The sequence below is a fragment of the Actinosynnema sp. NPDC004786 genome, assembly GCF_053601135.1.
This window is the reverse complement of sequence record NZ_JBSGBG010000006.1, coordinates 56,555-170,572: the sequence shown is the minus strand read 5'-3', so window position 1 is coordinate 170,572 and position 114,018 is coordinate 56,555. Positions and strand designations below refer to the sequence as shown.

The window sequence follows — 114,018 nt, the reverse complement described above, 5'->3', positions numbered from 1 at the left end:
CTCGGCTCCCCGATCCGAATTGGCAAAACGGTGATCGAGCTGCGCTCATGACCCTCGTCCTCCGATACGCGGCCCGCAGCGACCGGGGCCTGGTCCGCTCGAACAACCAGGACTCCGTGTACGCGGGTCCCCGCCTGCTCGCGCTCGCCGACGGCATGGGCGGCCACGCCGCCGGCGAGGTCGCCAGCAAGGTCGTCATCGCCGCCCTGGCCCCGCTCGACGACGACGAGCCGGGCGACGACCTGCTCGGCCAGCTCCGCGACGCGGTGATCGCCGGCAACGGCGCGATCTCCGAGCTCGTGCAGAGCGACCCCGACCTGGACGGCATGGGCACCACGCTCACCGCCGTGCTGTTCGCGGGCTCGCGGCTGGGCATGGTGCACATCGGCGACTCCCGCGCGTACATGCTGCGCAACGGCACGTTCACGCAGATCACGCACGACGACACGTTCGTCCAGTCGCTGATCGACGAGGGACGGATCACCGAGGAGGAAGCGGCCACGCACCCGCAGCGGTCGCTGCTGCTGCGCGCGTTGACCGGCCACGAGGTGGAGCCGAGGCTGATGGTGCGGGAGGCCCGTCCGGGCGACCGCTACCTGCTGTGCTCGGACGGCCTGTCCGGCGTGGTCAGCATGGAGACGCTGGAAGAGGCGATCCGCATCCCGGACCCGCAGGCGTGCGCGGACCGGATGATCGAGCTGGCGCTCAAGGGCGGCGGCCCCGACAACGTGACGGTCGTCGTCGCCGACGTGGTCGACGTCGACTTCGGGGAGGACGCGCCGATAGTGGGCGGCGCCGCCGGAGACGGCAGCGAAGACCCGCCACCACCCGACTCGCCCGCCTCGCGGGCGAGTTCCATCACGGGGCCCCGACCGCTGCCGCCGCGGGTCGAGCCGATGCCGCCGCCGGACCCCCGGCGGTCGCGCGGCAGCCGGCTCAAGGCGCTCGGCCTGGTGGTCTTCCTGCTCCTGCTGCTGGCCGCGGCGGGTCTGGGCACGCGCTGGTACGTGCTGCGCCAGTACTACGTGGGCACGGCGGACAACGGCGAGGTCGCGGTGTTCCGCGGCGTCACCGGCAGCGTGTTCGGCTTCGACCTGCACCGCCAGGTGGAGGGCTCGTGCCCGCCCGGCGCGCAGGCGTGCGAGCCGATCACGGTGGACGACCTGAAGGTCGCCACCCGGGACGTGGTGCGCAACGGCATCACCGACGTGGACGGGCTGGAGGGCGCCCGGGAGGCGATCCGCCGCCTGCGCACCGAGCAGACGCTGCCGTTCTGCCCGAAGGACAGCACCGGGTCTACGGGCACGGAGACGTCCACCACCACCGCGCCCCCGACGACAACCCCGACCGGGGCGACCACGTCCACCACCGCGGAGGGGACCCCCCTCACCACGCCCGTGCAGAAGCCGGGCACGGATTGCCGAAAGGGTCAGTAGTCGCATGGGTTCGCCGGTCCCCGGCGCTGAGGGCACACCGCTCGCGGCGGCGAGCAGCACGTCGCCCGGGTTGAGGCCGCCCACCCGACGCAGCACCGAGCTGTTCATGCTCGCGTTCGCCGCCACGCTCGTGACGGGCGCGTTGATCCTGGTCGAGGCGAACCAGGAGCAGGAACTGACCATGCGGATCGTGTGGCTGGGCCTGGCCTACCTGGGCCTGCTGACCGTCGCGCACCTCGCGGTGCGCAAATGGGCGCCCTACGCCGATCCGGTGATCATGCCGTGCGTCGCGCTGCTCAACGGCCTGGGCCTGGTCATGATCCACCGGATCGACCTGGCCATGGCCGACGTGAAGCTGCCCGGCAACCAGGTGTGGTCGCCCGCCGCGCCCAAGCAGGTCCTCTGGACGGCGATCGCGCTGGTGCTGTTCTGCACCGCGCTGAAGGTGCTGTCCGACCACCGCACGCTGGCGCGCTACGGCTACACCGCGGGCCTGCTGGGCCTGGTCGCGCTGGTGCTGCCGGGCGTGCTGCCGAGCTTCATCGCGCCGGAGATCAACGGCGCGAAGATCTGGCTGAGCTTCGGCGCGTTCTCCATCCAGCCGGGCGAGTTCGCGAAGATCCTGCTGATGGTCTTCTTCGCCGCGTTCCTGGTGTCGAAGCGCGACCTGTTCACCATCGCCGGCCGCCGGATCCTCGGCCTGGACCTGCCGCGCGCCCGGGACCTGGGCCCGCTGGTCGCCGCGTGGGCGGTCGGCGTGAGCATCATGGTGCTGCAGAAGGACCTGGGCAGCTCGCTGCTGTTCTTCGGCATCGTGCTGGTGCTGCTGTACGTGGCGACCGAGCGGGCCGCGTGGGTGGTGCTGGGCGTGGTGATGTTCTGCGTCGGCGCGGTCGTGGCGTGGAAGCTGTTCGGCCACGTCCAGATCCGGGTGCAGAACTGGCTGGACCCGTTCGCCGACCCGTCCGGGGCGGGCTACCAGATCGTGCAGTCGCTGTTCGGGCTCGGCACCGGCGGGTTGTTCGGCGCGGGACTGGGCGGCGGCCGGCCGGACCAGATCCCCGAGGCCAACACCGACTTCATCACCGCCGTGATCGGCGAGGAGCTGGGCTTCGTCGGGCTGGCCGCGGTGCTGCTGATCTACACCGTGTTCGCGATGCGCGGCCTGCGCAGCGCGCTCGCCGTGCGCGACACGTTCGGCAAGCTCCTCGGGGGCGGCCTGGCGTTCGCGGTGGCGTTCCAGATCTTCATCGTCGTCGGCGGCGTCAGCAAGCTGATCCCGATGACGGGCATCACCGCGCCGTTCCTGTCCTACGGCGGGTCGTCGCTGCTGGCCAACTACATCCTGGTGGCGTTGCTGCTGCGCATCTCGGACGCGGCGCGCGCGCCGAAGTCCACGCCGAAGCCGCGGCCGCAGCAGCCGGCCATCGCCGACCAGTTCACTGTCATGGTGGAGCGTCCCAAATGAACACACCGCTCCGCCGGGTCGGCCTCGCCATGATGGCGATGATGCTCCTGCTGCTCGGCAACGCGACGTACGTGCAGGTCATCAAGGCCGACGACTACCGCAAGAACCCGCTCAACCGCCGGGTGGTGCTGGACCAGTACTCGCGGGAGCGCGGCCAGATCATCTCCGCCGACGGCACGCCGCTGGCCAGCGTGCAGCGGGTCGACGACCGGCTGCGCTACCTGCGCACCTACGCCAACGGCCCCGCGTTCGCGCCGGTGACCGGCTACTTCTCCACGCTGTACGGCGCGGGCGGCATGGAGCGCGCCGAGGACGACCTGCTCAACGGCTCGGACGACCGGCTGTTCGCGCGCCGGGTGTCGGACCTGATCACGGGCCGCGACCCCAAGGGCGGCAGCCTCCAGCTCACCATCGACGCGAAGCTCCAGCAGGCGGCGTTCGAGCGGCTCCAGGGCGTGACCGGCACGGTGGTGGCCATCCGGCCGCAGACCGGCGAGATCCTGGCCATGGCGAGCACCCCGTCCTACGACCCGAACGTGCTCGCCAGCCACGACGTGGACGTGCAGGAAGAGGCGTGGACCGCCTACGACGCGGACGAGTCCAAGCCGATGCTCAACCGCGCGGTGCACGAGAACTACCCGCCCGGCTCGACGTTCAAGCTGGTGGTGACCGCGGCGGCGCTGGCCGAGGGCAAGACCAAGGACAGCGAGGTCGACGGCCGCCCGGTGATCACGCTGCCGGGCACGAACACCCCGCTGCCGAACTTCAACGACACCACCTGCGGCAACGGCGTCACCGCCTCCCTGCAGGAGGCGCTGGCCAAGTCGTGCAACACCGCGTTCGCGGTGCTGGCCGCGGAACTCGGCCCGGAGAAGCTGCGCGACCAGGCGGCCAAGTTCGGCATCGGCGAGCAGGACCTGAAGATCCCGCTGTCGGTCGTGCCCTCGACGCTCGGCCCCATGGCGGACAAGCCGTCGATCTACCAGACCGGCATCGGCCAGAAGGACGTCCGGGTGACGCCGCTGGCCAACGCGGTGCTGGCGGCGACCATCGCCAACGGCGGCGTGCGGATGCAGCCGCACCTGATCGGCAAGATCCTCGCGCCGGACCTCCAGGCGATCAGCGAGACCAAGCCGGACGAGGTCGACGAGGCGATGGAGCCCGCGCAGGCCAACGCGCTGCGCGACATGATGATCGCCTCGGAGAACAACACGGGCGGCGGCGGCAAGCTCAGCGGCGTGACCATCGCGTCGAAGACGGGCACCGCCGAGCACGGCGACGACGTGCGCTCGACCAACCCGCACGCCTGGTACGTGGCGTTCGCGCCGGCCGAGAAGCCCGAGATCGCGATCGCGGTGATCGTGGAGAACGGCGGGCAGCAGGGCCTGTCGGCCACGGGTGGCCGGGTCGCCGCGCCGATCGGCCGCGCGGTCATCGGCGCCTACCTCGGGGGACGCTGATGCTGACCTCCGGCCAGTTGCTCGCCGAGCGGTACCGCCTGTCCAGGCGGATCGCCGTCGGCGGCATGGGCGAGGTCTGGGAGGCCGACGACACCCGGCTCGACCGCAAGGTCGCGGTGAAGGTGCTGAAGGCCGAGCTGAGCGGTGACGCGGAGTTCCTGAACCGGTTCCGGATCGAGGCGCGCACCACCGCGTCGCTCAACCACCCCGGCATCGCCGCGGTGCACGACTACGGCGAGACGGCGTCGGTCCCGGACGGGCCGGAGGACACCGCCTACCTGGTGATGGAGCTGGTCGAGGGCGAGCCGCTGGCCGCGATCATCGCCCGCGGCCGGCTCGGCGCGGACCGCACGCTCGACCTGCTGGAGCAGGCGGGCAACGCGTTGCAGGCCGCGCACGAGCGCGGCCTGGTGCACCGGGACGTGAAGCCCGGCAACATCCTGGTGACGCCGACCGGCAAGGTGAAGATCACCGACTTCGGCATCGCGAAGGCCGCCGACGCCGCGCCCGTCACGCACAGCGGGATGGTCATGGGCACCGCCCACTACATCGCGCCGGAGCAGGCGCTCGGCCACGCCGCCGAGCCCGCGTCGGACGTGTACGCGCTGGCCGTGTGCGGTTACGAGTGCCTGACCGGGCACCGGCCGTTCCTGTCGGAGAACGCGGTGACGGTCGCGATGATGCACATCCGCGACATCGCCCCGCCGCTGCCGCCGGACGTGCCGCCGGGTCCCCGCGCGCTGATCGAGGCGACCCTGGTGAAGGACCCCCGCCAGCGGTACCGCAACGGCGGCGAGTTCGCGTCCGCGGTGAGCGCGGTGCGCGCCGGCCAGCCGCTGCCCGCGCCGTCCGGGCTGGCGATGGCGGTCGGCGCGCCGATGGTCGCGCCGATGACGCCGCCCCCGGCCCACCCCCAGCACCACCACCCGGGCAACCCGGTGACCCACCCCGGGTCGCGCCCCGGCCTGCAACCGGTGCCACCGGCCCTGAACACTCCGCACACGGGCGCTTTCCGTCCGTTGCCGGCGGGTCCACCGCCTCCGGGGCGCAACCGGGTCGTGCTGTGGGTTATGGTCGCTCTGCTGGTGGTCGCGCTGCTGGTGCTCGGCGTGGTCGTGTTGCGCTGGGCGCTGAAGGAGGACGAGGTGCCCGGCGGGGCGACGCAGCAGGGCACCACGAGCGCCCGCCCGTTGGACGACTCGACCGATCGGCTCCCCGGCAAACCGAAGGTGACGATCACGAAATCGGACTTCGTCGACCTGCCGGTGGACGAGGTCGCGAAGCGGCTCTCCGGGCACGGCCTGGCGCCCGAGGTGCATTCCGAGGACGGGGGTGCGCCGCGGGAGCCGGAGCGGTGCCTGGTGACGGACCTGGCGCCGACCGGTGAGGTTGCGATCGGCTCACGGGTCACGGTGACGTGTGTACCGACATGACGCGCGAACGGTACGACTGCGAACGCAAGGCTTGATGGTGAGACCGTTGACGAGGAGCGGGACGAAGCACTGATGAGCACTCCGCGACTGCTCTCCAACCGCTACGAACTGGGTGAGACCCTCGGCTACGGCGGCATGTCGGAGGTGCACAAGGGCCGGGACGTCCGGCTCGGCCGGGACGTGGCCATCAAGGTGCTGCGCGCCGACCTCGCCCGTGACACCCAGTTCCAGGAGCGGTTCCGTCGCGAGGCCCAGAACTCGGCGGCGCTGAACCACCCCGCCATCGTCGCGGTCTACGACACCGGTGAGACCCAGACCGAGTACGGCCCGCTGCCCTACATCGTCATGGAGTTCGTCGACGGGCGGACGCTGCGCGACATCGTCAAGACCCAGGGCCCGCTGTCGGGCAAGCGGGCGATGGAGGTCATGGCCGACGTGTCGGCCGCGCTGGACTTCAGCCACCGGCACGGGATCGTGCACCGGGACGTGAAGCCCGCGAACGTCATGATCACCCGGTCGGGCGCGGTGAAGGTGATGGACTTCGGCATCGCGCGCGCGGTGCACGACGGCCAGGCCGCGGTGACCCAGACCGCCGCCGTGATAGGGACCGCCCAGTACCTGTCGCCGGAGCAGGCCCGCGGCGAGGCGGTGGACGGGCGGTCCGACGTGTACGCGTCGGGCTGCGTGCTGTTCGAGCTGCTGACCGGGGAGCCGCCCTTCACCGGCGACTCGCCCGTGGCGGTGGCCTACCAGCACGTGCGGGAGGACCCGAAGCCGCCGTCGGCGCTGAACCCGAAGGTGTCGCCCGCGCTGGACGCGATCGTGCTGAAGGCGATGGCCAAGGGACCGGCCAACCGCTACCAGTCGGCCGCCGAGCTGCGCGCGGACCTGGTGCGCGTGCTGTCCGGGCAGCGGCCGTCGGCGCCCGCCGTGATGACGGCCGAGGACCGCACCGCGGTGCTGAACCAGTCGTCCGCGCCGCGCACCGAGATCGCCCCCTCCACCGGCGGCGGCCGGCACCGGCCGGCGGCGCAGCGCGACGAGCCGGCCGAGTACGACCCGCTGGCCGAGGAAGAGGAGGAGCGGCGGGCGCGGCGCAAGAAGACGATCATGATCGCGCTGGTCGTCCTGCTCTGCATCGCCGTGCTCGCGCTCGCCACGTGGATCACCACGTCCCTGATGGGCGGCGACGACAACAAGGCGGCGACGGAGAAGGTGACCGTGCCGTCGCTGGTCGGCAAGGAGCAGTCGGCGGCCCGCGCCGAGCTGGAGGGCAAGGAGCTGTCCGTCGAGGTCGAGACGATGCCGTGCCAGCCGGGACCGCAGCCGACGTGCACCGCGGACCAGATCGGCAAGGTGATCTCCACCGACCCGCCCGCGAACCGCGAGGTCGACAAGCGCAGCGTGGTCAAGCTCGTGATCGGCGACGCCCCGCAGGCCGCGCCGGTGCCGAGCGTCACCGGTCTGAGCCCCCAGGACGCCCAGCGCAAGCTCGAAGCCGAGCAGTGGGTCTACCAGCAGGCCACCGAGACCGTCGAGACCGACGACCCGAACCTGGTCGGCAAGGTCGTCTCGCAGTCGCCGTCGGCGGGCACCAGCGCGCCCAAGGGCAGCACCATCACGGTGACGCTGGGCAAGGCGCCCGACACCGTGCAGCTGCCGGACGTGACCGGCCAGACCCTGGAGAACGCGCGGGCGACCCTGGAGGGCAACGGGTTCAAGGTGCAGACCAAGGACGTCGACAGCCCGGAGCCGTTGAACGAGGTCGTGGCCCAGAACCCCGCGCCGGGGCGGCTGGAGAAGGGCACGGTCGTCACGCTGAGCGTGTCCAAGAACAACCAGTTCATCATGCCCGACCTGCGCGGCCTCACCGAGAACCAGGCGCGCAGCAGGCTCAGCCAGGCCGGCTGGACCGGCAACGACCTGGCCGTGAGCGACCGCGAGCCGGTCTCCGAGATCGGCCAGGACAAGAAGATCCTGGACCAGGAGATCAAGCCCGAGGCGCCCGCCGGCAAGAACGCCCGGATCAACGTGATCCTGGGCGACTTCAAGCTCGGCGGACCGACCTCAACCCGGTAGCGGACCCGCGAAAAAGGCCCCCTCCACCGCGGAGGGGGCCTTTTTACGAGACCTACTTCCGGCCGGCCGCCGCGGCGAGTTGGCGCATGCCGTTCTCCAGCTGCGACACGGTCGCCTCGGGCACCTCGAAGCCGCACACGGCCAGCCAGTTCGCCAGCATCCGGTGGCCGCCCTCGGTCAGCACGGACTCCGGGTGGAACTGCACGCCCTCGACCGGCAGCTCCCGGTGGCGCATGGCCATCACGACGCCGGACTCGGTGCGGCCCGTCACCTCGAACTCGGCCGGGACGGTGTCCGGCAGCACGGTCAGCGAGTGGTAGCGGGTGGCGACGAACGGGCTGGGCACGCCCTTCAGCACGCCCGCGCCGTCGTGGTGCACCACACTGGTCTTGCCGTGCAGGAGTTCCGGCGCGAGGTCGACCGTGCCGCCCCACACCGCGCCGATGGCCTGGTGGCCCAGGCACACCCCGAACACGGGGACGCCGCGGTCCGCGCAGTGGCGGATGACGTCCATGCTGCGGCCCGCCTTGTCCGGCGTGCTGGGGCCGGGGCTGACCAGGACGCCGCCGACGTCGTCGACCTCGTCCAGCTCGACGGCGTCGTTGCGCCGCACCACGCACTCGACCCCGAGCTGGGCCAGGTACTGGACGAGGTTGTAGACGAAGCTGTCGTAGTTGTCGACCACGAGCACGCGCATGGCCGCCAGCGTAGCCGTGACCAACCTCTCGCCAGAAGTGAGCTTAGCCTCACCTAACCTGGAGGTATGACCCGTTCCCTGCGCGTCGCCGTCGTCGGCGCCGGCCCCGCCGGCATCTACGCCGCCGACCTCCTCACCAAGTCCGCGGCCGAGTCGGGGACGGACGTCGGCGTCGACCTGTTCGAGCGGCTGCCCGCGCCGTACGGCCTGATCCGGTACGGCGTCGCCCCGGACCACCCGCGCATCAAGGGCATCGTCAACGCCCTGCAACGCGTGCTGGACCGGCCGGGGATCAGGTTCTTCGGCAACGTCGGGTACGGCGTCGACCTCAAGCTGGACGACCTGCGGCACTTCTACGACGCGGTGGTCTTCGCCACCGGCGCGGAGAAGGACCGGCCGCTGGACATCCCCGGCATCGAGCTGGACGGCTCCCACGGCGCGGCCGAGTTCGTCTCCTGGTACGACGGGCACCCCGACGTGCCGCGCACCTGGCCGCTGCGGGCCCGCGAGGTCGCCGTGCTCGGCGTGGGCAACGTCGCGCTCGACGTCGCCCGCGTGCTGGCCAAGACCGCCGACGAGCTGCTGGCCACCGACATCCCGGACACCGTGCACGAAGGGCTGCGGGCCAGCCCGGTCACCGACGTGCACGTCTTCGGCCGCCGCGGCCCGGCGCAGGCCAAGTTCACCCCGCTGGAGCTGCGGGAGCTGGACCACTCGCCCAACGTCGAGGTGGTCGTGCACCCCGAGGGCATCGAGTTCGACGCGGCGAGCATGGCCGCGATCCGGTCGAACAAGCAGGTCGAGATGGTGGTCAAGACCCTGCAGGAGTGGGCGGTCCGCGACGTCCGCGACCGCCCGCGCCGGCTGCACCTGCACTTCCTGCAGGCGCCCGTGGCGGTGCTCGGGTCCGGGTCGGTCACCGGCCTGCGCACCGAGCGGATGGAGCTGACCGGCGACGGCGGCGTGCGCGGCACCGGCGAGTTCACCGACTGGCCCGTGCAGGCGGTCTACCGGGCCGTCGGCTACCTGTCCACGCCCCTGGTCGACCTGCCGTTCGACCACTCCTCCGGCACCGTGCCGCACCGGGCGGGCCGGGTGCTCGACCTGGACGAGCGCGCCGTGCCGGGCGTGTACGTCACCGGCTGGGTCAAGCGCGGCCCGGTCGGCCTCATCGGCCACACCAAGGGCGACGCGCTGGAGACCGTGACCAGCCTGCTCGCCGACGCGCCGGGGCTGCCGCCCGCGCCCGCCCGCGAGCCGGACGCGGTGGTCCGGTTCCTGGAGCAGCGCGCCGTGCCGTTCACCACCGTCGAAGGGTGGCGCCGGCTGGACGCGCACGAGCTGGCCCTCGGCGCCGCCCGCGGCCGCGACCGGGTCAAGGTCGTGGACCGGGCGGAGATGACCGGCATCTGCCGGTCGTAGCGGCTACTGGGGCGTCGTCACGTTGTTGAACGGCAGCTTCGGCTCCGCCCACGGGAACACCACGAACATCAGCAGCGCGACCACCCCGGCCACGAGCACCAGCGCCTCCAGGACGCGCACGGGCAGCGGGCCGGGGAGGTGCCGCCAGATCCACCCGTACATCACTGCTCCTTCATCTCTTCGGGCACGAAACCGGGGGCCTTCGGGTAGCTCATCGTCAGCACCGAGTGCACGATGAGCCGCTGCTTGTCGGAGAACCGCGGGTGGCAGGTGGTCAGCGTCATCAGCGCCACCTGCTGCGCCGCGGGCACCTCGCCCTCGAAGTGCGGCACCGGGTCGATGACCTCGCCCTGCGTGGGCAGCACGATCTCCTGGCCGACGGTCTTGTCGTAGGGCGCGCCGAGCGGCGAGACCTTCTCGCACTTGGGGTCGGCCTGCTTCTGCGCCCACGTCGCCGCCTCGCCGGACTTCGGCAGCACCCGGTAGACGAACCACTGGGTCTGCGTCTCGACCACGATCGCGTCGCACGAGTTCAGCAGGTCCAGGTCGTTGAAGGGCGCGCCCTTGCCGACCCGGTGGCCCGCGACGGAGAAGTTGCCCGGGTCGCCCGGCAGCGCCGTGCCCTTGTAGTGGCCGGGGCCGATCTCCAGGTCCTTGTCGGTGGTGCCCTCGACGATGGAGAACTTGTAGTCCGGGCCGAACGCGGGGATGTACATCTTGGCGAACGCCTGGCCGTCCAGCAGCTCGTACTGGGCGTGGCGCTGCGGGTCGGACTCGACCGTGTTCGAGTTCCACTGCTCGTCCAGCGCCTGCGTGGCGTCGTCCTGCTTGCCCGCCGAGATGAGGTCGGTGACGTACACCTCGTAGACGACGAACAGCAGGATGACCAGGCCGGCCGTGATCAGCAGCTCGCCGATCGCGCGGACGGTCTTGCGGGCCACGCTGTCGGGCGGCGGCGCGGGCTGCTCGTCCTCGTCGTCGTAGTAGTCGTCGTCCTCGTAGAACTCCTCTTCGTCGTCGTAGTCCTCGTAGTCGTCGTCGTAGTCGTCCACGGGCGCGATGACCTCGGTGGGCGGGTCGACGGGGCGAGGGCGACGCGGCGGCCCGGGCGGGCGTGCGCCGGGAGGCGGGGGCAGGCTGCCGGAGAACGCGTTCGTGTAGCGGGTGGCGTCCACGTCCGGCGGCGCGGGCCGGGGCCGCCCGGGGCCGGCGGGGGCCGGCGCGCCGCCGAGGCGGGCGGCCACCTCGGAGGGCGCCGCCCGGCGGGCCGGGTGCTCGACCGCCACCGGCTCGACGTAGGAGGTCTTGTAGGGGTCCACCGGGACGGGCGGCACGTCGTCGCGCCGGGCCCGGCGGCCGGCGGGCGGCGCGTCGGCCGGGAACGGCTCGTCGCCCCGGCGGGCGCGGCGACCGGGCGTCGGCGGCTCGACCGGGTGAGCGTCGTCACGGCGCGCGCGCCGGCCGGCCGGCGGTTCGACCGGGTGGGCGGCGTCGTCCGGCAGCGCCCGGCGGCCGCCGGGCGGGGCCGGCGGGGGCGCCGCGTCGTCGGGGAGCGCACGGCGACCTGCGGCGGGCGGTTCGACGCGGGGCGGGCGTGACTCACCCGGACGGCTGAAACCGCCGGGAGGGGTCGCCGGCCGGTCCGGGTCTCCGAGCCGGCCCGCAGGGCGGTCGAATCCCCCTGGTGGCGTGGGTGGGCGGTCCGCGCCGACGGGTGGCGGGACCGGGCGGTCCGGGCGGCCAACCGGCCGGTCGACACCACCCGGAGGGGTCGATGGCCTGGTGAAACCGCCGGGAGGCGTGGGCGGGCGGTGGCCGGGGAGCGGCGGTTCGCCGGGGACCTGCGGCGGCGGTGGCCCGGGTCGTGGCGGCCGGCCCGGCGGGCCGCCTTGCGGCGGAGGCGGGTCGTAGCTCACCGGAAAACCTCCCAAGCCGAACGTTCCAGAACTACACGGTGCTTCAGGGACCTGCTCGGTTACGTTAACGTGTTCATCCAGCAGTGGACGTGAACTCACGCCCACTGGAGACCTATCCACCCGTCAGGCGAGGACAGCATGCCCAAGTCCAAGGTCCGCAAGAAGGCCGTCTACACGGCGCCTGCCGATCGCCGCACCCCGGTGAAGGTCAAGGCGGCGGGGCCGTCGCACCCCGTCTACATCGCCGTGATGCTCGGCATGATGCTGTTGGGGCTGGCGTGGCTGGTGGTCAACTACATCGCGGGCGAGAAGGTCCCGGTGATGATGGACCTCGGGTCCTGGAACTTCGGCATCGGGTTCGCCCTCATGATCGTCGGTCTGCTGATGACCATGAAATGGCGCTGACCACGCACTACGCGCAGTGGCTGACGGCCCGGACGTGCTCCACGTCCGGGCCGTTCCGCGTTACCCGGTAGTTCACCGCGTTCACCCGAAGGTCACCGAAGCACACGGGTGTAAGTCATCCCCAATGGGGACAACTCCTGTGGACAACTTTGCGCCAAAATGCACAAGCGCCGGTCGGGGGCTCCAGTTGTCCACAAGTGCGGCAGACTCGGAAGCGTGAACCCACCGCGCACCTGGTCGCCCCAACCCGGCATGGTCGGCCTCGCCTGGGGCCTGGCCGCCGTGTTCCTGCTGGTCACCATCCTCAGCTCACAGGCCACGAGCCGGGTCTTCCTCGGCCTCGCCACCCTCCTGCTGCTCGCGCTGGGCGCCTACGGCACCTTCGTCCGACCGCGGCTGCTGGTGGACGACTCGGGCCTCACCGTGCGCACCCTGTCGGGGCCGCGGCTGCTGCCCTGGCACGAGGTCAAGGTGCGGCTGGCCCACACCCGCAGGCTCGGCCGCGAGACGGTCACCCTGGAGCTGGACTGGCGGCGGGGCGAGGACGAGCAGCTGTTCGTGTTCACCCCGATCGACCTGGGCACGGACCCGCGGGACGTGGCCGACGTCCTGCACGCCCTGCGCCCGTGACCGGCGCCGAAGCCCCGGCGGCGCGGGCCCGGAGCGCCCGTCAGACCAGCTGACCGGTGCGCACGACCGCCATGACCACGAGCAGCACCACGGCGGCCGCCACGACCGCCGCCTGCCAGGTGTTCCGCTTCCCGGCCGGCGCGTAGACCAGCCCGGCGGTCACCGCCGCGCCGATCACCAGCCCGCCGATGTGCCCGAGCAGCGAGATCCCCGGCAGGGTGAAGCTCAACACCACGTTCAGCGCGATCACGCCCAGCGCCGGACCGGCGTTGAGCTTGAGCCGCAGCACGGCCACCAGCATCGCGCCCATCAGGCCGTACACCGCGCCGGACGCGCCCGCCACGACCGTGTTCAGGCCGCCGAACAGGTACACCGCGACGCTGCCGCCGAGCAGCGACACCAGGTACACCGCGGAGAACCGCAGCCGGCCGAACACCGGCTCCAGGTCCCGGCCCAGCACGTACAGCGCGATCATGTTCAACGCCAGGTGCAGCGGCCCGAAGTGCAGGAACCCCGACGTGAGCAGCCGCCACCACTCGCCGCCCAGGGCGACCGAGGGCGTGTACATGAGCAGGTCGCCGAACAGCGGCGACCGCTGGTTGCCCGCCACGCTGCCCGCCTGGGCCGCGGTGACCGCGAACACCAGCACGTTCACCGCGATGAGCACCGGGGTGACCACCGGGCGCCCGCCGAACTCCGCGCCGACGAACGTGCGCGGCCGGCGCACGGTGGCCCGGCCCTGGTTCACGCAGTCGACGCACTGGTAGCCGACGGACGCCTCGCGCAGGCACTCCGGGCACGCCGGCCGGTCGCAGCGGACGCACCGCAGCCCGGTGGCCCGATCGGGGTGGCGGGCGCAGACCGGCAGGTCGGGCCGCGCCCCGATCGGCTCACCGGGCGGCGGGGAGATCGGCGAGTCGGCCACTCAGGACCGCTCCACCGAGACCTTCTGGATGACCACGTCGGTGACCGGGCGGTCGCCCGTGGTGGTCGGCGTCGCGCCGATCGCGTCCACCACGTTGCGCGACTCCTGGTCCGCGACCTCGCCGAAGATCGTGTGCTTGAAGTTCAGCCACGTGGTCGGCGCGACCGTGATGAAGAACTGCGAGCCGTTGGTGTTCGCGCCCGCGTTCGCCATCGCCAGCAGGTAGGGCTTGTTGAACTGCAGCTCCGGGTGGAACTCGTCGGCGAACTTGTAGCCGGGGCCGCCGCGGCCGGTGCCCGTGGGGTCACCGCCCTGGAGCATGAAGCCCGCGATCACCCGGTGGAAGATCGCACCGTCGTAGAACGGCCCGGACGACTCGCCCTTCGCGTTCGGCTCGCTGTAGCTCTTCGTGCCCTCGGCCAGGCCGACGAAGTTGGCCACCGTCTTGGGGGCGTGGTCGGGGAAGAGGTTGATGCGGATGTCGCCCTGCGTGGTGTGCAGGGTCGCCGTCACCTTGGTCCCGACGAACGATTCGTTGCTGTCTGCCACACACCCATCGTGCCATCACCGGGCGCGGTGGTTGGGGAAGGGGCACGATGGGTACTGCCTGGAACGTGACTGACCGACAGCTTCTGGAGCGCGATATGGATGAGGTAGACGCCATGACCCGGGCCGGGGAGTCGGTCGGCAAGGCGGTGCGTGCTGTTCGCCGCGGCGCCGTCCGCGCCGGTCACGTCGGTGCCGACGCGGCCGTCCAACTGGCGGAGCGCGCCGAGGGCAAGCTGGCCGAGCGCGGCGTGACCAGGGACTACGTCCGGAGTGTCGTCGCCGACAAGGCGGGTGCGCTGGTCGAGCGGGCCGAGGGCTACGAGAAGTCCACCCGGCGCGGTCGCAAGCAGCTCGCGAAGCGGGCCAAGGGCGTGCGCAAGGAGGTCGTGAAGGCCGCCGAGCGCGCGCGCAAGGAGGCCAAGGTGCGCGCGAAGGACGTGCGCAAGGCCGCGAAGCAGGCGCGTCGGGAACTGGCCGCGGCCAAGGCGCCCCGGCGCCGTCGCTGGCCGTGGGTGCTCGGCGTGTTCGCCGCCGCCGCGGTGGCGGGCTACCTGGCCCTGACCAAGCGCCCGCAGGAGGTGCGACTGGAGGAGGAGGACGTGCAGCCCACGTCCGAGACCACCACGACCACCGCCGCGTCGGAGTCGGTGCGGCCCCAGGCGGCCCGCAACGGCCAGGTCTCCGACCAGCACAGCCGCAGCTGACCGTGAGCCGCGCTCCGCGCCCGTCCCGACCCCGGGGCGGGCGCGGAGCCGTGCGTCAGAGGCCCAGGTTGCCGACCACGGTCTCGGCGATCGTGCGCGTCTTGATCGTCTGCTTCTGGTTGCTGGTCACGACCACCGCGTTGCCGCCCTTGGCCACCGCGTAGACCGCCCCGGCGTCGGTGGTCAGCGAGCCGCCGTTCCACCCGGCCGGGGTCGTGGCCGGGTTCGAGTCGGCGATCGGCGCGGCCCGGTCGACCACCGCCTTCGCGGTCGCGGGCTCACCCTGGAACACCCACACCGACAGCTGCACCTCGGTGGCGTTGGCGTAGAAGAAGCACGCCGGGTTCGGCTGGTCTGCGGACAGCCGAACCTTCCGCACCAGCTGCCCGTTCGCCTCCTGCACGGCGGACGAGGCCAGGTAGGGGCACTGGCCGTCGACGGTGGGCTCCGGCACGGCCGGAGGTCCGGCGGGCGCGGTCGTCGTGGTCGTCGCCGCCGCGCTGGTCGTGGACGCGGCGTCGGGCGCGGGGACGGGATCTCCGGGGCCGCAGGCGGCCAACGCGCCGACGACCAGCAGGGATGGCAGGGCGGTGAGCAGCACTCGATTCATAGGGCAGCAAGTCAATCAGATACCGGATCGTGAATCGACACCGTGACCACCTAGGCACGTAACGTCATCCCCGTTAGCGTGTCCTTACCCTGCCGGCCGCCCCTGCAATGTGAGGACTGAGTCAAGATGAACATCTTTGACCGCGGTCGAGACCATGCCATCGCTGTGTTCCGGATCGTTGTCGGCGTGCTCTTCCTGTGCCACGGCGCGCAGAAGCTGTTCGGCGTGCTGGGCTCCAAGGGTGCCGTGTCGATCACCGACTGGCCGTCCGGCCCGGCCGGTCTGATCGAGCTCGTCGGTGGCGCGCTGATCGTCATCGGCCTCGGCACCAGGGTTGCCGCGCTGATCGCGTCCGGTGCGATGGCCTACGCGTACTTCGTGGTCCACCAGCCCGCCGGGCTGCTGCCCATCCAGAACAAGGGTGAGCTGGCCGCGGTGTACGCGTGGGTGTTCCTGCTGTTGGCGTTCACCGGTCCCGGCGCTTGGGCCGTGGACAAGGTGATCGCCGCGCGCAAGCAGGAACAGGCGCTCGTCAACGCATAGCAGTGGGCAAGACGAGGGCCCGCACCCAGCGGCATTGGGTGCGGGCCCTCACTTGTTGCCCTACCGCGAACACGACCCCGGCCCACCCGTGGGATGACCGGTGGCCGCACACTCAGTAAACACGACAACCGAAACTTTCGCGCCCCCTAACTCTCCCGAAACACACGCGGGGATCGCCACGTCGAGGTGTTCCGCGCGACGGAGTCCTCGGATCACCGGCGCTCACCGCACCTTCGGCGGGGTCCGGGGGCGGAGCCTCCCGGCTGGGGCGTGGGGGTGTTCGACCCCACGAACACGACGAGCGAGGCGGCCGACGCAATCCGTCGGCACACCTCGCCCAGAGCGAGTGGAGACGAGGGGAATCGAACCCCTAACCCCCGCCTTGCAAAGGCGGTGCTCTGCCAATTGAGCTACGTCCCCGCACGGGGGCGGCAGATGGACCGCCCTCGCGGGTCAGTTGGTGGGGGCAGTGGCCTCGCGCCACAGGTCCGCGTCAGCCTTCGCCGTGCGGCTGCGCTTGACGAAGAACAGGACCGCACCGGCGACCGCAACGAGTGCGATGATCTTCTTCACGGCGATTCCCCTCTGCAACACCTGTGAACTTCCGGTGGGCCTAGGAGGACTCGAACCTCCGACCTCTTCGTTATCAGCGAAGCGCTCTAACCGTCTGAGCTATAGGCCCTCGGGGCAACGACGGCAAGACTACAGCACCCCCCGTCGCGGCCCCAAATCGGGTGGTCGGAGATCACTCCCGCTCGGACAAGGTCACTTCCAGACCCCCGGCAAGATCAGCGGAAACGTTGTAGACGAACGAACCCACGGTGGCCAGGGCGGTGAAGAGCACGATGTTCACCGCGCCCACGATCGCCGCCACGCCGAACACCCGGCCGGCGCTGATCAACGGGTCGCTGCCCGACTCGTTGCCCTGGAGCAGGTCGCTCGCGGTGTTGTTGATCTTGTCCCACACGCCCATGCCGTTCAGCACGCCGTACAGCACGCCGACCGCCACGAGCCACACGAAGAACAACGCCACGCTCAGCACCAGGGCGAGCTTCAGCACCGACCACGGGTCCACCCGCTTGACCTGCAGGCTCGCCCGACGCGGACCGCGCCCGGGCCGGCGCGCCGTCGGCGCGGACGCCGCCGGACGCCCGTTCGCGCCCAGGTTCACCTGCGTGCGGGCCGCACCCGCCCCACCGCCCGTGCCGGGCACCACGGGCCGGGCCACCGCGACCGTGTCCGGGTCGCTCGCCGGGTACGCGGGCTGCGCCGTCGCGACCGTCTCCTGGTCCGGGGAGGACACCAGGTCGGCCGGGCCGACCTGCTGCGCCTCCCCGTACCGCGTGTCGTTCGTCACCCGCTGCCACGGCGGCGGCGCGCCGTGCTGGTCCTGCTCGGCGGCCGGCCGCTCGACCTTCTCGGTCTTGCCCTCGGCCGCCGACGCCTCGGGCTGCTCGGACGCCACCGAGGCGTCGACCGCCGGCTCCTCGGCGCCGGTGGGCGTGGCCCCGGCCGCCGGTGTCGACTCGGCGCCGGGCCGGGTGATCACCGCGGTCTTGTCCTCTGGCTTCTCGGGTGGAGTCACGAGCAGTCCTCAACCTCTCGTTCGCGCTAGTTGGCAGGCTCGGCCTGGTCACCGTCGGCGGAACCGACCGCCGGCGTCGCACCCGCGGCGTCGGTGGGGTCGGCGACCACGCCGCCGTCACCACTGGTGACGTCCGCGGGCTCGTCCGCGTTGCGCGCCACCGCGATCAGGGTGGTCCCTTCGCCGAGGTTCATCAACCGGACGCCCTTCGTCTGCCGCCCCGCCTTGCGCACCTCCTTGGCGCTGGTCCTGATGACCCCGCCCGAAGAGGTGATCGCGTACAGCTCGTCGTCGACGTCGACGATGAGCGCGCCGACCAGCCTCCCACGCCTGCGGTCGTGCTGGATGGTGAGCACACCCTTGCCACCACGACCCTGGACGGGGTAGTCCTCGATCGGCGTGCGCTTGGCGTACCCACCGTCGGTCGCCACCAAAACAAACAGACCCTCCTGGACGACGCCCATCGACAGCAGCTCGTCCCCGGTGTTGAACCGCATGCCCAGCACGCCGGAGGTGGCGCGGCCCATCGGGCGCAGCGCCTCGTCGCTCGCGTGGAACCGGATCGACTGGCCGTCGGCCGACACCAGCAGCAGGTCGTCGGACGCCGAGCACAGCACCGCGCCGACCAGCTCGTCGTCGTCACGCAGGTTGATGCCGATCAGGCCACCGGACCGGTTCGAGTCGAAGTCGGACAGCTTCGACTTCTTGACCAGGCCCTTCTTCGTGGCCAGCACCAGGTACGGCGCGACCTCGTAGTTCTTGATCTGGATGACCTGGGCGATCTCCTCCTCCGGCTGGAACGCCAGGAGGTTCGCCACGTGCTGGCCGCGCGCGTTGCGGTTGGCCTCGGGCAGCTCGTACGCCTTCGCCCGGTACACCCGGCCCTTGTTGGTGAAGAACAGGATCCAGTCGTGCGTGGAGCACACGAAGAAGTGCTGCACGATGTCGTCCTGCTTGAGCTGCGCGCCCTGCACGCCCTTGCCGCCCCGCTTCTGCGAGCGGTACAGGTCGGTCTTCGTGCGCTTCGCGTAACCCGTCCGGGTGATCGTGACGACGACGTCCTCGACCGCGATCAGGTCTTCCATCGACACGTCGCCGTCGAACGGCACGATCCGGGTGCGCCGGTCGTCACCGTGCTTGTCCACGATCGCCAGCAGCTCCTCGCGCACGATCGCGCGCTGCCGCTCCGGCTTGTCGAGGATGTCCTTGTAGTCGGCGATCTCCAGCTCGATCTCGGCCAGCTGGTCGATGATCTTCTGCCGCTCCAGGGCCGCGAGGCGGCGCAGCTGCATCTCCAGGATCGCGTTCGCCTGGATCTCGTCGACGTCCAACAGCTCCATCAGGCCGGTGCGCGCCACCTCGGGCGTATCCGACCGGCGGATCAGCGCGATCACCGCGTCGAGCTGGTCGAGCGCCTTGACCAGGCCGCGCAGCACGTGGGCGCGCTCCTCGGCCTTGCGCAGCCGGAAGCGCGTGCGCCGGACGATGACCTCGATCTGGTGCTTCACGTAGTGCCGGATCATCTGGTCCAGGCGCAACGTGCGCGGCACGCCGTCGACCAGCGACAGCATGTTGACGCCGAACGAGTACTGCAGCTGGGTGTGCTTGTAGAGGTTGTTCAGCACGACCTTGGCCACCGCGTCGCGCTTGAGCGTGATCACGATGCGCATGCCCGCGCGCCGGTTCGACTCGTCGGCGATGTTCGCGATGCCGGTCAGCTTCTGGTCGCGGACCAGCGTGGCGATGTTCTCCACCAGGTTGTCCGGGTTCACCTGGTAGGGCAGCTCGCTGACGACCAGGATGGTCCGCCCCTTGCTGTCCTCGTCCACGTCCACGACCGCGCGCATCTTCACCGAGCCGCGGCCGGTGCGGTAGGCGTCCTCGATGCCCGCCGTGCCCAGGATCTGGCCGTAGGTCGGGAAGTCGGGCCCCTTGATCCGCTGGATCATCGCCTCCAGCGTCTCCTCGTCGGAGGCGTCGGGGTTGTCCAGCGCCCACACCACGCCGTCGGCGACCTCGCGCAGGTTGTGCGGCGGGATGTTCGTCGCCATGCCGACCGCGATGCCCGAGCTGCCGTTGATGAGCAGGTTCGGGACGCGCGACGGCAGGACCGTCGGCTCCTGGATGCGGCCGTCGTAGTTGTCGCGGAAGTCGACCGTGTCTTCCTCGATGTCGGCCAGCATCTGCATGGCCAGCGGCGTGAGCCGGCACTCCGTGTTGTGGCTGACGAAGCCGTCGGTGATGAAGGCGTGGTCCTCGGTGTCGACCCGCAGGCTGTAGACCGGGCGCACGCCGGCGTCGGTGACCGACTCGACGGCCGCGTAGTAGAACCGGCCGTCGACCAGCGGTTCGACCACGTCCAGCACCTCGCGGTTGGTGATCCGCGCGGCGATCTCGTCGTAGTCGCGCTCCCACCGCTCGACGCGGTCCACGTTGTGCCGGCGCAGCCAGTCGCGCTCGGTCCAGCGGGTCGCGCCGTGCGCCCGGATGTAGTCGCCGACGAACGGCACGTGGTCGCTGCTCATCGCCCGGCTCTCGAGCGGGACCGCGTCCAGGATGGCGTCCAGCTTGTCCTGCTTCGCCCCGAGGAAGCCCACGTTGCGGGCGAACAGGCGGGCGTCACGCCGGTTGGTGATGACGACCTTGATCTCGCCGTCCTCGTAGTTCACCAGCGTGCTGACCACGCCGAACTCCAGCAGCAACTGCTGCACCTCGCGGGCGAGCCGCGCGCTGCGCGTGGAGTAGGAGACCTGCACGCTGTTGCGCGGCAGGGCCGAGGCCGAGCCGTCACCGGTGAACAGCGACGCGAGGAACGCCCTCTTGATCACCTCGCCCGCCGCCCAGACGAACTCGGGCACCCGCTTGGCGGCGCTGCGCTGCCCGACCATCTCGCCGAGCACCGTCGTCCGGAGCTGGGTCAGGTCCTGCACGTCCAGCTCGTACAGGACGGAGCCCGACTTGATGGTGCGCGAGTACACGTACCTCGGACCGCCGACCGCGTCGTCGTAGGCGTCCACGACGCGCTGGAAGTACTCCGCGTCGATGTTGTTGAACCCGGCCCGGTCCGCCGAGACGAACCCCTCGCTGACGAACGCGCCGGCGAGGATCGCCGCCGAGTAGTGGCCGATCTCCGGCAGCTCGCCGGCCTCCTGCGGCAGGCGCTGCAGGACCACCCGGTCACCCGGCTGGACCTCCTCCAGGAGCTTCCACAGCAGGGTCGGCACCCCGAGCACGTTCACCAGGCACAGGACCGGGTGGTTGTGCGTGCCGGTCAGCTCGTAGCCGTTCCTGGTGCGCAGCTTCAGCGTGGGGTGGTCGCCGGAGTGGAACAGCATGTCGGCGCGCACCGGGTTGCCGTTGCGGTCCAGCACCTTGAGGTCGATCGGGTTGTCGCTGTTCGGTTGGGCGTCGGGGACGATGTCGCCGATGCGCGGCGTCGAGCCGTCTGCCAGGCGAATCCGGGTTTCCGGTGACACGCAGTAACGCATCGCGGCTGCCGGGTCGTTGCCCTGGGAGCCGAAGTTGCCCTGGCCGTCGATGAGCGGGTAGCGCATGGCCCACGGCTGGGCGAGGCGGACCAGCGCGTCGTAGATGGCCGAGTCGCCGTGCGGGTGGTAGTTGCCCATCACGTCGCCGACCACGCGGGCGCACTTGTTGTAGCTGCGGTCCGGGCGGAAGCCCGAGTCGAACATCGAGTAGAGCACGCGGACGTGCACGGGCTTCAGGCCGTCGCGCACGTCGGGCAGGGCTCGTCCCACGATCACGCTCATCGCGTAGTCGATGTACGAGTTCTGCATCTCCTGCTGGATGTCGCGCGGCTCGGTGCGGTCTCCACCGGCCGGGGGCAGCGTCGTCTCGCTCACAGTTGCACTTCCTTAAGAGGCCGGGGAGAGGATCAGACGTCGAGGAACCGCACGCCCTTGGCGTTGCGGGTGATGAACGACCGGCGGGCTTCCACGTCCTCGCCCATCAGCACGCTGAACAGCTCGTCGGCCGTCGCGGCGTCGTCCATGGTGACCTGGAGCAGCACCCGGTTGGCCGGGTCCATCGTCGTCTCCCACAGCTCGGCGGCGTTCATCTCGCCGAGGCCCTTGTAGCGCTGGATGTTGTCGTCCTTGCCGATCTTCTTGCCCGCGGCGAGCCCGGCCTGGAGCAGGCCGTCGCGCTCGCGGTCGGAGTAGGCGTACTCCGGTTCCGCGCGCTGCCACTTGATCTTGTAGAGCGGCGGCTGCGCGAGGTACACGTGGCCGTGCTCGATGAGCGGGCGCATGAAGCGGAACAGCAGGGTCAGCAGGAGGGTGCGGATGTGCTGGCCGTCGACGTCGGCGTCGGCCATCAGCACGATCTTGTGGTACCGCAGCTTCGAGATGTCGAAGTCCTCGTGGATGCCCGTGCCGAAGGCGGTGATGAGCGACTGGACCTCGTTGTTCTTCAGCACGCGGTCGATGCGCGCCTTCTCCACGTTGATGATCTTGCCGCGGATCGGCAGGATCGCCTGGAACATGGAGTCCCGGCCCTCCTTGGCCGAGCCGCCCGCGGAGTCGCCCTCCACGACGTAGATCTCGCACTCCTCCGGGTTGGTGGAGCGGCAGTCCTTGAGCTTGCCGGGCAGGCCGCCGATGTCGAGCGCGCCCTTGCGGCGCACCAGCTCGCGGGCCTTGCGGGCGGCGATGCGGGCCTGCGCCGACGACACCGCCTTGGTGACGATCGTCTTCGCCTCGTTGGGGTGGCGCTCGAACCAGTCGGCCAGGTGCTCGTTGGTCGACTTCTGCACGAACGACTTGGCCTCGCTGTTGCCCAGCTTGGTCTTGGTCTGGCCCTCGAACTGGGGCTCCTTGAGCTTGACCGAGACGATCGCGGCCAGGCCCTCGCGGATGTCGTCGCCGGTGAGGTTGGAGTCCTTCTCCTTGAGCAGCTTCTTCTCGCGCGCGTACTCGTTGACCACGCGGGTCAGCGCGGCGCGGAAGCCCTCCTCGTGCGTGCCGCCCTCGTGGGTGTTGATCGTGTTGGCGAACGTGTACACCGACGGCGTGTAGCCGGTGTTCCACTGCATCGCCACCTCGACCTCGAGGTCCTCGCCCTTGGCCTCGAACGAGACGACCTTCTGGTGCACCGCCTCACGGGTGTGGTTGATGTGGCGGACGAAGTCCTCCAGGCCGCCGGGGTAGTGGAACGTGCGCTCGCGCACGGCCGCGACGTGGCCCTCGGCGTCGGCCTCCTCGTCCGACTCCTGCACGCGCTCGTCGCGCAGGATGATCGTGAGCCCCTTGTTGAGGAACGCCATCTCCTGGAGGCGGCGGGAGATGGTCTCGATGTTGTACTCGGTGGTCTCGAAGATCTCCGGGTCGGCCCAGAAGGTGATCGACGTGCCGGTCTCGTCGGTCGGCGCGCCCTTGCGCAGCTCGTGCACGGGCTTGGTCGCCTCGAACCGCTGGTTCCACGTGAAACCCTGGGTCTTGACCTCGACGTCCACGGCGGTGGACAGCGCGTTCACCACGGAGATGCCGACGCCGTGCAGGCCGCCGGACACCGCGTAGGAGTCGCTGTCGAACTTGCCGCCCGCGTGCAGCGTGGTGAGCACGACCTCGAGCGCGGGCCGCTTCTCCACCGGGTGCATGTCGATCGGGATGCCGCGGCCGTCGTCGATGACCCGGACGCCGCCGTTGGCCAGCAGCGTCACGTCCACGACCGTCGCGTAACCCGCCATGGCCTCGTCGACCGAGTTGTCCACGACCTCTTGGATCAGGTGGTGCAGGCCGCGCTCGCCGGTGGACCCGATGTACATGCCTGGCCGCTTGCGAACCGCTTCCAGACCCTCCAGGACGGTGATCGAGGACGCGCTGTACTCATTCTTCTTGGCTGCCACGGGCCTGGTGTCTCCTCGGACTTCACGCGACTGGGACCGTCGCCGGGCGACGCTGGGTTGCGCTACCCCTCGATCCTACCGGGGCAGACCGACAGAAACCCACTTAGGACACCCCTGGTTTGCTCACAGGCGGCCCGAAGTGAACGCAGATGGGTGCCGACCGCCGTTCGCGGGGTCAAAATCGACTGGTGAGCGCTCATCGCGCCACAGGATCGCCGCTGCGGCCCTGACGCAGCTCACCCGTAGGTGTCACGTGGTCCGCGGCCCGGGACGTGCCTGGGGCCGTACCGCCAACTGGGCGCCGCCGGGCCCTGCACCTTCAGCTTCTTCACGACGCCGTCGCCGACCCCCGCGGCGATGCGCTTGAGCAGGTCGCGCTGGAGCAGCCGGAGCTGCGTGGCCCACGCGGTCGAGTCGGCCTGCACGGTCAGCTCGCCCTCGCTGAACGCGACCGGCTGCGCGTGCTCGGCCACGTCCTCCCCGACGAGCTTCGGCCACCGCGCGAACACCTGCCCGCCGGCCAGGCGCTCGACCCAGCCGCGGTCGGCGGCGAGCCGGGCGGCGAGCCGGCCGAGGGGCTGCGGGTCGCGGTCGTCCGGCCCGGGACCGGACCAGCGGCGACGGCGACGGCGGCCGGCGGACCCCGCCGCACCCTTGCGCGGACCGCGCACCCCGCGTTCCTTGGCCGACGCGCGGGCGGCTTCGAGGGCGGCGCGGGCGAGGTCCGCCCCCCTCAAACCACTCGCCGGAGTGACCCCGTCTGTGGATATGTCCGTTTCGGGCGGTGAGTTATCCACACCATCCACAGGGTTGTCCCCAGTTGTGTGTCCCGTCACACCCATTCGGGGCAACTCGTCAGACACGACGCACCTCCCCGTGTCGAACGTCGAACCGCAGCCCGTCCAGCTCCTCGGGCACGTCCTCCGCGACCGCCGCGGTGATCAGCACCTGCTCCGCGCCGGCGGCCACCTTCGCCAGCTGGCGACGCCGGCCGCGGTCCAGCTCGGCGAACACATCGTCCAGCACGAGGACCGGTTCGGCGCCCTCGACACGCAGCAGCTCGTACCCGCCCAGCCGCAGCGCCAGCGCGAACGACCACGACTCGCCGTGGCTCGCGTAGCCCTTCGCGGGCAGGTCGCCGAGCGCCAGGTCGAGGTCGTCGCGGTGCGGCCCGACCAGGCACACGCCCCGCTCCACCTCGTGCGACCGCACCCGGTGCAGCTCGGCGAGCAGCGCGTCCTCCAGGACTTCCCGGTCGTGCGGGCCGCCGCCGGCGGAGCCGGCGATCAGATCGGGGAACGCCTCGCCCAGGCTCGACCGGTACGCGATCCGGGCCGGCCGGGACTCCGGCGCGACCTCCGCGTACGCGGCCGCCACGTGCGGCGCGATGTCCGCGACCAGGTCCAGCCGCGCGGCCAGCAGCTCCGCGCCGTGCCGGGCCAGGTGCCCGTCCCACACGTCGAGCGTGCCGACGTCGGCGTTGCGCGACGCCCGCATGCTCTTGAGCAGCGCGCCCCGCTGCTTGAGCACGCGCTCGTAGTCGCTGCGCACCCCCGCGTACCGCGGCGCGCGGGTGGTGAGCAGCTCGTCCAGGAACCGCCGCCGCTCGCCGGGGTCGCCGCGCACCAGCGCCAGGTCCTCCGGCGCGAACAGCACGGTGCGCAGGATGCCCAGCACGTCGCGCGGGCGGGGCACCGGGCCGCGGTTGATCCGCGCCCGGTTCGCCTTGCCCGCCGTGATCTCCAGCTCGACCAGCAGCTCCCGGCCCTCGTTGACCACCGCCGCGCGCACCACCGCGCGCGGCGCGCCGTGCCGGATCAGCGGCGCGTCCGTGGCCACCCGGTGCGAACCCAGGGTGGCCACGTACCCCAGCGCCTCGACCAGGTTCGTCTTGCCCTGGCCGTTGCGCCCGACCAGCACGCTCACGCCCGGCTCGAACGCCAGGTCCGCGTGCTCCCACGACCTGAAGTCGGTGACCTGCAGGTGTCGGACGTACAACTCGTCAGCTCTGGGTCGTGCCGGAACCGGACGAAGGACCGGCGGCCTGCACGGCGTGGCCGCCGAACTGGTTGCGCAGCGCCGCGACCGCGCGCATGGCGGGCGAGTCCTCCTGGCGCGACGCGAACCGGGCGAACAGCGCGGCGGAGATCACCGGCGCGGGCACCGCGTGCTTGATCGCCTCCTCGACGGTCCACCGGCCCTCGCCGGAGTCCTCGACGTGGCCGCGCAGGTCGTCCAGCTCCGGGTCCGACTCCAGCGCGCGGACCAGCAGGTCCAGCAGCCACGAGCGGACCACGGTGCCCCGCTGCCACGCCTTGATCGTGGCCGGCACGTCCTGCACCAGCTTCGACGCCTCGAGCAGCTCGAAGCCCTCCGCGTACGCCTGCATCAGGCCGTACTCGATGCCGTTGTGGACCATCTTGGCGAAGTGGCCGGCGCCGACGGAGCCCGCGTGCGCGAAGCCCTCCTCGCGCGGGCCCTCCGGGCGCAGCGCGTCGAAGATCGGCATGGCGCGCTCGACGTGCTCGGCGTCGCCGCCGACCATCAGGCCGTAGCCGTTCTCCAGGCCCCACACGCCACCGGACACGCCGGCGTCCAGGTAGCCGATGCCCTTGTCGCCGAGCGCCTTGGCGTTGACCTCGTCGTCGGTGAAGCGCGAGTTGCCGCCGTCGATCACCAGGTCGCCCGGCTCCAGCAGGTCGCCGAGGTCGGCGATCGTCTGCCGGGTGATGTCACCGGCGGGCACCATGACCCACACCACGCGGGGTGCGGAGAGCCTGCCGACCATGTCGGCGAGCGAGTCGGCGTCGGTGACTTCCGGGTTGCGGTCGTAGCCGACCACCTCGTGCCCCGCGCGGCGGATCCGCTCGCGCATGTTGAAGCCCATCTTGCCGAGGCCGACGAGTCCGAGCTGCACGGTCGTTCCTCTTCCCTACGTCTGTGGTCGCGATCCTTGTCGATCAGCCGGGCAGGCGCACGGGCATCAGCAGGTAGAGGTAGCCCGGCGCCACGTTCCCATCCTCGTCCACCGGCTTGAGCAACGCGGGCCGGCTGGGTGTGGTGAAGGACAAGTGCGCCTTGGGCGTGCGGACGGCCTGCAGGCCCTCCAGCAGGTACGTGGGGTTGAACGCGATGGTCACCGGGTCGCCGGTGTACTCGACCGGCAGCTCCTCCTCGGCGCTGCCCTCGTCGTCGCCGCCCGCGGACAGGCGCAGGCCGCTGTCCACGAACTCCAGCCGGACCTGCGTGCCGCGCTCGGCGACCAGCGACACGCGCTTGATCGCCTGCACCAGCGCGTCGACCTCGATGATCGCGGCGGCCGAGTGCTCGGTCGGCAGGAGCTGGCGGTACTTCGGGAAGTCGGCGTCGAGCAGCCGGGTGGTCGTGCGGCGGCCCGTGCCGGACAGGCCGAGCAGGCCGTCGTTGGCGGCCAGGGACAGCTCGATCTTCCCGCCGGACGCGCCCAGCGTCTTCGCGGAGTCGTTGAGGGTCTTGGCCGGGACGAGCACGGCGACCTCGCCGAGGGACTCGTTCGGCTCCCACGGGAACTCGCGCATCGCCAGCCGGAAGCGGTCGGTGGCCACGAGGGTCACCTTGCCCTCGCCGATCTCCAGGCGGACGCCGGTCAGCATCGGCAGCGTGTCGTCCTTGCCCGCCGCGACGGCGACCTGGGCCACGGCCTCGCCGAAGACCTCGCCCGGCAGCTCGCCCGCGAGCTGGGGCATGGACGGGAGCTGCGGGTAGTCCTCGACCGGCATGGTCGGCAGGCTGAACCGGGCGCTGCCGCACGAGATCGTCATCCGGGAGCCGTCGACCGCGATCTCGACCGGGTGGTTCGGCAGGGCCTTGGTGATGTCGGCCAGCAGTCGGCCGCTGACGAGCGCCTTGCCCCCGTCGGCGATGGTGGCCGGGACGCCGCACTGGGCGGACACCTCGTAGTCGAAGCCCGAGACGGTCAGCGCCTCGCCGGAGCCGTCCTCCGCCCCGGCGTCGAGCAGGATGCCGCCGAGCACCGCGACGGGCGGCCTGGACGGCAGGCTGCGGGCGACCCAGGCGACGGCGTCGGCCAGGCCGTCGCGCTCGACGCGGATCTTCATGAGGCGTCCTTCCTCAAGTCGGCATGACCAACAACAGCATGCGTTGCGGTGGGGGTTGGGGAGCCGCGGCCCTCGCCGGATCTTCCGACCCTCGGCGCGGAGGCTCCCCACCGTAGAGCGTCGGGACCGACTTCGTCACGTCGGGGCCACACCCGGGGCGGAGCGCGGCCGAGCGCTCGTCCCCGGGGCCGAGCCCCGCCTGTTTTTTCTTTGTTCATCTCTTCAAGGGAAGACAACAGCAACAGCAGTAAGGGCTGTGGATTGTGTGGACAACCGGCGTTCCCGCAGCTCGTCGCCCACTTGGAGGTGTGGACGGACACGGGGTGTCACCCGGGGACAAGTCGGCGCACCCGGGGAGAACTACCGGGCTCGTCCGTTCGGTCCACAGGCGAGGCGAGTTGTCCCCGGGTTAATCCCCGGGTGTGGGCCGAGTTGTACCCGGGTGCTGCACAGGGTGATGGTGGGGCGAATCTCCCCCGACGGGGCGCTTCCACGGGCCTGTGGACAACTCGTGGCCGGGCGTTCACCTGCTGCGGGAGCGCAGCTGAGCCGCTGGTGGCGGGCGGCGAACGCGCTGGACCGCGCCCCGCCGGCCCCTGGGTACCTCACACGGGTGACGCGAAACGACCCCCACCGGTCCGGGCCGCCGCACCCGGGTTCGACGGCCGTCGCGGGCGGCGCGGGCGGGGCGCACCCGGGTGTCGCCGGCGGGGCGGCGGCGGATCCGGGTCGCACCCGGGTGCGAACGGCGGCGTCCCCGGGTGCGGCGGCGGCACCCGGGTGCGGGCGCGGTCGGGTTCGGCGCGGCGAGAGGGCGCGGCGAGGGGCACGGTGGGCGGCCTCGGTGGGCGGGCGGTCGACCGTGACGCGGAGGCGGGTGCCGCAGGAGGCGCGGGCGGTCGGGACGGGGTTCGCCGGCGGCCACGGGTGGCACGGCCGTGGGGCGGCCGTGGGTGGGCACCGGGTGGCGCGGGAGGGCGCACGGGCGGGATCGAGGGCGCGGACGGACGCGACCGCGCTCGGGTGGCGGGCGGCCCTCGGTCGGGCCGGCATCCCGTGTGCCGCGGGGTGCGGTCGGGGGCGTGGTCCGGTGCGGGCTTGGGTGGGGCCGGGGCGGTGCGGGCCGTTGTCCTCCGGCGGGGACCGGGCGCAGGGACTCGGGCAGGGGGCGATGATCACCCGATCGTGGCGACGGGTGGTGTGCGCAAGCGCTTGCGGGTCAGGGGGTGTGGCGGGCGCGCTGCTTGATGCGCGAGGTCAGCTCCTGCACCTGCTCGTACACCCGGCGGCGCTCGGCCATCTCCTTGCGGATCTTCTTGTCCGCGTGCATGACCGTCGTGTGGTCCCGGCCGCCGAAGGTCTGGCCGATCTTCGGCAGCGACAGGTCCGTCAGCTCCCGGCACAGGTACATCGAGATCTGCCGGGCCTGCGCCAGCACCTTGGTCTTGCCCGGCCCGCACAGGTCGTCGATCGACACGCTGAAGAACTCCGCCGTGACCGCCATGATCGTCGGCGCGGTGATCTCCGGCGCGTGCGAGTCCGGGATGAGGTCGCGCAGCACTATCTCGGCGAGCTGCACGTCGACCGGTTGCCGGTTGAGCGACGCGAACGCCGTCACCCGGATCAGCGCGCCCTCCAGCTCGCGGATGTTCCGCTCGATGCGGGCCGCGATGAACTCCAGCACCTCGGCGGGCGCGGCGAGCCGGTCCTGTGCGGCCTTCTTGCGCAGGATGGCGATCCGGGTCTCCAGCTCGGGCGGCTGGATGTCGGTGATCAGGCCCCACTCGAACCGCGTGCGCAGCCGATCCTCCAGGGTCTCCAGCCGCTTGGGCGGCCGGTCGGAGGACACCACGATCTGCTTGTTCGCGTTGTGCAGGGTGTTGAAGGTGTGGAAGAACTCCTCCTGCGTGCCTTCCTTGCCCTCCAGGAACTGGATGTCGTCGACCAGGAGCACGTCGATGTCCCGGTACCGGCGCTGGAAGGCGACCTTGCGGTCGTCGCGCAGGGAGTTGATGAAGTCGTTGGTGAACTCCTCGGTCGACACGTACCGCACGCGCATGCCGGGGAACAGCCGCTGCGCGTAGTGCCCGACGGCGTGCAGCAGGTGCGTCTTGCCGAGCCCGGACTCGCCCCAGATGAACAGCGGGTTGTACGCGCGGGCGGGCGCCTCGGCGACGGCCACCGCGGCGGCGTGCGCGAAGCGGTTGGACGCGCCGATGACGAACGTGTCGAAGTTGTACTTCTCGTTCAGCCGGGTCTGCGAGGACGCCGGGTTGGCCGGCCGGGTGTACGGCGTGCCGCTCGGCGCGGCGTGGCCGCCGCCGAACGTGGGCCAGATCTCGGTGACGGCGGCGAGGGCTTCGCCCTCCTCGTCGACCTCCTCGCCCTCGGCTTCCGCTTCGCCCTCGGTCTCCGCCTCGACCACGAACCCGCCGTTGACGGGCACCGGGGTCGGGACGGGGACCGCCACGGGGACGGGGCCGGCCACCGGGATCGGCGCGGGGCCGGGGTCCGGCGAGTCGACCTTCACGGCCAGCGAGACGGCGCGGCCCAGGCGGCGGGACAGGGCGGTGGTGATGGGTTCGCGCAGCGCGCGCTCGATCGCCTCCTTGGCGAAGTCGCTCGGCGCGGCGAGCAGCGCGGTCCCGTCGAGCAGCCCGATGGGTCGGGTCACGCGCATCCACGCGCGCTGCTGGGGGGACAACGTGCTGGCAGCCAGCTCCTGCACGACCTGCTCCCACACGAGACCCAGGTCGGCCTGGTGGTCGGACACCTCCGCGCTCCCCTCCCCTCGGTGACGGCTCCGCGGTCAGTCCCCCGGGGAACTTCCACGACGTGGACACGGAGAATAGAGGCATCCACAGAGTTATCCACAACTGTGCACGAACGCGGCCCGGAGCGCAGCGGAATCCCCTCGTTGCTCCCGGTGCCTGCGACCGGCGTGGCGGCGGCCGGCGGTTCAGCCCGGTCCGGCCCGCGCCCACCCGCGAAGGCAGCACGCTAACAAGGCGCGGCCCCTGCCACAAGGCGTACCGGCGCGCAAGCCCTTTACGTGCGGCGGAGCGGGCGCCGCGCACCCGGGTGCCACCCCGATTTGAACCGCGACCCGGGGGCTGCGTACCCTCGTAACCGTCTCCCGCTTGCGTGGGGTGCTTTTCGCGCGCCCGGGGCTTGTTCGCAGGGGACAACCACAGACCTGCTTGGCAGTTAGCACCGGGAGTCCGACCGTGAGCAAGGGTAAGCGCACCTTCCAGCCCAACAACCGTCGCCGTGCCAAGACGCACGGGTTCCGGCTGCGCATGCGCACCCGCGCCGGTCGCGCCATCCTGGCCGCGCGCCGTGGCAAGGGCCGCAAGCAGCTGTCCGCCTGATCGCCGCAGCGCCGTGCTACCCGCGGCCAACCGGCTGACCCGCAGCCAGGACTTCGGCCTGGTGGTCCGCCGGGGCCGCCGGGCCGGCCGGTCCCGGCTGGTGGTGCACGTCCTGACGTCGGCGCAGCCCACCTTGGACCCGTCCAAGGTGGGCTTCGTCGTGAGCAAGGCCGTGGGCAACTCCGTGGTCCGGCACCGGGTGAGCCGCAGGCTCCGCCACGTGGTGCGGGACCGCCTCGACTCGTTGCCGCCCGGAACTTCGCTCGTCGTGCGCGCGTTGGCACCGTCAGCCGATGCGGACAGCGCCGAGCTCGGCCGGGACCTCGACGCGGCGCTGCACAAGGTGCTGCGATGACGACCGTCCAGGTGAGCCCCGTCGTGCGGGCGTTGCTGCTGCCGGTGCGCTTCTACCGGAAGTTCATCTCACCGGCGCTGCCCCCGACCTGCCGTTTCCACCCGACGTGCAGTGCGTACGCGGTGGAGGCGTTGACCGTCCACGGTGCGCTGCGCGGATCCTGGCTGACCCTGCGCCGGCTGGGCCGCTGCGGACCCTGGCACCCTGGTGGCCTGGACCCGGTTCCGCCGAGGCGAAACGCGGTCCCCGACCTTCCTGCCGAGGAGTAGCTAGTGCTCAACTTCATCTACTACCCGGTGTCCTTCATCCTGTGGTGTTGGCACTGGGTGTTCGGCCACATCTTCGGCGAGTCGAGCGGGTTCGCGTGGGCCCTGAGCGTGGTGTTCCTCGTCTTCACGCTCCGCGCGCTGCTGTTCAAGCCGTTCGTCGGCCAGGTCCGCTCGATGCGCAAGATGCAGGAGTTCGCGCCCGAGCTGCAGAAGATCAAGAAGAAGTACGCGAACGACCGGCAGCGCCAGGCGCAGGAGATGCAGAAGCTCCAGTCGGAGCACGGCGTCAACCCGCTGGGCGGCTGCCTGCCGATGCTGGTGCAGATCCCGGTGTTCATCGGCCTGTTCCACGTGCTGCGGTCGTTCAAGCCCGGCTGGGGCGAGGTCTACTTCTTCGACGCCCAGGGCGTGGAGTCCTTCGTCAACGCGAAGCTGTTCGGCGCGAACCTGTCGACGTTCATCACGATGCCGTGGGACGACCCGGGCCAGCCGTCGCTGACGGACTTCGGCACCGAGCGCAGCGCGGTGCTGTACGTGGCCATCCCGCTGATGATCATCGCCTCGATCGCGACGCACTTCACCGCGCGCCACTCGGTGGCCCGGCAGACGCAGGCCGCGGCGGACAACCCGCAGACCGCGATCATGAACAAGCTGACGCTCTACATCTTCCCGCTGGGCGTGCTCGTCGGTGGTCTCTTCTTCCCCATCGCGATCCTGCTCTACTGGCTGAGCAACAACGCGTGGACGCTGGGTCAGCAGTACGTCGTGTACCACCGCATCGACCGCGAGGAAGAGGCGAAGAAGGTCGAGGCGACCGCGCAGCGCACGGCGCTCGCGCCGAAGCCGGGGGCCAAGCCCGTGACCAAGCCGAAGCCCGGTCAGAAGCCCCAGCAGCGCAAGCCCGCCGGCAGCCCGCCGGCGGCCGCCGCCGCGAAGCCCGCGCCGGACGGCGACGAGCCCGCCGAGGCCGTGCCGCCGTCCACCGAGATTCCCGGTCTGAGCCCAGACCGATCCCCAGGCAAGAAGCAGGGCAACAAGAAGCGTCGTTGACCCTGGAGAGGAGACATCGTGTCGGAGACGTTGCAGGCGGCCGACGTGGACGCACCGGAGGCCGGCCAGGTCCCACCGGCGCGGTCGGGGACTTCGGAGGACCTGCTCGTCCAGGAGGGCGACATCGCCGGGGACTACCTCGAGCGGCTGTTGGACCTGCTCGACTACGACGGCGACATCGACCTCGACGTCGAGGCGGGTCGGGCGATCGTGAGCATCGACGGCGGTGACGACCTGGAGAAGCTGGTCGGTCCCCGCGGCACGGTCCTGGAGTCCTTGCAGGAGCTGACCCGGCTCGCCGTCCAGCAGGAGACGGGCGTGCGCAGCCGGCTCATGCTGGACATCGCCGGGTGGCGCGCCGGGCGTCGGGCCGAGCTGGCCGACCTCGGGCGGACCACCGCGGAGAAGGTGCGGGCCACCGGTGAGAAGGTGCGGCTGCACCCGATGACGCCGTTCGAGCGGAAGGTCGTGCACGACGCCGTCGCCGCGGTGGCGGGCGTGCACAGCGAGAGCGAGGGCGAGGAGCCGCAGCGCCGCGTGGTGGTGCTGCCCAAGCCCTGAGCGGTCGCGGAACGACGGCCCCGGTCCCCTGGTGGGACCGGGGCCGTTCTGCTTGCCCGTCCGTGCGGTGATCGGCCGAGTGCGGTGGTGCGCAGGGCGAGTCGGTTCGGGTAGGCCGATCCCCGGGCCGAGGGCGAGACTGGGCCGGTTGTGGGGTGGGCCGGTGTGGGGTGGGCGCGTCCCTGGGGCGGGTCAGGCCACGATCGCGTAGCGCTCGTCATCCAGTTCGCGGCCCCACAGGGCGGGGTCGGTGAGCGGGACGACGTGCCCCTCCCCCAGCAGCGCGACGCACTCGGCGGCGGTGAGGCCCGCGCCGGTCGACCAGCGGCCCTCGATGAGGACCAGGCGTCCACCCGGCCGGAGGAGGGCGTGCCAGCGGTCGAGCGCGGCCGCCGGGTCGGGCAGCGCCCACAGCACGTGCCGCACCAGCACCACGTCGAACGACCCCGGCGGGTACGGCGGGCGCGCGGCGTCGCCCTGGCGGAACTCGACCCCCGGCGCCTTCACGCGGGCGGCGGCGACCATGCGCTCGGACAGGTCGAGCCCGCGCACGTCGTACCCCTCCCCCGCGAGCAACGCGGTGAGGCTGCCGGTGCCGCACCCGAGGTCGACCACGCGCGCCGGCGCGGGCGGCAGCAGGGACAGGAGCAGTTCCCGCCACGCGCGGCGGACGTCCGGGTCACGCAGCCCGTGGTCGGCGTCCTCGTCGAACGTCGCCGCCTGGTCGTCCCAGAAGCGGGACTGCGCGAACGTGGTGAGCCACGCGCGCTGCTCGTCGGTCTCGGGCACGTCGCGGCCGCGCGCCTCGGCGATGGCCTGCCAGGCGGCCTCGGGCGACGCGCCGTCCAGCACGAGGAGCGCGCCCGCGATCAACGACGAGCGGCCGATGCCCGCCCAGCAGTGCACGAGGACGTGACGGCCCGCCCGGAGGTCTTCGAGCACCGGGGCGAGGTCCGGCGCGTCCGGCACGCCGAAGTCCGGGATGGGCAGCCAGTGGAACGCCATGCCCGCGTCCCATGCCGCCTCGGCCTCGTCGGACAGGTCCAGCTCGGCCAGTTCCGTCTCGGTGAGCGCGCACACGATCACGTCGACCCCGCGGTCGGCGAGGTGACGGAGGTGCTCCAGGCTGTGCGGGTGGCCCATGGTGCTCAGCGCGCCCGGTCTGATCGAGTACATCTCTTCCCCTTGCCGTGTTCCACGTGAAACGGTCGCCGTATGACTGAGATGGCCCGGCACCTCCGCGTCGCCGCCTACGCGGTGATCATCGAGAACGATCGGCTGCTGCTCTCCCGGTGGCTCGGGCCGGACCGGCCGAGGTGGATCCTCCCCGGCGGCGGGCTCGATCACGGTGAAGATCCGTACGACGCGGTGGTCCGCGAGGTGTTCGAGGAGACCGGCTACCACGCCGAGGTCGATCGGCTGCTCGGCATCCAGAACGTCCACGGGCCGATGGTGCGCGACGGCGTGGAGGTCGACTACCACCGCATCCGGATCATGTACGAGGCGCACGTGGTCGGCGGGGAACTCACCTTCGAGGTCGGTGGCAGCACGGACCAGGCGGCGTGGTTCCCGGTGGCGGAGATCCCCGAGTTGGATCACGTCGAGTCGGTGGACTACGCGTTGGAACTCCTCCGCGCGTCGCCCAAGGACGGGCGGATCGTGGACCTGGGGTGAAGCGGGGCGCGTTTCACGTGAAACACGTCGAACTTCTCACTTCGATTTGGCGTGTCGCCGGGGTGATCCGTCATAGTGGTGACCGGCACATCTCGTGAGGCTCGCAGCCTCTCCGACGAGAAGCCCAACCCCATCGCCCACACCCGGCCGCCGCCGGCGTCCGGTGTGGTTTCACGTGAAACGTCCCGGACGGAGACATGGCCGCAGAGGTGGAAGACCGCGCGAAGAAGGTCTTCGGTGACCACTACGACAAGGCGGCCGCGTTCACGGCACTGCTGACCGAGCACGGCGTCGAGCGGGGGCTCATCGGACCGCGCGAGGTCGACCGGCTCTGGGAACGCCACGTCCTCAACTCGGCCGTCGTGGCGGAGTTGCTCCCCGAAGGTTCACGGGTCGTGGACGTAGGCTCGGGCGCGGGCCTGCCGGGGATCCCCCTGGCGATCGCGCGGCCCGATCTCGACCTCACGCTCCTGGAGCCGATGGCCCGGCGGGTGGCGTGGCTGACCGAGTGCGTCGAAGCCCTCGACCTCAAGGTCACCGTCATCCGGGGGCGAGCCGAGGAAGGACCGGTGCGTGACCGGCTGTCCGACAGCGACGTCGTGACGGCCCGCGCGGTGGCCCCGCTGGAACGGCTGACGCGGTGGTGCCTGCCGCTGCTCCGGCCCGGCGGACGTCTGGTCGCTCTCAAGGGCGAGAGCGCCGCGGAAGAACTGGAACGCGACGCCGAGGCGGTGCGCCGGGCCGGAGGCATCCGGCCTCGCGTCATCACCTGTGGTGGCGATGTCCTCGAACTGCCGACGACGGTCGTGCTCGTGGAGCGCGACGAGCGGGCGAGCCGCCGTGAAGGCGGGCGTCGCAGAAGGAAGGATCGGTGACCGTGTACCCCGACCCCCTGCAACCGGTGTTCCAAGCGGCCGGTGTTTCACGTGAAACCGAGCCTGAAGGTGTGGTGGGCGCGGGCGAAGTGCTCCGCCCGGCGGTAGACCCCAACTTGGCAACCAACGTGGAACCGGCAGGAGACACCAGCACCGTGTGGACCCCCATCGCGGAAGAAGCGGCACGCGCCACCCGCGTCCTGCACCCCGACTCCCTCCAACTCCCCCGCCCTGACCGTCGCCGCGTGATGGTGGTCGCCAACCAGAAGGGCGGCGTCGGCAAGACGACGAGCACGGTGAACCTCGCCGCCGCGCTCGCCATCCACGGGCTCAAGGTCCTCGTCATCGACCTCGACCCGCAGGGCAACGCGAGCACCGCGCTGGCGGTCGAGCACCGCTCCGGCACGCCGTCGGTGTACGAGGTGCTGATCGGTGAGCTGTCCGTGGCGGAAGCCGCTCAGGTCAGCAGCCAGTCCCCCAACCTGTACTGCGTGCCGGCGACGATCGACCTGGCGGGCGCGGAGATCGAGCTGGTGTCGATGGTGGCCCGCGAGTCGCGGTTGAAGGAGGCGCTGAGCCCCGAGGCGCTGGACCCGATCAAGCCGGACTACGTGTTCATCGACTGCCCGCCGTCGCTCGGCCTGCTGACCGTCAACGCGATGGTCGCGGCGCAGGAGGTGCTGATCCCGATCCAGTGCGAGTACTACGCGCTGGAGGGACTGGGGCAGCTCCTGCGCAACATCGAGCTGGTGCAGGCGCACCTGAACCCGACGCTGAACGTGTCCACGATCCTGTTGACGATGTACGACGGCCGCACGAAGTTGGCCGACCAGGTGACCAGCGAGGTGCGCGGCCACTTCGGCGACACCGTCCTCCGGACGGTGATCCCGCGCAGCGTGAAGGTCTCCGAGGCACCAGGATTCGGTCAGACGGTGCTCACCTACGATCCCGGCTCACGGGGCGCGATGAGCTACCTCGACGCGGCACGGGAGATCGCCGAGTACGGCGCGGAGATGAGGTCGGCATGACGGAACAGCGCAAGGGTGGCCTCGGCCGCGGGCTCGCGGCCCTGATCCCGAGCGGACCGCCTCCGGGCACCCCGGCGACACCGTCGCCGGCGAGGTCGGTGGCGAACGGCAAGACGTCCGCGTCCACCCCTGCGCCGTCCACCGCCCCGACCGGCGAGGTGGCCGGAGCGGTGTACCAGGAGCTGCCGGTCACGTCGATCCGGACGAACCCCAAGCAGCCGCGGCAGGTCTTCGACGAGGAGGCGCTGCGGGAGCTGGAGCACTCGATCCGCGAGTTCGGCCTGATGCAGCCGATCGTCGTGCGGGCCGTCGGGCCCGATGCGTACGAGCTGGTCATGGGCGAGCGGCGGTGGCGGGCCACCCAGCTCGCCGGGCTGAAGACGATCCCGGCGATCGTCCGGCACACCGCCGACGACGTGATGCTGCGGGACGCGCTGCTGGAGAACATCCACCGCGTGCAGCTCAACCCGTTGGAAGAGGCGTCGGCCTACCAGCAGCTGCTGGAGGAGTTCGGCGTGACGCACGAGGAGCTGGCCGACCGCATCGGGCGCAGCCGGCCCGTGGTCACCAATACGATCCGGCTGCTGAAGCTGCCGTTGCCGGTGCAGCGGCGGGTGGCCGCCGGGGTGCTGTCCGCCGGGCACGCGCGGGCGCTGCTGGGGGTCGAGGACCCCGGGGTGCAGGAGGAGCTGGCCGCCCGGATCGTGGCCGAGGGGATGTCGGTCCGGGCCACCGAGGAAGCGGTGACGCTCGCCAAGGGGGCGGAGCCCGCCAAGGCGAAGGCGGCGCGGCGGAAGCCGATCCAGGCTCCTGGGTTGCAGGAGTTGGCGGAGCGGTTGTCGGACAACTTCGACACTCGGGTGAAGGTCGAGTTGGGGCAGCGGAAGGGGCGGATCGTGGTGGAGTTCGGGTCCGTTGACGACTTGGAGCGGATCATCCAGTTGATGTCGCCCGAGGCGGCGCAGCGGGGGCGGGGCGGGGAGTAGGTCTCACCCGCGGTGAGCCGGTGGCGACTGGGTAGGCCGGTGGCGACGGGCCGGGTTGGTGGGTAGGCCGGTGCGGGACGCCGGTCCGGCCCGATTTGACATGGGGCCCGTACGAGCACCCCAGGCAGGCCGTAGCCGGCAGGCCCGGCGGGGAAAAGCGTCCCGCCAGACCTGCCGGCTCCGACCAGCCTAAGGCACCCGAACCCATGTCAAATCGGGCCTCGGTGGTGGTGTGGCGGGTCCGTTGTGGGGTGGTGGGTGTGGTTGGCCCGAAACGGACAAATGGGATTTGTTTGGGGTGTAGGGGATTACCCAGGGGTCTTTAGTCACGGTGACGATGACGGCCCGTGTCCGAGTGGACACGGGCCGTCATTGGTTCGTTCGGTGTTGGTCAGCGGGATACGGCGCGTTCGATGAGGGCGGCGTAGATCTCGCCGAGGGATTTGCCGGCGGCTTCGACGGCCATCGGCAGCAGTGAGGTTTCGGTCAGGCCCGGGGACACGTTGACTTCGAGGAAGTGGACCGTGCCGTCCGGGGCGACGATGGCGTCCGTGCGGGAGACGTCGCGCAGGCCCAGGAGGCGGTGGGCGGCGACGGCCAGTTCCCCCACCGCCTGGGCGGACTTCTCGTCCAGGCGGGCCGGGGCGTGGAAGTCCGTCAGGCCGGCCGTGTAGCGGGCCGTGTAGTCGTAGATGCCGTTCTCCGGGACGATCTCCACCGGGGGCAGTGCCTGGGGGCCGTCCGGGCCGTCGACGACGGCGACGGCCACTTCGACGCCTTCGATGAAGTGCTCGGCCAGGACCGTGTCGCCGTAGGCCAGGCAGCCCACCATGGCGGCCGGGAGGTCGGCGGCGTCCCGGACCACGTGGGCGCCGAGCGCGGAGCCGCCCTGGTCCGGCTTGAGCATCAGCGGCAGGCCCAGGCGGTCCACCATGGCGGCCAGGACCGGCTTCGCGCCCAGTTCGCGGAACGTCGCGTGCGGCAGGACGGCCCACTCCGGGGTGGCCAGGCCGGCTCGGGCGAGTTCGGCCTTGGCGGTCGGCTTGTCCCAGGCACGTCGGCACGCGCGGGAGTCCGTGCCGACGAACGGGACGCCCGCCAGCTCCAGGATGGTCTGCACCGAGCCGTTCTCGCCCTCGCCGCCGTGCAGGGCGACCACGACGGCGTCGGGGCGGTGCTCCTTGAGGCGGCTGAGCAGGGTGCCGTCGGCGTCCCACTCCTCCACGACCAGGCCGACCGAGCGCAACGCGGCGGACAGCCTGCGACCGGATCGCAAGGACACCTCCCGCTCGTGCGAAAGGCCCCCGGACAGGACTGCGACCCAGCGGTTGGACAACTCTCTACTCCTGATCAAGCGGTGTCGGGCGACGGGCTGTGCGGGCCCGAGACGGCGCGGCCCACCGTGGGGCCGAACGTCTCGTGCAGCTCCATCTCGTCCTTGATGACGTTCGCGAGCCGCCGCACGCCCTCGCGGATGCGTTCGGGCGTCGGGTAGCAGTACGAGATGCGCAGTTGGCGGCTGCCGAGGCCGTCGGCGTAGAAGCCGGTGCCCGACGCGTACGCCACCCGCTGGGTGATCGCGCGCGGGAGCATGGCCTTGGTGTCGATGCCCTCCGGGACCGTCACCCAGACGTAGAAGCCGCCGTTGGGCGTGTTCCACGTGGAACCAACCGGCATGTGCTGCTCGAGCGCCGAGATCGCCGCGTCCCGGCGTTCCCGGTACGCCTCGCGGTAGGTCTTGATCTGGCCCTTCCAGTCGTGCGTCGTCAGGTAGCGCGACACGATGAGCTGGTTGAGCGTCGGCGGGCACAGGGTGGCCGACTCGGCGGCCAGCACGAGCTTCTCCCGCACGGCGTGCGGCGCGAGGACCCAGCCGACCCGGAGGCCGGCGGCGAAGGTCTTGGAGAACGAGCCCAGGTACACGACGTTGTCCGGGTCCGTCGCCCGCAGCGCCGGGTACGTGACGCCGTCGAAGCCCAGCAGGCCGTACGGGTTGTCCTCGACCACGAGGATGCCGTGCGCGCGGCAGATGTCGAGCACCTCGGCGCGGCGCTGCACGGCGAGCGTCACGCCCGCGGGGTTGTGGAAGTTCGGGATCGTGTAGAGGAACTTGATCCGGCGGCCGGAGCGCTCGACGGAGGCGACGGCCTCGCGCAGGGCGTCCGGCATCAAGCCGTCGGCGTCCATGCCCACGTGCACGACCTGGGCCTGGTAGGCGGCGAACGAGCCGAGCGCGCCGACGTACGACGGGCCTTCGGCCAGCACGACGTCACCGGGGTCGCAGAAGATCCGGGTGACCATGTCCAGGCCCATCTGGGAGCCCACGGTCACCACCACGTCGTCCGGGTGGCCGTTGATGCCCTCCAGGGCCATCACGTCGCAGATCTGCTCGCGCAGCTCGGGCACGCCGTGCGCGCTGCCGTACTGGAGCGCGACGAGCCCTTCCGAGGCGATGACGTCGGCCACTTCCGCGCTGAGGGAGTCCAGCGGCAGTGCTGCCAGGTGTGGCATCCCCCCCGCCAGGGACACCACCTCAGGCCGGCTCGCCACCGCGAAGAGCGCCCGGATCTCCGATGCCGTCATGCCCGCCGTCCGCGCCGCGTACCGGCGGAGGTGGGGGTCGAGGCTTCTGGCTCCCTGCTTGGGGGGCTGTCCGGGTAGGTTCACGGGAAACTCCGTAGGTGGGCTGCTACCGGCGGGTTTGTTCCCGGCCGAGTGTAACGGCCGTCCCGTTCGGGGCATCCGCCTTCCGGGCGGGGGTCACATCCGCCTATCCTCGTGGGGGACGTGTTCGGGGGCTTGGAGGTCGGGGTGTCGCGTCGTGTCGTTGGCGTCACCTTGGACAACCTGGAGCACCTCTCCAAGCACAGTCGGACCTGCGTCTTCTGGGAACTCGCGCCGCACCTGAAGGACCAGGCGGAGGAGTTCGGGGACACGGAGTTCGAGAAGGAGGCATGGGTCTCCAGCGTGCTCCTGGAGTGGGGCTCCTGCGGTCGCATCATCTACTGCGACGGGATTCCCGCCGGATCGGTGTTCTATGCGCCGCCCGCCGCCGTGCCCCGGTCGCTGGCGTTCCCCACCTCGCCGGCCAGTCCCGACGCCGTGCTGATGACCGGCCTGGAGGTGCTGCCCGAGTTCCGCGGCGGCGGCTTGGGCCGGGTCCTCGTGCAGACGGTGGCCAAGGACCTCACCCGTCGCGGCGTGAAGGCGATCGAGGCGTTCGGCGACAACCGGCCGGACGACGACGCGCCGAGCTGCGTCACGCCGGCCGACTTCCTGCTCCAGGTGGGCTTCAAGACGGTGCGCCCGCACCCCCGCTGGCCCCGGCTGCGGTTGGAGCTGCGCAGCGCGTCCTCCTGGAAGGAGGACGTCGAGGCGGCGCTGGAGCGGCTGCTCAGTTCGGTGTCCGTGACGACCGCGGCGGAGCCGAGCTTCAAGCCCGTGTGACCGCTAGAAGCGGTCGATCTCGCAGTTCTCCAGCGTGCCGCCCTGGAGCAGGTCGAGCGCCTGCTCGCTCACCACGAGCTGCCCCTGGTCGGTGACGCCGAGGTCGTCCACGCCCGCCTGGCCGGTCACCTCCAGCCAGTGGAAGGTCGGCAGCTCCTTGCCCTCCAGCATCTCCTGCGCCTCGTCGGAGACGGTCACCGTGGCCCGGCGGACGCGGAACGCGTCGAGACCGCTGTCGACCAGCGTGTCGGCCAGGTCGTCGGTGACGAGGTACACCGGGGCCGCCTCGACCAGGTCGTCACCGGCCCAGTCGGTGATCTCGTAGTGCACCGCTTCGATGCGCGGCGGGTGCGCCGCCGCGTCGATCACGGTTCCCTCGCCCAGGACACCGGCGACCTCGGGTTCGAGGCGGTAGAACTCCATCGTGCTCCTCGCCGGCGGGAGGCCGGCCAATAAGATCCACTCGTGGACGTGGGGGCGGAGATCCAGGGCAAGGTACTCGCGATCATCGAGGGATCGCGCGACTTCGAGAAGATTCGCACACTGCTCGCGGGGTGGCAGGCCGAGGGCATCCCGGCGGACCGCCTGGTGGACGAGCTGACCGACCTGATGCTCGACCTGCGCGCCCAGAACCGCGTGGACGACGAGGACGCGGTCGCCGAGGTGCTGGACGTCGTGGCGGACTGGTGACGGCGCTGCCGGGGGTCACGGTGGAGTGACCCCCGGGGCGCTCACCGGAGCTTGCCGGTGGCCACCTCGTGCCGCAGCAGGTCGTCCATGGTGAACGTGCCGGTGGGCTGGTCGTCCTTGCCCAGCAGGTACAGCCGCTTGACCGCGACCAGGATGCCCTCGGCCACCACGTCCCGGAACGACGGGTTGGCCAGCCGCTGCCGGTCCCCCGCGTTGGTCAGGTAGCCGACCTCGACCCGCACCGCCGTGCAGCGGGTCATCCGGAGCATGTCCCAGGTCTTCGGGTGCGTGCCGCAGTCCAGCATCCCGGTCCGCGCCACGATCTCGCGCTGGATGAACCCGGCCAGCGCCTCGCCCACGGTGGACGACGTGCCGTTGCCCGTCCCGAAGTGGAACGTCGCCACGCCGGATGCGAGCGGCGAGGAGTTGCGGTCCGAGTGCAGCGACAGGATCAGGTCCGCGCCCGCCTCGTTGGCGAACCGGGCCCGCTCCCCCTCGTCCGGGTTGTGGTTCGGCCCGCGGGTGAGCAGGGCCTCCATGCCGGTGGCGGCCATCTTGCCCTCGAGGAGCCTGGCCAGGTCGAGCATGAGGTCGGCCTCGGACACGCCGTCGACCACGACACCGCGGTCCTCGCCGCCGTGACCGGGGTCGATGATGATCCGCTTGCCGGACAGCCGGGGCCCGGCCCGCCGCACCCGCTCCTGCTCGCGCAGGAACACCGGCCGGCCGCCGCGCACCTTCGGCTGGAGCTGCCGCAGCGCGCGGACCGTGTCGGGACCGCACATGCCGTCGACGATCAGGCCGTAGTCGCGCTGGAAGCTCCGCAGGGCCTGCTCGGTCTGCTGGCCGAACTCGCCGTTCGGGCGTCCCGCGTCATACCCGAGTTCCAGCAGGCGCTCCTGCAGCGCGAACACGTCGTCACCGGTGACCGGCTGCGCCATGAGGAAGGCGAGCGGGCGGTCGCCGAGCCGGTAGGTCGCGTCGCGCAGCGCGCGGTAGGTGGCCGGGCCGACGACACCGTCGGTGATGAGACCCCGCTGCTGCTGGAACGCGCGCACCGCGTGCTCGACCGGCAGGTCGAACACCTGGGACGGCTGCGGGTCGGACAGCAGGCCGAGCTTCGTCAGCGTTGCCCTGACCTCGGCGACGTCCGGACCGAAATCCCCGCGGCGGAGTAGCAGCATGCACCCCTCGCTCACTAAGGCGTCGACATCCGTCGACGCGAACTTGACGCCCTATTGTGCCTTGCTCGCGCCGATGGCACGGATGGGGCTACGGGGAGTGCTGACCAGTCCACAAACGAGTGACCCGCCCGCCTCTGCGAAAGGCGGACGGGTCACCGGGAGCGTTGCGCTCAGAGCACGTCGGACAGGTCGTTGAGCAGCGCGGCCTTCGGCTTGGCGCCCACGATCTGCTTGACCGGCCGGCCGCCCTGGAACAGGATCATGGTCGGCACCGACATGATCTGGTAGTCCCGGGCGATCGACGGGTTGGCGTCGATGTCGAGCTTCGCGACGGTGATCTTCTCGGAGTGCTCGGCGGCGATCTCCTCGAGCACCGGGGCGACCATCTTGCACGGACCGCACCAGGTCGCCCAGAAGTCGACCAGGACCGGCTTGTCGCTGGCCAGGACGTCGTCGGTGAACGTCTGCGCGGACGTGACCACGGTGGAGCCTGCCATGTTGATCTCTCCTCGGGGATGTGGGTTCAGCTGGTGGTGACGGGCTCGCTGTAGCCGCCGCCGACGTGCTCGGCGGTGACCGCGGCCTCCGTGGTCCCGTGTTCGGCGAGCCAGCGCTCCGCGTCGATCGCGGCGGCGCAGCCCGACCCGGCGGCGGTGATCGCCTGGCGGTAGGTGTGGTCGACGAGGTCGCCCGCGGCGAACACGCCGTCCACGTTCGTGTGAGTCGTGCGGCCGATCACCTGGACGTAACCCTCGCCGTCCAGCTCGACCTGGCCCTTGACCAGTTCGCTGCGCGGGTCGTGCCCGATGGCGAGGAAGAACCCGGTGAACGCGTGCTCGCTCACCTCACCGGTCCGGGTGTCGCGCGTCTTCACCGCGGACACCGAGCCCTCGCCGGTCACCTCGACGACCTCGGCGTTGAGCAGCCACTTGATCTTCTCGTTGCTCCGCGCGCGCTCCAGCATGATCTTGGAGGCGCGGAACTCCTCGCGGCGGTGGATGATCGTGACGCTCCGGGCGAACTTGGTGAGGAACGTGGCCTCCTCCATCGCCGAGTCGCCGCCGCCGACCACCGCGATGTCCTGGTCCCGGAAGAAGAAGCCGTCGCAGGTCGCGCAGGACGACACGCCGCGCCCCAGCAGCTCCTGCTCACCGGGGACGTGCAGGTAGCGGGCCGCCGCGCCCATCGCGAGGATCACCGCGCGGGCGGCGTACCGCTTGCCGTTGGCCGTGACGTACTTCACCGGTCCGTCGAGCTCCAGCGCCTCGACGTCCTCCGCGCGCAGCTCGGCGCCGAAGCGCTTGGCCTGCTCCCGCATCTGCTCCATGAGGTCGGGGCCCATGATGCCGTCGCGGAAACCGGGGTAGTTCTCGACTTCGGTCGTGGTCATCAGCGCGCCGCCGTACTGCGAGCCCTCGAACACCAGCGGTTCGAGCTGGGCACGCGCCGCGTAGACCCCCGCGGTGTACCCGGCGGGCCCCGATCCCACGACGATCAGGTTCCGAACGTCCGACACCCTCGACCTCCGTTAGTCGCTCCCGGACCTGGATCACCCGGCCCGGCACTTCGCACAACGGATCGTAGGGCGCGGTAATTCCGCCCCTTCCCGGTGAGCTGGGCTACCCGCCCCGCTACGGCTGGATGGTGCTGTTCGCCAGTACTCCGTCCGGGTTGTCCGGGCCGCACGTCCGGGGGTCCACGACCACGATCCGGTACGCGCCGGGCGTCCCGCCGGGCAGGATCGCCATCACGGCCGGCTTGTCGTCCAGCGTGATCGGGCTCACGCCGAGCGGCTTGCCCGCGGCGATGTTCGCGCCGCGCAGGCAGTCGGCGAGCTGCTCCTGGTTCTCCAGGGGGCCGTAGTTCTGGGCCTTGAGCACGTCGCCGAACACCGGGCCGAAGTTCTCGCCGCGCACGGCGGGCATCCGGTCGCCGCCCGGCGGCTGCGCGGTGGCGCTGACCGGGGCGTTCGTCGTCGGGCCCGGCTGGGCGAAGCCGCCGTCGGCGGTGGTGTCCCGGGGGATCGCGACCACGGCGACGCCGACCGCCACGGCGGCCGTCGCGAGCAGCCCCACGCCCCAGCCGAGGCGCTTGGCGCGGCGGGCCTTGGCCTGCGCGAAGTCGATCACGGGGGCGGTGGGGCGGGCCTCCTCGGCCAGGGCCGCGTCGATCCGCTCGGCCACGTCGCGCGGCATGGGGATCGGGGGCAGGTCGCGCAGGTCCGCGAGCGTGGCGTCGAGGGCGGCCAGGATCTCGCGGGCCTCGGGGTCGTTCTCGACCAGCGGCCGCAGCTCGGCCTCGGTCCGCGGGTCCAACGCCCCCGCGTGCAGATCAGCCAGCAGGTCGACGGACCACGGCGGCCCCGAACGCCGCACATTGCCGGTCATCGTTCCTCCAACTGACGTCCCTGTTGCACCTGCACATCGTTCACTGGGACGTTCGCATCTGCACCCTGGTTCCGGAGGTGCCCCAGAACTTTGGCGAGCTTGGCCCGCCCGCGGGCGCACCTCGACTTCACGGTGCCCTCCGCGATGCCCAGGAGCTGCGCCGTCTCGGCCACCGAGTAGCCCTCCACGTCGACCAGCACGATCGGGGCGCGCTGCTCCTCCGGCAGCTCGTTGAGGGCCGCCTGGACCACCAGCCGGGTCTCCCGCTCCGCCATCGCGTCCCGGGGCGCCACCGGTTCGCCGGGGCCCGCCTCGGGCAGCGGGACGGTCGGCCTGGTTTGTCGCCTGCGCATCCGGTCGAGGCACGCGTTGACGACTATTCGGTGCAGCCAGGTGGTGACCTGCGACTCCGCCCGGAAGCTCGCCGCCGCCCGGAACGCCGAGATGAACGCCTCCTGCAACGCGTCCGCGGCCTCCTCCGGGTCGCGCAGGGTGCGCAGCGCCACGGCCCACATGCGGTCCCGGTGCCTGCGCACGAGCTCGGCGAAGGCGTGCGGGTCCCCCGCGGCGTGCGCCGTGATGAGGTCTGCGTCCGAGCTGGCTGCGGCGGTCACGCGGGGAGCCTATCGGTCGTGGGCAACCCCACGGCGATCACCTGTACGGGCGAGTGCCGGTAGGTCCGACCCCCGCCCGTGACAACCGCGCGTCACGACGTCGCCCGTTCGACGCGCCGGCGACGACGCCATTCGTAGTGGTGGCCTACTGGGCGCGGGTGTAGACGAGTTCCGCGATCTCGGAGCGGTTGTTCTTGCCGCTGCCGCCCAGCTTCGTGATCCAGACCAGCAGGTGCTGGGTCGGCTCGTGGTCGGCCACCTGGATCTGGGTCTGGCCCGCCGACAGGGTCGCGGTCGCGATGACCTTCGTCTCCTCCAGCGGCGCGTTCGGCGCGCCCGCGACCCGGATCTCCACCACGGTGCCCTCGCTGGGCGAGGTGATGGTGACCGAGGACAGCTTCACCGGCTCGGCGAAGCTCGCCATCAGGCCGATACCCGGCTTGAGCGCCGGGAACGGCTCGAAGTAGTTCTCGGTCTGCCACACCGTCGTGGGGTTGCCGTCCGCGGCCCGGCTCGCCCGGTTGGCGTTGTCGGGCTGGTTGGTCACGTCGTACACGCCGATCGACGCGGGCTGCACGGGACCCGCGGGCTGGGGCGCCGGCGGCGCGGGCTGGCCGCTCTGCCCCGGCGCGGTGGACTGGCCGATCACGACCGTCGGCCCGCCGCCGCCCGACGGCTCGTCGCTGAAGAAGTTGACGATCTGCACGCCGAGCCAGACCACCACGGCCAGCGTCGCCACCGCCAGCACGGCGACGCTGATCATGAGCTTGCGCTTGTGCTCCTTGTCGCGGACCGGGCGCTGCGTGGTCCACACCGCGCCGTCGTCCGCCGCGTCGGGCACCGGCTCGATCAGCGCGGTCTGCGCCTCGGACCGGGCGATCTGGTCCAGCACCTGCAGGATCGCGGCGCTGGTCCGGATGCCGCCGACGCTGGTGTCCTCCAGGCTGCGCACGGCGACCGACGACAGCTCGTGCGGCACGTACGGGCGCAGCGCGCTCGGCGCGAGCACCGAGCCGTCCGGCCCCGTCGGCGCGACCGGCACGCCCTCCGGGCCGTTCGGCAGCGCCCACTTGCCGGTGAGCAGCAGGTACAGGATCGCACCGAGGCCCTTGACGTCGTCCCGGGCGATCGCGTCCGGCCTCGGCCCGGGGAACGCGAGCCGCAGCCGGCCGTCCGACGTCACCCGGATGCGCTGCGGGTGGTCCGCGCCGAGCACGAGGCCCGCGTGGTGCGCGCCCTCGATCGCCGCGCCCAGCGGCTCCAGCAGCCGCGTCGCCGAGCCCGCGGGCAGCGGGCCCTCGGCGACCAGGTCCAGCAGGTCGGTGCCCTGCGTCCACTCGGCGACGATCACGGCGAGGATGCCCTCGTCCAGCCGGATCCCGGCGCCGGGGGTCAGCACGTCGATCACCCGGGCGACGCCCGGGTGGGTGAAGCTGGAGGCGTGCATCGCGCGTTCGGCGGTCCGCTTGGCCCGCGCGGCCGCCGCGTGGTCGGCCGGGTTGCCCACCAGCACGGTCAGCGCCACGTCCCGGTTGAGCTGGCCGTCCCTGGCCCGCCACAGGTGCGCGTCGCACCGGCGGTCCACCCCGGACCGGGCCAGCAACCGGTACCGGCCGTCGCCGATCACCCCGCCGGGCACCAGCGAGGTGTTCTGGATCGGACCGCTGCTCACGGGGCCGAGGGTACGTGACCGCGTGGTGTCACAGGGGTCATCGACGGCCCACCAAACGACTGATCTTGGCGACCGCGGGCCTCACTTCCGGCACCCGGAACAGGGCCAGCAGCAGGAAGCTCAGCGGCAGGCCGACGAGCGCCTGGATCACGACCTCCACCCAGGCGGCCACCACGCGGGACTCGATTCCCACCCCGTGGACGGCGAGCCACGCCAGCCCGGTCGCCGCCGCGAACGCGATCGCGGACGCCACGACCGTGAGGCAGATGGTCCACGCGGTGTACCCGGTGCGCAGCCGGCCGAGCCGCAGCCGCAGCCAGAGCTGGCCGACCAGCGCGCCGACGACGAAGCTCAGCGACATGGCGATCGACACGGCGACCGCCAGCTTGTCCGGCGGGGAGACCGCCAGGAACCCGTAGAGCAGCCCGATCCGGACCACCACGATGATCCCCTGGATGATCGTCGGCGTCCGGGCGTCCTTCAACGCGTAGAAGACCCGCAGCTGGAGCAGGGTGATCGCGTAGGGCACCAGGCCGAACGCCGACAGCGCGAGCGCCGTGCCGATCTCCTCGCCGCCGCCGAGGCCGGACCGGCCGAACGAGAACAGGGCCAGGCCGATCGACACCCCGGACACCGTCATCAGCGCGCTGAACGGCATCAGCAGGATCGACGACATCCGGTTGCCGAACGCCAGGTCGCCCACCAGGGCGTTGGTGTCGTGCGCCGCCGCCGCGCGGCTCATCTTCGGCATGAGCGCGGTCAGCAGCGACACGCCCAGCACCCCGTAGGGCACCTGGGCGATCAGCCACTGCATGTTGTAGACCGTGATCGCGCCGCTGTCGTGCGTCGCGACCTTGGTCAGCACCACCATGCTGACGAACCCGAGCGCCACGTACAGCAGCACCCAGAACGCGAGGCCGCCGAACTCCGACAGCCGCCGGTCCCAGCCCCACCGCCAGCGGAACCGGAACCCGGTCCGCCGCAGCGCGGGCACCAGCACGGACGCCTGGACCGCCACGCCGAGCATCGTGCCGAGGCCGAGGACGAGCAGCTTCGGCTCGCCCATCCGCACCGGGTCGAGGGAGATCTCGCCCGGCATGAGCCAGTACACGACCAGCGTGATGATCACGACGAGGTTGTTGAGCACCGGCGCCCACGTGGGCAGGCCGAACACGTGCCGGGTGTTGAGGATCGCGCCGATCAGCGCGGACAGCCCGTAGAACACGATGCCGGGCAGCACCAGGTAGGCGAACGCGGTGACCAGCTCGGGGTTCGCGTCGGACGAGTCGATGAACAGCCCGGTCAGCAGCGGCGCGCAGGCGATCGCGATGATCGTGCCGACGCCCAGGACCACCGCCGACATGGTGATCATCCACTGGGCGTACGACTCGCCGTTGTCGCCGTCCTCCTTCTCGGCGCGCACCAGCAGCGGGATGGCCACGCTGGTCAGCACGCCGCCGAGCAGCAGCTCGTTGATCATCGTCGGGAGCGTGGTCGCGACCTGGTAGGAGTCGTTGAGCACGTCGACGCCGACGATCGTGATCAGCAGCAGCTTGGACAGCAGCCCGGAGGCGCGGCTGACGATCGTGGCGATGGCCATCGAGCCGCTGGCGCGCGCCAGCGACGGGCCGCCCTGCGGCTGCTGCTCCTGCGTCACCGTGGTTGTTCCGCTCAACTCGCGTTCGACCTCTCCGGGGGCGTGACCGCGCTCGCGTCGTCCGGCACCTGCGCCGCGGCGGCCCGCGACGCGCGGACCCGGCGGTAGATCCGCCGCGCGGACAGCAGCACCAGCGCGGCGCCGGCCAGGCCGGTGATCACGACGGTGATCGTCCCGTACGCGGACGACGACACCTCCAGCCGGGCCCGTTGGCCCAGCTCGACGCCGCTGGTCGTGACCAGGCGGACGTGCACCGGGAAGCGCCCGGACCGCTGCACCTCCACCGGCACCCGCACGAGGCGGTCGCCGCGCGCGGGCAGCTCGATGTCGGACAGGTCCTTGGCCACGATGCCCGGCGTGTCCTCGATCACGATCCGCACCGTGATCCGCACGTCGAGCCGGTTCTTGATGGACAGCGGGATCGGGCTGTCGCCGGAGCCGAGCAGGATCGGGCTGTTCGGCTCGGTCACCGTGACCTGGTCGCGCAGCCCGTCGATCTGGTCGCGGGCCACCGTCAACGCGGCGCGCGCCCCGTCCTCGTTGCCCCGCCACGCGCCCGACACGGCACGCAGCAGGCTCATCCGCAGCGGGTCGATCAGGTCGCCCGGCGCGGCGGACGCCGCGTCCGGTTGGCTCATCGACTCCGCGAGCTGCTGGAGCCCGCCCCACGACTCGGACACCGACGCGGTGACCGCGGGCGGCACCTCGCGCGCGCCCGCCTCGACCGGGTAGCTCAGCGCCGCGGTCTGCTCCGGAGGGGCGGCGAGCAGCGACTCCAGCCCGACGGCGGTCGCGAAGTTGCCCGCGACCAGGGACTTCGCCGTGCGCAGCAACGTGTCGACCTCGCCGGTCGGCGCGTTCCACCGGCGCGGCGGCGCGACGACCACGTGCTGCCCGGTGCTCTGGAAGCCCGCCCGGAACGTGAGCGCGGCCAGCGCGTTCTGCACCGACACCGGCCGGGTCTCGCTCGGCGTGGTCACGCCCGCGACCGGCCGCGTGGTCGCGGCGCCCTGCAACGCGTCGGAGACCATGCCGTCGATGCGCACGGCGGTGACCGGCGTGCCCTCGGCCTGGTCGAACCGGACCGGCCCGGTGCCGGGCGTGCCCGCGACGGCCGACTGGTCCAGCACCAGCGAGGTGACCCCGCGCCGGGTCAGGTCCGACAGCGCCTGCTGGTCGAGCACGCCGTCGTCGGGCCAGGTCAGGCCCTGGGTCGGCTGCACGCCGAGGATCTGGCGGACCACCTCCGCGCCGCCGAGCGCGAGTTCGCCCAGACCGGTGAGCTGGGCGCGCGACAGCGCCACGAGGTCGGCGTCCGCGTCGGGCAGCGCGATCACGCACCGCCCGGCGACCAGCAGGCGCAGCCGGTCGAGCCACAGCTCCGCGCCGCTGCGGCCCTTGCCCTCGCCCTTGCCGCGCACCTCGTAGCCGCGGGTCATCGCGTCCACCGTGCGCAGCAGGTCCGGGTCGACGGCCAGGCACACCCCGGCCGCCAACGGGCTCGCCAGCGCCGACTCGTAGGCCATGAGCAGGCCGTACAGCCGGCCACCCATGGACACGGAGCCGGCCAGGTCGTCGTCGGTGAGCACGGTCGGCGAGGTGGAGACCACGCGCGGCCGGTCGGCCAGCGGCCACAGCAGGGTGAGCTTGGCCGGGTTGTCGGGCGGCGTCGGCGCCTCGCCGCCGGGCATCGCGAGCACGGGCAGCAGGGTGCTCAGCGCGGCCAGCCGGGCGCGCCCGCCGAAGTCGGGGACGCCGTTGATGTTCGCCAGGATCGGGTAGATGCCCGGCTCGGTGATCCGCAACGAGGTCGGGCCGTTGCCCCGCAGCGGCACGGTCAGCTCGAACGGCTTCGACTCGTTCTGCTCCAGCCGGTCGGCGACCGGGGTGAAGTTGGGCTGCACGAGTTCGGCGTCGGTCGGCTCGCGCAGCGCCTTGCGGACCTCTTCCTCGGTGGTCAGCGCCTCGCCGCGCTCCAGGCGCAGCTCGATGTCCTCGATCGGCCGGTCGCCGACGTTGACCACCTTGCCGGAGATGGTGACGGAGTCGGGACCGTCGGACGTGATCACCCGCGGGGTCATCACCTCGACGTCCAGGCGCAGCCACACCTGCGACTGCTGGCCGGGCTGGCTGGACAACGCCCTGGTGGCCCACACCTGGGTCGCGGGCGCCGGTCGGATGGGCAGCCGCCCGTTGTCGCCGGGCGCCGCGGGGGCCGCGGACGCCGTCGTCACGACCAGGATCCCCGCCGCCGCGAGTGCGGACAGCAGTCGCTTCACGCCGACTCCGCTCCGTCCGTCTGGTACTCGGCGAGCAGTTCGGCGGCTCGGCGCACCAGTCGACGCTCGTCCGCGTAGGCGAGCCGGTCGTCCAGTTCGCCCAGGGGCACCCACGCCACCTCGGTGACCTCCACGTCTTCGTCGGAAAGCTCGCCACCCACCGCCTCCAGCAGGAAGTGGTGGACGGTCTTGTGCACCCGCCGGTCCTCGGCGACGAACCAGTAGTCGATCGAGCCGAGGGGGCGGAGCACCCTGCTATGAATACCCGTCTCCTCGGCGACCTCGCGCACCGCGGTCTGTTCCGCGGTCTCCCCGGCCTCGATGTGGCCCTTGGGCAGCGACCACAGCAGCCGGCCGCGGCGGTCCAGCCGCCCGATGATCGCGGCGACGTGCTGCTCGAAGTCCAGCACGAGCCCGCCCGCGGACGTCTCGTCGACCGTCTTCAGCCGGCGACCGCGGCGCCGGGTCCGGCGCCTCGGCTTGGGACCGCCGGAGCGACCGGACGACTGGGGCATGCTCTGATGGTAGTGGCGACCAGCGATTACGGGACGTGGCCAGGGCGTTGCCGCCCGTGATCGACATCGGGTGGTCCCCTGTGGACAACTCGTTCTGCCGGCGTGGTCGCGCCCAGTACCCTGGCTCCCCGTGTCCGGACCACTCGCACCCACCGCCACTTCTCCTGGGCAGGACAATGCCGTGGTGGAACAGCTCAGCGCCCTCCCCGTCGCCGAGGAACTGGCCGCCCGCTTCGCCGCCGCGGGCCACCGCCTGTACCTGGTGGGCGGCAGCGTGCGCGACGCCGTGCTCGGGCGGCTGTCCGGCGACCTCGACTTCACCACCGACGCGCGCCCGCCGCGGATCCTGTCCCTGCTCAAGGGCTGGGCGGACGCGATCTGGGACACCGGCATCGCGTTCGGCACGGTCGGCGCGACCAAGTACGGGCAGACGGTCGAGATCACCACGTTCCGCGCGGACACCTACGACGGCGTGACCCGCAACCCCGAGGTGACCTTCGGCGACACCGTCGAGGGCGACCTGGTCCGCCGCGACTTCACGGTCAACGCGATGGCCTACGACGTGGTGAACCGGCAGCTCATCGACCCGACCGGCGGCCGCGAGGCGCTGCGGGCGAAGGTGCTGGACACCCCCGCGACCCCGCAGGAGTCGTTCTCCGACGACCCGCTGCGGATGCTGCGCGCGGCCCGGTTCGTCTCCCAGCTCGGCTTCACCGTCGCGCCGCGCGTGCTCGACGCCATGGCGGCCATGGCCGGCGAGCTGACCCGCATCACCGCGGAACGGGTGCAGGTCGAGCTGTCCAAGCTGCTCACCGGCGCGCACCCGCGCGCGGGCGTCGAGCTGATGGTCGAGGCCCGGCTCGCCGACGTGGTGCTGCCCGAGCTGCCCGCGATGAAGCTGGAGATCGACGAGCACCACCAGCACAAGGACGTCTACCACCACTCGCTGGTCGTGCTCGACCAGGCCGTCGACCTGGAGGGCGACACCGGGCCGGACCTGGTGCTGCGGCTGGCCGCGCTGCTGCACGACGTGGGCAAGCCGGACACGCGGCGGTTCGAGGAGGGCGGCGGGGTGTCGTTCCACCACCACGAGGTGGTCGGGGCGAAGATGGTCCGCAAGCGTTTGCGCGCGTTGAAGTACTCGAAGGAGGTCATCGAGGACGTCGCCCAGCTCGTGTACCTCCACCTGCGCTTCCACGGCTACGGCAGCGGCGGGTGGACCGACTCGGCGGTGCGCCGGTACGTCACCGACGCGGGTCACCTGCTGCCCCGCCTGCACAAGCTGGTCCGCGCCGACTGCACGACGCGCAACCGGCGCAAGGCCAACGCGTTGCAGCGCACCTACGACGACCTGGAGCGCCGCATCGAGCGGATCGCCGCCGAGGAGGACCTCAAGCGCGTCCGGCCCGACCTCGACGGCAACGAGATCATGCGGCTGCTGGGCCTGCCGCCGGGGCCGCTGGTCGGCAAGGCGTGGAAGTTCCTCAAGGAGCTGCGGCTGGACCGCGGTCCGCTCGACCACGACGAGGCGGTCGCGGAGTTGCTCGCGTGGGCGCGCGCGGAGGGCGTCCGGCCACCGGGTGACTAACACCAAGTGACCAATCTCGGGCTTTCGGCTTGGCCAGTGACAGGCCGTTGCGACACCATGACTGTGTGCGTCGAACGCGCACTGGGGGTGGTGTCGCATGAACGCTTGGGGACTGTCCGAGGGGGGCGCCCGGGCACAGGGCCTGGACGGGCTGGACGACCGGCAGCGGGCCGTGCTCCGCTGCCTGGCCAGGGGGCTCGCCGACCACGAGATAGCGCGGGTGCTGGCGCTGAGCCAGCAGCAGGTGGGCGCGGTGGTGTCGGAGATCCTGCGGGCACTGAACCTGCGCGACCGGATGGCCGCGGTGGTCTACGCGCACGAGACGGGCATCATCCGCCTGCCCCTGCCGCGCTGAGGGCGGCCGACCGCCTGGCCAGCGCCAGGTAGCCGACCAGGCCGAGCAGGTAGGTCACCGTGGCGGCGACCAGCAGGCCGGGTGACCGGCCGTCGAGCGGGACCACGGCCGCCGCGGCGGTGACGGCCGCCACCTGGGTGGCGTTGAACAGCGTGTCGTACAGGGCGAACACCCGGCCGCGGACCTCGTCGCCGATGTCGCCCTGCACGGCCGCGTCCACGCACAGCTTCACCACCTGGCCCGCGAACGTGAGCACGAAGGACGCGACCAGGGTGGTGGGCAGCAGCATCGGCAGGCCGAGGCCGAGCTGGGTGACCGCGGCCAGCAGTAGCGCGCCGCAGATCGCGCCGCGCCGGCCGAGCACGTCCACGACCCGGTCGGTGACCAGGCCCGCGACCAGGATGCCCGCGCCGCCCGCGACGGCGACCTCGCCGAGCCCCGCCATGCCCGCCCGGAACGGCCCGAAGTCGGTGAACGTGGTGCGCATCAGCAGCAGCGTGAGCAGCAACGACGCGCCGAACGCGGCCCGGTGGGCGAGCAGCGCGAGCAGCGCGGCGGCGACGGCGGGCGCGCGCCAGGCGGCCCGCGCGCCGTCCAGCAGGCCCAGGGCGACCGCGGTCAGCGTGCGGCTGGGCTCGTCCACCTCGTCGGGCCCGAGCGCGCCACGGGCGAAGCGGGACGCCAGGAAGGCGGCGGCCAGCGAACCGAGCACGGCGAACGTCGTGGTCCACGCCGAGCCGTCGTCGCCGGCGCCCAGCACCGACCGCAGGCCCACCGCGCACCCCGCGCCGAGCACGGCGGTCAGCGCGCCGAGCGTGGTGACGAACGCGTTCGCCTCGACCAGGTGGTCGGCGTCGACCACGTGCGGCAGGGACGCGGACAGGCCGGAGCCGACGAACCGGCTGACCCCGGTGACGAACAGCGCCGAGGCGTACAGCGGCAGGCCGTCCAGCCCCAGGCCGACGGCCACCGCGGTGAGCAGGATGAAGACGGCGCGCGTGAGGTTCGCCACCACCAGCACCCGGCGGCGGTCCCACCGGTCCAGCAGGGCGCCCGCGAACGGGCCGACCACGGAGTACGGGAGCAGCAGCACGGCGAACCCGGCCGCGACGGCGAGCGGGTCCGCGTGGCGCTCGGGGTTGAACAGGACCGCGCCCGCGAGACCGGCCTGGAACAGGCCGTCGCCCCACTGGGCCGCGAGCCGGGTAGCCAGCAACCGGCGGAAACCCGCCACCGCGAGGAGCTTGCGGACACCGAGGTGGTGCTTCGCCGCGGTGCTGCCGGCAGTGGTCACGGCACGAGCCTATGCCCCCGGCCGCGGGAACCACGAAGGCCGGACCCCGCGTGGGGTCCGGCCTCCCTGGTGCCAGGCGCCCGGTCGCCTCTCGGCGGGTGGCGCTGCGCGGCTCCAGCCGGACGGTATTCCGCGCAGGCTTTCAAGTGGGCCCGGGGGACTCGATGGCGCCTGACGTGTACTGCAACGAACACGGTAACCCGGATGTTCCCCCGCGGCCGAGGCGTCGTGTCGCCTTGGTCACGGCCGTTGTCTGGGATCATGCGTGGTGTGCGCCCTGATGCCGATGTCGAACCGGGTTCCCTGCTGGTCGCGGCACCGACTCTGACCGACCCCAACTTCCGCCGGACGGTGGTCTACGTCATCGACCACCGGGAGGAGGGCAGCCTCGGGGTGGTGCTGAACCGCCCCAGCGAGGTCGCGGTGCACGACGTGCTGCCCGCGTGGGGTCCGCACGTCAGCCGCCCGCAGGCCGTCTACATCGGCGGGCCGGTGGAGCAGAAGACGGCGTTGTGCCTGGCCGCGCTGCGCACCGGCGAGGACCTGGCGTCACTCGAAGGTGTGGTTGGCGTCCACGGTCCGGTGGCGTTGGTCGACCTCGACGCCGACCCGGACGTGCTGGTGGCGAAGGTGCGCGGGATGCGCGTGTTCGCCGGGTACTCCGGGTGGGGAGAGGGCCAGTTGGGCGGCGAGATCGGCCGCGGCGACTGGATCGTGGTGAAGGGCCTGCCCGACGACGTGCTCACCCCGCCGAACGTCGACCTGTGGGGCCGCGTGCTGCGCCGCCAGGGCATGCCGACGGCGCTGCTCGCCACGTTCCCGGTCGACATCCGCCGGAACTGACCCGGCGGGGACCGGCGTCAGGCGCGGGTCAGCACGCCGCAGCCGCCGCCGGCGCACGCGCACCCGCCGCAGCCCGCCGGGACCGGCTCGGGCATCGCCTCGGCGGCCCGGTGCCCCAGCACGCCGCCCGCGGTCGCGACGGCCACGCTGCCGACCAGCCCGATCAGGCCGATGACCAGCGCGGACGCCGGGTTGACGGCCGACGCGGCGGCGGCCACGACGGCGATCGCGCCCGCCGTCATGTTCGGCACGCCGGCGATCCTGTTGGCCAGCGCGAACGCCTCGTCGTCGCGCAGCGCGGCCTTGGTGCGCACGCCGAAGAACCGGTTGCGGTGCAGTCGGCCCCGCACGCCGAGGAAGCCGATCGCCGCGAACGCGACCCCGATCACACCCAGCACCACAGGCAGCACGATGTTCACACCGACGAGGGTAGGCCGGTGCTTCGATCTTGGTCGAACCAGGCCCGGCTTCACCCGAAGGTGTCCTTACGCACGGGTCGGCGCGGTCGGGAAGCTCGGACCATGCGAATTCGATCTTGCCTGGTCGGGCCGGTCGTCGCCGCCGTGCTCGTCACGGCCGCGCCCGCCGCCACGGCCGCGCCCGCGGTCCGCTTCCTCGGCCAGACCACGCTCCCGCACGCGATGGCGTTCGAGGGCACCACGGTCGGCGGCCTGTCCGGCGTCGACCGCGACCCGGTCACCGGCGGGTACGTCCTGATCAGCGACGACCGGTCGTACACGGCCCCGGCCCGCTTCTACACCGCCGAGGTGGACCTCGACGTCTCCGGCGCGCCCGACGTCCGCATCACCGGCACGCACGCGCTGCGCCACCCCGACGGGGGCACCTACTCCGCGCCGGCCGCGGCCGACGGCCGCACCGTCGACCCCGAGGAGATCCGCGTCGACCCGGTGACCGGGGACTACTGGTGGAGCCAGGAGGGCGAGCGGCCCGCGTCCGAGGGGGCGGTCGTGGTGCAGCCGTCCATCCAGCGGGCCGGCCGGGACGGCGCGTACGCCGGTTCCCTGCCGCTGCCGGCGAACTACGCGTTCACCCCGGGCCGCGGACCGCGCCGCAACCTCGCCCTGGAGGCGATCGCGTTCTCGCCCGACGGCGCGCTGCTGACCAGCGTGGTCGAGGGTCCGCTGCTCCAGGACGGCGACCTGCCGACGGCGGACCGGGGCGCGTTCACCCGCCTCACCGTGCAGACCCGCGACGGCGCGGTCGTGCGCCAGCACGCCTACCCGCTGGAGCCGCTGTTCGCCGAGCCCGAACCCGGACCGTGGGGCCCGGACACCGGCGTGCCCGCGATCCTGGCCGACCCGAAAGTCCCCGGCCGCTACTACGCGCTCGAGCGCACCTGGGTGCCCGGCGCCGACTACAAGGTCCGCCTCTTCCAGGTCGACCTCGCGGGCGCGACGGACGTGCGCGGCCGGGACGTCCTCGGCGACGACGTCCGCCCGGTCCGCAAGAGGCAGCTCGCCGACCTGCACGACTTCCCGCTGCCCGTGATCGACAACGTCGAGGGGCTCGCGTGGGGGCCGCGCCCGGCCTCCGGCGGGCGCACCCTGCTGCTGGTCAGCGACGACAACTTCGCGGCCGAGGAGTTCACCCGGTTCATCGCGCTTGCGCTGCGCTGATACCGTGGACGGCATGAGCAAGGCCCGCCTGCTCCTTAGCTAGCCGCGCGGGGCCCCGTCAACCGGGTCCGCGCGGCAACCCCTCACGCCCTTCCGCGGCTGGGGGGTTTCGTCATGTCAGGGGCAGGTACCGATGGAGAGGGACATCCCGATGAGCACGGACGCGGCGGACGCGACGCCCGCCTACCGCTACACCGCCGAGCTGGCCGGCGAGATCGAGCGGCGCTGGCAGCAGCACTGGGAGGAGCAGGGCACCTTCCACGCGCCGAACCCCGTCGGGCCGCTCCGGGGCGACGTGCCCGCCGACAAGCTGTTCGTGCAGGACATGTTCCCCTACCCCTCCGGCTCCGGCCTGCACGTCGGCCACCCGCTGGGCTTCATCGGCACCGACGTGTTCGCCCGGTACCACCGGATGAACGGCCGCAACGTGCTGCACACGATGGGCTTCGACGCGTTCGGCCTGCCCGCCGAGCAGTACGCCGTGCAGACCGGGCAGCACCCGCGCAAGACCACCGAGGACAACATCCAGACCTACCTGCGGCAGATCCGCAGGCTGGGCCTGGGCCACGACGAGCGCCGGCGCATCTCCACGATCGACCCGGACTACTACAAGTGGACCCAGTGGATCTTCCTGCAGATCTTCAACTCCTGGTACGACCCCGAGGCGGGCAAGGCCCGGCCGATCGCCGAGCTGGAGGCCCGGTACGCCTCGGGTGAGCGGCCCACGCCGGACAAGCCGTGGGCCGAGATGACCCGGGCCGAGCGGGAGAAGCTGCTGGGGCAGCACCGCCTGGTGTACCTGTCCGAGGCGCCGGTGAACTGGTGCCCCGGCCTGGGCACCGTGCTGGCGAACGAGGAGGTCACCGCGGACGGCCGCAGCGAGCGCGGCAACTTCCCGGTGTTCCGGCGCTCGCTGCGCCAGTGGATGATGCGGATCACCGCGTACTCCGACCGGCTGATCGACGACCTGGACCGGCTGGACTGGCCGGACAAGATCAAGGCGATGCAGCGCAACTGGATCGGGCGCTCGCACGGCGCCCGGGTCAAGTTCGCGGTGGCGGGCCACGACGGCGTCGACATCGAGGTGTTCACCACCCGGCCGGACACGCTGTTCGGCGCGACGTACATGGTGCTGGCGCCCGAGCACCCGCTGGTGGACGTGATCGCCTCCGCCGAGCAGGCGGACGCCATCGCCGCCTACCGCGCCGAGGTGTCCCGCAAGTCCGAGCTGGACCGGCAGGAGAACAAGGAGAAGACCGGCGTCTTCACCGGCGCGCACGCGACGAACCCGGTCAACGGCGCGCGGATCCCGGTGTACGTCGCGGACTACGTGCTGATGGGCTACGGCACCGGCGCGATCATGGCGGTGCCCGGCCAGGACCAGCGCGACTGGGACTTCGCCAAGGCGTTCGACCTGCCGATCATCCGGACCGTGCAGCCGCCCGCGGACTTCGACGGCGAGGCGTACACGGGCGCCGGCCCGGCGGTGAACTCGAGCCACGAGAGCAGCGTCAGCCTGGACGGGCTGGACGTCGACGCGGCCAAGAAGAAGATCATCGCCTGGCTGGAGGAGCAGGGCCGGGGCGAGGGCACCGTGCAGTTCAAGCTGCGCGACTGGCTGTTCTCGCGGCAGCGGTACTGGGGCGAGCCGTTCCCGATCGTGTACGACGAGGACGGCACGCCGATCGCGGTGCCGGAGTCGATGCTGCCGATCGAGCTGCCGGACGTGGACGACTACTCGCCGCGGACGTTCGACCCGGAGGACGCGGACTCCGAGCCGTCCCCGCCGCTGTCGCGCGCCGAGGACTGGGTGACCGTCGAGCTGGACCTGGGCGACGGGCCGAAGCGCTACCGCCGCGAGACCAACACCATGCCCAACTGGGCGGGTTCGTGCTGGTACCAGCTGCGGTACGTGGACCCGACCGAGCCGGACCGGTTCGTCAACGCGGAGAACGAGCGCTACTGGCTGGGCCCGCGCCCGGCCGAGCACGGCGCGAACGACCCCGGCGGCGTCGACCTGTACATCGGCGGCGTGGAGCACGCCGTGCTGCACCTGCTGTACGCCCGGTTCTGGCAGAAGGTGCTGTTCGACCTGGGCCACGTGTCCGGTGACGAGCCGTACCGGCGGCTGTTCAACCAGGGCTACATCGAGGCGTACGCCTACACCGACGCGCGCGGCACGTACGTGCCCGCCGAGCGGGTGGAGGAGCGTGACGGCAGGTACTTCTTCGAGGGCGAGGAGGTGCGCCGCGAGTACGGCAAGATGGGCAAGAGCCTGAAGAACGTCGTCACGCCGGACGAGATGTGCGAGAAGTACGGCGCGGACACGTTCCGGCTGTACGAGATGTCGATGGGCCCGATGGACGTCTCGCGGCCGTGGGCGACCAAGGACGTCGTGGGCGCGCAGCGGTTCCTGCAGCGGCTGTGGCGCAACCTGGTCGACGAGACCACGGGCGAGCTGCGCGTCACCGACGTCGACCCCGGCGAGGAGACGCTGCGGGTGCTGCACAGGACGATCGCGGGCGTGCACGACGACTACGCGAACCTGCGCTACAACACCGCGGGCGCGAAGCTGATCGAGCTGAACAACCACGTCACCAAGCACTTCCCGGGCGGCGCGCCGCGCGTCGTGGCCGAGCCGCTGGTGCTGATGCTGGCCCCGCTGAGCCCGCACGTCGCCGAGGAGCTGTGGGCCAGGCTGGGCCACACCGAGTCGCTGGCGCACGGCCCGTTCCCGACCGCGGCGGAGGAGTACCTGGTCGAGGACACGGTCGAGTACCCGATCCAGGTCAACGGCAAGGTGAAGGCGCGCGTGGTCGTGCCCGCCTCCGCGTCGTCGGACGAGGTGCGGGCGGCGGCGCTGGCCGACGCCAAGGTGGCCGAGCTGCTGAACGGCGGCACGCCGCGCAAGGTGATCGTGGTGCCGGGCCGGCTGGTCAACGTGGTGCTGTAGCGGGGTTCCTACGGACGGGGCAACTGGGCGGCCACTTCGGTCATCGCGTCGAGCAGGTCGGGCTCGACGCGCCCGGTCGCCGGTTCGGACTCGGCGATGGTGATCGTGGTGTCCCTGGTCTCCGACCAGTAGTGCTCGGCGGTGAACCGGATGTCCGGCAGGCCGACCACCGCGCCGCTGAGCGGCGTCACGTCGCCCGAGCCCGCGGTGTCGACGACCCGGTCGAACTGCCGCGCCTGGTTGCGGCCGGGGAACGTCACCCACACCACGGAGACCACGGCCGCGTTGCCGGCCTGGTCGGCGACGGCGAGCAGCAGTCGGTCCAGCGCGGTGCACGGCGTGCGCTCGAAGAACTCGCGCACCTGCCCGAACGAGTTGGCCGCGCAGTCCAGCTCCTGCCGCAGCGCCTGCTTGTCGATGCCGACGCCCAGGTGGCCCATCGCGCCCGCGGCGTCACCGCCCCGGGCCGCGCGCTTGGCGTCCCACTTGCGCACGCCGATGCTCTCCACCGGCGCCGCCGCGCCGCCGGCGCCACCCGCGCCCGAGTTCAGCGCCGCGCCGCCGGCCCCGCCCGCGCCCGCGAGGACGACGAGCACCGCGGCCACCAGCGCCACTCCCCCGGAACCCTTGTCCGAACCCTTCCGCGCCACCGTCCCCCCTCCCCGGGTCGTTCCCGCCGTGCGGCCCACCCATGCAACCCCGGCCGGGTGCCCCTGGTTGTGGCGCGGGGGTGAAAAGCGCTCGAACGGCCCAGCAGGTATGCCCGGACGTCGCACCTCACGGTTGCGGAGGGAAACCCATCTCGCCCAGGATCCGGTCCAGCATCGAGTCGAACATCGGCTCCGGGTTGGACACCGCGAACGGGAACCGGCCGAAGACCTCCAGGGCGACGTGGCCGTAGATGCGGACCCACGACTGCGTGATGTGGTAGACCGCGCTCAGCGACAGGACGTGCTCGTCCACCTCGACGCCGCGGTCGTTCACGGTCGCCAGCAGCACCCGCTGGAACGCCGCGAGGTCGGCGCGCAGGTTCGCCGGCACGTCGTCGTCCAGGTCGTCCGGCAGCGGGTGGCTCGCGATCAACCTGCCCGCGACCTCGAGGAACACCCGGCCGAACTGGTCGCCGACCCGGTCGCGGTCCTCCTCCGGGGCGCACGTGCCGAGCGTGCCCTCGGTGGACGCGAACACCAGCGTGAACTCCTGCGGGTGCGCCAGCGCCCAGCGGCGGAAGCCGCGGCACACCGCGTAGACCTGCGCGCTGACGTCGTCCTCGGCGATGGCGGCGAGGTCCGCGTTCAGCTCCGCGGCGAGGTCGGTGCAGATGTCCTCGGCGAGCCGGCGGAGCAGGTCCTCGCGCGAGTCGTAGTACCGGTACAGGGCCGGGGCGGTGATGCCGAGTTCGCGTGCGATGGCACGCAGAGTCACGGCGTCCCGGCCGTGCTCCACGAGCAGGGCGCGGGCCTGTCGCCGGATGTCACGCTCAGTCTCAGCGCGTAGCCGTTCGCGGCGAGTGGCCTCGGTCATATGTCACCCAATCAGGTTGTAAACGCCGTTCACCGGGGTATAACTTCGGGACAGGTTTGGTGAACGGTGTTTACAGAATTGACGCCCTTCACGCAACGGTAACCCACCCAGCCTGGGAGGACGCGTGTTCGCGAAGTGGGGATCGCTGGCGTACCGCCGCAGGTGGGTGGTGCTGATCGCGACGGTGGTCCTCGCGGTCGCCGGGGGCATCTGGGGCCTCGGCGTGTTCGACCGGCTGAGCCAGGGCGGCTACGAGGCGCCGGACAGCGAGGCCGCGCGGGCGAACCAGGTGGCGCAGGACGCGTTCGGCCGGCAGGGCGGCGACGTCCTGGTGGTGTACGACACCACCGACCCGGCCCGGTTGCAGCAGATCGCGGGCGAGCTGTCCGGCCTGCCGACCGACGCCGTGCTGCAGGTGCAGCCGCCGTACCCGTCGCCGGAGAGCGGCAAGTCGCTCGTGGTGATCACGCTGCGCTCGGGCGACTCCAACACGCAGCTCAAGCAGTACGAGCAGATCGCCGACCGGCTCGCGGTCGACGGGGTGGGCTCGCAGGTCGGCGGCTTGGTGCCGACCCAGAAGGCGATCAGCGACATGTCCGCCTCCGACCTCACCAAGGCCGAGGCGATCTCCCTGCCGATCGTGCTGGTGCTGCTCGTCGTCATCTTCGGCGGCCTGGTCGCCGCGTCGCTGCCGGTGCTGGTCGGCGGTCTCGCCATCGCCGGCTCGCTGGGCGTGCTGCACGCGGTCTCGCTGGTCGCCGACGTGAACTCGTTCGCGGTCAACGTGGCCAGCCTGCTCGGCCTCGGCATGGCGATCGACTACGGGCTGTTCATGGTCGGCCGGTTCCGCGAGGAGCTGGCCGCGGGCCGCGCCACGCCGGACGCCGTGCGCCGCACCGTCATGTCCGCCGGGCGCACCGTGCTGTTCTCGGCGACCCTGCTGGTGATCGCGCTCGCCGGCCTCCTGCTGTTCCCGCACGGGTTCCTGAAGTCCCTGAGCTACGGCGGCATGTCGGCGGTGGCGATCGCGGCGGCCGTGTCGCTGACCCTGCTGCCCGCGCTGCTGGCCGTCCTCGGCCGCCGCGTGGACAAGCTCGCGATGCCGTGGCGCAAGGACAAGGTGCCGTCCGAGGCGGGCTGGCGCCGGCTCGCCGGCCGCGTGATGAAGCGCCCGGTGCTGGTCGCGCTGCCGATCGTGCTGGTGCTGCTCGCGCTCGGCTCGCCGTTCCTGGGCGTGAAGTTCGGCGAGGTCACCGAGAAGGTGCTGCCCGAGGGCAACCCCGCGCGGGTCGCCGCCGAGACGGTCAACCGGGACTTCGCCGCGCTGTCCAACTCCGGCTTCAAGATCGTGGTCACCGGCGACCCGTCGCCCGCCGAGGTGCAGGCGTTCGCCGGCGAGGTGGCCGCGGTGCCCGGCGTCGGCGAGGCGCAGGTCGTGCCGCAGCCCGCCAACGGCGTGTGGCTGGTCAACGCCGGGCTGGACCAGGACGCGTTGAGCGACGAGTCGAAGCAGGCGCTGCGGGACGTGCGGGCGCTGGACGGCCCCGGTGACGAGGTGCTGGTCGGCGGCAGCACGGCGATGGTGTCCGACAGCCTCGACGCCATCGCGGACAAGCTGCCGTGGATGGCGCTGCTGCTGGTGGGCGCGACGTTCGTGCTGATGTTCCTGGCGTTCGGGTCGGTGCTGCTGCCGATCAAGGCCGTGGTGATGAGCGCGCTGAGCCTGTCCGCCACGTTCGGCGTGCTGGTGTGGGTGTTCCAGGACGGGCACGGCGCGTCGCTGCTCGGCGTCACGCCCGCGCCGCTGGAGTCGGGGATCGTGGTGCTGATGGCGGCCGTGGTGTTCGGCCTGTCCACGGACTACGAGGTGTTCCTGCTGTCCCGCATGGTCGAGGCGCGCGGGCGCGGCGCGTCCAGCGCGGAGGCGGTGACCGCCGGTCTGGCCAAGACCGGGCGCGTGATCACGGCGGCGGCGCTGCTGCTGATCGTGGTGACCGGCGCGTTCGCGTTCTCGCAGATCACGATGATGCGCTTCGTCGGCGTCGGCATGATCCTGGCGCTCGCGCTGGACGCCACCGTGGTGCGCATGCTGCTCGTGCCCGCGGTGATGCGGATGCTCGGCGACGCCGCGTGGTGGGCTCCCGGCCCGATGCGGCGGATCCAGGAGCGGATGGCGATCCACGAGGAAGCGCCGGCGGAGGACGACCGGCTGCCGCAGCCCGTCTAGGACCGGTCGGTCCGGGACCCGTCCGAGGGCTCGAACGCGACGGCCGCGGTCGTGAAGCCGCGGCCGCCGAGGTCCAGGGCGCTGAGCAGGAACGTGGTCAGCACCCGGTCGCCCGCGCCGTCCAGCACGGTCGCCGTGCGGTCGCCCGCCAGGAACACGCGGCGGTCGCCGGGCGGGATGGCGAGCGTCTTCGCCCTGACCCGCAACGCCCTTGCGACGTGGGTCCGGGTGTCCACGACGGCGACCCGCCGGTCGAGGGCGACGTAGACGTGCCGCCCGTCGGGGCCGACCGCGACGCTGCCCGCGCCCTTGCCGATCGGCGCGGACCAGCGCACCTCGTCGGCGCGGGGGTCGATCATGGTGACCGTGCCCCCGCCCTCGGCGGGGTCGAGCGAGCTGACGTAGACGGCGTCGCCGTCCGGGCTGATCGCCACGTGCTGCGGCATGCCGCCCACCTCGACGGTCCTCAGCGGGCTCGCGGCCGTCGTGTCGAGCACGCTCACCGTGCCGTCCTGCGCGTTGGCCACGTACAGCCGGCGACCGTCGGGGGTGACCGCGATGCCCTGCGGCTGGCCACCGGCCTTGATCGCGGCGACCAGCCGGAACGTGCCGGGGTCCACCACCGCCACCGCGCCGCCGCCGGTGACGTAGAGCCGTTGCCCGTCGGGGCGCAGCACCGCCTGCGCCAGCCGGGCCCGGACGTGGATGCGGCCGACGACCCGGCCCGCCACCGGGTCCACGGCCGTGATCACGCCCGCCCACCCGTTGACCACGTACACCCGCCGGCCGCCCGGCCCGACCGCCGCGCCGGTCGCCCACGCGCCGGTGTTCGCGCTCGCCACCACGCGGCCGTTGGCGGTGTCGAGGACCTGCACGCGCCCGCCGTGCTCGACCACGTACGCCCGGGGCGCGGGGGCGCCGGTGGCCGTGACGACGTGCGACCGGTCCTGCCCGGCGGCGGACAGCGCGGCCGAGAGGAGGACGGCGGCGGCGCCCAGCGCTGCGGTCTTTCGTCGGCCCCACATGGCTGGATGGGAACACCGGCGCGCGGTGGCGTTCCACCCCGGTCCCACGACCGGGTGCCATTCGTGCCGGACCGGGTGAGCGGGGGTTTGGCCGCGGCCGCCGCGGACGACGACGGGGTGGGCGGGGCCGGTGGCGTGCGCCCGGCGCCGGTCGCTCGGGGGGCGAAACGACCGACGCCGGACTCCTCCCGGTGCGCGTGCACCGGTGGTCCAACCCCGACGACGTAGACCTCTACCACCAGGTTGACGCAGCCCGGGTCGTTTTGGATCCCCAGAGCTACGAATCAGCCGAAATTCGTCGGGTTGCCACCAGCTTGGCGTAACGGGTGCCCGCCGTCAGGAGGACGAGACCCGCGCCGATGAACGCGAGCACCCGCGCGATGCCGTCCAACGCGGCCATGTCGAACAGCAGCAGCTTCGCCACCGCCGCCCCGACCAGCACCAACCCGGCCACCCGCAGGGGCCTCCGGTCGATGCCGCGCACCAGCAGCACCAGCGCGGCGACCGTCCACGACACGGTCACGATCGAGTGACCGAAGAGGAATCCGGTGACGTCCTGCGACACCAGCAGCGCGGCGCACAGCACGACACCGGCCGCCGCGTACAGCAGGACGACACCCGCGACGACCCACGGGAACGGCCGCCTGCCGAGCACGCCCAGGCCCGTGGCCACCCAGGGCAGCACGACCGCGAGGGCGCCGAGGACCAGCGCGGTCAGCATGCCGGACACCAGGAAACCCGCGGTGTCCCAGCGCCACGGCGCGTCCAGCAGCAGCCGCGGCGGCACGGCGTGCGCGGTGGTCAGCAGGAAGCCGATCACGCCGAACGCGAGCGACCCGACCAGCGGCCCGCGCGAGGACAGCACCTTCGCGAGGAACGCCAGCACCAACGCCTCGGCCAGCACCACCGCGGCCCGCGTGCCGCCGTCCAGGGCCATCGCCGTCGCCAGGAACGCCGCGAACACGCCGACCGCGCCGACCGCCGCGCCGAAGTTGCCCGGCAACGACCGCCGCCCGGCCGCCCACAGCGCCAGCATCATCACCGCGACCGCCGCCGCGACGCCCGCGCCGAGCAGGCGGTCGAGGACGGCGGTGGTCAGCAGGGCGGGCATCGGCGAGCCGACCGCGAGGGCGAGCGCGGTCACGTCGTCGCGCCGGACGTTGACCGTGAGCACGGCCGACGCCACGCCGATCACGGCGGCCAGCAGGGCGATCCCGGCCAGCGCGTGCTGGTCCGTGCGGCCGATCACCAGCACGGACGCCAGCAGCGGCGGCACGCCCGCGGTGACCGCGAGCCACGGCCAGTCGCGCTTGAGGTGCACCGGGCTCGCGGCGATCTTCAGGACCAGCAGGAACGCCACCAGCAGCGGCGTGAACCCCTCGGTGAGGACGGGCGCGCACACCGCGCAGGCCGCGACCACGCCGATGGCGAGGGCGGCCGAGTCCCACCGCAGGGCGAGCAGCAGGCCGCCGCCCGCGACGAGCAGCCCGGCGGCCAGGCCGCCCCCTGCGGGCAGGAACCCGTAGATCGAGGTGGCCGCGATGACGTCCAGGTAGAGCACCGCGATGCCGGTGGCGGCCAGGGCGAACGCGCCGGTGCGGCCGGCCGGGGTGCGGTGCAGCCACAGGCCGAGGCCGACGAGGACGCCGCCCAGCGCCGCGCCGCCGAGGACGCGGGGCACCGGGCCGAGGTAGCCGCGCTGCACGGCGAGGACGAGCAGCAGGACGACGCCCAGCAACGTGACCGCGCCGCCGACCCAGGCGAGGAGCTTGCTGCCCGCGCCGTCCTTGGCGAGGCGGTCGAAGAGGGTCGGGCCGGGCGGCGGCGGAGGGGCGGGCGTCCAGTGCGGAACGGGCGGGCCCCAGCCCTGGTGGACCTGGTGCGGCGGGTAGGGGTGGACGGCGCGGCGCGGCGCGGCGCCGACCGGCGGGGCCTGGTGCGGCGCGGTCCGGCCGGGGGTCGGCGTCGCGCCTGGCGCGGCCGGGCCGCTCGACCGGGTGGCGGCGCGTGCCACCGGATCGGCTGCCGGGTCGGGGGTCGCCGGGCCGGTCGCCTGCGGCGGGACCGGGGCGGTCGGCTCGGCCGCGGCTCGCGGGGCCGGGTCGTCCGGCCGGGACGTCGTCCGCGGCGCCGGATCGGCCGGCTCGGCGGGCTCGGCCGTCGGCTCGGCGGCCGGTCGCGGCGCGGTCGGCGACGGGGCGGTGGCCACGGCCCCACCGCCGCCGAACCTGTGCAACTCCTGCCCCACCGCCTCCAGGCGGCGGCCCAGGTGGCCGAGTTCGTCTGCCAACCTCATCAGGGGTTCCTGCCCGGTGCCGGTCATGTGACCAGGATCGCCCGAACGGCGGGTATCCGGAATCCGTACCTCTACTCAATGCCCGGTCCCGAACCGGTCACGCGCCGACCCTGGCAGAGTGCCACCGTGACCGTTCTCGTGCTCGGCTCGGCCAACGCGGACCTCGTCGTCCCGGTGCCCCGCCGCCCCGCCGCCGGTGAGACGGTGCTCGGCGGCGACACCGCCGTCCTGCCCGGCGGCAAGGGCGCGAACACCGCCGTCGCCGCCGCCCGGCTCGGCGCGCCGGTCGCGTTCGTCGGCGCGGTGGGCGCGGACCAGTACGGGCGACTGCTGCTGGACTCCCTGTCGTCGTCGGGGGTCCGCACCGATTTCGTGCGCACGTCGTCGCGGCCCACGGGCCTGGCCTACATCACCGTGACGCCGGACGGCGAGAACTCGATCGTCGTCGCGCCCGGCGCGAACTCGGACCTCGACCGGTCCGATGTGGACGCCGTGGCCTGGGACGACGTGTCGGTCCTGGTGTGCTCGCTGGAGGTGCCGGCGGCCGTGGTGGCGCACGCGGTGCGCGTCGCGGCGGACCGGGGCGTGCGGCCGGTGCTGAACCTGTCGCCGGTGGTCGAGGTGCCCGCCGACGCGCTGGCCCTGCTGGACCCCCTGATCGTGAACGAGCACGAGGCCGCGTCGCTGGCGGGCTCGGCGGCCGGCCTGCTCGACCTGGGCCCGAAGTCGGCCGTGGTCACGCTCGGCGCGCGGGGCGCGGCCGTCGTCACGCCCGCGGGCGTGGTGGAGGTCGGCGCCCCGGAGGTGTCCGTCGTGGACACCACGGGCGCGGGCGACGCGTTCGCGGGCGCGGTGGCGGTCGGCCTGTCGTCCGGCTCGTCGCTGGTCGAGGCCGCCGCGTTCGCCGCCCGCGTGGCCGCGCTGTCGGTGACGTCCCCCGGCGCGCAGCCGTCCTACCCGACGCTCGACGACGTGCGCCGGGCCGGGTAGCGGGTGGGCGCGGTGTGGCGTCGGCTCGTCCTTCACGTCCCGTCGAGCTGAAGGGTATGGTCTAGACCATGTCGAGCACGCGGCTGAGCGGTGTCGGGGTGAGTTCCGGACGGGCTTCCGGTCCGGTGGTCCGGGTGGCCGAACCCCTGGGCGAACCACCGGCGCGACCGGCGCCCGCGGACCCGGCGGCCGAGGCCGCGCGGATCAGGCCCGCCGCGGACGCGGTCGTGGCCCGGCTGCGCGACCGGGCCGCCGCCGCGACCGGCGAGGCGAAGGACCTGCTGGAGACCACGGCGGCGATGGCGGCCGACCCCGCGCTGCTGTCGCAGGCCGAGAAGCTCGTGACGACCGAGTCGCTGCCCGCCGCCCGCGCGGTGCACCAGGCCGCCGCCGGGTTCATCACCGCCCTGGAGGCGGCCGGCGGGTACATGGCCGAACGGGCGCGGGACGTGCGCGACGTCCGCGACCGCCTGGTCGCCGAGCTGCTCGGCGTCGCCCCGCCCGGCGTGCCGCCGCTGTCCTCGCCGTCGGTGCTGGTGGCCCGCGACCTGGCCCCCGCCGACACCGCCGGGCTCGACCCGGCCAAGGTGCTGGCGCTGGTCACCGAGGAGGGCGGCCCCACCTCGCACACCGCGATCCTGGCCCGCTCGCTGGGCATCCCGGCCGTGGTCGCGTGCCGCGGCGTGCTCGACCTCGACGCGCCGTCGCTGCTCGTGGACGGCGACACCGGCCTGGTGCAGGCGTCCGACGGCACGGTCCGCGCCGCGCACGTCGCGGGCCGGGCGGAGTGGAACGGCGTCGGCGTGCTGCGCGACGGGCACCGGGTGAAGGTGCTCGGCAACGTCGGCTCGCCCGCCGACGCGGTCGCCGCGGCCGCCGCCGGCGCGGAGGGCGTCGGCCTGTTCCGGACCGAGTTCTGCTTCCTGTCCGCGTCGGCGGAGCCGTCGGTGGACGAGCAGCGGCAGGCGTACGCGGCGGTGCTCGCGCCGTTCGCGGGCAAGCCGGTCGTGGTGCGCACGCTGGACGCGGGGGCGGACAAGCCGCTGCCGTTCCTCGCGCCCGAGCCGGAGCCGAACCCGGCGCTGGGCGTGCGCGGCCTGCGGGTCGCCTTCGACCGCCCCGACGTGCTGGAACGCCAGCTCGAAGCGATCGCCCTGGCCGCCGCCGACACCGACGCCGAGGTGTCGGTGATGGCGCCCATGGTGGCCACCGCCGCCGAGGCCGCGTGGTTCGTGGAACGGGCTCGGGCGGCCGGCCTGCGGCGCGCCGGCGTGATGGTCGAGATCCCCGCCGCGGCCCTGGCCGCCCGGGAGATCCTGGCCGTGGTCGACTTCGTCTCGCTCGGCACCAACGACCTCGCGCAGTACCTGTTCGCGGCGGACCGGCAGGTCGGCGCGGTGGCCGCGCTCAACGACCCGTGGCAGCCCGCCCTGCTCCGGCTGGTCGAGCTGGTCGGCGCGGCGGGCACGGCCGCGGGCAAGCCGGTGGGCGTGTGCGGCGAGGCCGCCGCCGACCCGCTGCTGGCCTGCGTGCTGACCGGGCTGGGCGTGTCGAGCCTGTCGATGAACCACACCGCGCTGGCGGGCGTCGGCGCGAAGCTCGCCTCGACCAGCTTCGACCTGTGCCAGCTCGCGGCGCGCGGCGCGGTGGCGGCGGCCGACCCGGCGTCGGCGAAGCTCGCCGCCCGCGCCCCTCACTGACCGACGGCGTCCAGCAGGGCGTCCCGCACCAGCCTGATCAACGGGTGCTCCTCGCTGCCCCGGCGCACCGCCGCGACCACCCGACGCAGCGGGGCCGCGCCGCGCACCGGCACGCCCCGCACCGCGTTGCGCGGCACCAGCGCCACCCCCGCGCCCGCGTGCACCAGCGCGCCGATGGCCCGGAAGTCGTCGGACGTGTGCGTGATGCGCGGCGCGAAGCCGGCGTGCTCGCACGCGAGCTGCACGACGTCGCGCACCGGGTTGCCGGGCAGCGGCGCCACCCAGTCGTCGTCCGCGAGGCCGGCCAGGTCGACGTCGGCCCGCCCCGCCAACGGGTGCGCCGGCGGCAGCACCACGTCGAACGGCTCGGTGTAGAGCGGGAACCGGGTCAGCCGCCGGTCGTCGGTGCGCAGCCGGTACTCCTCGGTGATCGCCAGGTCGATCTCGCCGTCGAGCAGCAGCGGCACGCTGGCGTGGCCCTCCACGTCCCGCACCCGCAGCGTCACGTCCGGCGCGGACGCCCGCAGCGCGGCCAGCGCGGGCGCGACCACCTGCGTGATCGCCGACGCGAAGCTGCCGACCTCCACCCGCCCGGTGGCGCCCGACGTGAACGCGGCCAGCGTGGCCTGCGCCCGCTCCAGCTCGGCGGCCACCGCGGTGGCGTGCCCGACCAGCAGCTCGCCGGCCGCCGTCAGCGACACCCGCCGGCCCCGCCGCCGCAGCAGCTCGTGCCCCGCCTCCGACTCCAGGGCCGCCAACTGCTGCGACACCGCGGACGGCGTGAGGTGCAGCGCCCGCGCCGCGGCCGTCACCGTGCCGTGGTCGGCGAGCGCGCGCAGCACCCGCAGCCGTCGTGGGTCGATCACCGGACCATCATCGCCCCCGGGGTGTGCGGTCCCCGGGCCGGTGCGGTACCAAGGGGCATGGACTCCCACCGCGCGCCGGGCCTGGTCGTCTCCGGGCTCGGGCTGCTCGTCCTGGTCGTGTTCGGCGTCGTCGTGCCCACCGCCCGCGCGGGCGGGTTCGCGGTGGACGGCACGGTCGTGCTGCTCTCGCTGCTCGTGTCGGCCATCCTGCTGGCGGTCCTCGGCCTGCGGGGCAAGCGCGGGCGCTAGGTCACATCCGGTCGCGCGCCGCCACGAACGCGTCCACCGCCCGATTCACGTCCCCGGTCGAGTGCGCGGCCGACATCTGCGTCCGGATCCGCGCCTTGCCGTGCGGCACGACCGGGTACGAGAAGCCGATCACGTAGACGCCCTGCTCCAGCAGCAGGTCCGCCATCCGGGACGCCCGCGCCGCGTCGCCGATCATCACCGGGATGATCGGGTGCTCGCCGGGCAGCAGGTCGAAGCCCGCCTCGGTCATCCGGGCGCGGAACAGGGCGGTGTTCTCGCGCAGCCTGGTCAGCAGCTCGCCGGACGAGCTGAGCAGGTCCAGCGCGGCGATCGCGGCGGCGGTGATCGACGGCGCGAGCGAGTTCGAGAACAGGTACGGCCGCGACCGCTGCCGCAGCATCTCCACGATCTCCGCCCGCCCGGACGTGTAGCCGCCGCTCGCGCCGCCCAGCGCCTTGCCGAGCGTGCCGGTGACGATGTCCACCCGGTCCTGCACGCCGAACAGCTCCGGCGTGCCGCGGCCGTTCGGGCCGGTGAAGCCGACGGCGTGCGAGTCGTCCACCATCACCAGCGCGTCGTACCGGTCGGCCAGGTCGCAGATCTCGTCCAGCGGCGCGAGGTAGCCGTCCATGGAGAAGACGCCGTCGGTGGCGATGAGCCGGTACCGGGCGTCGGCGGCGTCCTTGAGCTGCCGCTCCAGGTCGTCCATGTCGCGGTTGCGGTACCGGTGCCGGCGCGCCTTCGACAGCCGCACGCCGTCGATGATCGACGCGTGGTTCAGCTCGTCGGAGATGATCGCGTCCTCCGCGCCGAGCAGCGTCTCGAACAGGCCGCCGTTGGCGTCGAAGCACGAGCTGTAGAGGATCGTGTCCTCGGTGCCCAGGAACTCCGACAGCCGCCGCTCCAGCTCCTTGTGCGGCTCCTGCGTGCCGCAGATGAACCGCACCGACGCCATGCCGAAGCCCCACCGGTCCAACGCCTCGTGCGCGGCCTCGACCAGCCGGGGGTGGTCGGCCAGGCCCAGGTAGTTGTTGGCGCAGAAGTTCAGCACCTCCGCGCCCGAGCCCACCCGGACGGCGGCGTTCTGCGGCGTGCCGATCACCCGTTCCGCCTTGTAGAGCCCGGCGTCGCGGATCTCGTCCAGGCCGGCCCTCAGGTCCTCGCGCATCGCGCCGTACATCAGTGAGCTCCCGTCCAGTCGAGGATGACCTTGCCGCACTTGCCCTCGCGCGCCGTCGCGAACGCCTGGTCGAACGCCGTGTAGTCGAACCGGTGGGTGATCACCGGCGACAGGTCCAGGCCGCGTTGCAGCAGCACCGACATCGAGTACCAGGTCTCGAACATCTCGCGGCCGTAGATGCCCTTGACCTGGAGCATCTTCAGCACCACGCTGCTCCAGTCGACCGCGAACCCCTCGGCGGGCAGCCCCAGCATGGCGATCCGGCCGCCGTGGGCCATGTTGCCGATCATCTCCTGCAGCGCGATCGGCTTGCCGGACATCTCCATGCCGACGTCGAAGCCCTCGGTCATGCCCAGCTCGGACTGCGCCTCGGAGATCGTGCGCTCGGCGACGTTGAGCGCGAGGTCCACGCCGACCTCGCGGGCCAGCGCCAACCGGTGCTCGCTGACGTCGGTGATGACGACGTTGCGCGCGCCCGCGTGCTTGGCCACCGCCGCCGCCATGATCCCGATCGGGCCGGCGCCGGTGATCAGCACGTCCTCGCCGATGACCGGGAACGACAGCGCGGTGTGCACGGCGTTGCCGAAGGGGTCGAAGATCGCGGCCACGTCCAGGTCGACGGGCGCGCGGTGCACCCAGGCGTTCTGCTCGGGCAGCACCACGTACTGGGCGAACGCGCCGTCGCTGTGCACGCCGAGGCCGCGCGTGTTGGCGCACAGGTGCCGCCGGCCCGCCTTGCAGTTGCGGCACGTGCCGCACACCAGGTGCCCCTCGCCGCTGACCAGGTCGCCGACCGCCACGCCGGTCACCGCGGCGCCGGTCTCCACCACCTCGCCGACGAACTCGTGCCCGAGCACGAGCGGCGCGTGGATGTTGTGCGCGGCCCACTCGTCCCACGAGTCGATGTGCAGGTCGGTGCCGCAGATGCCGGTGCGCAGCACCCGGACGACCACGTCACCGGGGCCGGGGGTGGGGTCCGGGACGTCGGTCAACGACAGCCCCGGTCCGGCGGTCGCCTTGACCAGTGCCTTCATGCGGGCGAGTGTGCCCCGGCCCTCTTGTGCAGTCCATCAGGACTTTCTGAATTCACTCGTAAGTTCAGCTTCACAGGTGATGTTGCGCGCCATGCCCTCGAAGACCACCCCGTGGAACGGCCACACCAGCCACCAGTACACGTGCCCGGCCAGCCCGCGCGGCACGAAGACGGCCCGCTGCCGGTAGGTCGAGCCGCCTCCCTCCGCCGCCGCGACCCGCAGCTCCAGCCACGCCCGGCCGGGCACCCGCATCTCCGCGCGCAGCCGCAGCAGCCGGCCCCGGTCCAGCTCCTCGACCCGCCACCAGTCCAGCGCCTCGCCGACGTGCAGCCGCCTCGGGTCGCGCCGGCCGCGGCGCAGCCCGACCCCGCCGACCAGCCGGTCCAGCCACCCGCGCACCGCCCAGGCCAGGGGGAACGAGTACCAGCCGTGCTCGCCGCCGATGCCCTCCACGACCCGCCACAGCCGCTCCGGCGACGCCGGGGTCCGCCGCTCCCGCTCGTCGACGTAGGCCGAGCCGCCCGACCAGTCCGGGTCGGTCGGCAGCGGCTGCGCGGACGCGCCCGGCAACGACGCGCCCGACCAGCGGGTCTCCACGTCGGCGTCCCGGACCTTCGCCAGCGCCAGCGCGACCGCGCGGTCGTAGCCGGTGTTCTCGCCCGGCATCACGGCCTCGACGTCGTGCTCCCGGCACACCACCTCGTGCACCAGCGACTCGATCAGCGGCGCGGCGATCGCCCGGGGCACCGGCGTGACCAGGTCGACCCAGTGCGCGGACAGCCGCGGCGTGAGCAGCGGCACCGGCAGCACGCGCCGCCGCGGCAACCCGGCCACCTCGGCGTACCGGAGCATCATCTCCAGGTAGGTCAGCACGTCCGGGCCGCCGATGTCGAACGACCGGTGCACGTCGGCGGGCAGGTCCACCGCCTCGACCAGGTACCGCAGCACGTCCCGCACCGCGATCGGCTGGACCCGGTTGCGCACCCAGCGCGGCGTGACCATGACGGGCAGGCGCTCGGTCAGGTAGCGCAGCATCTCGAAGCTCGCCGACCCCGACCCGATGACGACCGCCGCCTGGAGCACCACCGCGGGCACCGGGCCGCGCAGGAACACGTCCCCGACCTCCTTGCGCGAGGCCAGGTGCGGCGACAGCGCCACCCCGGGCGGGTGCAGGCCGCCCAGGTAGACGATCCGGCGCACGCCCGCGGCCGCCGCGGCGCGGGCGGTGTGCTCGGCCGCGCGCCGGTCGGCGTCGGCGAAGTCGGGCACGCTCAGCGAGTGGACGAGGTAGTGCACCACGTCCACGTCGCGCATCGCGGCGTCCAGCGACGCCGGGTCGAGCACGTCGCCGCGCGCCACCTCGACCCGGTCGGCCCACGGCACGTCGCGCAGCTTGCGCGGGTCGCGGACCAGGCACCTGACCCGGTGGCCCGCCGCGAGCAGCCGGGGCACGAGCCGGCCGCCGAGGTAACCGGTCGCGCCGGTGACGAGGCAGTGCACACCGCGATCCTCGCCGGGCGGCGGTCACCCCGCACGACGGGAGGCGGTCACGCGTGGCGGAACCAGCGAGTCTTCTTCTTGATCTCCACGTTGCCCGCGCGCACGTGGCCGTGCACCACGAAGTGCGGCCGCCCGTGCGCGCCCGTGCCCACCTTGTCCTTCAGGTTGCTCGCGGCCAGCTCGACGCCGTCGGCGTCGACCGTCGCGCCGTCCGGCAGCACCAGCTTCACCGACCCGGCGGTCACGTCCAGCTCGATGTCCACCACCGCGTGCGGGATGGACGCCTCGCGGAAGTCCAGGTCCGTCGTGCCCATCCGGTTGCGCACCAGGAGCTGCCGGGGCACCGCCCAGTTGCCCTTGCGGTTGACCGTCGACATGGTGGACTTCAGCTCCTGCCGGTCCTGCGGCACGCCCACCGCCTGCTCCCGGTGCACCATGCCGGGCAGGTCCAGCAGCACCGCGTTCAGCTCGCCGCGGGTGCGCGCGGCCAGCGCGGTGTCGGTGCGCTCGGTGAACTCGTCCAGGGTGATCAGGCCGCGCCCGATCGCCTTCTGCAGCAGGCCGACGACGTGCTCGCGCTCGGCGTCGGACACCCGCAGCTGCCTCGGGTCGGTCATGGCTCAGCCCTCCGGTTCGACGTCGAGACCGTGCTCGATCGCGTACCGCGCCAGCTCGACGCGGTTGTGCAGTTGGAGCTTGCGCAGGGTGGACTGCACGTGGTTCTCCACCGTGCGGTGCGAGATGACCAGCCGGTTCGCGATCTGCCGCGCGGTCAGCCCCTTGGCCACGAGCCGCAGCACCTCGGTCTCCCGCTCGGTGAGCTGCGGCTTGTCCTCGTCCGGCGTGGCGGCCATGCGCCGGTACTCGCCCAGCACCAGCCCGGCGAGCCCGGCGGTGAACACCGCGTCGCCCGCCGCGGTCCGGTTCACCGCCTCCACCAGCTCCTCGGCCGACGCCGACTTCACCAGGTAGCCGGACGCGCCCGCCTTCACCGCCTCCAGCACGTCGCTGTGCTCGCCGCTCGCGGACAGCACCAGCACCCGGGTGCCCTCCAGCGACCCGGTGATCATCGTGGTGGCCTCCACCCCCGTGGTCTCGCCGAGGTTGAGGTCCATCAGCACCACGTCGGGGCGCACCGCGCGGGCGATCCGCACCGCCGAGGCGGCGTCGCCGGCGGTGGCGACCACCTCGAAACCGCGCTCGGACAGGTCGCGCGCGACGCCGTCGCGCCACAGCGGGTGGTCGTCCACCACCATCACGGACACGCTCATCGGTATACCCGCACCTCCCACTCGGTGCCCTCCCCCGGCCCCGTCTGCAGGTCAAGGGTGCCACGCAGCGACTCGACCCGGCCCCGGATCGACTGGGCCACACCCATCCGGCCCTCCGCCTCGGCCGAGGCGAGCCTGCCCTCGGGGATGCCGGGGCCGTCGTCGCGCACGCTGATCACGACCTCCTCGCCGAGGTCCTCCAGCAGCACCCACGCCCGCGCGTCCGGGCCCGCGTGCTTGTCCACGTTGGACAGCGCCTCGCGCACGACGGCGGTCAGCTCGAACGCGGTCGAGGCGGGCAGCATCACCTGCGTGGCCGGTGTGGACACCTGGAACCGGGACGTGGCCAGCAGCTGGAGCGCCGGCCGCAGGTCCGCGTCACCGTCCACGGTGGACTCGGTGGGCGCGGCGGCCACCAGGGACCGCAGCGCGACCTCCTGCTCGCCGGCCAGCTCGGCGAGTTCCGCGGCCTCGCCGCCCAGCTCCGTGCCGCGCTTGCGCACCCGGGCGAGCACCTGGAGCACACCGTCGTGGATGGACCGCGCCAGCCGCTCGCGCTCCGCCGTGGCCGCCTCGGTCCGCAGCGCCTGCGCCAGCCGCACCGCCGACCGCTTCGCCGTGGACGACGCCATGCCCACCACGAACCCCGCGCCCGCCAGCAGGACGACGTCGCGCACCAGGTCCACCGACAGCACCCCGCGGTTGAGGTAGGTGCTCAGCCCCACGACGAGCCCGGACGCCGCGCCCGCGACCTGACCGCCCAGCGCGCCCGCCGCGACCGGCGGGCAGGCCGCCCAGATGGTGGTGATCAGCGGGACGTTGAACAGGAACTGGGCGTCCGTCATGATCAGCGGCGAGAGCGACATCAGGCCGCAGGTGACCGCGACGTCCGCGACCACGACCCACGACCGCCGGCCGGTCTCCCGGCTGTACGCCTGGATGGTGAACACCGACCACAGCGCCATCGCCCCGATGGCCGCCCAGGCGAGCCACGGGCGCTCGTACTCGGAGTGCTGGTCGATCGCGTTGCCCAAGGCGAACAGGAACGTCACTACGCGTAGCGCTACCGTTCCCCGCCAGAGGTGCGCGACCGGGTCCTCCAGGACCGCTGTCCCCTGGTCGGATGGCCTTGTGTGCACGGTGTGCTCCCTTCGCCCCCAATCTTGCCGTGTCGGAGTGGCCTGGCTAACCCCCAGGTGGCCGTCTGTTCCGATACCGACACCTGTGGAAGGCTGACGGGAGTCACCGAGCGTGATCCCGCGGACGCTGATCCGCTCCCCGGTGGGGATCACGTCGTGGGCTGCCGCGGCGAGGGAGGGCCGAGCGTGCGCCACTGGCCATTGTGGACGCTCCGGCGGTCCGCGCTGGCCTACTGGCTGCTGGTGGACGCCCTCGCGCTCGCCGTCGTCGTCTACGCGATCGTGACGCAGCCGCAGCCCGAGCCGGGGGAGATCGGCCGGTTCGCGGCCATCGCGGGCACCGCCGGCGCGGTGATCATCGGCAGCTCGATCCACAGCCACCGGGTCGGCGAGTCGGCGCGCAACCCGTGGGCCGCCCACCTCTGCTACCTCACCGCGGGCCTGGTCGCGCTGCCGTGCAACCTGCTCGTCCTGCTCCTCTTCGGCCCCGCGCTGCACGGCGTGCTGACCCAGCGCCCGGAGGCGCACCGCTGGGTGTTCACGCTGTCCGCGACCACCCTGGCCGTGTTCGGCACCCGCTTCGCCATCGGCTGGGCCGAGCCCAGCACCGACCTCGCCGTCATGGTGCTCGGCGCGACCGTGCTGCTGGTGGTCCGGGCGGGCCTGATCGCGCTCGGCCTCAAGCTGCGCAGCCCGCGCGCGCCCGGCGAGGAGGTCATCGGCGAGCCGATCGACGTGGTGCTGGGCGTCGTCGCGGTGAGCATCGGCGGCCTCATGGGGTTCTCCGCGCTCACCACCCCGGTGCACGCGCTGATGGCCGGGCCGCCGCTGGCCCTGCTCGAACGCGCGGCCCAGCTGCCGCAGTGGCGGCGCTCCGCGCAGCGCGACGCCAAGACCGGCCTGGCCAACGCCGTGCACTGGGACGGCCGGGCCCGCTACGAGCTGTCCAAGGCGCGGGTGCGCAACCGGCCGATGGCCGTGATGCTGCTCGACCTCGACCACTTCAAGCGGGTCAACGACGAGGTCGGCCACCTGGCGGGCGACTCGGCGCTCAGCGCGGTGGCCCTGCTGCTGACCGGCACGGTCCGCCGCGGCGACCTCGTCGGCCGCTTCGGCGGCGAGGAGTTCGTCGTGCTCCTGCCCGACGCCGAGCCGGCCGTCGCCCGGTCCGTCGCCCAACGCGTGCGGCACGCCGTGGCCGACCTGGCCGTGCCGACCGTCGGCACCGACGGCCGGGAGCACCTGCTCACCGGGCTCACCGTGAGCATCGGCGTGGCGACCACGCAGCGGTTCGGCTACGAGCTGCCCGACCTGCTGGTGGCCGCCGACGCGGCGCTGCTGGCCGCCAAGGGCTACGGCCGCAACCTGGTCGAGATGGCCTGACCGCTACCGCCGCCCGCTGTGCCGCGCGGTCGGGCCCTCGTCGCCCTCGGGGTCGTCCACCCGGTCGCCGCCGGTGTCGACCGGGCCGCTCTCCTGCGGTTCCAGCACGTCGACCTGGCGCGGCTCGACCGCCTTGTCCGACTCCGACAGCAGCGACCTGATGCCCGAGTTCAGCACCGCGAGCAGCGGCACGGACAGCAGCGCGCCGGCGATGCCGCCGACCACCAGGCCCGTGGTGATCGCCAGCACCACGGCCAGCGGGTGCAGCTTCACCGCGCGCCCCAGCAGCAGCGGCTGCAGCACGTGGCTCTCCAGCTGCATCACGCCGATCAGCACGGCCAGGATGATCAGCGCCTCCAGCGGGCCGTTGGCCACCAGCGCCACCAGCACCGCCACCGCGCCGGTGATGACCGCGCCCACGATCGGGATGAACGCGCCGAGGAACACCAGCGCCGCGAGCGGCACCACCAGCGGCACGTCCACGATCCACAGGCCGATGCCGACGCCCACCGCGTCCACCACGGCCACCAGCGCGGTCGCCCGCACGTACGACACCAGCGAGGCGAACCCGCGCCGGCCCGCCACGTCGGCCCGGTCCCGCACGTCGCGCGGCACGATCCGGATCAGGAACCGCCAGATCCCGTCGCCGTCGTGCAGGAAGAAGATCAGCGTGAACAGCGCCAGGATCAGCCCCGTCAGCAGCTCGCCGACGGTGGCCGCCGTGGTGAGCGCGCCGGACGTGATCTCGGCCTGGTTCTCCTTCACCGTCTCCAGCACCCGGTCGAGGTACTGCTGGAGCTGGAGGTCGCTCAGGTGCAGCGGCCCGGCCTTCAACCAGTCCTGGATGGTGTCGAGGCTCGCGCTGACCTGCTCCTGCAGCTGCGGCAGGCCCTTGGAGAACTCGGTGATCACGAACGTGAGCACGCCGCCGACCACCGCGATGCCGCCCACCAGCACCACGCCCGTGGACAGCCCGCGCGGGATGCCCGCCTTGGTGAGCTGCGACACCGCGGGCGACAGCAGCGCGGCCAGCAGCAGCGCCACCCCGGCCGGGATGACGATCGTGGCCAGGAACCCGACCACGTGGAACACCACGTAGAGCGCCGCGACCACGGCCACGAACCGCCAGCTCAAGGCCGCCGACACGCGCAGCAGGCCGGGCACGTTGTCGCTGATCTTCGATTCCTTCCCCGTCACGCCGATCACGGTAGTCCGCCCGGCCGCCCCGGGGGCGCCGAGCGCGCGCCGCGGGCCCATGTCGAAGCCCACGTCGCGGATTCCCGCAAAACCCGGCGGGACACGGGGTCCGGGTGATCGGATCGCGGGCGTGACCGCCGAGGAGACCGTCGAGGACGCCGTCCGCGCCGCCTTCGCCGCCGGGCGCCCCCTGCGATTCGACCCGAAGGAGCCCCGACGGGACCGCACGGTCCGCGGCGAGCTGCTGACGTCCCTGCTCGCCGACGGCGGGCGGACCGCCGCGCTCCGGCTCGTGGGCGCGCACGTCGTGGGCTCGTTCGCGCTCGAAGGGGCGCGGGTCGAGCACGTCGTCGACTTCCTCGACTGCACCTTCGAACGACCGCCGGACCTGCGCATGGCCCGCCTGGTCGGGCTGCGGATGCGCGGCTGCCGGGTCCCCGGACTGTGGGGCCGCAACCTGCGCGTCGCCAGCGACCTGGTGCTGGAGGCCGGGTTCACCAGCGACGGCGTGGTCGACCTGACCGACGCCGCGGTCGAGGGCACGTGCCGGCTCGCGGGCGCGGTGCTGCGCGGCCGGGGCGACGGGCACGCCCTGCTCGCCGCCCGCATCCGGCTGTCCGGCTCGTTGCAGGCCATCGCGCTGCGCGCGGGCGGCGAGGTGCGGCTGCGCGGCGCGAACGTCGGCGGCAACGTGCACCTGGGCGGCGCGCGGCTGGTCAACGCCGGCCGCAACGCCCTGGACGCCACCGGCGTCGCCATCGCGGGCTCCCTGTTCTGCGACGCCGAGGGCGGCCGGTTCACCGCCGAGGGCCGCATCCTGCTCGACGGCGCGCGGGTCGGCGGCAGCGTCGTGTTCTCCGGCGCCCGGCTGCACGCCAGCGTGGTCGACCGCCCGGTGCTGGTGATCCCGCGCGGCACCGCCGACGAGGCCGCCGCGCTCGTCGCCGACCGCCTGCGGGTGGAGGGCAACGTGGAGCTGGACGACGGCTTCACCTCCTCCGGCACGGTCCGCCTGCCCAACGCCGAGATCGGCGGCTACCTGCGGCTGTCGGGCGCGGTGATCGGCCGGGGCGAGGCGCCGGCGGAGCCCGCGACCCCCACCGGCGAGGACGTCCAGCGCATCCCCGTCGCCCTGCACGCCGACGGCATCCAGGTGCGCGGCGACCTCGAAGCGCGCGGCGCGCACAACGGCGACGGCGACCGCGAGGGCGCGTTCCGCGCGTACGGCCAGGTCCGCCTGGTGGACGCGCACGTGCGCGGCAGCGCGTCCCTCTCCGGCGTCGAGCTGCACGGACCCGGCATCGACGTGCTGTTCGCCGACCGGCTGCGGGTCGGCGGCACGCTGTTCCTCCGCGACCTGCGCGCCCGGGGCTCGCTGCGGCTGCAGAACGCCGAGATCGGCTCGACCCTCGACTGCTCCGGCGCGTCCCTGCTCGCGCCGCGCCGCCGCCCGGACGGCACGGTGAAGCCGTCGCTGGACGCCCGCGTGGCCACGATCGGCAAGGACCTGCTGTGCAGCCACGGCTTCACCGCGGCGGGCGGCGTGCGGCTCCGGCTGGCCGAGGTCGGCAAGATGGCCACGTTCGCGGGCGCCCGGCTGGGCGGCCCGGGCGGCGACATCGCGCTGAACGCGTACGGCCTCACCGTGAGCCAGCTCGTGCTGCGGCTGTCGGAGGACCGCACGCCGGTCGGCCGGGTCGTGCTGACCAGGGTCGCCGCCGCCACCGTGCTGGACGGCCCCGGGCTGTGGGCGGCCACCGGCGGGGTGGACGTGGAGGACTTCACGTTCCGCTCCATCGCGTCCACCCCGCACGTCGACGTGCGCACCCGGCTGCGCTGGCTGCGCCTGGTGCAGCCGGACTTCGCGCCCGGCCCGTACGAGCAGCTGGCCACCGTGTACCGCGACGGCGGCGAGGAGGAGCTGGCGCAGGTCGTGCAGCTGGAGAAGCAGCACCGGCGCTACTCCGAGCTGGGCCCGGCGGGCCGGGTGTGGGGCTTCCTGCAGCGCTGGACGGTCGGCTACGGCTACCGGCCGTGGCTCGCGATCGCCTGGCTGACCGCGTTCTGGCTGTTCGGCTCGCTCTGGTTCCTCGGCCACGAGATGCCGAAGCTCAACGACGACGAGTCGCCGTCCTGGAACGCCTGGCTGCTGGCGATGGACCTGCTGATCCCGATCGTGGACCTCGGCCAGGACGGCAAGTGGCGGTTCGCCGGCGCGTCCCAGTGGATCTCCAGCACGTTGATCGCGGTCGGCTGGATCCTGGCGTCCACCGCGGCGGCCGGCGCGGCCCGGGTCCTCAAGCGCGTCTGACTACCCCGCGTCACGCGTCGGAACACCCCGTGTTCGTCACACGATCCGGCGAACCAGGGCGCGAAGGAGTGCGCCGCCGCCTCCCGTGATGGCACGCTCTCGGCGTCGGCTTGATCACCTGATCACGTCGCCGGCGAATCCCAGGTGCTTTCGGCGGAGGTAGGCAGCGAATGTCGCGCGTGGACCAGCGAGCGGGAACGGGGGCGAGCCGCGTTCGGCGGCTGCTCTCCCGTGCCCTGCTGGTCGCGGGCGGCACGCTGGCCGGCACCGCCGCCGCCTGGGCGCTGTCCACCTCCGCCGCGTCCGCGCAGATCCCGGTCGACACCGACGTGGTCGCCGGGCTCGCGCAGCACGCGCCGGCCGGTCCGGTCGCGTCCGCGTTGACCCCGGTCGGCGCGGCCGTGCACGAGCTGGACTCGGCGCTGCGCAGCCCGCGCGTGCCGGAACCCACCCCACCCGACCTGCGCCGGGTCGCGGACGACCTCCGCGGCGCCGTCGGAGGCGTGCGGGACTGGATCCGGCCGCGCGCCGCCGAGCAGGCGCCCGTCGACGTCGAGGTCGACACCGCCGCGGCGCAGCGCGTCACCGAGGCCACCCCGGCCACCACCGCCGTGCCGGTTTCCGCGGGCACCCCGGTGGTGCACGGGGTGTTCGGCAAGCTCAGCCGCACGTGGCTGGACGCGCCGGGCCACGTGGTCGTCGCGCAGCCCGCCGAGGACGCGCCCTCCCTGCCGGGAGACCCGTCCGGGGTGCCGTCGATGCCGTTCGTGCCCGTCGGCGCGCCGGCCCACTGCTCCTGCACCGGTGACGGCTCCGGCTCGGCCGGCGGCGGCAGCGGTCCCTTCACGGTCGGCTCGACCGACCCCATCGACGCCGCGGTGGCCCGGGCTCTGTTCCCCGCCACCGAGCGGCACGCCGTGATGCCGGGCAAGCAGCCCGGCATCACGCCCGACTGACCCCAGCGCGCGGTCCGCGGCGGCTCATCGACGAGCCGACCCGGTGATCGACCGTCGCGCCGTTTTGCGTGCGCTCCCCACGGTCGAGACGCCGCGCCTCCACACCCCCTGAAGAACCGGGCGGTCGTCGTCTCCCGACGCGGTCACCGCGTCCGACCGCCTCTCACCTCCCGCAAGGGACACCGGAAGAAGGAGAACCCATGCAAACCTGGGCCAAGCGCGGTCTCCAGACCGCACTTGTCACGGGTGGTCTGCTGATGCTCGGCACGGGCATCGCATCAGCCCAGGAGAACGTCAACCCCGACGCGAAGCCGAACCCGCTCGACGCGAAGGTGCGCGTTCCGGTCGACATCGACCACAACCACCTGGGCACCCTCGCCGGCCAGCACCAGCTGCCGACGATCCACCAGGAGATCGGCACGCCGAGCGCGGCGGACACCCCGGTCCGCGACCTCGCCGGCCCCACCAACCCCCTGGTGCGCGCCACGATGGAGCGGGTCACCGGCGTCGACGCCGCCGGCTTCGCCCGCGGCAACACCGCCGACGCGGACGTGGTCGTGCCGGTCAGCGTCTGCGGCAACGCGATCGCCGCGACCGGCGACGCCTACAGCGACGGCAACTGCGTCCAGTCGGCCACCAGCACCGGCGACATCCGGACCGACGGCTCGTACGGTCCCCTGGCGGGCAACGTGGCGCACGGCGCCGCCGCCCTCTCCCCGCAGGTCAACGGCAACGCCATCGCCGCGCTGGCCAACGCCGAGACCCGCACCGACTCGCACCAGTACGCGATCGCGGGCGACAACGTCTCGACCTCGGGCCAGGACGGCTCGCTGTCGGGCAACATCGCCGCCGTGCAGGGCGCCGTGCCGATGCAGGTGACCAACAACGCGGTCGCCGCGGGCGGCAACTCCTACAGCGAGGCCACCTCCGCCAACGACGCCAAGGCGGCCGGCTCGCTGGAGACCACGGGCAAGCGCAGCACGGGCGGCGGCAACGTCGTCGGCGTGCCCGTGGCCCCGGTCGTCGCGGTCACCGGCAACGGCGTCGGCGCCGCGGGCAACGCGGAGACGGTGACCGAGAACCGGGCCTCGGCGGACGCGGGCGACCCGGCCGACCGGCCCGGCGTGCCGATGTGGCTCACCACGTCCGGCGACGACGGCACCCTGGCGGGCAACGTGGCCCAGCCCGGGTTCGCCGGTCCCGTCGCCGCGGGCGACAACGCCGTGGCGGGCCTGGGCAACTCGCGCGTCGCCAACGGCATGGCCCACGACGCCGAGGCGGGCGGAAACAGCATCACCTCCGGCCAGGACGCGGTGCTGTCCGGCAACTTCGCCGACACCCCGACCGCGCTGCCGGTCTCCGGCGCGGGCAACTCGCTGTCGGGCGTCGGCAACACCAACGCCCGGCACGCGAACGAGGCCACGGCCGTCGCGGGCGGCGACACCTACACCACGGGCGACCGGTCCGTGCTGTCGGCCAACGCGGCCAACCTGCCGCCGGCCGGCGCCGCCGACCTGTGCGGCAACGGCCTGACCGGCGCCGGCATCGCCGACTCGGACTGCCGCAACGACGTCACCGCGGTCTCCGGCGGCTACAACGGCACGACCGGCAACGACGCGGTCGGCTCGGGCAACGTCGGCCAGGTGCCGGTCGGCCTGCCGGCCGAGGCGTTCGGCAACGGCGTCGGCGCGGCGGGCACCCCCACCGGCCGCGCCGACGAGACCAAGCTCGTCCGCTCCGGCCGGGTGGCGACCAGCGTGGACGACAACGGCACCGTGTCCAGCAACGTCGTGTCCGCCCCGACCGCCCTGGGCGGCCAGGTGTTCGGCAACTCGGGCGGCGCGGTCGCCAACCCGACGTCCCGCACCGACAGCGACACCACGATCGACCTCGGCAACCCGCCCACGGCCAACGGCAAGCACGGCTCGGTGTCCGGCAACATCGTGCACGTCCCCACCTCGAACCCGGCCCAGGTCTTCGGCGACTCGGCGGTCGCCGTCGGCAACGGCTCGTCCGACACCGACAGCAAGCTCGACTCCCGCTCCGGCGGCGCCGCCGTCACCACCGGCGACGAGGGCTCGCTGTCCGGCAACGTGCTGTCGCTGCCGCAGGCGTCCTCGCCGCAGGTGTTCGGCAGCGCGGTCGGCGCTGGCAGCAACGTCGAGTCGGAGAGCCGCAACCAGTTCGGCTCGTACTCCGGCGGCGACGTGCAGACCTCCGGTGACGACGCCTCGTTCTCGGGCAACGGCATCGGCGCGCAGCCGGCGATCCCGCTGCAGGTGTTCGGCGACGCGGTCACCGCGGCCGGCAACGGCGAGTCCCAGACCGACAACAAGACCGGCCTGATCACCGGCGGTCGGCACCTGACCTCGGCCGAGGACGGCGCCTGGTCGGGCAACCTGCTCACCGCGCCCGCGGGCGTCACGCCGTCCGTGCACGGTGACGCGGTGACCGTCGCGGGTCTGGCGGACGCCGCGACCGCGAGCCGGTCGAAGAGCCAGTCCGGCGGCGTGACCACGACCTCGGGCCGCGGCCCGGTCACCGCGCACGACATCGAGACGCCGACCGAGGCGTTCGCCCGCGTGTTCGGCATCCCGGTGGACGTGCTCGGCACCGCGACCACCAACGCGCAGGACCACAACGACGTGCGCACCGGTGACGACCAGGGCGACCCGACCCGCGAGACCGACGCGACCCGGGGCATCCAGCTCCCGGCCGGCGTCGACAGCCTGCTGCGGGCGACCGAGCTGCCGAACCTGGACGTGGTGAACCGGCTGGCCCAGTACCGGCTGCCGCTGGGCGTCCCGGGCCTGGAGGAGCTGCGCGGCGTGCCGCTGACGGGCGTCGGGCAGGCCGGTCCGCTGGCCCGCGGGACGCTGGACCGGGTCCAGGCCCCGATGGCCGGGCTGCCCCGGCCCGACATCGACGCGCCGGACATCGACGCGCCCGACCTGGACGCCCCGGACCTGGACGCGCCCGACCTGGACGCGCCCGACATCGACGCGCCGGACGTGGACCCGCGCGGCCTGGGCCTCGGCAAGGCCACCGGCCGCCGGGCGGACCTGCCCACCGCGCAGCTGCCGCGCGTCGGCCACGTCAACCACCTGCTGCCCAAGGTGGAGGAGAGCATCCACGCGGTGACCCTGGCGGTGCCCGTCCTGTCCCGGGGCGTGTCCGAGTCGGTCGCCACGGTCGCCGGCGAGCGGTCGTTCACCGGCACCCTGCCGCTGCTCGACGAGCTCGACACCACCGTGGTCCTGCCGGGCCTGCAGAACGTGCCGGTCCCCGGCGTCGGCCAGGGCCGCAGCCTGTCCGGCCTGCCCGTCGCCGCCCCGGCCGGGTTGCCGTTCGTGCTGCCGGTCCCCGGTGTGGCCCAGCCGCGCAGCGGCGCCACGACCCTGCCGCCGCTGTCGCTGAGCGGCGCGAACGTCAACCCGCTGCAGGGTGGCGCCGGCGCGACGCAGTTCACCCAGCCGGCCCTGGCCGGCATCGACGCGCGCACCGTGTTCAACGCGCTGGAGGACACCACCGTGATGCCGCGGATCTGATCCGCCGATCCGCACCTCCCGCGACCGGGCCCCGGCACACCAGTGCCGGGGCCCGGTCCGCGTTCCGGGGGTCACCGGCGCAGGCGTTCCTCCACGTGCGCGACCACCGAGTGCACCGGCGCCTCGCCGTCGCTGGTCACCCAGCACACCCGCACGTCGGTGCGGACCCGCTCGCCGCCGAGCCGCACCGCCCTCCCGGCCAGCTCGCGCACCCGGGCCGCGATCGCCTCGCCGCTGCCGTCCGGGTGCTCCGCGACCACGGCGAACGAGTCGCCGCCGTACCGCGCCACGGTGTAGTCCGCCCGTAAACCCTTCCGCAGCCGGTTCGCCAGCACGGCCAGCAGCTCGTCGCCGCGGCGGAAGCCGTGCGCCACGTTCACCTCGGCCATCCGGTGCACGTCCGCCAGCACCAGCGACGCCAACGTGCCGCGGGTGCGGGCCCGGATCAGCGCCTGGTCCAGCCGGTCGAGCAGCAGCGCCCGCCCCGGCAGGCCGGTCAGCGCGTCGAGCAGCCCGGCGCTGTGCGGCACGTCCGCCTGCACCGGCCGGAGCAGCACGAGCACCTGGCCGCGCACCTCGACCGGGTAGTACTCGGCCCACACCTGGGCGTGCGGCAGCACCATCGGGATCGTCAGGGGCGACCCGGTGCGCAGCACCTGCGCGGCCAGCTCGGCGCAGCTCGGCAGCGGCGCGCCGAAGTCGTCGCGGGCGTTGGCGTCGCGCAGCAGCGCCGACGCCATCGGGTTGGCCGCGAGCACCGCACCGCGGTCGTCCTGGAGCAGCACCCCGACCGGCAGCTCCGAGACGAACTCGTCCCACACCGCACGGGGGGCCGTGGTCTGCACCGTACTCATGGGACTCGTGCCTTCCGCCGAGGCCGGGCCTGTCCGTGATGAGCCTCCCCGCAGGTAGCGGGCTTTTCAATAGGCCCGAGGCCACTCGGTCCGGTGATCTTTGGCCGGCGGTGTAACGCCCAGCCGGTCGAGCATCCCGGCGAAGTCCTCTTCGGACACGATCGGCACCCGGTAGGCCCGCGCCCGCCGCGCCTTGGTCGACAGCGTGAACGGGTCGGCGGCGACCACGACCCTGGTCGCCCTGGTCACGTACCCCTGGCTGACCAGCCCGGCGGACGCGGCCCGGTCGACCCACTCCTCGCGCGGCGCGCTCATCCGACCGGTGAACACCACCCGGTCGCCCCGCACCAGCGTGACCAGCTCCGGCCGCCGCGACACCGGCGGGGCCGCGCCGCGCCGCACCTCGGTCACGTCGTCGGGCAGTGGGACGCGCGGCACGCGGTCGGCGTCGGGCACGCCGAACCGCAGGTAGTGGGCGAACAGCGCGGCCGTGGCGCGGGCGTCGTGCAGCGCGGAGTGCGCCGAGTCGAGCACCACCCCCGCCGCGTCGCAGCAGTCGCGCAGCGACCGGCCGGCCCGGTGCGGCAGGTACCGGTCGGCCAGGCGCATCGTGCACAGGCCCGTGATCGGCAGGTCCACGCCGGTGCGGGCGAACTCCGCGGTCAGGAACCGGGCGTCGAACGCCAGGTTGTGCGCGACCACGACCCGGCCGGCGAGGCGTGCCGCGACCGCGCCTGCCGCCCGCGCGAACGTCGGCGCGTGCCACACGTCGGCCGCGCGGATGCGGTGCACGTGCTGCGGCCCGAGGTCGCGGTTCGGGTTGAGCAGGGTGCACCACTCGTCGGTCACCCGGCCCGCGGCGTCCAACCCGACGACGGCCACCTCGACGATCCGGTCCGAACCGCGTGCCGCGAACCCGGTCGTCTCCACGTCGACCACGGCGTACCCCATGATCGACGAACCCTACCGATCATGGTCGGGCCGTCAGCGCCCGGAGCACGAGATCGACGACCGCGTCGGTGAACTCGCCCGTCAGCGGCGCGGTCCGCAGGAACCACCGCTGGTGGACGGGCCCGAGCAGCAGCTCCGCCGCCGCCGACACGTCCACGTCGGCCGGCACCTCGCCCAGCCGCTGGGCGGTCCGCAGCCGCTCCTCCACCAGCACCCGGCGCGGCATGAGCAGCAACGTCACGAGGTCCGTGCGCGCCTCGTGCACCAGCACCCGGCACACCTGGTCGAACCGCCGCTCGGCCAGCTCCTCCGCCGCGGCGCGCAGCTCGCGCTTGAGGTCGACCGCCAGCACCCCGGTCGGCGCCGCGTCCGGCTCGGAGGGGCCGAACTCCACCAGCGCGTCGAACAGCAGCGGCCCCTTCGACGGCCACCAGCGGTAGATCGTCTGCTTGCCCACCCCGGCGCGGGCCGCCACCGCCTCGATGGTCAACCGCGAGTAGCCGAGCGCCTCGACCAGCTCCAACGCGGCCACGAGGATCGCCCGCCTCGAACGGTCGCTGCGCCGCGCCGCGTCGGGTGGCATCCTGTGATCGTATGCGCGGTTCCGCTGGTGCGGGGATCGGTCGGACCGCGCTCCGGCGCCGTCCCGGTCAGGCGGCGGGCCGCGCGGACGCCGTGGTCAACCACGCGAAGCCGTCCGGGTCGGTGAAGGCCCCGGCGTCGCCGACGATCGCGATGCGGTGCGACCCCGTGCCCTCCGGGGAGACGCCGGCGGTCTTCGCCAGCGCCCGGCGCCGGTACAGGGCGAGCGTGATCGAACCGGGCGCGGTGGCGAACTCGACGTACATGCGGCCGAAGCTCTTCGCCGCGGTGAAGCCCTGGTCCAGGTAGAACCGCTTGCTCGCGGCCACGTCGGCGACCCCGAGCAGCAGCACGACGTCGTCGACGCGCCGGGTGGCCGGGCCGGTGTCCTTCTTGGCCGACGTGGCGACCTTCCAGAGGGTGCCGTCCGGCGCCTGGACCACCGCGCCGTAGCCCCACAGCGACTTGGCGGCCGGCTTGATCGTGGTGGCGCCGGCCTCGACGGCGGTCGCGACGAGGCTGTCGACGGTGGAGGGCTGGGCGACCGTGAGCGCCAGGGTGAACCCGCGGAAGCCGGTGCTCGGTGCGTCGGAGACGCGGGGGACGACGAGGCCGTCGAGGTCGAAGGCCGTCCGGTAGAAGCGGGCGGCGGCGTCGGCGTCGGTCACGTCGAGGATCACGGAGTCGATGTTCGTCATGCCGACAACGCTATTTCCGGTGCCCTGACCAGCGCTTCTCGATTCCTGACCGGTCCGAGCGCGGCCCGTTCGGCGCGGCGCGCCACGAGGTAGGCGTACGGCGACCTGCCGTACGCGCGGCGGAACTCGCGGCTGAGGACGCCGGGCGGGAGGCCCGCGTCGCGGGCGAGCGCCAGGACGTCCAACGGCCGCGCGTGCTCGCGGTCGATCCGGTCGCGCACCCGGCGCAGCCGCGCCAGGTGCGCCGTGCGCTGGGCCGCGATGCGGGCGCGCGCCCACCCGGGAAGGCACATGGCGGGCGCCCTCAGCCGACCTGCTGGATGCGGACGAGGTTGCCCGCCGGGTCCCGGAACGCGCAGTCGCGCACCCCGTACGGCTGCTCGGTCGGCTCCTGGACCACCTCGGCGTCACCCGCCTGCACCCGTTCGAACGTGCCGTCGAGGTCGCGGGTGGCGAGCAGGATCCAGCCGTAGGTGCCCTTGGCCATCATCTCGGCGATGGTGCGGCGCTCGTCGTCGGTGATGCCGGGGTCGGCCCCCGGCGGCGCGAGCAGGATGGAGACGTCGGGCTGCCCGGCGGGACCGACCGTGATCCAGCGCATCCGGCCCTGGCCGACGTCGGTGCGGACCTCGAAGCCGAGGGTGTCGCGGTAGAAGGCGAGGGACGCGTCCGGGTCGTCGTGCGGCAGCACCGTGGTGTGAATCGTGAGGTCCATGCCGGTCAGGCTAGGTGCCGACCCGCCCCGACGCTTCTCGATACCTGATCAGCGCGCCGCGATGCGGGCCCCGATGCCGTCGAGGACGAACTCGAGCCCGGCCCGGAAGGTCTCGTCGGCGTCGAGGTGCGGGCCGTCGTGGACCATCGCGGCCAGCGCGGGGAACCGGCCCGTGGCGAAGACCCGCCGCAGGTACGGCCCGCGGGTGGCCTGCCACTGCCGCTGGTCCATCCCGGAGGCCCGCTCGGCGCGCCGCTCGGTGATCTCCCGGCGCACCGCGCCGATCACGTACGCGTTGACCGCGGCGACCGCCGGCACGACGATCCCCAGGTCGACGTCGCCCATCGCGGCCAGCACGGCCTCGCCGCTCGCCAGCGCGTTCGGGCCGAGCTGCGGCCGGCCGCCGAGCAGGTCGGCGAGCCACTCGTGCCGGTGCGCGGCCCGGCGCGTGGTGTCGGCGAGGGAGCGCAGCACCTCGCGCCACCCGTCCCCGACCGGCGTGATCTCGCCCTGGACGGCGTCCACCATCAGGTCGAGCAGGTCCTCCTTGGTGGCGATGTAGCCGTACAGCCGCATCGGGCCCACGTCCAACGCCGCCGCGACCTTGCGCAACGACACCGCGTCCAGGCCGTCCGCGTCGGCGAGCCCGATCGCCGCCCGCACGATCCGCTCCCGGCTCAGCGGGGCGGGCGCCGGGCGCTCCGGCGGCTCCGGCCGCTCCCACACCACCACGGCGCAGACCATACACCGTAGACACTTATACAGTGTATCGAGCCGATACAGTGAATCGAGGTCGCTCGTGGACATCGCCATCGTGGGAGCCGGCCCGAGCGGTCTGGCCCTGGCCCGCGTGCTGCACGTGCACGGCGTCGACGCCGTGGTCTACGAACGCGAACCGTCACGCGACGCGCGCGGCCAGGGCGGCATGCTCGACATCCACTCCGGGCAGCGGGCGCTGCGCGAGGCCGGCCTGCTCGACGGGTTCCACGCGATCGCCCGCGGCGAAGGTCAGGACATGCGGCTCCTGGAACCGGACGGCACCCTCCTGCTCCGGGAGGACACGCCCGACGACGCACCGCTCCTGCGACCCGAGGTGGACCGCGCCGACCTGCGCGACCTGCTGCTCGACTCGCTCCCCGACGGCGCGGTGCGCTGGGGGCACGCGTTCGAGTCCGCCGCCGACGGCGTGCTCCGCTTCGCCGACGGCCGCAACGCGCGGTACGACCTGCTCGTCGGCGCCGACGGCGCGAACTCCCGGGTCCGCGCCCTGCTCACCGACGCCCGGCCCGCGCACACCGGCCAGCACGCCGTCGAACTCGGCATCCCCGACATCGACCGCACCCACCCCGACCTCGCCGCGATGGTCGGGCGCGGCAACTACTGGGTGCTCGGCGACGGGCAGTCCCTGGCCGCGCAGCGCAACGGCGACGGCCGCGTGCGCCTCGGCCTCAACTTCTACCGCACCGACGAGGACTGGCTCGCCACCTGCGGCATCCCGTTCGACGACCCGCCCGCCGCGCGGGCCCGCCTCATCGAGCTGTTCGCCGGCTGGGACCCGCGCATCACCGCGCTGATCGCGGCCTGCGACGACACGATCGCGCCCCGGAAGATCACCACCCTCCCGGTCGGCCTGACCTGGCCGTCGAGACCGGGCGTCACGCTGGTCGGCGACGCCGCGCACCTGATGCCGCCGGTCGGCGAGGGCGCCAACATGGCGCTGCTCGACGGCGCGCTGCTCGCCCTCGCGCTGGCCGCGCACCCGGACGACCACGCCACCGCCGTCGCGGAGTACGAGCGGGAGATGTTCGAACGCACCGGCGCCGCCGCCCGGATGTCCGCGGACCTGCACGAGCTGCTGACCTCGCCGGACGCCGCGCGGCGGATGCTCGAATTCTTCCAGCCGGGCTGACGCGCCGGAAAGCCGTTCGCGCCCCGCGGCCACCACTGCTAGGTTCCCGGAGGCCGTGCGAGAGACCGAGGAGGTGGTACCCGTGAACCAGTCGACAGGGGTGCTCCTCTCCGGGGTCACGGTCGGGCGATAGGTCGTCCGGGAGCGCCGCCGGCACTCCCGAAAGGCACGACCGTGCTGTTCACCTCCGAACGACGCCTCGACGACGGCGTCCTCGAACGCGAGTTCACCCTCGGCGCGATCCCCGGCATCCTCTGGACGCCCGAACCCGCCCCCGAACCGGCCCCGCTGATCCTGGTCGGCCACCCCGGCGACCTGCGCCGGATGTACCCCCGGGTGTCCGCCCGCGCCCGGCACGCCGCGGCCGCCGGCTACGCCGCGGCCACCCTCGAACTGCCCGGCAGCGGCGACCGCCCCCGGTCCCCGTCCGCCGACCGGGCCCGCGCCGACCTGCGCCGGGCGATCACGGCCGGCGAGCCGGTGGACGAGATCGTGGACCGCCTCGTCCTCCCGCTGGTCGAGCAGGCGGTCCCCGAGTGGCGGGCCCTGCTCGACGCCGTGCTCGACGTGCCCGGGATCGGCGGCCCGGTCGGCTACTCGGGCGGGGTGATCGCCATCGGCGTCCGCCTGGCCGCGGTCGAGCCGCGCGTCAAGGCCGCCCTCCTGTTCGCCGGCAGCTACGTGCCGCGCCGCATGTTCGCGGAGGCCCGGCAGGTCACCATCCCGCTGCAGGTCCTGCTGCAGTGGGACGACGAGGGCAACGACCGGCAGTTGGCCCTGGACCTGTTCGACGCCTTCGGCTCCCGGGAGAAGACGCTGCACGCCAACATGGGCGGCCACACCGGCGTGCCCGCCTTCGAGGCGGACGACGGCAACCGCTTCTTCGACCGGCACCTGAAGTGACACCGGCCGCCTGACGACCGCCGCCCCGACACCCGTCGCGGTCGGGGCGGCGGTCAGCCCTGGGCGAGGTCGGCGAACCGGCTGTAGTGCAGCTGGTGCGCGACGGTGATCGTGGCGGTCGGGCCGGCGCGGTGCTTGGCGATGATCAGGTCCGCCTCGCCCGCCCGCGGGTCGTCGCGCTCCCACGCGTCCGGCCGGTTGATCAGGATGACCATGTCGGCGTCCTGCTCCAGCGAGCCGGACTCGCGCAGGTCGGAGAGCTGGGGCCGCTTGTCGGTCCGCTGCTCCGGCCCGCGGTTCAGCTGGCTGATCGCGATCACCGGGACCTCCAGCTCCTTGGCGATCAGCTTCAGGTTCCGGGAGAACTCCGAGACCTCCTGCTGGCGGGACTCGGAGCGCTTTCCCGACGACATGAGCTGGAGGTAGTCGACCACCACGAGCCGCAGGTCGTGGCGCTGCTTCAACCGCCGCGCCTTGGCCCGGATCTCCATCATGGTCAGGTTCGGCGAGTCGTCGACGAACAGCGGCGCCTCGCTGATCTCGCTCATCCGCCGCGCCAACCGCGTCCAGTCGTCGTCGCTCATCCGCCCACCGCGCATGTCCCCGAGCCGGATCCGCGCCTCGGCCGACAGCATGCGCATGACGATCTCCGTGCGCGACATCTCCAGCGAGAAGATCGCGCTGGTCAACCCGTGCTTCACCGAGCACGACCTGGCGAAATCGAGTCCCAGGGTCGAGTTGTGGGTCGGGATCATGGATCGTCCCGCGAGGTACAGGTGGTCGTGGTTGTCCACTTCCACGCACCGCACCGGCACGCTCGCGATCGGGCGGACGTCCACGATGAACCGCGACCTGGTCCGAACCGTGTCGCGGGCACGACGCCGTTCCTTCAGCAAGAGCCGCTTGCGCTCGAGGCCGAACACGTCGTCCTCCGTGCCGAAGGTCAAGGTGTAGGCGGTGGACGTGTCCTCGCTGCGTCCGCGAACCCGCTTGGTGCTGACCGAGCACCGGTAGCCGAGGCTCACCACGAGTTCGCGGACGTTCTCGGCCAGCCGTGCGTTCGTCACCGAGAACTGCACGGAACCGCCGGCGGTCACCGTGCCGTCGGTGTCCAGCAACCCGGCGAGGAGCGCTCGCCGTTGCGCGCTCGACGCCCGCAGGTAGGCGGCCGGGATGTGCTTGTCGCCCAGCACGCCGAGCCCGCGCAGGAGCGCCTGGACGGTGCCGTGGTCGTGGTGGCAGCCCTGGCACCGGCGCAGGCCCGAGGTCGGAGCACCGCAGTCCGGGCAGGTCGGTGCGGGCACGGGGTCCGAGATGAAGCGCGACCTGCCGCCGCAGCTTCGGCCGCACGTCTTGACCTGCGAGGTCTTCGGTGTGAACGCGGTGCCGCACACGACGCACTCGCGGACGCCCACGGCATCCGCCGCGGGCAGGCGGATACCGTAGAGGAGACCGCCTTGGGGCACCACCTCGTAGCCCTCGGCCTCGATGTTCCACACGATCTCGGGGTCGGCCGTGGTGAGCCTGGCGCCTGCCGAGTGCCCGTCACCCAGCCACGCGCCGAGCGTGTACGGGCCGACGGGCAGCGCCGCCTCGGGCAGATCCAGCGCCCGGGCGTTCGCCACCGAGTGGTTCAGCCTCCGGTCCGCCGTCCCGCACCGGAGGGTCGCCGCGATCTCCGCGGTGGTGCGGATGCCGCCCGGCACGACGTGCCGGCGCCCGAACCGGGTCGTGGCCTCCTGCGCCGAGCGACGTGATGCGCGCGTCTCGGTCAGCCACTGGTGCTCGGCATCGGCCACGAGCACGGAACCGTCCGAGAACTCGACCTCGTAGCAGGGCCTGCCGTGCATCACATCGGTCGCGGCCACCACGGTGGTCGGTCGCCCGTCCGCGCCGATCAACCGGTCTCCGACGGCCACCTCGCCCATGGTCGTCCACCCGGTGGGCGTGGCGAGCGGCGTGTCGAGCGCGAGCGCCTTGCCGACACCCGGCCGGGCCGCGACGATGATCATCTGGCCGGGGTGCAGGCCGTTGGTCAGCTCGTCCAGGTCCGCGAAGCCGGTCGGGATGCCGAGCGACGAGCCGCCGCGCGAGGCGATCGCGTCGATCTCGTCCATGGTCGGCTGGAGCAGCTCCTCCAGCACCACGTAGTCCTCGGTGGTGCGGCGCTCGGTGACCTCGTAGATCGCCGCCTGCGCCCGGTCCACCACCTCGTCCACGTCCGCGCCCTCGGCCCCGTTGTAGCCGAGCTGGACGATCCTGGTGCCCGCCTCGACCAGCCGCCGCAGCACGGCCTTCTCGGCCACGATCTCGGCGTAGTAGGAGGCGTTGGCGGCCGTCGGCACGGTCGCGATCAGCGTGTGCAGGTACGGCGCGCCGCCCACGCGCAGCAGCTCGCCCCGCCGCTCCAGCTCGGCGGACACGGTGATCGGGTCGGCCGGCTCGCCCCGGCCGTAGAGGTCGAGGATGCAGTCGTACACGGCCTGGTGCGCCGGCCGGTAGAAGTCGTTGGGCGCGAGGACCTCGACCACGTCGGCGATCGCGTCCTTGCTCAGCAGCATGCCGCCCAGCACCGACTGCTCGGCGGCGAGGTCCTGCGGCGGCTGCCGTTCGAAGCCGGGCTCTGCCATGCCCCGGTCGTCCACCAGCGCCACCGTGAGCTCACCCCAATCTGCTCCGTGCGGATGTTCTACCCCGTGGCACCGACAATCCCGGCGCGCCACGCCCGCGATCCAGCGACGCTAGAGCCACCTGGATGGCGTAGGCAAACGATCCTGTGGACAACTCGGTGGACAGCCTGGGGATGGCTGCGCCGAGCTGACCACAGCCCTGGGGAAAGCTGTGGACAACCTGGGTACAACTCGGCCCCAGACAAAAGTTTTGCCTGCTCAGTGCCTGTGGATAACTGTGTGGAAAAGTCCTTCGTCACACCCTCGGCGTGTCGCGTGTAACCGCCGGCACGGCGTGTCGCGCCCGACGTGTCACATCAGTTGTCCACAGCCGGACAAGCGAAAGCGCCGCCCGACCAGAACACCTGGTCGAACGGCGCTTCGCGGCCCGCTCAGCCGACGTTCGCGACCTCGACGGACAGCGACACGGTGACCTCCGGGTGCAGCCGGACGTTCACCGAGTGCTTGCCGAGGGTCTTGATGTGACCCGCGATCTCGACGGCCCGCTTGTCCAGCGTGGGGCCGCCGGCCGCGCGCACGGCCGACACGACGTCGGCCGAGGTGACGGAGCCGAACAGCTTCTTCGAGCCCGCCGCGGCCTTGGCCTTGAGCGTCACGGAGCCGAGGCCCTCCAGGGAGGCCTTGATCTCCTTGGCGTGGTCCAGGTCGCGGACCCGGCGGGTCTCCTGCGCCCGGCGGATGACCTCGACCTGCTTGGCCGCGCCCTTGGTGGCGACGATCGCCAGGCCGCGGGGCAGCAGGTAGTTGCGGCCGTAGCCGTCCTTGACCTCGACGATGTCGCCGGGGCCGCCGAGGCCGGTCACGTCAGCGGTGAGGATGAGCTTCACGATGCCGTCCCCTTTCTCAGCGAGCCGTCGAGGTGTAGGGCAGCAGCGCCATCTCGCGGGCGTTCTTGACGGCGACCGCGACGTCGCGCTGGTGCTGGGAGCAGTTGCCGGTGACCCGGCGGGCGCGGATCTTGCCCCGGTCCGAGATGTACTTCCGGAGCAGGGTGGTGTCCTTGTAGTCGATCAGGTTGGCGTTCTTGTCCTTGCAGAACGCGCAGACCTTCTTCTTGGGCTTGCGCACAGGCGGCTTGGCCATGTGTGAACTCCTGGTCTTACGCAGTGAAGTGTGAGGTGGACCGGTGCCGGTCTAGAAGGGCGGCTCGTCGGCGAAGCCACCGGAGCCGGCCGGGGGCGCGGAGCCCCACGGGTCGTCGGCGGGCGCGCCGCCGCCGCGGGACTGGCCGCCGCCGCCGAAGCCGCCGCCGCCGTCACCCCGGCTCACCTTGTTGACCTTGGCGGTCGCGTAGCGCAGCGAGGGGCCGATCTCGTCGACCTCGAGCTCGATGACGGTGCGCTTCTCGCCTTCCTTCGTCTCGAAGGAGCGCTGGCGCAGCCGCCCGGTCACGAGCACGCGCGAGCCGCGGGTGAGCGACTCGGCCACGTTCTCCGCGACCTGCCGCCACACGTTGCACCGCAGGAACAGCGCCTCACCGTCGCGCCACTCACCGCTCGCCTTGTCGAACGTGCGGGGGGTGGAGGCCACGGTGAAGCTCGCCACCGCGGCGCCGGACTGGGTGAACCGGAGTTCCGGATCGGCGGTCAGGTTGCCGACCACCGTGATCGTCGTCTCGCCTGCCATGTTCGGGGCGCTCCTAGACCTTGGCGGTGGCCTTGGCGGCCTTGGCGGCCTTGGCGGGCTCGCGGCGGATGACCTTCGTCCGGAGCACCGTCTCCTGCAGGCCGAGCTGGCGGTCCAGCTCCTTCACCGCGTCCGGGGTCGAGATCAGGTCGAGGACGGCGTAGATGCCCTCGGAGTTCTTCTTGATCTCGAAGCTCAGGCGGCGCTTGCCCCACACTTCGACCTTCTCCACGTTGCCACCCGTGGTGCGGATGACGTTGAGGAACGTGTCAAGGGACGGCGCGATCGTGCGCTCGTCGAGACTGGGGTCGAGGATGACCATCACTTCGTAATGACGCATGAAGACCACTCACCTCCTGTGGACTCGGCGGCCACGGACGTTCCGTGGCAGGAGGGTCGTCGCGTCAGCAACCCGTGAAGGGTAACAAACGGTGGCCGGCGCCTTTGAGCTGGTGGTCCGGGGAGTGCTCTCAGGCGGTGGCCCGGCGCAGCACCCAGGTGCGCACCAGCGCGCCCGTCACGCACGCCAGCAGCAGCACGGCCAACAGCACGGGAGCCGCCACGCCGCCGCCCATCCGGCCGACGCCGGGCAGCGCCTGGGCGCGACCGGCGGTGTGCACGCTGTCGGCGTCGGGGTCGCCGGGCACGCCGTAGCCCGGGCGGTAGCCGCTGACGCCGCCGCCGTAGCGCACGCCCGGTGACGGCGCGTACTGGCCGGGGACGGCGAACGGCAGGGCGCCGTAGCTGAAGAGCGGCACGCGGCCGAAGTTGCCGCCCCACGGGTTCGTGCCGTACAGCGGCACGTCGAGCCCGCCGACGCCGCCGACCGGGCCGGTCACCGGGGACTGGGCGGGCGGGGTGCCGCCGGGTGACGGGGTGCCGGGGTTCGCGCCCGGCCGGCCGGTCTGCGGGGGCTGGGTGGGCGCGGGCTTGCCGCCCGGCACGCCGGGCAGGCCGGGCAGCTGCCCGGTGGCCTGCCCGGAGAGGTCGGCCAGCGCCTTGGAGCCGTCCTGGACGGGTGCGGCGACGGTGTTGACGCCCTGCACGGTGATGCCGCACAGCCTGGTCAGCTCGGTGCGCACGCCGTTCGAGAGGGTGACGATGATCGGCCCGAGCAGCGGCAGCCCGGCCAGCTCGGCGTTGACCTTGTTCGCGATCTCGCCGCCGGTGATGACACCCGTGCCGGTGGGGATCGCGCCCACGGGGATGGGCGGCAGGGCCGAGAACGTCCGGGCGAACGGCTCGGCGAGCGGCGGCCCCAGCAGCGGGACGGCCCGGATGAGCTGCACGACCGGGTCGAGCACCGCGGCCGGGCTGAGCGACACCGGCGTGCCGGGCGCGCCCTGGACGGTCGTCGCGCAGCTGCCCACGACGACCGGTTCGGCGGCCGCGGCCGACCCGGAACCCGCCGCGGCGCCGGCCAGGCCGACCGCGAGCACGACAGCCGCCGCGCGCGCCGGTCGCGTGAGCCGGATCCGCATGTCTGGCCTCCTGGCGTGCTGCCCGCGTTCTTCGTTTCCTACTTACAAGTAACGAGCGTAGGCGCTGATGGTGACGCGGGCCATCCCTCGCTGACGAAATTCCTATCGGCGGTGGTCGCCGGGGCGTTGCAGGGCCCGACTACCCTGCACAGTCATGCGCATCGGGGCCCACGTCCGCGACGACGACCCGCTCGGCGCCGCCGTCGAACGCGGTGCCGACGTGGTCCAGTTCTTCCTGGCCGACCCGCAGGGGTGGAAGGCTCCGCAGCCGCACCCCCAGACCGACGGGTTGCTGGCCTCCGACCTGGACGTCTTCGTCCACGCGCCGTACCTGGCGAACGTCGCGTCGCTCAACAACCGGATCCGGATCCCGTCCCGCAAGATCGTGCTCCAGCACGCCGAGGCGGCGGCGAAGGTCGGCGCCAAGGGCCTGATCGTGCACGGCGGCCACGTCACCAAGGGCGAGGACCCGGGCGAGGGCATCGCGAACTGGCGGAAGATGTTCGAGCGGCAGGCCGAGAGCGGCGGCTTCGCGGTCCCGATCCTGATCGAGAACACCGCGGGCGGCGAGAACGCCATGGCGCGGACGTTCGACATGCTCGGCAGGTTGTGGGACGCCGTCGGCGAGTTCGGCGCCGGGTTCTGCCTGGACACGTGCCACGCCTTCGCCTCCGGCGAGGACCTGGTCGGCATCGTGGACCGGGTCAAGGCCATCACCGGGCGCATCGACCTGGTCCACCTGAACAGCTCGCGCGACGAGTTCGGCTCCGCGCGCGACCGGCACGCCAACATCGCGTCCGGCACGATCGACCCGGAGCAACTGGTCGCGGTGGCCGCCGCGGCCGGCTCGCCGGTGCTCGTCGAGACACCGGACGAAGGGCAAGCGGAGGACATCGCGTTCCTCCGCGAGCACCTGGGCCGATGAGCGTGACACGGGAGGTGGTGGCCGTGCCGGACGGCGCGGGCGCCGGTCGGCGGTTGCCGCGGTTCGGCCGGGTCGCGCTCGCCGCGGTCGTCCTCCTGTGCGGGCTGACGATGTTCGCCGGCTTCCTCAACAAGGACCGGTGCACCGGTCCCGAGTTCGACCAGTGGGGCCGCAGCGCGCCCGACTACGAGGAGCGCAACAAGGCCGACGTCTGCTACTCCGACATCCAGCACCTGTGGATCGGCCGGGACGTGGACCGGCACGTGTTCCCGTACGTGCACGGCAGCATCGACAGCCAGGGCGTGCTGATCGGCGGCGTGGTCGAGTACCCGGTGCTGACCGGCCTGCTGATCTGGGCGGGCGCGATCTTCGCGCACACCGACGCGGCGTTCCTGCTGTTCTCGGCCCTGCTGATGGCGCCGTTCGGGCTGGCCACGGGCTGGTTGCTGGGCAAGCTGAGCCGCTGGCGGGCGCTGGTCTGGGCGATCGGCCCGCCGATGGTGCTGTACGCGTTCCACAACTGGGACCTGCCGGTCGTGTTCTGCGCGGTGGCGGCGGTGTACGTGGTGCACCGCGGCTGGGGGCGGCGGGAGCAGCCGCTGCTGCGCCGCGCGGTGGTCGCGTCCGTGCTGCTGGGCATCGGGTTCGCGTTCAAGATCTACCCGGCGATCTTCGTGCTGCCGCTGTGCCTGTACGTGCTGACCGGCGGTCCGGGCGGCCGGGAGCTGCCGGAGGGGTCGCGCTACGACGTCGTGGGCGCGGTGAAGGTGGCCCTGGCGGCGGTGAACACGGTGGTGCTGATCAACCTGCCGTTCATGGTGGCCGGGCTGGAGGGCTGGAAGGCGTCGTTCGCGTTCCAGGGCCTGCGGCGGGTGGACATCACCACGAACTCGATCTGGTTCTGGGCGATGCGCCCGTTCATGGCCGACGGGGTCATGCAGTCGCTGGTCGGCGTGCTGTCGCCGGTCGGCATCCTGCTGTCGTTCGCGCTGGCGTGCTGGCTCGGGTGGCGGCGCTACCGGCGCGAGGGCAGCTACCCGTGGGTGCCCGTGTCGGCGGCCATGCTGTGCGGGTTCCTGCTGCTGCACAAGGTGCACTCGCCGCAGTACACGCTGTGGCTGGTGCCGATGTTCGTGCTGCTGCGGGTCAACTGGGGCTGGGTGGCGGCGTACTTCCTGGCCGACCTGGCGATGGGCGTCGGCATCTTCCGCTGGTACTACGCGATCGAGTTCGGCGAGCCGTCGGGCATCTACGACGGGTTCTCGGCGCAGGCCGTGGTGATCGGCGTGTGGGGCCGGGCGGCGCTGCTGGTGGCCTTGTTCGTGGTGTTCCTGAGGTCGGAGGTCACGTTCTCCGACCTCAAGCCCACCCGTCGTCGACCGGCTCCCGCGCCCGCCGGCTAGCCCGGCCGGCTCAGCCGCCCGAGCCCGAACCCACGCCCGCGCCGACCGGCGCGGGCTCCTGCCCACGCCGGCCGAACCGCAGCGCGAACCGGTCCGGCGCGCCGTCCACGACACCGCCGCACGGGTCGTCGTCGCCCGCCTGCCGGACCTTGTCCAGGTCCGGCCGGTAGATCTCGCGCACGATGAACGCGCACAGCACGACCACCGCGACGTCCCGCGCCACCACCGCGCCGAGGAACCAGTCGATCGGCAGCCCCTTGTTGTCCTCGCCCAGGTAGAAGAACATCCGCGGCACCCAGACCAGCGCGTCCACCGTCATCCACGCCAGCAGCAGCTTCCACCGCGGCAGCGCGAGCACCGCGAGCGGCACGAGCCACAGCGAGTACTGCGGGCTCCACACCTTGTTGGTGAGCAGGAACGCGGCCACCACCAGGAACGCGAGCTGCGCGAACCGCGGCCGGCGCGGCGCGGTCATGGTCACGAACCCGATGGCCGCGCAGCACACCAGGAACAGCGCCGCGCTGACCGTGTTCAGCACCTCGGGCGCCTGGCCGTGCGCCAACCCCGGGTCGAAGCCCTGCCACCCGGTCCACTGCGCGATCACGTTGTAGAGCGAGTCCGGGTCCACGCCGCGCTCGGTGTTGAGCCGGAAGAACTCGCGCCACCCGGCGGGGTACAGCAACGCGATCGGCGCGTTCACCGCCGCCCACGTCACCAGGGTCGCGCCCAGCGTGGTGAACCCGGCCCGCAGCTTGCCGGACCGCCAGCACAGCAGCAGCAACGGCCCGAGCAGGAACAACGGGTAGAGCTTGGCCGCGCCGCCCAGCCCGAGCAGCACGCCGGCCAGCAGCGGTTTCTTGCGCGCCCACGCCAGCATGCCCGCGGTCGCGAACGCCGTGGCGAGCGTGTCGAAGTTGGTGAACGCGTGCACGATCACCAGCGGCGACACCGCCACCAGCACGGCGTCGTAGGGTCGCCGCCTGGCCAGCTGCGCCACCGCGTACGCGGTCACCAGCCAGGCCAGCGCCAGCCACAGGGCGGTGATGTTGAAGTAGACGATGACGGTCATCGGGTTCGGCAGCCACCCGGACGACGCGATCACCGTCCAGCCCTGCGCCATGCGGGCGTTGAGCAGCTGGAACATGCCCGTCAGCACCGGGTACTCCATGTACCGCACGTGCGCCGTCGGCTTGCCCTCGTCGTCCACCCAGGAGGTCTTGTAGGGGAACGTGTCCGGCTTGTCCAACCGCTCCGCCGTGTAGAGCGGCACGGTGTCGGAGTAGCACATCGCGGTGAACTGCTTGCTGCCCCGCCAGTCGAGCTGCACCACGCCGTTGTCGTCCACGTACTGCTGGATGCACGGCGACTTCTGGAACCACGCCAGCGCGAGGGTCACGACCGCGAACAGCAGCACGACGCGCAGCGGCGTCCAGAACCAGTGCCGCCCGACCGACGCGTGCCGGCCGACCGGTCCGCCCAGCGGCTTGCTCGCCGCCCGCGCCAGCGGTTCGGTCCAGGTCGGGTTGACCCGCTCCGCCGGGGTGAGCGAGTCGGTGTCGTCGGCGTTCGCCCGCGAGGGCTCCGAGGGGCTGGCCACGGGGACGGATGCTACGGGCACCGGTCAACAGGGGATGTGAGGTCCGCCCGCGGCACGGCCCCCGGGTTCGGTTCCGCGACGCGAGGAGGCCCGACCCGGCGTGCTGCCGGATCGGGCCTCCTCCACCACGTGCGGGGCGCTCACCCCGTCGGTGGCGCGCCGTTGCCGATCGGGTTGGGCGGCTCGTTCTCGTCCGACGTGGTCGTGCCGGTCGGGCAGCCGACGATGCCGCACGGCCGGGTCGGCCGGGTCGGGGTCGTCGTCGTGGTCGACTGCCGCGTCGGCTCGGTGGTCGTCGGCGGGTTGTCGCGGTTCTCGTCTTCCTTGGGGGTGGTCGTGGTGGGCGGCGCGGTGGTCGTCGGCTTGGGGTTGTCGAACTGGTACAGCTTCCGGGCCTTCGGGAACGGCTCCGGCGGAGTGCCCTCCAGGGCTTTGTCCATGAACTTCTTCCAGATCTGACCCGGCAGGCCACCACCGAAGACGGGGTTGCCCTTGGCGTCCTTCAACGCCACGTTGCCCTCGTCGCGACCCACCCACACCGACGCGGACAGCGACGGCGTGTAGCCGACCATCCACGCCTTCGAGTTCTGGCTGGCGTCGTCGGGCAGCTCGTGGGTGCCGGTCTTGCCCGCGCACTCGCGACCCGCGCACGGGATCTTCGAGTAGGTCAGCACCGGCTTGAGCGACTCGGTGACGTTGTCGGCGATGTCCTGGTTCATCTGCGGGTCCGGGTCGAACGCCTGCCGCGACACGTCGACGTGCTGGTAGACCGCCTTGCCCTCGGAGTTGGTGATCTTCGAGATGAAGAACGGCTCGTGGTAGATGCCCCGGGCCGCGAACGTGGCGTAGGCCGAGGCCATGTCGAACGGCCGGACCTGCGCCTCGCCGCCGCCGATGGCGATACCGACGTTCGGCGCGCCGCCGTTCTCGTTGACCAGCAGGTCCTTCTTCGTGCCCTGCACCTCGACCGACTTCGGGATGCCCGCCGCGTGGGCGGCGTCGGCGACCGGCTGGGTGCCGATCTCGATCACCATCTCGTAGAACACGGTGTTGAGCGACATCCGCATCGCCTCGCGGATGGGGCACTTCTCACCGCACGAGTTCGACGGGTCGGAGGCGTTGCGGATCGTGATGCTGGTGCCGCCGAGGTCGAACTTCTTCGGCGAGCGGCCGTCGTAGGTCGAGCCGAGGCCCTTGCCCGCCTTCAGCGCCGCCACCAGGTCGAACGGCTTGAACGACGAGCCGGCCTCCTGGAGCGTGTTGCGGGCGTAGTCCAGGCCCGTGCCGTCCTCGCCCGCGTAGTACGCCAGCACCGCGCCGGTCTGCGGGTCGATCGCGCTGAGCGAGGACCGCAGCTCCTTGGGCTGCGGGCCCATGATCTCGCGCACCGCGTCCTCGGCCGCCTGCTGCTTCGGCGGGTCGATCGTGGTGTGGACGGTCACGCCGAGCTGCTGGGACTTCTCCTGGCCCCAGTTGACCTTCTCCGACTCCATCTCCTGCAGGACCTGCTCGCGGATGTGCAGGCGCGGACCGCTCAGGCCCGACTTCTCGGTGATGTCGATCGGCACCGCGACCGGCTCCGTCGTCCGGTACTGCTGGTCGATCCAGCCGAAGTTGAGCAGCTGGTTCATCACGTAGTTCCAGCGGTCCTCCCGGTAGGTCGGGTTCTCCGACTTGCCGGGGTTCTGGATCATGCCCGCGAGCAGCGCGGCCTGGGAGTAGGTGACCTGGTTCAGGTCGTCCAGGCCGAAGTACTCCTTGACCGCGGTCTTGATGCCGTAGGCGGACCGCCCGAAGTAGATCGTGTTCAGGTAGGCGGTCATGATCGCGTCCTTGTCCTGCTGCTGGGACATCTTGTACGCGATGACCATCTCGTTGAACTTGCGGCTGATCGTCTCCTGGTCCTTGTCCGTGGCCTTCTTCACGTACTGCTGGGTCAGGCCGGAGCCGCCGGACTCGCGGTCGGTCACCTGGTACCACGCCGCGCGGGCGATGGACCGCAGGTCGAAACCCGGGTTCGTCTCGAACGTCGGGTCCTCGGCGGCCATGATCGCGTGCTTGATCGTGTCCGGGATGTCCTCGGCCTTGACCAGGGTGCGGTTCGCGCCGTCCGGGGCGATCTTGGCCATCTCCGTGCCGTCGGCGTAGAGGATGGTGATCGCCTTGTTCTGGTCGGCCGCGACGGCCTCCGGGTTCGGCACCTCGACGACCTGGTACGCGATGGCGAACGCGACGACGGGGGCCAGCAGCATCAGCCCGAAGGCCACGTAGGCGGTGCGGCGCACGCGGCGCCAGAGCTTCTTGCGGCGCACGGCGCGGGCCTCCTCCTCGGTCAGCTCCTCGTCGTACTCGTCGTCGTAGAACGGCTCCAGCTCGACCTCGTCCTCGCGGTGGGTCAGCAGCTCGGGCTCGCGCGGCGTGGTCTGGTAGACCGGCGGCAACAGGTCCGTCGGTTCCTCGCCGGGGCGCCGGGGCGGCTGGCCGCCGGGTCCCCCGGGTCGGCGCGGACCACCGGGTCCGCCCACGGGCGGCCGGCCGCCGGGCGGCACCGGGCCGCCGGGACCGCCGGGTCGGCGCAGGCCGCCGGGAGGGGTGTTCGGCCGCTGGGGCGGTCCGCCGGGCACGCTGCCGGCGGCCGCCGGGCCGTCGGGCACGCCGGGTCGTCCGCCGGGACCGGTCGGCGGGCCGCCGGGCCGGCCACCCGGCACGGGACCGCCGGGACCGCCTTGGCCCACCGGGCCGCCGGGTCCCACCGGGCCGTTGGGCCCGACCATCCGGCGCGGGGGCGGGCCGCCCCGGGGGATGCCGCCGGGTGGGGTGCCCGGTCGGGCGAACCCCCCGGGCGGGGTGCCCTGTCGCGGGCCGGGGCCGTCCATCGGAGCGCGCGCGAAACCACCTGGCGGGGTGTTCGGACGCTCCGGCTGATCCCCGACGCCGTGGCGCGGTGGGTGGCCGCCGCCGTCCGGGTCCTCCCCGGTCGGCCATTGCGGCTCCGCGCCACGATGCCTGTCGTCATGCTGGTCGTTCACGAAATGGCCTCCCAGACCGGCGTGCGGGTGCACGCGGTTCGGTGGTCGTACGCCGCTGCTCCTCGCCGGAGCGGCGCCCGTGGCCGGAGCAGTGTCACTCCGCCGCGGTCCTCCTGCGCGGCTTGCCAGAGTTCAGGCCACGCGTTCCCAGGACGTATGACTGCACCAGGTGGTTCCAACTACATGTGCGGCAAACCTCGACCACGTACACGGTGAACTCCTCGTAGAGGGTCGCCATGCGGGCCAGCTCATCGACGGTGCGCGCGGACCCGGCCGCGTGCTTGAGCTCGTCGCCGTAGACCCAGGACACGAGGGTGAGCGGCTCCTTGCGGCACACCGGGCACGTCACGTCGCTCGGCCGGCCGTGGAACTTCGCAGCTCGCAGCAGGTACGGGCTCGCGTCGCAGACCTCCATCGTGCCCACTCGGCCCGCGTAGACCTCCGCCAGCAGCGCACGGCGCTGCAAGGCGTAGTCCACGACCTGGCGTTGGGTCGACACGACGACCAGAGTACGTGCCGCCCCAAGCTCCTCGATGGGCCGTTCAGGGCAGTGGCCCGAAGGCAGGGGTGGCTGTGTGCCACACGACACCGCATCGGCATGCGCGGATGTATCGCACCGATATACTGACGACACCCATCGGCGCTCACTGGAGCGGAGGTGCCCCGTGCTGGAGTTCGCGGTGCTCGGCCTGCTGCACGAAGCGCCCATGCACGGCTACGAGCTGCGCAAACGCTTGCACGAGCTGCTGGGGGCGTTCCGCGCGTTCTCCTACGGGACGCTGTACCCCACGTTGCGCAAGCTGCAACGCAGCGGCCTCATCGTCGAGGAAGTGCCCGAGGACGACTCGGCCCGCTGGGGCCGCCGGGCGCGCAAGGTGTACAAGCTCACCGCCGAGGGCAAGGAGAGGTTCGCCGAACTACTGGCCAACGCCGGTCCCCAGACATGGGACGACGACTCGTTCGGCGTCCACCTGGCGTTCTTCTCCCGGACCCCGGCAGAGATCAGGATGCGCATCCTCGAAGGACGCAGGCGCCGCGTCGAGGAGCGCCGCGAAGGTCTGCGCACCTCGTTATCGGCTACCAGCGAGCGCATCGACCGGTACACCCGGGAGCTGCACCGGCTCGGGCTGGAGAGCACCGAGCGCGAGGTGCGGTGGTTGAACGAGCTGATCGCCCACGAGCAGGCCGAACAGCGCGAGCGGGACCACTAACCCCCCGAATACAGCACGGAAGAACTAAGGAGGACTCGGCATGGGCGACAACCGCCGCACTGTTCGAGTGGCCATCGTCGGGGTCGGCAACTGCGCGGCGTCGCTGGTGCAGGGCGTCCACTACTACCGCGACGCGGACCCGGGCACGCGCGTGCCCGGTCTGATGCACGTGCGGTTCGGTGAGTACCACGTGGGCGACATCGAGTTCGTCGCCGCGTTCGACGTGGACGCCAAGAAGGTCGGCACCGACCTGTCCGAGGCCATCGGGGCGAGCGAGAACAACACGATCAAGATCGCCGACGTGCCGCCGCTCGGCGTCACCGTGCAGCGCGGGCACACGCTCGACGGCCTCGGCCGGTTCTACCGGGAGACCATCGAGGAGTCCGACGAGCAACCGGTGGACGTGGCGCAGGCGCTGCGCGACGCCGAGGCCGACGTGCTGGTGTCGTACCTGCCGGTCGGCTCGGAGGAGGCGGACCGCTTCTACGCGCAGGCCGCGATCGACGCCGGGGTGGCGTTCGTCAACGCCCTGCCGGTGTTCATCGCCTCCGACCCGGAGTGGGCGGAGAAGTTCCGCGCGGCCGGCGTGCCGATCGTCGGCGACGACATCAAGTCCCAGGTCGGCGCGACCATCACGCACCGCGTGCTGGCCAAGCTGTTCGAGGACCGCGGCGTGCAGCTCGACCGCACGATGCAGCTCAACGTGGGCGGGAACATGGACTTCCTGAACATGAAGGAGCTGGAGCGGCTGGAGTCCAAGAAGGTCTCCAAGACCCAGGCGGTGACCTCGCAGGTCGACCGCGACCTGGGCAAGCGCAACGTCCACATCGGCCCGTCCGACTACGTGGCGTGGCTGGACGACCGCAAGTGGGCGTACGTGCGGCTGGAGGGCCGGGCGTTCGGCGACGTGCCGCTGAACCTGGAGTACAAGCTCGAGGTGTGGGACTCGCCGAACTCGGCGGGCATCATCATCGACGCGGTGCGCGCCGCGAAGATCGCCCTCGACCGGGGGATCGGCGGCCCGATCCTGTCGGCGTCGTCGTACTTCATGAAGTCCCCGCCGGTGCAGTACTCGGACTCCGAGGCGCACGAGGCGGTCGAGGCGTTCATCCGCGGCGACGTGGAGCGCTGAGCGAGCGGGGCGAACCCCCTGCGCCCGGCCGGGCGCAGGGGGTTCAGCGCTTCGAGAGCCGCAGCGACCGCCACGACCCGTCGGCCGTCCACCCGCCGTCCACCGGCAGGGCGACGCCGTTGACGAAGCCGCTGCGGGCCGGGTCGGCCAGGAAGGCGACGGCCTGCGCGATGTCGTCGGGGGTGGCGAACCGGCCCATGGGCACGTGGTCGGTGATGTCCTCGTCGTCGTAGTGCCCGCCGGCCTGCGACTCGACGTCCATCTCGGTCTTCACCCAACCGGGGCACACCGCGTTCACCCGGACCCCGCGCCCGCCCCACTCCACGGCGAGCGTGCGCGTCATCCCGATCAGCCCGTGCTTGGTGGTGTTGTACGCGGCCCGGTCCGCGACCCCGCGCAACCCGGCCACGGACGCGATGTTGACCACCGACCCCCGGCCGCGCGCGAGCATCGCCCGGCCGAGCGCCCGCGTGAGCAGGAACGGCCCGGTCAGGTTGACCGCCAGGACCCGCTGCCACTGGTCCAGCGACGTGTCCTCGAACGGCACGATCGTCGCGATGCCGGCGTTGTTGACCAGCACGTCGACCCTCTCCCCGACCCGCTCGGCGAGCCGGGCCACGTCGTCGGGCGACGACACGTCGCCCACCACCCCGCCCTCGGTCTCCACGAGGTCGAACCCGACCACCTCGTACCCGTTCTCGCGCAACACCCGCGCCACCCGGGCGCCGATCCCCCGCGCCGCACCCGTGACCACCGCGACTCGTCGTTCCATGGTGGGCACGTTAGGCGGTGGCCAGCGCCGCGGGGAGGTCGGCGAGCCGCGGCAGGACCGTGACGTGCGCCAGCACGGCCGGGTCCGGCGGGAAGTGGGGGTTCGGCACGGCGTAGACGGTCATGCCGGCGGCCAGGGCGGCGCGCAGGCCGTTGGTCGAGTCCTCGACCGCCGCGCTGCGGGCCGGGTCGACGCCGAGCTTCGAGGCGGCCAGGAGGTAGACGTCGGGGGCGGGCTTGCCGGCGCCGGCCTGCTCGCTGGAGATCGCCACCGGGACGACGTCGGTCAGGTCGGTGGCCGCGAGGAACGACTTGATCAGCACCGGCGGCGAGGAGCTGGCGATGGCCACCGGGCGCCGGGCCGCCACCTCGCGCACCACCTCGACCGCGTCCGGCAGTACGGGCGGCCCCTCCGCGTAGCGCTCGGCCATCTCGCCGATCACGCCCGCCGCCGCCTCGGCCGGGGTCAGGCGGACGCCCACCTCGGTCACCAGGTACGTCGCCCACTCGGGTGTGCTCATGCCCTGCATCGCCCGGGTCGCGGCGGGCAGCCACCTGCCGCCGTGCCGGGCGGCGAAGGCCTGCCGCACCTCGTCCCACATCCGCTCGGAGTCCACCAGCACGCCGTCGAGGTCGAACACCACCGCATCCACACCCCAGACCGTAGTGTGAGCGCACTTACTTAGCTACGCTAACCAAAATCGGTTAGGATGGCGAAGTGAAATTCCTCGACCAACCCCGTCAGGTGTGGGTCACGGCGTTCGCCGCGGTGATCGCGTTCATGGGCATCGGGCTCGTCGACCCCATCCTGCTGTCGATCGCCGAAGGGCTGCACGCCACGCCGTCGCAGGTGACGCTGCTCTTCTCCTCCTACCTGGGCGTCCAGGTCGTGGCCATGCTGTTCACCGGCGTCGCCTCGGCCCGGTTCGGCGCGAAGCGCACGCTCGTCGGCGGCCTGGCGCTGATCGTGCTGGCCACCGCCCTCTGCGCGCTCGCCGGCAGCATCGGCCAACTCGTCGGCCTGCGCGCCGTCTGGGGCCTGGGCAACGCCTTCTTCATCGCCACCGCCCTGTCGGTCATCGTCGGCGCGGCCACCGGCGGCCAGAAGGGCGCGATCCTGCTCTACGAGGCCGCGCTGGGCCTGGGCCTGTCCGTGGGACCGCTGCTGGGCGCGCTGCTCGGCAGCTTCTCCTGGCGCGGGCCGTTCATCGGCACGGCGGTGCTCATGGCCATCGCCTTCATCCTCTGCTCGGCCTTCCTCGCCAACGACAAGCCGCAGCACGAGATCCGCCTCCTCGACCCGCTGCGCGCGCTGCGCCACCCCGGTCTGCTGCGCACCGCGGTCGGCTCCGCCCTCTACACCGGCGCGTTCTTCGCCGTGCTCGCCTGGTCGCCGTTCGTGCTCGGCTGGGGCGCGGTGGAGATCGGGCTGATCTTCTTCGGCTGGGGGGTGTGCGTCGCGGTGTCCAGCGTCTGGCTCGCGCCCCGCCTGGCCGACCGCTTCGGCGACCGCCGCACGACCGTCGTCGCGGTCCTCGCGTTCGCGGCGCTGATGCTGGTCATGGCCGTGCCGAACAAGCCGCTGCTGGTGGTCGCGGTGATCGTCAGCGGGGTCGTGTCCGGCCTGCTCAACACGCTGTTCACCAGCGCCGCGATGAGCGTCAGCCCGGCGCCGCGCCCGGTGGCGAGCGCGGGCTACAACTTCCTGCGCTGGCTCGGCGGCGCGCTGGCCGCCACGTTCGTCGGACACCTGGCCCAGCCGTTCGTGGTCGCGGCCGCCTGCTGCGCCCTGGCGGCCGGCCTGCTGGCCCTCGGCCGGACGTCCAGCCGCACCGTGCCCACCGAAGCGATCCTCGTCGGCGAGGAGCCGGTGGGTTAACAACCGGTGAACGCCGGCCTACGGTCGGTTGGTCCCGTACCGACCGTAGGAGGCGTGCGACGTGGTGCGACACCTGCCCCTGTTGGCCAACCACCCAGCCGGCCGCGCGGCCGTCACCTGCCGCTACCGCTGCGGTGACGCCTGCTTCCACGACGTGCCGAACACCTCGGGCAACCCGTACTTCGGCGACCTGGTCGACCGGCGCACCGCCCTCAAGGCCGGCGTGGTCGTCGCGGCGCTGGCGGGCGGCGCCGCCACCACCGCCACCACCGGCACGGCGGCCGCGGCCGGACCGGCTCCCCGCGGCCTGGACTTCGACCCCGTCGCACCGAACGCGCTCGACGCCGTCGTGGTCCCCGACGGCTACCGGCACGAAGTGGTGATCCGCTGGGGCGACCCGCTGTTCCCGGACGCCCCGGAGTTCGACTTCGACCACCAGACCGCCGCCGCGCAGGCCCGCCAGTTCGGCTACAACTGCGACTTCGCCGCGCTGCTGCCGCTCGACCCCACCGGTCGGGTGAACCTCCTGGTCACCAACCACGAGTACACCGGCGAGCCGTTCATGTTCCGCGGCTACGACGAGTCCCGGCCCACCCGCGAGCAGGTCGAGATCGCGTGGGCCGCGCACGGCCTGTCCGTGGTGCGGGTCGACCAGGCCCGCGACGGCCGCCTGACCCCCCGGTTCTCCCCCTACAACCGCCGCGTCACCGCGACCACGGAGTTCCGGGTCACCGGCCCGGCGGCGGGGTCGGACCTGCTCAAGACCTCCGCCGACCCGACCGGCACCCGCGTCCTGGGCACGCTCAACAACTGCGCGGGCGGCGTCACGCCGTGGGGCACGATCCTGTCCGGCGAGGAGAACTTCAACCAGTACTTCGCCAACGCCGACGCGCTCGCCGACCCGCGCCTCACCCGCTACGGCGTCACCGGCACGGAGACCACCCGGAAGTGGGAGCGGTTCGACCCCCGCTTCGACCTGGCGCGCGAGCCCCACGAGGTCAACCGGTTCGGGTGGGTGATCGAGCTGGACCCGACCGACCCGGGCTCCACGCCGGTCAAGCACACCGCGCTCGGCCGCTTCAAGCACGAGTGCGCCAACGTCCGCGTCGCCGCCGACGGCCGCGTGGTCGCCTACTCCGGCGACGACGAGCGGTTCGAGTACATCTACAAGTTCGTCTCCACCGGCCGGGTCCGCAAGGGCGACAGCAAGGCCGCCCGCCGGCACAACATGACCCTGCTGGACGACGGCACGCTCTACGTGGCCCGCTTCACCGGCGACAGCCCGGCCTCCGAGATCGACGGCACCGGCACGCTGCCCGCCGACGGGAAGTTCGACGGGCGCGGCGAGTGGGTCCCGCTGGCGAGCGGCGACCGGTCGTTCGTGCCGGGCATGAGCGCCGAGGAGGTCTACGTCTTCACCCGGCTCGCGGCCGACCGGGTCGGCGCCACCAAGATGGACCGCCCCGAGGACATCCAGACCCACCCGCGCACCGGTGTCGTCTACTGCGCGCTCAGCAACAACGTCGACCGCGGCAAGGCCGGCAAGGAAGGCCCCACCGAGCCGAACCCGCGGGTGAACAACAAGCACGGCCAGGTGCTGGAGCTGACCGAGCGCGGCGGCGACCCCCTCGCGCTCGCGTTCACCTGGAACCTCATGCTGGTGTGCGGCGACCCGGCGTCCCCGGACACCTACTTCGCGGGCTACGACAAGACCCGCGTGTCCCCGATCTCCAGCCCGGACAACGTCGCGTTCGACCGGCACGGCAACCTGTGGATCTCCAGCGACTCGGCCGGCGCGCTCGGCGGGCACAACGACGGCCTGTACGCGGTGCCGGTGTCCGGGCCGGAGCGCGGTCACCTCAAGGCGTTCCTCACCGTGCCGCGCGGTGCGGAGACGTGCGGGCCGGTGATCGGCGAGCGGGTCGTCACGGTGTGCGTGCAGCACCCCGGCGAGGTGGACGGCGCGAGCGCGGACAACCCCGCCTCGCACTGGCCCGACGGCGGCGACTCGCAGCCGCGGCCCTCGGTCGTCGCGGTGTGGCGGGAGGGGCGGCGCATCGGCGAATGACCTCCTCGGTCGCGGTGCGCGACGGGTCGGCGACCCGCGGTGCGACCAGGCCGTGCCGGATCGGCGCCGGTCGAGGTGTTCGCCTCTCG

Annotated in this window: 102 protein-coding genes, 2 tRNA genes and 2 pseudogenes (1 of these 106 running past the window's edge); 44 read left to right on the top strand and 62 right to left on the bottom strand. The window is 72.6% G+C overall.

The window, feature by feature from the left end:
- From ACWEFJ_RS07575 to pknB, 6 genes are all read left to right on the top strand, one after another.
- Positions 1-51: the 3' portion of an FHA domain-containing protein FhaB/FipA gene (locus ACWEFJ_RS07575; protein WP_378086385.1), read on the top strand. 411 nt of this gene lie to the left of the window's left edge; only the last 51 of its 462 coding nucleotides appear in the window; the start codon falls outside the window, past its left edge; the stop codon is at positions 49-51.
- Complete coding sequence (locus tag ACWEFJ_RS07570) at positions 48-1,436, top strand: PP2C family protein-serine/threonine phosphatase (protein WP_378086383.1); 1,389 nt, start codon at positions 48-50, stop codon at positions 1,434-1,436. The genes ACWEFJ_RS07575 and ACWEFJ_RS07570 overlap by 4 nt, the downstream gene beginning before the upstream one ends.
- A gap of 4 nt (positions 1,437-1,440) precedes the next feature.
- Positions 1,441-2,904: an FtsW/RodA/SpoVE family cell cycle protein gene (locus ACWEFJ_RS07565; protein ID WP_378086381.1), complete on the top strand. Its 1,464-nt coding sequence runs from the start codon at positions 1,441-1,443 to the stop codon at positions 2,902-2,904.
- Positions 2,901-4,364, top strand: a complete 1,464-nt coding sequence (locus tag ACWEFJ_RS07560) for a peptidoglycan D,D-transpeptidase FtsI family protein (protein ID WP_378086379.1) — start codon at positions 2,901-2,903, stop codon at positions 4,362-4,364. Before ACWEFJ_RS07565 ends, ACWEFJ_RS07560 begins: the two co-directional genes overlap by 4 nt.
- Positions 4,364-5,797: a serine/threonine-protein kinase gene (locus ACWEFJ_RS07555; protein ID WP_378086377.1), complete on the top strand. Its 1,434-nt coding sequence runs from the start codon at positions 4,364-4,366 to the stop codon at positions 5,795-5,797. The genes ACWEFJ_RS07560 and ACWEFJ_RS07555 overlap by 1 nt, the downstream gene beginning before the upstream one ends.
- Positions 5,798-5,869: 72 nt before the next feature.
- The gene (pknB, locus tag ACWEFJ_RS07550; RefSeq protein WP_378086375.1) at positions 5,870-7,876 is read left to right on the top strand and encodes a Stk1 family PASTA domain-containing Ser/Thr kinase; all 2,007 of its coding nucleotides are present in this window, start codon (positions 5,870-5,872) and stop codon (positions 7,874-7,876) included.
- 52 nt (positions 7,877-7,928) lie between these two features.
- Here the strand turns inward: pknB and ACWEFJ_RS07545 are convergent, their stop codons facing one another.
- A complete protein-coding gene (locus ACWEFJ_RS07545) occupies positions 7,929-8,573 on the bottom strand; it encodes an aminodeoxychorismate/anthranilate synthase component II (protein ID WP_378086373.1) in 645 nt (214 codons plus the stop codon).
- Positions 8,574-8,639: 66 nt separating this feature from the next.
- On the opposite strand from ACWEFJ_RS07545, the gene ACWEFJ_RS07540 reads away from it, so the two are divergent.
- A complete protein-coding gene (locus tag ACWEFJ_RS07540; protein WP_449713234.1) occupies positions 8,640-9,995 on the top strand; it encodes an FAD-dependent oxidoreductase in 1,356 nt (451 codons plus the stop codon).
- 3 nt (positions 9,996-9,998) lie between these two features.
- Here ACWEFJ_RS07540 and ACWEFJ_RS07535 read toward each other — a convergent pair whose 3' ends face one another.
- On the bottom strand, positions 9,999-10,157 hold the full coding sequence (locus ACWEFJ_RS07535) for a hypothetical protein (protein WP_170185175.1): 159 nt from the start codon (positions 10,155-10,157) through the stop codon (positions 9,999-10,001).
- Positions 10,157-11,314, bottom strand: coding sequence for a class E sortase (locus ACWEFJ_RS07530; protein WP_449713233.1), 1,158 nt, complete (start codon positions 11,312-11,314; stop codon positions 10,157-10,159). Before ACWEFJ_RS07530 ends, ACWEFJ_RS07535 begins: the two co-directional genes overlap by 1 nt.
- Positions 11,315-11,428: 114 nt before the next feature.
- On the opposite strand from ACWEFJ_RS07530, the gene ACWEFJ_RS07525 reads away from it, so the two are divergent.
- The 3 genes from ACWEFJ_RS07525 to ACWEFJ_RS07515 all read left to right on the top strand — a co-directional run bounded on the left by ACWEFJ_RS07525 (position 11,429) and on the right by ACWEFJ_RS07515 (position 12,946).
- Complete coding sequence (locus tag ACWEFJ_RS07525; protein ID WP_449713232.1) at positions 11,429-11,593, top strand: hypothetical protein; 165 nt, start codon at positions 11,429-11,431, stop codon at positions 11,591-11,593.
- Positions 11,594-12,049: 456 nt separating this feature from the next.
- Positions 12,050-12,316, top strand: coding sequence for a cell division protein CrgA (gene crgA, locus ACWEFJ_RS07520; RefSeq protein WP_378086239.1), 267 nt, complete (start codon positions 12,050-12,052; stop codon positions 12,314-12,316).
- A 216-nt stretch (positions 12,317-12,532) separates the two neighbouring features.
- Positions 12,533-12,946 carry a PH domain-containing protein gene (locus ACWEFJ_RS07515; RefSeq protein WP_378086241.1) on the top strand — a complete coding sequence of 138 codons (414 nt, stop codon included), beginning with the start codon at positions 12,533-12,535 and terminating at the stop codon, positions 12,944-12,946.
- 40 nt (positions 12,947-12,986) lie between these two features.
- On the opposite strand, the gene ACWEFJ_RS07510 is transcribed toward ACWEFJ_RS07515, so the two are convergent.
- Both ACWEFJ_RS07510 and ACWEFJ_RS07505 read right to left on the bottom strand, forming a co-directional pair.
- Positions 12,987-13,871, bottom strand: a complete 885-nt coding sequence (locus tag ACWEFJ_RS07510; RefSeq protein WP_449713231.1) for a rhomboid family intramembrane serine protease — start codon at positions 13,869-13,871, stop codon at positions 12,987-12,989.
- A complete protein-coding gene (locus ACWEFJ_RS07505) occupies positions 13,872-14,420 on the bottom strand; it encodes a peptidylprolyl isomerase (RefSeq protein WP_378086245.1) in 549 nt (182 codons plus the stop codon). It lies immediately after the preceding gene.
- A 95-nt stretch (positions 14,421-14,515) separates the two neighbouring features.
- Between ACWEFJ_RS07505 and ACWEFJ_RS07500 the strand changes: the two genes are divergently transcribed.
- Positions 14,516-15,124 carry a hypothetical protein gene (locus ACWEFJ_RS07500; protein ID WP_378086247.1) on the top strand — a complete coding sequence of 203 codons (609 nt, stop codon included), beginning with the start codon at positions 14,516-14,518 and terminating at the stop codon, positions 15,122-15,124.
- A gap of 55 nt (positions 15,125-15,179) precedes the next feature.
- On the opposite strand, the gene ACWEFJ_RS07495 is transcribed toward ACWEFJ_RS07500, so the two are convergent.
- Positions 15,180-15,734 (bottom strand): DUF2020 domain-containing protein, encoded by a 555-nt coding sequence (locus ACWEFJ_RS07495; protein WP_378086249.1) that lies wholly within the window; start codon positions 15,732-15,734, stop codon positions 15,180-15,182.
- Between the two features lie 126 nt (positions 15,735-15,860).
- Here ACWEFJ_RS07495 and ACWEFJ_RS07490 point away from each other — a divergent pair, with 126 nt between their 5' ends.
- Positions 15,861-16,277, top strand: coding sequence for a DoxX family protein (locus ACWEFJ_RS07490; RefSeq protein WP_378086251.1), 417 nt, complete (start codon positions 15,861-15,863; stop codon positions 16,275-16,277).
- A 347-nt stretch (positions 16,278-16,624) separates the two neighbouring features.
- Here the strand turns inward: ACWEFJ_RS07490 and ACWEFJ_RS07485 are convergent.
- The 11 genes and pseudogenes from ACWEFJ_RS07485 to dnaA all read right to left on the bottom strand — a co-directional run bounded on the left by ACWEFJ_RS07485 (position 16,625) and on the right by dnaA (position 30,598).
- A tRNA-Ala gene (locus tag ACWEFJ_RS07485) sits at positions 16,625-16,697 on the bottom strand.
- 39 nt (positions 16,698-16,736) lie between these two features.
- A pseudogene (locus ACWEFJ_RS07480) lies at positions 16,737-16,850 on the bottom strand (DLW-39 family protein); the annotation flags it as partial.
- A gap of 35 nt (positions 16,851-16,885) precedes the next feature.
- Positions 16,886-16,959, bottom strand: a tRNA-Ile gene (locus tag ACWEFJ_RS07475).
- 63 nt (positions 16,960-17,022) lie between these two features.
- A complete protein-coding gene (locus ACWEFJ_RS07470; RefSeq protein ID WP_378086253.1) occupies positions 17,023-17,862 on the bottom strand; it encodes a DUF3566 domain-containing protein in 840 nt (279 codons plus the stop codon).
- A gap of 26 nt (positions 17,863-17,888) precedes the next feature.
- On the bottom strand, positions 17,889-21,725 hold the full coding sequence (gene gyrA, locus ACWEFJ_RS07465) for an intein-containing DNA gyrase subunit A (protein WP_449713230.1): 3,837 nt from the start codon (positions 21,723-21,725) through the stop codon (positions 17,889-17,891).
- A 32-nt stretch (positions 21,726-21,757) separates the two neighbouring features.
- The gene (gyrB, locus tag ACWEFJ_RS07460) at positions 21,758-23,728 is read right to left on the bottom strand and encodes a DNA topoisomerase (ATP-hydrolyzing) subunit B (RefSeq protein WP_378086257.1); all 1,971 of its coding nucleotides are present in this window, start codon (positions 23,726-23,728) and stop codon (positions 21,758-21,760) included.
- 236 nt (positions 23,729-23,964) lie between these two features.
- A complete protein-coding gene (locus ACWEFJ_RS07455) occupies positions 23,965-24,465 on the bottom strand; it encodes a DciA family protein (protein WP_378086259.1) in 501 nt (166 codons plus the stop codon).
- Positions 24,466-24,583: 118 nt separating this feature from the next.
- Complete coding sequence (gene recF, locus ACWEFJ_RS07450) at positions 24,584-25,726, bottom strand: DNA replication/repair protein RecF (protein ID WP_449713229.1); 1,143 nt, start codon at positions 25,724-25,726, stop codon at positions 24,584-24,586.
- Between the two features lie 4 nt (positions 25,727-25,730).
- Entirely contained in the window at positions 25,731-26,645 is a 915-nt protein-coding gene (gnd, locus tag ACWEFJ_RS07445) for a phosphogluconate dehydrogenase (NAD(+)-dependent, decarboxylating) (protein ID WP_378086263.1), read from the bottom strand.
- Between the two features lie 43 nt (positions 26,646-26,688).
- On the bottom strand, positions 26,689-27,825 hold the full coding sequence (gene dnaN / locus ACWEFJ_RS07440) for a DNA polymerase III subunit beta (RefSeq protein WP_449713228.1): 1,137 nt from the start codon (positions 27,823-27,825) through the stop codon (positions 26,689-26,691).
- A gap of 1,219 nt (positions 27,826-29,044) precedes the next feature.
- Positions 29,045-30,598, bottom strand: coding sequence for a chromosomal replication initiator protein DnaA (gene dnaA, locus ACWEFJ_RS07435; protein WP_378086267.1), 1,554 nt, complete (start codon positions 30,596-30,598; stop codon positions 29,045-29,047).
- 454 nt (positions 30,599-31,052) lie between these two features.
- Between dnaA and rpmH the strand changes: the two genes are divergently transcribed.
- Genes rpmH through ACWEFJ_RS07410 form a run of 5 tightly spaced genes read left to right on the top strand, consistent with a single transcriptional unit; the run spans position 31,053 to position 33,431 of the window.
- Complete coding sequence (rpmH, locus tag ACWEFJ_RS07430; protein ID WP_073897783.1) at positions 31,053-31,196, top strand: 50S ribosomal protein L34; 144 nt, start codon at positions 31,053-31,055, stop codon at positions 31,194-31,196.
- A gap of 13 nt (positions 31,197-31,209) precedes the next feature.
- The gene (gene rnpA / locus ACWEFJ_RS07425; protein WP_378086269.1) at positions 31,210-31,551 is read left to right on the top strand and encodes a ribonuclease P protein component; all 342 of its coding nucleotides are present in this window, start codon (positions 31,210-31,212) and stop codon (positions 31,549-31,551) included.
- Positions 31,548-31,820: a membrane protein insertion efficiency factor YidD gene (gene yidD / locus ACWEFJ_RS07420; protein WP_378086271.1), complete on the top strand. Its 273-nt coding sequence runs from the start codon at positions 31,548-31,550 to the stop codon at positions 31,818-31,820. The genes rnpA and yidD overlap by 4 nt, the downstream gene beginning before the upstream one ends.
- Before the next feature lie 3 nt (positions 31,821-31,823).
- Entirely contained in the window at positions 31,824-32,870 is a 1,047-nt protein-coding gene (gene yidC / locus ACWEFJ_RS07415) for a membrane protein insertase YidC (protein WP_378086273.1), read from the top strand.
- 45 nt (positions 32,871-32,915) lie between these two features.
- Positions 32,916-33,431: a Jag family protein gene (locus tag ACWEFJ_RS07410; RefSeq protein WP_378086366.1), complete on the top strand. Its 516-nt coding sequence runs from the start codon at positions 32,916-32,918 to the stop codon at positions 33,429-33,431.
- Positions 33,432-33,623: 192 nt separating this feature from the next.
- Here ACWEFJ_RS07410 and ACWEFJ_RS07405 read toward each other — a convergent pair whose 3' ends face one another.
- Positions 33,624-34,607 (bottom strand): methyltransferase domain-containing protein, encoded by a 984-nt coding sequence (locus tag ACWEFJ_RS07405; RefSeq protein ID WP_449713227.1) that lies wholly within the window; start codon positions 34,605-34,607, stop codon positions 33,624-33,626.
- Positions 34,608-34,646: 39 nt separating this feature from the next.
- Between ACWEFJ_RS07405 and ACWEFJ_RS07400 the strand changes: the two genes are divergently transcribed.
- The 4 genes from ACWEFJ_RS07400 to ACWEFJ_RS07385 all read left to right on the top strand — a co-directional run bounded on the left by ACWEFJ_RS07400 (position 34,647) and on the right by ACWEFJ_RS07385 (position 37,994).
- On the top strand, positions 34,647-35,105 hold the full coding sequence (locus ACWEFJ_RS07400) for an NUDIX hydrolase (RefSeq protein ID WP_378086277.1): 459 nt from the start codon (positions 34,647-34,649) through the stop codon (positions 35,103-35,105).
- Positions 35,106-35,302: 197 nt separating this feature from the next.
- Positions 35,303-35,980: a 16S rRNA (guanine(527)-N(7))-methyltransferase RsmG gene (gene rsmG / locus ACWEFJ_RS07395; protein ID WP_449713226.1), complete on the top strand. Its 678-nt coding sequence runs from the start codon at positions 35,303-35,305 to the stop codon at positions 35,978-35,980.
- Between the two features lie 116 nt (positions 35,981-36,096).
- The gene (locus tag ACWEFJ_RS07390) at positions 36,097-37,008 is read left to right on the top strand and encodes a ParA family protein (protein ID WP_378086281.1); all 912 of its coding nucleotides are present in this window, start codon (positions 36,097-36,099) and stop codon (positions 37,006-37,008) included.
- Positions 37,005-37,994 (top strand): ParB/RepB/Spo0J family partition protein, encoded by a 990-nt coding sequence (locus ACWEFJ_RS07385; RefSeq protein WP_378086283.1) that lies wholly within the window; start codon positions 37,005-37,007, stop codon positions 37,992-37,994. Before ACWEFJ_RS07390 ends, ACWEFJ_RS07385 begins: the two co-directional genes overlap by 4 nt.
- A 391-nt stretch (positions 37,995-38,385) precedes the next feature.
- Here the strand turns inward: ACWEFJ_RS07385 and ACWEFJ_RS07380 are convergent, their stop codons facing one another.
- On the bottom strand, positions 38,386-39,330 hold the full coding sequence (locus tag ACWEFJ_RS07380) for a D-alanine--D-alanine ligase family protein (RefSeq protein ID WP_378086285.1): 945 nt from the start codon (positions 39,328-39,330) through the stop codon (positions 38,386-38,388).
- A gap of 14 nt (positions 39,331-39,344) precedes the next feature.
- Positions 39,345-40,661, bottom strand: coding sequence for an aminotransferase-like domain-containing protein (locus ACWEFJ_RS07375; RefSeq protein ID WP_378086287.1), 1,317 nt, complete (start codon positions 40,659-40,661; stop codon positions 39,345-39,347).
- A 144-nt stretch (positions 40,662-40,805) separates the two neighbouring features.
- On the opposite strand from ACWEFJ_RS07375, the gene ACWEFJ_RS07370 reads away from it, so the two are divergent.
- Positions 40,806-41,441, top strand: coding sequence for a GNAT family N-acetyltransferase (locus ACWEFJ_RS07370; RefSeq protein WP_449713266.1), 636 nt, complete (start codon positions 40,806-40,808; stop codon positions 41,439-41,441).
- A gap of 3 nt (positions 41,442-41,444) precedes the next feature.
- Here ACWEFJ_RS07370 and ACWEFJ_RS07365 read toward each other — a convergent pair whose 3' ends face one another.
- Positions 41,445-41,864 (bottom strand): hypothetical protein, encoded by a 420-nt coding sequence (locus ACWEFJ_RS07365; RefSeq protein ID WP_378086290.1) that lies wholly within the window; start codon positions 41,862-41,864, stop codon positions 41,445-41,447.
- Positions 41,865-41,906: 42 nt separating this feature from the next.
- Here ACWEFJ_RS07365 and ACWEFJ_RS07360 point away from each other — a divergent pair, with 42 nt between their 5' ends.
- A complete protein-coding gene (locus ACWEFJ_RS07360; RefSeq protein ID WP_378086292.1) occupies positions 41,907-42,131 on the top strand; it encodes a hypothetical protein in 225 nt (74 codons plus the stop codon).
- Positions 42,132-42,172: 41 nt separating this feature from the next.
- Here ACWEFJ_RS07360 and ACWEFJ_RS07355 read toward each other — a convergent pair whose 3' ends face one another.
- The 9 genes from ACWEFJ_RS07355 to ACWEFJ_RS07315 form a co-directional block, all read right to left on the bottom strand.
- Positions 42,173-43,315, bottom strand: coding sequence for an N-acetylmuramoyl-L-alanine amidase (locus tag ACWEFJ_RS07355; protein WP_378086294.1), 1,143 nt, complete (start codon positions 43,313-43,315; stop codon positions 42,173-42,175).
- 170 nt (positions 43,316-43,485) lie between these two features.
- Entirely contained in the window at positions 43,486-43,812 is a 327-nt protein-coding gene (gene trxA, locus ACWEFJ_RS07350; RefSeq protein ID WP_378086296.1) for a thioredoxin, read from the bottom strand.
- Between the two features lie 26 nt (positions 43,813-43,838).
- Positions 43,839-44,831 (bottom strand): thioredoxin-disulfide reductase, encoded by a 993-nt coding sequence (gene trxB, locus ACWEFJ_RS07345; RefSeq protein WP_378086298.1) that lies wholly within the window; start codon positions 44,829-44,831, stop codon positions 43,839-43,841.
- A 115-nt stretch (positions 44,832-44,946) separates the two neighbouring features.
- A complete protein-coding gene (locus ACWEFJ_RS07340) occupies positions 44,947-45,702 on the bottom strand; it encodes a hypothetical protein (protein WP_449713225.1) in 756 nt (251 codons plus the stop codon).
- A complete protein-coding gene (sigM, locus tag ACWEFJ_RS07335) occupies positions 45,699-46,316 on the bottom strand; it encodes an RNA polymerase sigma factor SigM (RefSeq protein ID WP_378086302.1) in 618 nt (205 codons plus the stop codon). The genes ACWEFJ_RS07340 and sigM overlap by 4 nt, the downstream gene beginning before the upstream one ends.
- 145 nt (positions 46,317-46,461) lie before the next feature.
- Complete coding sequence (locus ACWEFJ_RS07330) at positions 46,462-47,988, bottom strand: protein kinase family protein (protein ID WP_449713224.1); 1,527 nt, start codon at positions 47,986-47,988, stop codon at positions 46,462-46,464.
- Positions 47,989-48,025: 37 nt separating this feature from the next.
- Positions 48,026-49,663 carry a murein biosynthesis integral membrane protein MurJ gene (gene murJ, locus ACWEFJ_RS07325; protein ID WP_378086306.1) on the bottom strand — a complete coding sequence of 546 codons (1,638 nt, stop codon included), beginning with the start codon at positions 49,661-49,663 and terminating at the stop codon, positions 48,026-48,028.
- Entirely contained in the window at positions 49,660-51,924 is a 2,265-nt protein-coding gene (locus tag ACWEFJ_RS07320) for a DUF6049 family protein (protein ID WP_378086308.1), read from the bottom strand. Before ACWEFJ_RS07320 ends, murJ begins: the two co-directional genes overlap by 4 nt.
- Positions 51,921-52,439, bottom strand: coding sequence for an NUDIX hydrolase (locus tag ACWEFJ_RS07315; protein ID WP_378086310.1), 519 nt, complete (start codon positions 52,437-52,439; stop codon positions 51,921-51,923). The genes ACWEFJ_RS07320 and ACWEFJ_RS07315 overlap by 4 nt, the downstream gene beginning before the upstream one ends.
- A 130-nt stretch (positions 52,440-52,569) precedes the next feature.
- On the opposite strand from ACWEFJ_RS07315, the gene ACWEFJ_RS07310 reads away from it, so the two are divergent.
- Complete coding sequence (locus ACWEFJ_RS07310; protein WP_449713223.1) at positions 52,570-54,027, top strand: CCA tRNA nucleotidyltransferase; 1,458 nt, start codon at positions 52,570-52,572, stop codon at positions 54,025-54,027.
- 97 nt (positions 54,028-54,124) lie between these two features.
- On the top strand, positions 54,125-54,382 hold the full coding sequence (locus ACWEFJ_RS07305; RefSeq protein WP_378086314.1) for a helix-turn-helix domain-containing protein: 258 nt from the start codon (positions 54,125-54,127) through the stop codon (positions 54,380-54,382).
- On the opposite strand, the gene ACWEFJ_RS07300 is transcribed toward ACWEFJ_RS07305, so the two are convergent.
- On the bottom strand, positions 54,357-55,676 hold the full coding sequence (locus ACWEFJ_RS07300) for an MFS transporter (RefSeq protein WP_449713222.1): 1,320 nt from the start codon (positions 55,674-55,676) through the stop codon (positions 54,357-54,359). The genes ACWEFJ_RS07305 and ACWEFJ_RS07300 overlap by 26 nt on opposite strands.
- Positions 55,677-55,937: 261 nt before the next feature.
- On the opposite strand from ACWEFJ_RS07300, the gene ACWEFJ_RS07295 reads away from it, so the two are divergent.
- Complete coding sequence (locus ACWEFJ_RS07295; protein ID WP_378086318.1) at positions 55,938-56,519, top strand: YqgE/AlgH family protein; 582 nt, start codon at positions 55,938-55,940, stop codon at positions 56,517-56,519.
- A gap of 17 nt (positions 56,520-56,536) precedes the next feature.
- Here the strand turns inward: ACWEFJ_RS07295 and ACWEFJ_RS07290 are convergent, their stop codons facing one another.
- Positions 56,537-56,938 carry an SdpI family protein gene (locus ACWEFJ_RS07290; protein WP_449713221.1) on the bottom strand — a complete coding sequence of 134 codons (402 nt, stop codon included), beginning with the start codon at positions 56,936-56,938 and terminating at the stop codon, positions 56,537-56,539.
- A gap of 102 nt (positions 56,939-57,040) precedes the next feature.
- On the opposite strand from ACWEFJ_RS07290, the gene ACWEFJ_RS07285 reads away from it, so the two are divergent.
- Together ACWEFJ_RS07285 and leuS are read left to right on the top strand one after the other, a co-directional pair.
- Complete coding sequence (locus ACWEFJ_RS07285) at positions 57,041-58,156, top strand: esterase-like activity of phytase family protein (protein WP_449713220.1); 1,116 nt, start codon at positions 57,041-57,043, stop codon at positions 58,154-58,156.
- A gap of 151 nt (positions 58,157-58,307) precedes the next feature.
- The gene (gene leuS, locus ACWEFJ_RS07280; RefSeq protein WP_449713219.1) at positions 58,308-61,109 is read left to right on the top strand and encodes a leucine--tRNA ligase; all 2,802 of its coding nucleotides are present in this window, start codon (positions 58,308-58,310) and stop codon (positions 61,107-61,109) included.
- An 8-nt stretch (positions 61,110-61,117) separates the two neighbouring features.
- On the opposite strand, the gene ACWEFJ_RS07275 is transcribed toward leuS, so the two are convergent.
- Together ACWEFJ_RS07275 and ACWEFJ_RS07270 are read right to left on the bottom strand one after the other, a co-directional pair.
- Positions 61,118-61,759: a hypothetical protein gene (locus tag ACWEFJ_RS07275; protein WP_378086326.1), complete on the bottom strand. Its 642-nt coding sequence runs from the start codon at positions 61,757-61,759 to the stop codon at positions 61,118-61,120.
- A gap of 127 nt (positions 61,760-61,886) precedes the next feature.
- A complete protein-coding gene (locus ACWEFJ_RS07270) occupies positions 61,887-62,633 on the bottom strand; it encodes a TetR/AcrR family transcriptional regulator (RefSeq protein WP_378086328.1) in 747 nt (248 codons plus the stop codon).
- A gap of 124 nt (positions 62,634-62,757) precedes the next feature.
- On the opposite strand from ACWEFJ_RS07270, the gene ACWEFJ_RS07265 reads away from it, so the two are divergent.
- Positions 62,758-64,860: an MMPL family transporter gene (locus tag ACWEFJ_RS07265; RefSeq protein WP_449713218.1), complete on the top strand. Its 2,103-nt coding sequence runs from the start codon at positions 62,758-62,760 to the stop codon at positions 64,858-64,860.
- Here ACWEFJ_RS07265 and ACWEFJ_RS07260 read toward each other — a convergent pair.
- Together ACWEFJ_RS07260 and ACWEFJ_RS07255 are read right to left on the bottom strand one after the other, a co-directional pair.
- A complete protein-coding gene (locus ACWEFJ_RS07260) occupies positions 64,857-65,885 on the bottom strand; it encodes a YncE family protein (RefSeq protein ID WP_378086332.1) in 1,029 nt (342 codons plus the stop codon). The two genes, ACWEFJ_RS07265 and ACWEFJ_RS07260, sit on opposite strands and share 4 nt — an antisense overlap.
- A 277-nt stretch (positions 65,886-66,162) precedes the next feature.
- The gene (locus tag ACWEFJ_RS07255) at positions 66,163-68,181 is read right to left on the bottom strand and encodes a DUF2339 domain-containing protein (RefSeq protein ID WP_449713217.1); all 2,019 of its coding nucleotides are present in this window, start codon (positions 68,179-68,181) and stop codon (positions 66,163-66,165) included.
- 78 nt (positions 68,182-68,259) lie between these two features.
- On the opposite strand from ACWEFJ_RS07255, the gene ACWEFJ_RS07250 reads away from it, so the two are divergent.
- Entirely contained in the window at positions 68,260-69,171 is a 912-nt protein-coding gene (locus tag ACWEFJ_RS07250; RefSeq protein ID WP_378086336.1) for a ribokinase, read from the top strand.
- A gap of 68 nt (positions 69,172-69,239) precedes the next feature.
- The gene (locus tag ACWEFJ_RS07245; RefSeq protein WP_378086338.1) at positions 69,240-70,871 is read left to right on the top strand and encodes a putative PEP-binding protein; all 1,632 of its coding nucleotides are present in this window, start codon (positions 69,240-69,242) and stop codon (positions 70,869-70,871) included.
- Here the strand turns inward: ACWEFJ_RS07245 and ACWEFJ_RS07240 are convergent.
- Positions 70,865-71,737 carry a LysR family transcriptional regulator gene (locus ACWEFJ_RS07240; protein ID WP_378086340.1) on the bottom strand — a complete coding sequence of 291 codons (873 nt, stop codon included), beginning with the start codon at positions 71,735-71,737 and terminating at the stop codon, positions 70,865-70,867. The genes ACWEFJ_RS07245 and ACWEFJ_RS07240 overlap by 7 nt on opposite strands.
- Before the next feature lie 57 nt (positions 71,738-71,794).
- Between ACWEFJ_RS07240 and ACWEFJ_RS07235 the strand changes: the two genes are divergently transcribed.
- On the top strand, positions 71,795-71,986 hold the full coding sequence (locus tag ACWEFJ_RS07235; RefSeq protein ID WP_449713216.1) for a hypothetical protein: 192 nt from the start codon (positions 71,795-71,797) through the stop codon (positions 71,984-71,986).
- Position 71,987: 1 nt separating this feature from the next.
- Here the strand turns inward: ACWEFJ_RS07235 and ACWEFJ_RS07230 are convergent, their stop codons facing one another.
- Genes ACWEFJ_RS07230 through macS form a run of 6 tightly spaced genes read right to left on the bottom strand, consistent with a single transcriptional unit; the run spans position 71,988 to position 78,110 of the window.
- On the bottom strand, positions 71,988-73,166 hold the full coding sequence (locus ACWEFJ_RS07230; protein ID WP_449713215.1) for a glycine C-acetyltransferase: 1,179 nt from the start codon (positions 73,164-73,166) through the stop codon (positions 71,988-71,990).
- Positions 73,166-74,200: an L-threonine 3-dehydrogenase gene (tdh, locus tag ACWEFJ_RS07225; protein ID WP_378086346.1), complete on the bottom strand. Its 1,035-nt coding sequence runs from the start codon at positions 74,198-74,200 to the stop codon at positions 73,166-73,168. Before tdh ends, ACWEFJ_RS07230 begins: the two co-directional genes overlap by 1 nt.
- A gap of 36 nt (positions 74,201-74,236) precedes the next feature.
- Positions 74,237-75,700, bottom strand: coding sequence for an SDR family oxidoreductase (locus tag ACWEFJ_RS07220; protein WP_378086348.1), 1,464 nt, complete (start codon positions 75,698-75,700; stop codon positions 74,237-74,239).
- 47 nt (positions 75,701-75,747) lie between these two features.
- Positions 75,748-76,317, bottom strand: a complete 570-nt coding sequence (locus tag ACWEFJ_RS07215) for a DUF1707 SHOCT-like domain-containing protein (protein WP_449713214.1) — start codon at positions 76,315-76,317, stop codon at positions 75,748-75,750.
- Between the two features lie 3 nt (positions 76,318-76,320).
- Positions 76,321-76,971, bottom strand: coding sequence for a response regulator (locus ACWEFJ_RS07210; protein ID WP_378086352.1), 651 nt, complete (start codon positions 76,969-76,971; stop codon positions 76,321-76,323).
- On the bottom strand, positions 76,968-78,110 hold the full coding sequence (gene macS / locus ACWEFJ_RS07205) for a MacS family sensor histidine kinase (protein ID WP_378086354.1): 1,143 nt from the start codon (positions 78,108-78,110) through the stop codon (positions 76,968-76,970). The genes ACWEFJ_RS07210 and macS overlap by 4 nt, the downstream gene beginning before the upstream one ends.
- 186 nt (positions 78,111-78,296) lie before the next feature.
- On the opposite strand from macS, the gene ACWEFJ_RS07200 reads away from it, so the two are divergent.
- Entirely contained in the window at positions 78,297-79,493 is a 1,197-nt protein-coding gene (locus ACWEFJ_RS07200) for a GGDEF domain-containing protein (protein WP_378086356.1), read from the top strand.
- 3 nt (positions 79,494-79,496) lie between these two features.
- Here ACWEFJ_RS07200 and ACWEFJ_RS07195 read toward each other — a convergent pair whose 3' ends face one another.
- Entirely contained in the window at positions 79,497-80,690 is a 1,194-nt protein-coding gene (locus tag ACWEFJ_RS07195) for an AI-2E family transporter (protein WP_378086358.1), read from the bottom strand.
- A 130-nt stretch (positions 80,691-80,820) separates the two neighbouring features.
- Between ACWEFJ_RS07195 and ACWEFJ_RS07190 the strand changes: the two genes are divergently transcribed.
- The 3 genes from ACWEFJ_RS07190 (at position 80,821) to ACWEFJ_RS07180 (ending at position 87,505) form a co-directional block, all read left to right on the top strand.
- Positions 80,821-83,001, top strand: coding sequence for a hypothetical protein (locus tag ACWEFJ_RS07190; RefSeq protein WP_449713213.1), 2,181 nt, complete (start codon positions 80,821-80,823; stop codon positions 82,999-83,001).
- A gap of 179 nt (positions 83,002-83,180) precedes the next feature.
- A complete protein-coding gene (locus ACWEFJ_RS07185; protein ID WP_449713212.1) occupies positions 83,181-83,957 on the top strand; it encodes a hypothetical protein in 777 nt (258 codons plus the stop codon).
- A gap of 200 nt (positions 83,958-84,157) precedes the next feature.
- Positions 84,158-87,505: a hypothetical protein gene (locus ACWEFJ_RS07180; RefSeq protein ID WP_449713211.1), complete on the top strand. Its 3,348-nt coding sequence runs from the start codon at positions 84,158-84,160 to the stop codon at positions 87,503-87,505.
- A 71-nt stretch (positions 87,506-87,576) separates the two neighbouring features.
- On the opposite strand, the gene ACWEFJ_RS07175 is transcribed toward ACWEFJ_RS07180, so the two are convergent.
- The 7 genes and pseudogenes from ACWEFJ_RS07175 to ACWEFJ_RS07145 form a co-directional block, all read right to left on the bottom strand.
- On the bottom strand, positions 87,577-88,359 hold the full coding sequence (locus ACWEFJ_RS07175; RefSeq protein ID WP_378093100.1) for a GGDEF domain-containing protein: 783 nt from the start codon (positions 88,357-88,359) through the stop codon (positions 87,577-87,579).
- Positions 88,360-88,425: 66 nt separating this feature from the next.
- Positions 88,426-89,310 carry an exonuclease domain-containing protein gene (locus ACWEFJ_RS07170; RefSeq protein WP_449713210.1) on the bottom strand — a complete coding sequence of 295 codons (885 nt, stop codon included), beginning with the start codon at positions 89,308-89,310 and terminating at the stop codon, positions 88,426-88,428.
- Between the two features lie 19 nt (positions 89,311-89,329).
- Positions 89,330-89,893: a TetR/AcrR family transcriptional regulator gene (locus ACWEFJ_RS07165; RefSeq protein ID WP_449713209.1), complete on the bottom strand. Its 564-nt coding sequence runs from the start codon at positions 89,891-89,893 to the stop codon at positions 89,330-89,332.
- 67 nt (positions 89,894-89,960) lie between these two features.
- Positions 89,961-90,590, bottom strand: coding sequence for a glyoxalase (locus tag ACWEFJ_RS07160; RefSeq protein ID WP_449713208.1), 630 nt, complete (start codon positions 90,588-90,590; stop codon positions 89,961-89,963).
- Between the two features lie 62 nt (positions 90,591-90,652).
- A pseudogene (locus ACWEFJ_RS07155) lies at positions 90,653-90,883 on the bottom strand (AraC family transcriptional regulator); the annotation flags it as partial.
- An 11-nt stretch (positions 90,884-90,894) separates the two neighbouring features.
- Positions 90,895-91,305, bottom strand: coding sequence for a VOC family protein (locus tag ACWEFJ_RS07150; protein ID WP_378093093.1), 411 nt, complete (start codon positions 91,303-91,305; stop codon positions 90,895-90,897).
- A 48-nt stretch (positions 91,306-91,353) separates the two neighbouring features.
- Positions 91,354-92,037, bottom strand: coding sequence for a TetR/AcrR family transcriptional regulator (locus tag ACWEFJ_RS07145; RefSeq protein ID WP_449713207.1), 684 nt, complete (start codon positions 92,035-92,037; stop codon positions 91,354-91,356).
- Positions 92,038-92,104: 67 nt separating this feature from the next.
- On the opposite strand from ACWEFJ_RS07145, the gene ACWEFJ_RS07140 reads away from it, so the two are divergent.
- Together ACWEFJ_RS07140 and ACWEFJ_RS07135 are read left to right on the top strand one after the other, a co-directional pair.
- Positions 92,105-93,214, top strand: a complete 1,110-nt coding sequence (locus ACWEFJ_RS07140) for an FAD-dependent oxidoreductase (protein WP_449713206.1) — start codon at positions 92,105-92,107, stop codon at positions 93,212-93,214.
- A 174-nt stretch (positions 93,215-93,388) separates the two neighbouring features.
- Positions 93,389-94,117 (top strand): alpha/beta hydrolase, encoded by a 729-nt coding sequence (locus tag ACWEFJ_RS07135; RefSeq protein WP_449713205.1) that lies wholly within the window; start codon positions 93,389-93,391, stop codon positions 94,115-94,117.
- A gap of 53 nt (positions 94,118-94,170) precedes the next feature.
- Here ACWEFJ_RS07135 and dnaB read toward each other — a convergent pair whose 3' ends face one another.
- The 6 genes from dnaB to ACWEFJ_RS07105 form a co-directional block, all read right to left on the bottom strand.
- The gene (gene dnaB, locus ACWEFJ_RS07130) at positions 94,171-96,771 is read right to left on the bottom strand and encodes a replicative DNA helicase (RefSeq protein WP_449713204.1); all 2,601 of its coding nucleotides are present in this window, start codon (positions 96,769-96,771) and stop codon (positions 94,171-94,173) included.
- 407 nt (positions 96,772-97,178) lie between these two features.
- The gene (gene rplI, locus ACWEFJ_RS07125) at positions 97,179-97,637 is read right to left on the bottom strand and encodes a 50S ribosomal protein L9 (RefSeq protein WP_378093104.1); all 459 of its coding nucleotides are present in this window, start codon (positions 97,635-97,637) and stop codon (positions 97,179-97,181) included.
- Between the two features lie 13 nt (positions 97,638-97,650).
- A complete protein-coding gene (rpsR, locus tag ACWEFJ_RS07120; RefSeq protein WP_015805710.1) occupies positions 97,651-97,890 on the bottom strand; it encodes a 30S ribosomal protein S18 in 240 nt (79 codons plus the stop codon).
- A 51-nt stretch (positions 97,891-97,941) separates the two neighbouring features.
- Positions 97,942-98,433, bottom strand: coding sequence for a single-stranded DNA-binding protein (locus ACWEFJ_RS07115; RefSeq protein WP_378093082.1), 492 nt, complete (start codon positions 98,431-98,433; stop codon positions 97,942-97,944).
- Positions 98,434-98,446: 13 nt separating this feature from the next.
- A complete protein-coding gene (rpsF, locus tag ACWEFJ_RS07110; protein ID WP_449713203.1) occupies positions 98,447-98,773 on the bottom strand; it encodes a 30S ribosomal protein S6 in 327 nt (108 codons plus the stop codon).
- 130 nt (positions 98,774-98,903) lie between these two features.
- Positions 98,904-99,914 carry a hypothetical protein gene (locus ACWEFJ_RS07105; RefSeq protein ID WP_378093078.1) on the bottom strand — a complete coding sequence of 337 codons (1,011 nt, stop codon included), beginning with the start codon at positions 99,912-99,914 and terminating at the stop codon, positions 98,904-98,906.
- Positions 99,915-100,068: 154 nt separating this feature from the next.
- On the opposite strand from ACWEFJ_RS07105, the gene ACWEFJ_RS07100 reads away from it, so the two are divergent.
- Together ACWEFJ_RS07100 and ACWEFJ_RS07095 are read left to right on the top strand one after the other, a co-directional pair.
- The gene (locus ACWEFJ_RS07100) at positions 100,069-100,839 is read left to right on the top strand and encodes a deoxyribonuclease IV (protein WP_378093076.1); all 771 of its coding nucleotides are present in this window, start codon (positions 100,069-100,071) and stop codon (positions 100,837-100,839) included.
- On the top strand, positions 100,836-102,242 hold the full coding sequence (locus tag ACWEFJ_RS07095; protein ID WP_378093074.1) for a glycosyltransferase family 87 protein: 1,407 nt from the start codon (positions 100,836-100,838) through the stop codon (positions 102,240-102,242). The genes ACWEFJ_RS07100 and ACWEFJ_RS07095 overlap by 4 nt, the downstream gene beginning before the upstream one ends.
- 10 nt (positions 102,243-102,252) lie before the next feature.
- Here ACWEFJ_RS07095 and ACWEFJ_RS07090 read toward each other — a convergent pair whose 3' ends face one another.
- The 3 genes from ACWEFJ_RS07090 to ACWEFJ_RS07080 all read right to left on the bottom strand — a co-directional run bounded on the left by ACWEFJ_RS07090 (position 102,253) and on the right by ACWEFJ_RS07080 (position 107,367).
- Positions 102,253-103,839, bottom strand: a complete 1,587-nt coding sequence (locus ACWEFJ_RS07090; RefSeq protein ID WP_378093072.1) for a glycosyltransferase family 87 protein — start codon at positions 103,837-103,839, stop codon at positions 102,253-102,255.
- A 140-nt stretch (positions 103,840-103,979) separates the two neighbouring features.
- Positions 103,980-106,493, bottom strand: coding sequence for a transglycosylase domain-containing protein (locus ACWEFJ_RS07085; protein WP_449713202.1), 2,514 nt, complete (start codon positions 106,491-106,493; stop codon positions 103,980-103,982).
- 469 nt (positions 106,494-106,962) lie between these two features.
- On the bottom strand, positions 106,963-107,367 hold the full coding sequence (locus tag ACWEFJ_RS07080) for a DUF5318 domain-containing protein (protein ID WP_378093068.1): 405 nt from the start codon (positions 107,365-107,367) through the stop codon (positions 106,963-106,965).
- Positions 107,368-107,533: 166 nt separating this feature from the next.
- Between ACWEFJ_RS07080 and ACWEFJ_RS07075 the strand changes: the two genes are divergently transcribed.
- Entirely contained in the window at positions 107,534-108,079 is a 546-nt protein-coding gene (locus tag ACWEFJ_RS07075; RefSeq protein ID WP_378093066.1) for a PadR family transcriptional regulator, read from the top strand.
- A gap of 40 nt (positions 108,080-108,119) precedes the next feature.
- Entirely contained in the window at positions 108,120-109,211 is a 1,092-nt protein-coding gene (locus tag ACWEFJ_RS07070; RefSeq protein WP_378093064.1) for an inositol-3-phosphate synthase, read from the top strand.
- Positions 109,212-109,254: 43 nt separating this feature from the next.
- Here ACWEFJ_RS07070 and ACWEFJ_RS07065 read toward each other — a convergent pair whose 3' ends face one another.
- Together ACWEFJ_RS07065 and ACWEFJ_RS07060 are read right to left on the bottom strand one after the other, a co-directional pair.
- The gene (locus ACWEFJ_RS07065) at positions 109,255-109,983 is read right to left on the bottom strand and encodes an SDR family NAD(P)-dependent oxidoreductase (protein WP_449713201.1); all 729 of its coding nucleotides are present in this window, start codon (positions 109,981-109,983) and stop codon (positions 109,255-109,257) included.
- A 10-nt stretch (positions 109,984-109,993) separates the two neighbouring features.
- On the bottom strand, positions 109,994-110,635 hold the full coding sequence (locus ACWEFJ_RS07060) for an HAD family hydrolase (protein ID WP_378093060.1): 642 nt from the start codon (positions 110,633-110,635) through the stop codon (positions 109,994-109,996).
- Between the two features lie 65 nt (positions 110,636-110,700).
- On the opposite strand from ACWEFJ_RS07060, the gene ACWEFJ_RS07055 reads away from it, so the two are divergent.
- The gene (locus tag ACWEFJ_RS07055; RefSeq protein WP_449713200.1) at positions 110,701-111,861 is read left to right on the top strand and encodes an MFS transporter; all 1,161 of its coding nucleotides are present in this window, start codon (positions 110,701-110,703) and stop codon (positions 111,859-111,861) included.
- A 64-nt stretch (positions 111,862-111,925) separates the two neighbouring features.
- On the top strand, positions 111,926-113,929 hold the full coding sequence (locus tag ACWEFJ_RS07050; protein WP_449713265.1) for a PhoX family protein: 2,004 nt from the start codon (positions 111,926-111,928) through the stop codon (positions 113,927-113,929).
- Positions 113,930-114,018 lie beyond the last annotated feature (89 nt).

Excerpts from the sequence above, each read along its gene's own strand:
- ACWEFJ_RS07570 (WP_378086383.1), top strand. The coding sequence starts at position 48 with ATGACCCTCGTCCTCCGATACGCGGCCCGCAGCGACCGGGGCCTGGTC.
- ACWEFJ_RS07245 (WP_378086338.1), top strand. The coding sequence starts at position 69,240 with ATGTCGAGCACGCGGCTGAGCGGTGTCGGGGTGAGTTCCGGACGGGCT.
- ACWEFJ_RS07365 (WP_378086290.1), bottom strand. The coding sequence starts at position 41,864 with ATGGAGTTCTACCGCCTCGAACCCGAGGTCGCCGGTGTCCTGGGCGAG.
- rpsR (WP_015805710.1), bottom strand. The coding sequence starts at position 97,890 with ATGGCCAAGCCGCCTGTGCGCAAGCCCAAGAAGAAGGTCTGCGCGTTC.
- ACWEFJ_RS07250 (WP_378086336.1), top strand. The coding sequence starts at position 68,260 with ATGCCCGGTCCCGAACCGGTCACGCGCCGACCCTGGCAGAGTGCCACC.
- crgA (WP_378086239.1), top strand. The coding sequence starts at position 12,050 with ATGCCCAAGTCCAAGGTCCGCAAGAAGGCCGTCTACACGGCGCCTGCC.
- ACWEFJ_RS07255 (WP_449713217.1), bottom strand. The coding sequence starts at position 68,181 with ATGAGGTTGGCAGACGAACTCGGCCACCTGGGCCGCCGCCTGGAGGCG.
- ACWEFJ_RS07295 (WP_378086318.1), top strand. The coding sequence starts at position 55,938 with ATGCGTGGTGTGCGCCCTGATGCCGATGTCGAACCGGGTTCCCTGCTG.
- ACWEFJ_RS07100 (WP_378093076.1), top strand. The coding sequence starts at position 100,069 with ATGCGCATCGGGGCCCACGTCCGCGACGACGACCCGCTCGGCGCCGCC.
- trxA (WP_378086296.1), bottom strand. The coding sequence starts at position 43,812 with ATGGCAGGCTCCACCGTGGTCACGTCCGCGCAGACGTTCACCGACGAC.
- rsmG (WP_449713226.1), top strand. The coding sequence starts at position 35,303 with ATGGCCGCAGAGGTGGAAGACCGCGCGAAGAAGGTCTTCGGTGACCAC.
- ACWEFJ_RS07175 (WP_378093100.1), bottom strand. The coding sequence starts at position 88,359 with ATGAGTACGGTGCAGACCACGGCCCCCCGTGCGGTGTGGGACGAGTTC.
- ACWEFJ_RS07230 (WP_449713215.1), bottom strand. The coding sequence starts at position 73,166 with ATGTACGGCGCGATGCGCGAGGACCTGAGGGCCGGCCTGGACGAGATC.
- ACWEFJ_RS07210 (WP_378086352.1), bottom strand. The coding sequence starts at position 76,971 with ATGAGCGTGTCCGTGATGGTGGTGGACGACCACCCGCTGTGGCGCGAC.
- ACWEFJ_RS07235 (WP_449713216.1), top strand. The coding sequence starts at position 71,795 with ATGGACTCCCACCGCGCGCCGGGCCTGGTCGTCTCCGGGCTCGGGCTG.
- ACWEFJ_RS07490 (WP_378086251.1), top strand. The coding sequence starts at position 15,861 with ATGAACATCTTTGACCGCGGTCGAGACCATGCCATCGCTGTGTTCCGG.
- ACWEFJ_RS07270 (WP_378086328.1), bottom strand. The coding sequence starts at position 62,633 with ATGACCGAGGCCACTCGCCGCGAACGGCTACGCGCTGAGACTGAGCGT.
- ACWEFJ_RS07560 (WP_378086379.1), top strand. The coding sequence starts at position 2,901 with ATGAACACACCGCTCCGCCGGGTCGGCCTCGCCATGATGGCGATGATG.
- ACWEFJ_RS07500 (WP_378086247.1), top strand. The coding sequence starts at position 14,516 with ATGGATGAGGTAGACGCCATGACCCGGGCCGGGGAGTCGGTCGGCAAG.
- ACWEFJ_RS07065 (WP_449713201.1), bottom strand. The coding sequence starts at position 109,983 with ATGGAACGACGAGTCGCGGTGGTCACGGGTGCGGCGCGGGGGATCGGC.
- ACWEFJ_RS07285 (WP_449713220.1), top strand. The coding sequence starts at position 57,041 with ATGCGAATTCGATCTTGCCTGGTCGGGCCGGTCGTCGCCGCCGTGCTC.
- ACWEFJ_RS07340 (WP_449713225.1), bottom strand. The coding sequence starts at position 45,702 with ATGACCGGCAATGTGCGGCGTTCGGGGCCGCCGTGGTCCGTCGACCTG.
- ACWEFJ_RS07405 (WP_449713227.1), bottom strand. The coding sequence starts at position 34,607 with ATGTACTCGATCAGACCGGGCGCGCTGAGCACCATGGGCCACCCGCAC.
- ACWEFJ_RS07170 (WP_449713210.1), bottom strand. The coding sequence starts at position 89,310 with ATGGGGTACGCCGTGGTCGACGTGGAGACGACCGGGTTCGCGGCACGC.
- ACWEFJ_RS07400 (WP_378086277.1), top strand. The coding sequence starts at position 34,647 with ATGACTGAGATGGCCCGGCACCTCCGCGTCGCCGCCTACGCGGTGATC.
- ACWEFJ_RS07540 (WP_449713234.1), top strand. The coding sequence starts at position 8,640 with ATGACCCGTTCCCTGCGCGTCGCCGTCGTCGGCGCCGGCCCCGCCGGC.
- ACWEFJ_RS07150 (WP_378093093.1), bottom strand. The coding sequence starts at position 91,305 with ATGGACCTCACGATTCACACCACGGTGCTGCCGCACGACGACCCGGAC.
- ACWEFJ_RS07260 (WP_378086332.1), bottom strand. The coding sequence starts at position 65,885 with ATGTGGGGCCGACGAAAGACCGCAGCGCTGGGCGCCGCCGCCGTCCTC.
- ACWEFJ_RS07115 (WP_378093082.1), bottom strand. The coding sequence starts at position 98,433 with ATGGCAGGCGAGACGACGATCACGGTGGTCGGCAACCTGACCGCCGAT.
- ACWEFJ_RS07565 (WP_378086381.1), top strand. The coding sequence starts at position 1,441 with ATGGGTTCGCCGGTCCCCGGCGCTGAGGGCACACCGCTCGCGGCGGCG.
- ACWEFJ_RS07215 (WP_449713214.1), bottom strand. The coding sequence starts at position 76,317 with ATGACCGACCCGAGGCAGCTGCGGGTGTCCGACGCCGAGCGCGAGCAC.
- ACWEFJ_RS07160 (WP_449713208.1), bottom strand. The coding sequence starts at position 90,590 with ATGACGAACATCGACTCCGTGATCCTCGACGTGACCGACGCCGACGCC.
- ACWEFJ_RS07535 (WP_170185175.1), bottom strand. The coding sequence starts at position 10,157 with ATGTACGGGTGGATCTGGCGGCACCTCCCCGGCCCGCTGCCCGTGCGC.
- ACWEFJ_RS07495 (WP_378086249.1), bottom strand. The coding sequence starts at position 15,734 with ATGAATCGAGTGCTGCTCACCGCCCTGCCATCCCTGCTGGTCGTCGGC.
- ACWEFJ_RS07385 (WP_378086283.1), top strand. The coding sequence starts at position 37,005 with ATGACGGAACAGCGCAAGGGTGGCCTCGGCCGCGGGCTCGCGGCCCTG.
- ACWEFJ_RS07180 (WP_449713211.1), top strand. The coding sequence starts at position 84,158 with ATGCAAACCTGGGCCAAGCGCGGTCTCCAGACCGCACTTGTCACGGGT.
- rpsF (WP_449713203.1), bottom strand. The coding sequence starts at position 98,773 with ATGCGTCATTACGAAGTGATGGTCATCCTCGACCCCAGTCTCGACGAG.
- ACWEFJ_RS07070 (WP_378093064.1), top strand. The coding sequence starts at position 108,120 with ATGGGCGACAACCGCCGCACTGTTCGAGTGGCCATCGTCGGGGTCGGC.
- ACWEFJ_RS07105 (WP_378093078.1), bottom strand. The coding sequence starts at position 99,914 with ATGCGGATCCGGCTCACGCGACCGGCGCGCGCGGCGGCTGTCGTGCTC.
- leuS (WP_449713219.1), top strand. The coding sequence starts at position 58,308 with ATGAGCACGGACGCGGCGGACGCGACGCCCGCCTACCGCTACACCGCC.
- ACWEFJ_RS07305 (WP_378086314.1), top strand. The coding sequence starts at position 54,125 with ATGAACGCTTGGGGACTGTCCGAGGGGGGCGCCCGGGCACAGGGCCTG.
- dnaN (WP_449713228.1), bottom strand. The coding sequence starts at position 27,825 with ATGAAGATCCGCGTCGAGCGCGACGGCCTGGCCGACGCCGTCGCCTGG.
- ACWEFJ_RS07165 (WP_449713209.1), bottom strand. The coding sequence starts at position 89,893 with ATGCCACCCGACGCGGCGCGGCGCAGCGACCGTTCGAGGCGGGCGATC.
- ACWEFJ_RS07555 (WP_378086377.1), top strand. The coding sequence starts at position 4,364 with ATGCTGACCTCCGGCCAGTTGCTCGCCGAGCGGTACCGCCTGTCCAGG.
- tdh (WP_378086346.1), bottom strand. The coding sequence starts at position 74,200 with ATGAAGGCACTGGTCAAGGCGACCGCCGGACCGGGGCTGTCGTTGACC.
- ACWEFJ_RS07095 (WP_378093074.1), top strand. The coding sequence starts at position 100,836 with ATGAGCGTGACACGGGAGGTGGTGGCCGTGCCGGACGGCGCGGGCGCC.
- yidD (WP_378086271.1), top strand. The coding sequence starts at position 31,548 with ATGACGACCGTCCAGGTGAGCCCCGTCGTGCGGGCGTTGCTGCTGCCG.
- ACWEFJ_RS07355 (WP_378086294.1), bottom strand. The coding sequence starts at position 43,315 with ATGCTGCTACTCCGCCGCGGGGATTTCGGTCCGGACGTCGCCGAGGTC.
- ACWEFJ_RS07545 (WP_378086373.1), bottom strand. The coding sequence starts at position 8,573 with ATGCGCGTGCTCGTGGTCGACAACTACGACAGCTTCGTCTACAACCTC.
- ACWEFJ_RS07315 (WP_378086310.1), bottom strand. The coding sequence starts at position 52,439 with ATGCCCCAGTCGTCCGGTCGCTCCGGCGGTCCCAAGCCGAGGCGCCGG.
- pknB (WP_378086375.1), top strand. The coding sequence starts at position 5,870 with ATGAGCACTCCGCGACTGCTCTCCAACCGCTACGAACTGGGTGAGACC.